The sequence below is a fragment of the Intrasporangium mesophilum genome, assembly GCF_054783095.1.
The window spans coordinates 57672-171329 of sequence record NZ_BAAGRF010000012.1; the positions used below are offsets into that span (position 1 = coordinate 57672).

General features: G+C 69.9%; 99 protein-coding genes, 1 tRNA gene and 2 pseudogenes (1 of these 102 cut by a window edge). 61 read left to right on the forward strand and 41 right to left on the reverse strand.

What is annotated here, in order from left to right; translation table 11 throughout:
- A protein-coding gene (locus ACYVLP_RS10990) for an ATP-binding cassette domain-containing protein (RefSeq protein WP_460627383.1) crosses the window boundary here: on the reverse strand, window positions 1–408 show its 5' end (the start). The gene continues 2061 nt to the left of window position 1, outside the view; only the first 408 of its 2469 coding nucleotides appear in the window; it begins with the start codon at window positions 406–408; its stop codon lies off the left edge, out of view.
- A gap of 271 nt (window positions 409–679) precedes the next feature.
- Between ACYVLP_RS10990 and ACYVLP_RS10995 the strand changes: the two genes are divergently transcribed.
- Window positions 680–3667, forward strand: a complete 2988-nt coding sequence (locus ACYVLP_RS10995; protein WP_460627384.1) for an FtsK/SpoIIIE family DNA translocase — start codon at window positions 680–682, stop codon at window positions 3665–3667.
- Window positions 3668–3670: 3 nt separating this feature from the next.
- Here the strand turns inward: ACYVLP_RS10995 and ACYVLP_RS11000 are convergent, their stop codons facing one another.
- From ACYVLP_RS11000 to ACYVLP_RS11010, 3 genes are read right to left on the reverse strand one after another with little or no spacing between them, the layout of a single operon-like run.
- Window positions 3671–4147, reverse strand: coding sequence for a PPOX class F420-dependent oxidoreductase (locus ACYVLP_RS11000; protein WP_460627385.1), 477 nt, complete (start codon window positions 4145–4147; stop codon window positions 3671–3673).
- A gap of 52 nt (window positions 4148–4199) precedes the next feature.
- A complete protein-coding gene (locus ACYVLP_RS11005) occupies window positions 4200–4877 on the reverse strand; it encodes a response regulator (protein WP_460627386.1) in 678 nt (225 codons plus the stop codon).
- Window positions 4874–7513, reverse strand: coding sequence for a DUF4118 domain-containing protein (locus tag ACYVLP_RS11010; protein ID WP_460627387.1), 2640 nt, complete (start codon window positions 7511–7513; stop codon window positions 4874–4876). The genes ACYVLP_RS11005 and ACYVLP_RS11010 overlap by 4 nt, the downstream gene beginning before the upstream one ends.
- A 90-nt stretch (window positions 7514–7603) precedes the next feature.
- Between ACYVLP_RS11010 and ACYVLP_RS11015 the strand changes: the two genes are divergently transcribed.
- On the forward strand, window positions 7604–8350 hold the full coding sequence (locus ACYVLP_RS11015; RefSeq protein ID WP_460627388.1) for an ion channel: 747 nt from the start codon (window positions 7604–7606) through the stop codon (window positions 8348–8350).
- 79 nt (window positions 8351–8429) lie between these two features.
- Here the strand turns inward: ACYVLP_RS11015 and ACYVLP_RS11020 are convergent, their stop codons facing one another.
- A complete protein-coding gene (locus ACYVLP_RS11020; RefSeq protein WP_460627389.1) occupies window positions 8430–9635 on the reverse strand; it encodes a dipeptidase in 1206 nt (401 codons plus the stop codon).
- A gap of 37 nt (window positions 9636–9672) precedes the next feature.
- On the opposite strand from ACYVLP_RS11020, the gene rimO reads away from it, so the two are divergent.
- From rimO to ACYVLP_RS11050, 6 genes are read left to right on the forward strand one after another with little or no spacing between them, the layout of a single operon-like run.
- A complete protein-coding gene (gene rimO / locus ACYVLP_RS11025) occupies window positions 9673–11145 on the forward strand; it encodes a 30S ribosomal protein S12 methylthiotransferase RimO (RefSeq protein WP_460627390.1) in 1473 nt (490 codons plus the stop codon).
- Window positions 11142–11966: a CDP-diacylglycerol--glycerol-3-phosphate 3-phosphatidyltransferase gene (gene pgsA, locus ACYVLP_RS11030; RefSeq protein ID WP_460627391.1), complete on the forward strand. Its 825-nt coding sequence runs from the start codon at window positions 11142–11144 to the stop codon at window positions 11964–11966. Before rimO ends, pgsA begins: the two co-directional genes overlap by 4 nt.
- 2 nt (window positions 11967–11968) lie before the next feature.
- On the forward strand, window positions 11969–12547 hold the full coding sequence (locus tag ACYVLP_RS11035) for a CinA family protein (RefSeq protein WP_460627392.1): 579 nt from the start codon (window positions 11969–11971) through the stop codon (window positions 12545–12547).
- Between the two features lie 12 nt (window positions 12548–12559).
- On the forward strand, window positions 12560–12862 hold the full coding sequence (locus tag ACYVLP_RS11040; RefSeq protein ID WP_460627393.1) for a helix-turn-helix domain-containing protein: 303 nt from the start codon (window positions 12560–12562) through the stop codon (window positions 12860–12862).
- A gap of 17 nt (window positions 12863–12879) precedes the next feature.
- Entirely contained in the window at window positions 12880–13770 is an 891-nt protein-coding gene (locus tag ACYVLP_RS11045; RefSeq protein ID WP_460627394.1) for a serine hydrolase, read from the forward strand.
- On the forward strand, window positions 13767–14873 hold the full coding sequence (locus ACYVLP_RS11050) for a mandelate racemase/muconate lactonizing enzyme family protein (protein ID WP_460627395.1): 1107 nt from the start codon (window positions 13767–13769) through the stop codon (window positions 14871–14873). The genes ACYVLP_RS11045 and ACYVLP_RS11050 overlap by 4 nt, the downstream gene beginning before the upstream one ends.
- Window positions 14874–14982: 109 nt before the next feature.
- Here ACYVLP_RS11050 and ACYVLP_RS11055 read toward each other — a convergent pair whose 3' ends face one another.
- Both ACYVLP_RS11055 and ACYVLP_RS11060 read right to left on the reverse strand, forming a co-directional pair.
- Complete coding sequence (locus ACYVLP_RS11055) at window positions 14983–16812, reverse strand: DUF3352 domain-containing protein (protein WP_460627396.1); 1830 nt, start codon at window positions 16810–16812, stop codon at window positions 14983–14985.
- 347 nt (window positions 16813–17159) lie between these two features.
- Complete coding sequence (locus tag ACYVLP_RS11060) at window positions 17160–17432, reverse strand: hypothetical protein (RefSeq protein WP_460627397.1); 273 nt, start codon at window positions 17430–17432, stop codon at window positions 17160–17162.
- A gap of 424 nt (window positions 17433–17856) precedes the next feature.
- Here ACYVLP_RS11060 and ACYVLP_RS11065 point away from each other — a divergent pair, with 424 nt between their 5' ends.
- The 4 genes from ACYVLP_RS11065 to ACYVLP_RS11080 all read left to right on the forward strand — a co-directional run bounded on the left by ACYVLP_RS11065 (window position 17857) and on the right by ACYVLP_RS11080 (window position 20923).
- Entirely contained in the window at window positions 17857–18300 is a 444-nt protein-coding gene (locus tag ACYVLP_RS11065; protein WP_460627398.1) for a VanZ family protein, read from the forward strand.
- A 420-nt stretch (window positions 18301–18720) separates the two neighbouring features.
- Window positions 18721–18972: a DUF3046 domain-containing protein gene (locus ACYVLP_RS11070; RefSeq protein ID WP_460627399.1), complete on the forward strand. Its 252-nt coding sequence runs from the start codon at window positions 18721–18723 to the stop codon at window positions 18970–18972.
- Window positions 18973–19187: 215 nt separating this feature from the next.
- Complete coding sequence (recA, locus tag ACYVLP_RS11075) at window positions 19188–20237, forward strand: recombinase RecA (protein WP_460627400.1); 1050 nt, start codon at window positions 19188–19190, stop codon at window positions 20235–20237.
- Window positions 20238–20239: 2 nt separating this feature from the next.
- Entirely contained in the window at window positions 20240–20923 is a 684-nt protein-coding gene (locus ACYVLP_RS11080) for a regulatory protein RecX (protein ID WP_460627401.1), read from the forward strand.
- Window positions 20924–21096: 173 nt separating this feature from the next.
- On the opposite strand, the gene ACYVLP_RS11085 is transcribed toward ACYVLP_RS11080, so the two are convergent.
- Window positions 21097–21696, reverse strand: coding sequence for a YceI family protein (locus ACYVLP_RS11085; protein WP_460627402.1), 600 nt, complete (start codon window positions 21694–21696; stop codon window positions 21097–21099).
- A gap of 289 nt (window positions 21697–21985) precedes the next feature.
- Here ACYVLP_RS11085 and miaB point away from each other — a divergent pair, with 289 nt between their 5' ends.
- The 4 genes from miaB to dapF all read left to right on the forward strand — a co-directional run bounded on the left by miaB (window position 21986) and on the right by dapF (window position 26008).
- Window positions 21986–23539, forward strand: coding sequence for a tRNA (N6-isopentenyl adenosine(37)-C2)-methylthiotransferase MiaB (gene miaB / locus ACYVLP_RS11090; protein ID WP_460627403.1), 1554 nt, complete (start codon window positions 21986–21988; stop codon window positions 23537–23539).
- 63 nt (window positions 23540–23602) lie between these two features.
- Complete coding sequence (gene def, locus ACYVLP_RS11095; protein ID WP_460627404.1) at window positions 23603–24208, forward strand: peptide deformylase; 606 nt, start codon at window positions 23603–23605, stop codon at window positions 24206–24208.
- Window positions 24205–25155 carry a tRNA (adenosine(37)-N6)-dimethylallyltransferase MiaA gene (gene miaA, locus ACYVLP_RS11100; protein ID WP_460627405.1) on the forward strand — a complete coding sequence of 317 codons (951 nt, stop codon included), beginning with the start codon at window positions 24205–24207 and terminating at the stop codon, window positions 25153–25155. The genes def and miaA overlap by 4 nt, the downstream gene beginning before the upstream one ends.
- A 1-nt stretch (window position 25156) precedes the next feature.
- Complete coding sequence (dapF, locus tag ACYVLP_RS11105; RefSeq protein WP_460627406.1) at window positions 25157–26008, forward strand: diaminopimelate epimerase; 852 nt, start codon at window positions 25157–25159, stop codon at window positions 26006–26008.
- 40 nt (window positions 26009–26048) lie between these two features.
- Here dapF and ACYVLP_RS11110 read toward each other — a convergent pair whose 3' ends face one another.
- Window positions 26049–26660: a class I SAM-dependent methyltransferase gene (locus tag ACYVLP_RS11110; RefSeq protein ID WP_460627407.1), complete on the reverse strand. Its 612-nt coding sequence runs from the start codon at window positions 26658–26660 to the stop codon at window positions 26049–26051.
- A 273-nt stretch (window positions 26661–26933) separates the two neighbouring features.
- Between ACYVLP_RS11110 and hflX the strand changes: the two genes are divergently transcribed.
- On the forward strand, window positions 26934–28418 hold the full coding sequence (hflX, locus tag ACYVLP_RS11115; protein WP_460627408.1) for a GTPase HflX: 1485 nt from the start codon (window positions 26934–26936) through the stop codon (window positions 28416–28418).
- A gap of 99 nt (window positions 28419–28517) precedes the next feature.
- On the opposite strand, the gene ACYVLP_RS11120 is transcribed toward hflX, so the two are convergent.
- Window positions 28518–30215, reverse strand: coding sequence for an FG-GAP repeat domain-containing protein (locus tag ACYVLP_RS11120; protein WP_460627409.1), 1698 nt, complete (start codon window positions 30213–30215; stop codon window positions 28518–28520).
- Entirely contained in the window at window positions 30215–31906 is a 1692-nt protein-coding gene (locus ACYVLP_RS11125; protein ID WP_460627410.1) for an FG-GAP repeat domain-containing protein, read from the reverse strand. Before ACYVLP_RS11125 ends, ACYVLP_RS11120 begins: the two co-directional genes overlap by 1 nt.
- A 241-nt stretch (window positions 31907–32147) precedes the next feature.
- Here ACYVLP_RS11125 and ACYVLP_RS11130 point away from each other — a divergent pair, with 241 nt between their 5' ends.
- Entirely contained in the window at window positions 32148–32303 is a 156-nt protein-coding gene (locus ACYVLP_RS11130) for a hypothetical protein (RefSeq protein ID WP_460627411.1), read from the forward strand.
- Window positions 32300–33376, forward strand: a complete 1077-nt coding sequence (locus tag ACYVLP_RS11135; RefSeq protein WP_460627412.1) for a GNAT family N-acetyltransferase — start codon at window positions 32300–32302, stop codon at window positions 33374–33376. Before ACYVLP_RS11130 ends, ACYVLP_RS11135 begins: the two co-directional genes overlap by 4 nt.
- A 79-nt stretch (window positions 33377–33455) precedes the next feature.
- Here the strand turns inward: ACYVLP_RS11135 and ACYVLP_RS11140 are convergent, their stop codons facing one another.
- Complete coding sequence (locus ACYVLP_RS11140) at window positions 33456–35126, reverse strand: FG-GAP repeat domain-containing protein (RefSeq protein WP_460627413.1); 1671 nt, start codon at window positions 35124–35126, stop codon at window positions 33456–33458.
- 236 nt (window positions 35127–35362) lie between these two features.
- Window positions 35363–37066 (reverse strand): formate--tetrahydrofolate ligase, encoded by a 1704-nt coding sequence (locus tag ACYVLP_RS11145; RefSeq protein ID WP_460627414.1) that lies wholly within the window; start codon window positions 37064–37066, stop codon window positions 35363–35365.
- A gap of 272 nt (window positions 37067–37338) precedes the next feature.
- Here ACYVLP_RS11145 and ACYVLP_RS11150 point away from each other — a divergent pair, with 272 nt between their 5' ends.
- The 3 genes from ACYVLP_RS11150 (at window position 37339) to rpsT (ending at window position 41381) form a co-directional block, all read left to right on the forward strand.
- Entirely contained in the window at window positions 37339–39579 is a 2241-nt protein-coding gene (locus tag ACYVLP_RS11150; protein WP_460627415.1) for an ATP-dependent DNA helicase, read from the forward strand.
- Window positions 39580–39992: 413 nt separating this feature from the next.
- Window positions 39993–40946: a DNA polymerase III subunit delta gene (gene holA / locus ACYVLP_RS11155; RefSeq protein WP_460627416.1), complete on the forward strand. Its 954-nt coding sequence runs from the start codon at window positions 39993–39995 to the stop codon at window positions 40944–40946.
- 174 nt (window positions 40947–41120) lie between these two features.
- The gene (rpsT, locus tag ACYVLP_RS11160; RefSeq protein WP_460627417.1) at window positions 41121–41381 is read left to right on the forward strand and encodes a 30S ribosomal protein S20; all 261 of its coding nucleotides are present in this window, start codon (window positions 41121–41123) and stop codon (window positions 41379–41381) included.
- A gap of 172 nt (window positions 41382–41553) precedes the next feature.
- Here rpsT and ACYVLP_RS11165 read toward each other — a convergent pair whose 3' ends face one another.
- Window positions 41554–42084, reverse strand: a complete 531-nt coding sequence (locus ACYVLP_RS11165) for a type II toxin-antitoxin system PemK/MazF family toxin (RefSeq protein ID WP_460627418.1) — start codon at window positions 42082–42084, stop codon at window positions 41554–41556.
- Window positions 42085–42185: 101 nt separating this feature from the next.
- On the opposite strand from ACYVLP_RS11165, the gene ACYVLP_RS11170 reads away from it, so the two are divergent.
- Window positions 42186–43436: an MFS transporter gene (locus ACYVLP_RS11170; protein WP_460627419.1), complete on the forward strand. Its 1251-nt coding sequence runs from the start codon at window positions 42186–42188 to the stop codon at window positions 43434–43436.
- A gap of 32 nt (window positions 43437–43468) precedes the next feature.
- Here the strand turns inward: ACYVLP_RS11170 and ACYVLP_RS11175 are convergent, their stop codons facing one another.
- Window positions 43469–43822 (reverse strand): cupin domain-containing protein, encoded by a 354-nt coding sequence (locus ACYVLP_RS11175; protein WP_460627420.1) that lies wholly within the window; start codon window positions 43820–43822, stop codon window positions 43469–43471.
- A gap of 16 nt (window positions 43823–43838) precedes the next feature.
- Window positions 43839–44966 (reverse strand): M48 family metallopeptidase, encoded by a 1128-nt coding sequence (locus ACYVLP_RS11180; protein WP_460627421.1) that lies wholly within the window; start codon window positions 44964–44966, stop codon window positions 43839–43841.
- A gap of 177 nt (window positions 44967–45143) precedes the next feature.
- Here ACYVLP_RS11180 and lepA point away from each other — a divergent pair, with 177 nt between their 5' ends.
- Complete coding sequence (gene lepA / locus ACYVLP_RS11185) at window positions 45144–46991, forward strand: translation elongation factor 4 (RefSeq protein WP_460627422.1); 1848 nt, start codon at window positions 45144–45146, stop codon at window positions 46989–46991.
- A 13-nt stretch (window positions 46992–47004) separates the two neighbouring features.
- Here the strand turns inward: lepA and ACYVLP_RS11190 are convergent, their stop codons facing one another.
- Entirely contained in the window at window positions 47005–47832 is an 828-nt protein-coding gene (locus ACYVLP_RS11190; protein ID WP_460627423.1) for a tyrosine-protein phosphatase, read from the reverse strand.
- 103 nt (window positions 47833–47935) lie between these two features.
- Here ACYVLP_RS11190 and ACYVLP_RS11195 point away from each other — a divergent pair, with 103 nt between their 5' ends.
- Together ACYVLP_RS11195 and ACYVLP_RS11200 are read left to right on the forward strand one after the other, a co-directional pair.
- Complete coding sequence (locus tag ACYVLP_RS11195; protein WP_460627424.1) at window positions 47936–49186, forward strand: MFS transporter; 1251 nt, start codon at window positions 47936–47938, stop codon at window positions 49184–49186.
- A 222-nt stretch (window positions 49187–49408) separates the two neighbouring features.
- Window positions 49409–51520, forward strand: a complete 2112-nt coding sequence (locus tag ACYVLP_RS11200; protein WP_460627425.1) for a glycosyltransferase family 61 protein — start codon at window positions 49409–49411, stop codon at window positions 51518–51520.
- 89 nt (window positions 51521–51609) lie between these two features.
- Here the strand turns inward: ACYVLP_RS11200 and ACYVLP_RS11205 are convergent, their stop codons facing one another.
- Complete coding sequence (locus tag ACYVLP_RS11205; RefSeq protein ID WP_460627426.1) at window positions 51610–52392, reverse strand: peptidylprolyl isomerase; 783 nt, start codon at window positions 52390–52392, stop codon at window positions 51610–51612.
- A 61-nt stretch (window positions 52393–52453) separates the two neighbouring features.
- Between ACYVLP_RS11205 and hemW the strand changes: the two genes are divergently transcribed.
- The gene (gene hemW / locus ACYVLP_RS11210; protein WP_460627427.1) at window positions 52454–53689 is read left to right on the forward strand and encodes a radical SAM family heme chaperone HemW; all 1236 of its coding nucleotides are present in this window, start codon (window positions 52454–52456) and stop codon (window positions 53687–53689) included.
- A 24-nt stretch (window positions 53690–53713) separates the two neighbouring features.
- Window positions 53714–55162: an aldehyde dehydrogenase family protein gene (locus tag ACYVLP_RS11215; protein WP_460627428.1), complete on the forward strand. Its 1449-nt coding sequence runs from the start codon at window positions 53714–53716 to the stop codon at window positions 55160–55162.
- A 15-nt stretch (window positions 55163–55177) separates the two neighbouring features.
- On the opposite strand, the gene ACYVLP_RS11220 is transcribed toward ACYVLP_RS11215, so the two are convergent.
- On the reverse strand, window positions 55178–56053 hold the full coding sequence (locus ACYVLP_RS11220; RefSeq protein ID WP_460627429.1) for a DUF3097 domain-containing protein: 876 nt from the start codon (window positions 56051–56053) through the stop codon (window positions 55178–55180).
- A gap of 29 nt (window positions 56054–56082) precedes the next feature.
- Here ACYVLP_RS11220 and ACYVLP_RS11225 point away from each other — a divergent pair, with 29 nt between their 5' ends.
- From ACYVLP_RS11225 to ACYVLP_RS11240, 4 genes are all read left to right on the forward strand, one after another.
- Window positions 56083–56226, forward strand: a complete 144-nt coding sequence (locus tag ACYVLP_RS11225) for a hypothetical protein (RefSeq protein WP_460627430.1) — start codon at window positions 56083–56085, stop codon at window positions 56224–56226.
- Between the two features lie 51 nt (window positions 56227–56277).
- The gene (gene hrcA / locus ACYVLP_RS11230) at window positions 56278–57324 is read left to right on the forward strand and encodes a heat-inducible transcriptional repressor HrcA (protein WP_452268011.1); all 1047 of its coding nucleotides are present in this window, start codon (window positions 56278–56280) and stop codon (window positions 57322–57324) included.
- A 154-nt stretch (window positions 57325–57478) separates the two neighbouring features.
- On the forward strand, window positions 57479–58609 hold the full coding sequence (gene dnaJ / locus ACYVLP_RS11235; protein WP_452268010.1) for a molecular chaperone DnaJ: 1131 nt from the start codon (window positions 57479–57481) through the stop codon (window positions 58607–58609).
- Between the two features lie 18 nt (window positions 58610–58627).
- Window positions 58628–59371 carry a 16S rRNA (uracil(1498)-N(3))-methyltransferase gene (locus ACYVLP_RS11240; protein ID WP_460627431.1) on the forward strand — a complete coding sequence of 248 codons (744 nt, stop codon included), beginning with the start codon at window positions 58628–58630 and terminating at the stop codon, window positions 59369–59371.
- A gap of 49 nt (window positions 59372–59420) precedes the next feature.
- Here the strand turns inward: ACYVLP_RS11240 and ACYVLP_RS11245 are convergent, their stop codons facing one another.
- Together ACYVLP_RS11245 and ACYVLP_RS11250 are read right to left on the reverse strand one after the other, a co-directional pair.
- Window positions 59421–60599, reverse strand: coding sequence for a Gmad2 immunoglobulin-like domain-containing protein (locus ACYVLP_RS11245; protein WP_460627432.1), 1179 nt, complete (start codon window positions 60597–60599; stop codon window positions 59421–59423).
- Window positions 60596–61210 carry an RNA polymerase sigma factor gene (locus ACYVLP_RS11250; protein WP_460627433.1) on the reverse strand — a complete coding sequence of 205 codons (615 nt, stop codon included), beginning with the start codon at window positions 61208–61210 and terminating at the stop codon, window positions 60596–60598. Before ACYVLP_RS11250 ends, ACYVLP_RS11245 begins: the two co-directional genes overlap by 4 nt.
- 52 nt (window positions 61211–61262) lie before the next feature.
- On the opposite strand from ACYVLP_RS11250, the gene ACYVLP_RS11255 reads away from it, so the two are divergent.
- From ACYVLP_RS11255 to ACYVLP_RS11300, 10 genes and pseudogenes are all read left to right on the forward strand, one after another.
- Complete coding sequence (locus ACYVLP_RS11255; RefSeq protein ID WP_460627434.1) at window positions 61263–61622, forward strand: HIT domain-containing protein; 360 nt, start codon at window positions 61263–61265, stop codon at window positions 61620–61622.
- Window positions 61619–63154 carry a S10 family peptidase gene (locus tag ACYVLP_RS11260; protein ID WP_460627435.1) on the forward strand — a complete coding sequence of 512 codons (1536 nt, stop codon included), beginning with the start codon at window positions 61619–61621 and terminating at the stop codon, window positions 63152–63154. The genes ACYVLP_RS11255 and ACYVLP_RS11260 overlap by 4 nt, the downstream gene beginning before the upstream one ends.
- A 13-nt stretch (window positions 63155–63167) precedes the next feature.
- Window positions 63168–63923, forward strand: a pseudogene (locus ACYVLP_RS11265) (PhoH family protein); the annotation flags it as partial.
- Window positions 63924–64994: 1071 nt separating this feature from the next.
- Window positions 64995–65405, forward strand: a pseudogene (locus ACYVLP_RS11270) (PhoH family protein); the annotation flags it as partial.
- A complete protein-coding gene (gene ybeY / locus ACYVLP_RS11275; protein WP_452268004.1) occupies window positions 65402–65869 on the forward strand; it encodes an rRNA maturation RNase YbeY in 468 nt (155 codons plus the stop codon). The pseudogene ACYVLP_RS11270 and the gene ybeY, both read left to right, overlap by 4 nt.
- Window positions 65870–65890: 21 nt before the next feature.
- Entirely contained in the window at window positions 65891–67207 is a 1317-nt protein-coding gene (locus tag ACYVLP_RS11280) for a hemolysin family protein (protein WP_460627436.1), read from the forward strand.
- On the forward strand, window positions 67185–68156 hold the full coding sequence (era, locus tag ACYVLP_RS11285) for a GTPase Era (protein WP_460627437.1): 972 nt from the start codon (window positions 67185–67187) through the stop codon (window positions 68154–68156). The genes ACYVLP_RS11280 and era overlap by 23 nt, the downstream gene beginning before the upstream one ends.
- A gap of 83 nt (window positions 68157–68239) precedes the next feature.
- Window positions 68240–68401 (forward strand): hypothetical protein, encoded by a 162-nt coding sequence (locus ACYVLP_RS11290; RefSeq protein ID WP_460627438.1) that lies wholly within the window; start codon window positions 68240–68242, stop codon window positions 68399–68401.
- Window positions 68402–68651: 250 nt separating this feature from the next.
- Window positions 68652–70385, forward strand: a complete 1734-nt coding sequence (gene leuA / locus ACYVLP_RS11295) for a 2-isopropylmalate synthase (RefSeq protein ID WP_460627439.1) — start codon at window positions 68652–68654, stop codon at window positions 70383–70385.
- A gap of 36 nt (window positions 70386–70421) precedes the next feature.
- Window positions 70422–71963, forward strand: coding sequence for a glycosyltransferase family protein (locus tag ACYVLP_RS11300; RefSeq protein WP_460627440.1), 1542 nt, complete (start codon window positions 70422–70424; stop codon window positions 71961–71963).
- Between the two features lie 35 nt (window positions 71964–71998).
- Here ACYVLP_RS11300 and ACYVLP_RS11305 read toward each other — a convergent pair whose 3' ends face one another.
- Window positions 71999–72832, reverse strand: a complete 834-nt coding sequence (locus ACYVLP_RS11305; RefSeq protein ID WP_460627441.1) for a maleylpyruvate isomerase family mycothiol-dependent enzyme — start codon at window positions 72830–72832, stop codon at window positions 71999–72001.
- Between the two features lie 13 nt (window positions 72833–72845).
- On the reverse strand, window positions 72846–73496 hold the full coding sequence (locus tag ACYVLP_RS11310; protein WP_460627442.1) for an alpha-ketoglutarate-dependent dioxygenase AlkB: 651 nt from the start codon (window positions 73494–73496) through the stop codon (window positions 72846–72848).
- A gap of 141 nt (window positions 73497–73637) precedes the next feature.
- Between ACYVLP_RS11310 and recO the strand changes: the two genes are divergently transcribed.
- Both recO and ACYVLP_RS11320 read left to right on the forward strand, forming a co-directional pair.
- On the forward strand, window positions 73638–74366 hold the full coding sequence (gene recO, locus ACYVLP_RS11315) for a DNA repair protein RecO (RefSeq protein ID WP_460627443.1): 729 nt from the start codon (window positions 73638–73640) through the stop codon (window positions 74364–74366).
- 28 nt (window positions 74367–74394) lie between these two features.
- Window positions 74395–75180 carry an isoprenyl transferase gene (locus ACYVLP_RS11320; protein WP_460627444.1) on the forward strand — a complete coding sequence of 262 codons (786 nt, stop codon included), beginning with the start codon at window positions 74395–74397 and terminating at the stop codon, window positions 75178–75180.
- Window positions 75181–75215: 35 nt separating this feature from the next.
- Here ACYVLP_RS11320 and ACYVLP_RS11325 read toward each other — a convergent pair whose 3' ends face one another.
- From ACYVLP_RS11325 to ACYVLP_RS11345, 5 genes are read right to left on the reverse strand one after another with little or no spacing between them, the layout of a single operon-like run.
- Window positions 75216–75617 carry a Fur family transcriptional regulator gene (locus tag ACYVLP_RS11325; RefSeq protein ID WP_460627445.1) on the reverse strand — a complete coding sequence of 134 codons (402 nt, stop codon included), beginning with the start codon at window positions 75615–75617 and terminating at the stop codon, window positions 75216–75218.
- Window positions 75614–76633 (reverse strand): metal ABC transporter permease, encoded by a 1020-nt coding sequence (locus tag ACYVLP_RS11330; protein WP_460627446.1) that lies wholly within the window; start codon window positions 76631–76633, stop codon window positions 75614–75616. Before ACYVLP_RS11330 ends, ACYVLP_RS11325 begins: the two co-directional genes overlap by 4 nt.
- On the reverse strand, window positions 76630–77502 hold the full coding sequence (locus ACYVLP_RS11335) for a metal ABC transporter ATP-binding protein (protein ID WP_460627447.1): 873 nt from the start codon (window positions 77500–77502) through the stop codon (window positions 76630–76632). Before ACYVLP_RS11335 ends, ACYVLP_RS11330 begins: the two co-directional genes overlap by 4 nt.
- Window positions 77499–78440: a metal ABC transporter substrate-binding protein gene (locus ACYVLP_RS11340; RefSeq protein ID WP_460627448.1), complete on the reverse strand. Its 942-nt coding sequence runs from the start codon at window positions 78438–78440 to the stop codon at window positions 77499–77501. Before ACYVLP_RS11340 ends, ACYVLP_RS11335 begins: the two co-directional genes overlap by 4 nt.
- A gap of 49 nt (window positions 78441–78489) precedes the next feature.
- Window positions 78490–78771 carry a DUF6703 family protein gene (locus tag ACYVLP_RS11345; RefSeq protein WP_460627501.1) on the reverse strand — a complete coding sequence of 94 codons (282 nt, stop codon included), beginning with the start codon at window positions 78769–78771 and terminating at the stop codon, window positions 78490–78492.
- 165 nt (window positions 78772–78936) lie between these two features.
- Between ACYVLP_RS11345 and ACYVLP_RS11350 the strand changes: the two genes are divergently transcribed.
- From ACYVLP_RS11350 to ACYVLP_RS11360, 3 genes are all read left to right on the forward strand, one after another.
- Window positions 78937–80331 (forward strand): glycine--tRNA ligase, encoded by a 1395-nt coding sequence (locus tag ACYVLP_RS11350; RefSeq protein WP_460627449.1) that lies wholly within the window; start codon window positions 78937–78939, stop codon window positions 80329–80331.
- An 84-nt stretch (window positions 80332–80415) separates the two neighbouring features.
- Complete coding sequence (locus tag ACYVLP_RS11355) at window positions 80416–81063, forward strand: methyltransferase domain-containing protein (RefSeq protein ID WP_460627450.1); 648 nt, start codon at window positions 80416–80418, stop codon at window positions 81061–81063.
- A gap of 90 nt (window positions 81064–81153) precedes the next feature.
- Window positions 81154–81795: a hypothetical protein gene (locus tag ACYVLP_RS11360; protein ID WP_460627451.1), complete on the forward strand. Its 642-nt coding sequence runs from the start codon at window positions 81154–81156 to the stop codon at window positions 81793–81795.
- 64 nt (window positions 81796–81859) lie between these two features.
- Here the strand turns inward: ACYVLP_RS11360 and ACYVLP_RS11365 are convergent, their stop codons facing one another.
- Window positions 81860–82702 carry a sulfurtransferase gene (locus ACYVLP_RS11365; protein WP_460627452.1) on the reverse strand — a complete coding sequence of 281 codons (843 nt, stop codon included), beginning with the start codon at window positions 82700–82702 and terminating at the stop codon, window positions 81860–81862.
- Between the two features lie 25 nt (window positions 82703–82727).
- Here ACYVLP_RS11365 and ACYVLP_RS11370 point away from each other — a divergent pair, with 25 nt between their 5' ends.
- Together ACYVLP_RS11370 and dusB are read left to right on the forward strand one after the other, a co-directional pair.
- Window positions 82728–83459, forward strand: coding sequence for an alpha/beta fold hydrolase (locus ACYVLP_RS11370; RefSeq protein WP_460627453.1), 732 nt, complete (start codon window positions 82728–82730; stop codon window positions 83457–83459).
- A 19-nt stretch (window positions 83460–83478) separates the two neighbouring features.
- Window positions 83479–84705, forward strand: coding sequence for a tRNA dihydrouridine synthase DusB (gene dusB, locus ACYVLP_RS11375; RefSeq protein WP_460627454.1), 1227 nt, complete (start codon window positions 83479–83481; stop codon window positions 84703–84705).
- A gap of 3 nt (window positions 84706–84708) precedes the next feature.
- Here the strand turns inward: dusB and ACYVLP_RS11380 are convergent, their stop codons facing one another.
- Window positions 84709–85437 (reverse strand): hypothetical protein, encoded by a 729-nt coding sequence (locus ACYVLP_RS11380; RefSeq protein WP_460627455.1) that lies wholly within the window; start codon window positions 85435–85437, stop codon window positions 84709–84711.
- 69 nt (window positions 85438–85506) lie between these two features.
- On the opposite strand from ACYVLP_RS11380, the gene ACYVLP_RS11385 reads away from it, so the two are divergent.
- The 5 genes from ACYVLP_RS11385 (at window position 85507) to ACYVLP_RS11405 (ending at window position 90069) form a co-directional block, all read left to right on the forward strand.
- Complete coding sequence (locus ACYVLP_RS11385) at window positions 85507–86145, forward strand: YdeI/OmpD-associated family protein (RefSeq protein ID WP_460627456.1); 639 nt, start codon at window positions 85507–85509, stop codon at window positions 86143–86145.
- A 46-nt stretch (window positions 86146–86191) separates the two neighbouring features.
- Window positions 86192–87421, forward strand: a complete 1230-nt coding sequence (locus tag ACYVLP_RS11390) for a deoxyguanosinetriphosphate triphosphohydrolase (RefSeq protein WP_460627457.1) — start codon at window positions 86192–86194, stop codon at window positions 87419–87421.
- 50 nt (window positions 87422–87471) lie between these two features.
- Complete coding sequence (gene dnaG, locus ACYVLP_RS11395; protein ID WP_460627458.1) at window positions 87472–89397, forward strand: DNA primase; 1926 nt, start codon at window positions 87472–87474, stop codon at window positions 89395–89397.
- On the forward strand, window positions 89397–89915 hold the full coding sequence (locus ACYVLP_RS11400) for a hypothetical protein (protein ID WP_460627459.1): 519 nt from the start codon (window positions 89397–89399) through the stop codon (window positions 89913–89915). Before dnaG ends, ACYVLP_RS11400 begins: the two co-directional genes overlap by 1 nt.
- Before the next feature lie 81 nt (window positions 89916–89996).
- Window positions 89997–90069 (forward strand) — tRNA-Asn (locus ACYVLP_RS11405).
- An 82-nt stretch (window positions 90070–90151) separates the two neighbouring features.
- On the opposite strand, the gene ACYVLP_RS11410 is transcribed toward ACYVLP_RS11405, so the two are convergent.
- The 6 genes from ACYVLP_RS11410 to ACYVLP_RS11435 all read right to left on the reverse strand — a co-directional run bounded on the left by ACYVLP_RS11410 (window position 90152) and on the right by ACYVLP_RS11435 (window position 96379).
- A complete protein-coding gene (locus ACYVLP_RS11410) occupies window positions 90152–91087 on the reverse strand; it encodes an amino acid ABC transporter permease (RefSeq protein WP_460627460.1) in 936 nt (311 codons plus the stop codon).
- A complete protein-coding gene (locus ACYVLP_RS11415; protein ID WP_460627461.1) occupies window positions 91084–91761 on the reverse strand; it encodes an amino acid ABC transporter permease in 678 nt (225 codons plus the stop codon). Before ACYVLP_RS11415 ends, ACYVLP_RS11410 begins: the two co-directional genes overlap by 4 nt.
- 115 nt (window positions 91762–91876) lie before the next feature.
- Entirely contained in the window at window positions 91877–92713 is an 837-nt protein-coding gene (locus tag ACYVLP_RS11420) for a glutamate ABC transporter substrate-binding protein (protein ID WP_460627462.1), read from the reverse strand.
- Window positions 92714–92773: 60 nt separating this feature from the next.
- Window positions 92774–93502, reverse strand: coding sequence for an amino acid ABC transporter ATP-binding protein (locus ACYVLP_RS11425; protein WP_460627502.1), 729 nt, complete (start codon window positions 93500–93502; stop codon window positions 92774–92776).
- Window positions 93503–93734: 232 nt separating this feature from the next.
- Window positions 93735–95051 carry a M23 family metallopeptidase gene (locus ACYVLP_RS11430; RefSeq protein ID WP_460627463.1) on the reverse strand — a complete coding sequence of 439 codons (1317 nt, stop codon included), beginning with the start codon at window positions 95049–95051 and terminating at the stop codon, window positions 93735–93737.
- Between the two features lie 377 nt (window positions 95052–95428).
- A complete protein-coding gene (locus ACYVLP_RS11435; RefSeq protein WP_460627464.1) occupies window positions 95429–96379 on the reverse strand; it encodes a zinc metalloprotease in 951 nt (316 codons plus the stop codon).
- A gap of 264 nt (window positions 96380–96643) precedes the next feature.
- On the opposite strand from ACYVLP_RS11435, the gene ACYVLP_RS11440 reads away from it, so the two are divergent.
- Entirely contained in the window at window positions 96644–98527 is a 1884-nt protein-coding gene (locus tag ACYVLP_RS11440) for a glycoside hydrolase family 15 protein (protein WP_460627465.1), read from the forward strand.
- A 147-nt stretch (window positions 98528–98674) separates the two neighbouring features.
- Complete coding sequence (locus ACYVLP_RS11445; RefSeq protein WP_460627466.1) at window positions 98675–102319, forward strand: ABC transporter substrate-binding protein; 3645 nt, start codon at window positions 98675–98677, stop codon at window positions 102317–102319.
- Between the two features lie 30 nt (window positions 102320–102349).
- Here ACYVLP_RS11445 and ACYVLP_RS11450 read toward each other — a convergent pair whose 3' ends face one another.
- Together ACYVLP_RS11450 and ACYVLP_RS11455 are read right to left on the reverse strand one after the other, a co-directional pair.
- Window positions 102350–104356, reverse strand: coding sequence for a transglycosylase domain-containing protein (locus ACYVLP_RS11450; RefSeq protein ID WP_460627467.1), 2007 nt, complete (start codon window positions 104354–104356; stop codon window positions 102350–102352).
- 177 nt (window positions 104357–104533) lie between these two features.
- Window positions 104534–106444 (reverse strand): S41 family peptidase, encoded by a 1911-nt coding sequence (locus ACYVLP_RS11455; protein WP_460627468.1) that lies wholly within the window; start codon window positions 106442–106444, stop codon window positions 104534–104536.
- Window positions 106445–106710: 266 nt separating this feature from the next.
- Here ACYVLP_RS11455 and ACYVLP_RS11460 point away from each other — a divergent pair, with 266 nt between their 5' ends.
- Entirely contained in the window at window positions 106711–107232 is a 522-nt protein-coding gene (locus ACYVLP_RS11460) for a carboxymuconolactone decarboxylase family protein (RefSeq protein ID WP_460627469.1), read from the forward strand.
- Between the two features lie 222 nt (window positions 107233–107454).
- Here the strand turns inward: ACYVLP_RS11460 and ACYVLP_RS11465 are convergent, their stop codons facing one another.
- The gene (locus ACYVLP_RS11465; RefSeq protein WP_460627470.1) at window positions 107455–108153 is read right to left on the reverse strand and encodes an Ltp family lipoprotein; all 699 of its coding nucleotides are present in this window, start codon (window positions 108151–108153) and stop codon (window positions 107455–107457) included.
- Window positions 108154–108946: 793 nt separating this feature from the next.
- On the opposite strand from ACYVLP_RS11465, the gene ACYVLP_RS11470 reads away from it, so the two are divergent.
- Genes ACYVLP_RS11470 through ACYVLP_RS11485 form a run of 4 tightly spaced genes read left to right on the forward strand, consistent with a single transcriptional unit; the run spans window position 108947 to window position 112042 of the window.
- Window positions 108947–109357: a hypothetical protein gene (locus ACYVLP_RS11470; protein ID WP_460627471.1), complete on the forward strand. Its 411-nt coding sequence runs from the start codon at window positions 108947–108949 to the stop codon at window positions 109355–109357.
- Window positions 109358–110128: an ABC transporter ATP-binding protein gene (locus tag ACYVLP_RS11475; RefSeq protein ID WP_460627472.1), complete on the forward strand. Its 771-nt coding sequence runs from the start codon at window positions 109358–109360 to the stop codon at window positions 110126–110128. It begins immediately after the preceding gene.
- Entirely contained in the window at window positions 110128–111393 is a 1266-nt protein-coding gene (locus tag ACYVLP_RS11480; protein WP_460627473.1) for a hypothetical protein, read from the forward strand. Before ACYVLP_RS11475 ends, ACYVLP_RS11480 begins: the two co-directional genes overlap by 1 nt.
- A 13-nt stretch (window positions 111394–111406) precedes the next feature.
- A complete protein-coding gene (locus ACYVLP_RS11485; protein ID WP_460627474.1) occupies window positions 111407–112042 on the forward strand; it encodes a hypothetical protein in 636 nt (211 codons plus the stop codon).
- Between the two features lie 23 nt (window positions 112043–112065).
- Here the strand turns inward: ACYVLP_RS11485 and ACYVLP_RS11490 are convergent, their stop codons facing one another.
- Both ACYVLP_RS11490 and ACYVLP_RS11495 read right to left on the reverse strand, forming a co-directional pair.
- Window positions 112066–112923 carry a hypothetical protein gene (locus tag ACYVLP_RS11490; RefSeq protein WP_460627475.1) on the reverse strand — a complete coding sequence of 286 codons (858 nt, stop codon included), beginning with the start codon at window positions 112921–112923 and terminating at the stop codon, window positions 112066–112068.
- Between the two features lie 202 nt (window positions 112924–113125).
- Window positions 113126–113482 carry a hypothetical protein gene (locus ACYVLP_RS11495; protein WP_460627476.1) on the reverse strand — a complete coding sequence of 119 codons (357 nt, stop codon included), beginning with the start codon at window positions 113480–113482 and terminating at the stop codon, window positions 113126–113128.
- Between the last annotated feature and the right edge of the window lie 176 nt (window positions 113483–113658).

The window sequence follows — 113658 nt, forward strand, 5'->3', positions numbered from 1 at the left end:
CCCCATCCGTTCCTGGTCCACGATGATCGCCGTCGTCAGCCCGTCGAGCACGTCGACGTCGGGCCGGGACAGGGTCGGCATGAACCCCTGGACGAAAGCGCTGTAGGTCTCGTTGATCATCCGCTGGGACTCAGCGGCGATCGTGTCGAACACGAGCGAGCTCTTCCCGGACCCGGATACGCCCGTGAACGCCGTCAAGCGCCGCTTGGGGATCTCGATGCTGATGTCCTTGAGGTTGTTCTCGCGTGCGCCGTGGACGCGGATCAGGTCATGGCTGTCGGCGACGTGCGCCGTCCCCGACCGCGCTGCGCCCTCAGCCGGCGAGCCGTCGGCCGCCTTCGCGCCGTCCGCGGCCGCGCTCGCCTTCTTCCGTGTCGCCGAGGTGCCGGTCCTCGTGGCGGTGCTCATCGTGTCTCCCTCTCGTCGGCGGGCCCCGGTCGGGCGCGAACAGTCATCCGTCCACCGGCCCAGACGCGCTCGGCGCAGGGCCGTGCTGCTGCGGACCCAACGCTACGTCGGTGCCGGCGCGCGGGCGGATGTCCTGACTGGATCACGCTAGCCGCACGCCCGGAGCATGGCTTCTCGATTCCTGACCGTCTGCTCGGGCCACATGGTCCGTTCCGCCCGTGTTGCGCGTGTGACGCGTGAGTTCAGAGGGGCGCTGGCGTACCGTGCAACCATGGCGACACGTCCGTCCAGCAGCCAGCGACAGAGCTCGGGCGCCGCGACCCGCGCGAAGGGGTCGGGCAGCGGCGCGTCCTCGCGCCCGCCCGCTGCTCGGTCGTCGCGCCCCGCCCAGCGCAAGCCGGCCGCCCGCAAGCCCGCTGGCAAGGCGAAGGACGGCGGACTGCCGTTCCCGTTCAACGCGGTCCGCAACACGTGGATGGGTGTCTCGCACCTCGCTGGTGGGGCCGTGCGTCGGGTGGGACACAGTGCAGCCGAGCTCGAGCCGGAGCACCGTCGCGACGGCCTCGGCTTCGCGTTCATCGCGCTCGCCATCCTCGTCGCCGCGCGCGAGTGGTGGAACGTCTCGGGCGTCGTCGGTCAGGCCGTGCATGCAGTCTTCGCCGGCACTTTCGGCCGGGTGGCGTATGCCGTGCCCCTGGTCCTGCTCGCACTCGGGCTGCGCATGCTGCGCGCGCCGCAGGACGAGGCGACGACCAACCGCATCGTCGTCGGGACCATCGCTCTGACGTTCGCCGCGTGCGGCCTGTCGCACATCGCCGACGGCATCCCCAACCCGCCCGACGGTGCCAACGGGATGCGCGCCGCGGGCGGCATCATCGGCTTCCTGGCCTCGAGCCCGCTTGCTGCGGCTGTGTCCGTGTACGGCGCGGTCACCCTGCTGTGCCTGCTCGGCCTCTTTGGGCTCCTCGTCATCACCGCGACTCCGGTCAACCTGATCCCGACCCGGCTTCGACAGCTCCGGGACGTGGTCATCCACCGCGGCGACGCGGAGAGTGGGTCGGAGGCCACCGACGCGCCCGCCGAGTCGCTCAAACGCGCCCGGCGCAAGGGGACCGACCTCGCGCAGCGCGAGGGTGACGAGGCGTTCCGCCAGGCGGCCCAGCTCGACGCCGACGCCGAGGCCACCACGCGCCTGCGCCCGGGCGAGAAGCGGCCGACCGCCCCCGGCGTCCTGGCCCCGCGCCCCAGCGGGGTGGGCGTCGACGCGAGCGACCCGCACACACACGGCGCGCCAGAGACCGGGAAGGTCGGCCCGAAGGCCGAGCTGGTGCCACCTCCGACCTCGGAGCTGCCGGCCCGCGCCGAGCAGCTCTCCCTCGGCGGCGACATCACCTACCGCCTTCCGGACAGCGAGATGCTCAGCCACGGCTCGCCGCACAAGACCCGCAGCGAGGCCAACGACCGCGTGCTCGAGTCCCTGACCGACGTCTTCGAGCAGTTCGACATCGACGCGGCCGTCACGGGGTTCACCCGCGGGCCGACGGTCACCCGCTACGAGGTCGAGCTCGGCGCGGGCACGAAGGTCGAGCGCGTCACCGCGCTGTCCAAGAACATCGCGTATGCCGTCGCGTCGGCCGACGTTCGCATCCTCAGCCCGATCCCGGGCAAGTCGGCCATCGGCATCGAGATCCCGAACGCCGACCGCGAGAACGTCGCCCTCGGCGACGTGCTGCGGAGCCACACCGCGAGGTCGAACTCGCATCCGATGGTCATGGGTGTCGGCAAGGACGTCGAGGGTGCCTACGTCATCGCGAACCTCGCGAAGATGCCGCATCTGCTCGTCGCCGGCGCGACCGGTTCGGGCAAGTCGAGCTTCGTCAACTCGATGATCACCTCGGTCCTCATGCGCTCGACGCCGGAGGAGGTGAGGCTGGTCCTCGTCGACCCGAAGCGCGTGGAGCTGACGGCATACGAAGGCATCCCGCACCTGATCACCCCGATCATCACCAGCCCGAAGAAGGCCGCCGAGGCTCTTCAGTGGGTCGTGCGAGAGATGGACCAGCGCTACGACGACCTGGCGGCTTTCGGCTTCAAGCACGTCGACGACTTCAACAAGGCGGTGCGGGCGGGCAAGGTCAAGCCGCTGCCGGGGTCCGAGCGACAGATCACGACGTACCCCTACCTGCTCGTCGTGGTCGACGAGCTCGCCGACCTCATGATGGTCGCCCCGCGCGATGTCGAGGAGTCGGTCGTCCGGATCACCCAGCTCGCCCGGGCAGCGGGCATCCACCTCGTCCTCGCGACGCAGCGTCCGTCGGTCGACGTCGTGACGGGTCTCATCAAGGCCAACGTCCCGTCGCGCATGGCGTTCGCCACGTCGTCGCTCGCCGACTCGCGCGTGGTGCTCGACCAGCCCGGCGCGGAGAAGCTCATCGGCCAGGGTGACGCGCTCTTCCTCCCGATGGGGGCGAGCAAGCCGATGCGTGTGCAGGGAGCGTGGGTCAACGAGTCCGAGATCCACGAGGTCGTCAAGTTCGTCACGACCCAGCTCAAGCCCAGCTATGTCGAGAACGTCACGGTCGCTACGCCCAAGAAGCAGATCGACGACGACATCGGCGACGACCTCGACGTGCTCCTGCAGGCGACCGAGCTCGTCGTCACGACGCAGTTCGGCTCGACGTCGATGCTGCAGCGCAAGCTGCGCGTCGGCTTCGCCAAGGCCGGGCGACTCATGGACCTGCTCGAGTCGCGGGGCATCGTCGGCCCGAGCGAGGGGAGCAAGGCCCGCGACGTGCTCGTTCGCCCGGACGACCTGTCGCAGACGCTGGCGCTGCTGCGCGGCGAGGACGTGCCGCATCCCAACGACACAGCCGACGACACCGGCGACAGCGGATTGGACGGCACCAACGACCTGGCAGACGCCTCGGACGACGGAGCCACCGGGTATGCCGCACACGACGTGGGCGATGCCGTGGCACCGGGGGGCCCGGCGGCATACGGCAGCCCGGACGAAGCGGACGAGCCGGACCCCCGCGACGATCCAGGCGAGGGCACCGCTCAGCGGCGCACGGCGTCGCTGGTGGCCGAACGCGGCGAGCGCCGGGACCATGACGCGACCGAGGCGGTGCCCACCTCGGCCACGTCTCCGGGCACCTCGACCTGGACCCCGGGGGACCTGACCCCCCGGGTCGATGAGGACGACGAGGAGTCGGAGGACGCCTGGAACCTCACCGACCGGGGCGGCCGCGAGCGCTGGTAGGGCCTACCTGCCGGCCGTGGCGACGATCCCGCCGCCCTCGGTGGCGATCACCTTGGTGGGCCGGATGGTCATGACGACCCGCACGGGTGCGTCGTGGATCTCGTAGTCCATGCCGTAGCGGTGCTGGAGGGTCTTGTAGAACGACGCGGTCTCGTCGTCGTCCTCGACGCTCTCCACGACTCCGCGCACCTCGATCGTCCGGTAGCCGTCGTCGGGGTCGGCGATCGAGAGCGACAGGCGCGGGTCCTGGGCGAGGTTGGCGAACTTCTGCCGGCTCTTCGTGTGGGTGATGCGCAGGCGCGCGCCGTCCCACACGAACCACATGACGCTGCTCTGCGGGGCGCCGTCGGGACGCACGGTGGCCAGATGCGCGAAGAGCGGACGCTCCAGCAGGTCGAGGTGGCTCTCGGGGAGGGCGAGCTCGGTGCCCGTAGGGCTGGTCGTCGGGTTCGTGGAGTTCTGGGTCGTGTCTTCACTCATGGAGGCGACAACACGGATCGGCTCCGGTGTCATCCACGGCCACCCACGAGTCTCAGAGGTTGAACCGGTAGCCGAGGCCGGGCTCGGTGACAAGGTGCTGCGGGTGCGCGGGGTCCGGCTCGAGCTTGCGGCGCAGCTGGTTGGCGTAGACGCGAAGGTAGTTGGACTCCCGACCGTACGACGGCCCCCACACGGACCGGAGCAGCTCCTGCTGCGACACGAGGTGTCCCGGCTCGCGGCAGAGCGTCTCGAGCATCCTCCACTCGGTCGGGGTGAGCCGTACCTCCACTCCCTCCACGGTCGCCCGGCGCTCGGCGAAGTCGAGGGTGAACCGGTCCGTCGACACCGAGCCGAGCTGACGGCCGACGTCACCGCCGCGGCGCACCGCGGCCCGCACGCGAGCGAGCAGCTCCTCGACGCCGAACGGCTTGGTGACATAGTCGTCGGCGCCCAGGTCGAGAGCCTCGATCTTGTCGTCGGACTCGTGACGCGCGGAAAGGACGATGACCGGCACGGCCGACACCGCGCGCACACGGCGCAGCACGTCCGTGCCGTCGAGGTCCGGGAGCCCGAGGTCGAGGATGACCACGTCCGGGGCGTCCTCGTTGACCGACTGCACCGCGGTGCGACCGTCGCTCGCGGTCACCACCTCGTTGCCGTGGGCGCGCAGGGCGATGGTCAGCGTCCGCTGGAGCCGGGCGTCGTCGTCGACGACGAGCACTCGCGTCATGCGTCCTCCTGGAGACGGGCAGCCTCGGCTGCTGGTTCAGTGGGGCCGGCATCACCGGTCGAGGAGACATCGGCCGACCGCGCCTGCCTGGACGGAGCATTCGTGGGCCGCGGCGGCTCCGGGCCCTCGGCAGGCGGCTCGTCCGCGGTCGGGAGCTCGATGACCATGGTCAGCCCGCCGCCCGGCGTGTCCTCGGCGACGAGCGTGCCCCCCATCACCGTGGTCAGGCCACGTGCGACCGCGAGACCCAGGCCCAGGCCGTCTCCGCGCGGCGCGTCACCGACGCGCTGGAACGCTGCGAAGATGCGGTCCTTGTCCTCGTCGCCGACGCCCGGCCCCCGGTCGATGACCCGCAGCTGGACCGTGTGCCCGATCGGGCCGGCCGTGACCCGGATCTCGTCGCCGCTGTGGTGCAGCGCGTTCTCGACGACGTTCGCGAGGACACGGTCGAGCAGGCCCAGGTCCGCAGTCACCAGCGGCAGGTCGGCGTCGATGTCGACGTCGACGCGGGCCGGGTCCGAGGTGGTGCGGATCGTGCCCACCACGGCGTCGAGCAGGTCGATCGAGTGAGCGTGGGCGCGGACCATCCCGGTCTCGAGGCGGGACAGGTCGAGCAGGTTGCCGATCAGGGCGTCGAGCCGGTCCGCCGACTCCTCGATCGACTCCAGCAGCTCGGCCTCGTCGTCGGGCGCGAGCTCGACGGCATCCTGCCGCAGGGTCGAGACTCCGGCCTTGATGGCCGCGAGCGGGGTGCGCAGGTCGTGCGACACGGCGGCCAGCAGCGTGGTCCGGGCTGCGTTGTCGCGAGCGAGGCCCGCGGCCTGCTGGGCGGCGCGGACCAGCTGCTCGCGCCCGTGCAGGATGGCGGCGTGGGCGGCATACGCATTGACCACTCGCTGGTCACCGGCAGAGACCGGTGGGCCGTCGAGCAGCAGGTGCACGCCCTCGTCCACCGTCGAGTCGAGCGTCCACGCCTGCCCGGTCGGCAGCGGCGCGCCGATCACGAGCTCCGGGTCGGTGGAGGCGACCACGACCGAGCCTCCGCCATCGGTGGTCTCGGTGAGCACCGCCCGACGCATGCCCAGCGCGTCGCGCGCTCGGTCGAGCAGCGCCGGCAGGGGGCGTGGCTCGGCCAGGAGGTCGCGGCTCAGGGCTGCCAGCGCCTGGGACTCTCGCTGCGCGGCCACGGCCTGCTCGGTCCGGCGAGCTGCGAGGTTGACGATCCAGGACACCGCCATGGCCACGAGGACGAACACGGCAAGGGCCACGGCGTTCGGCGCCTGGCTGATGGTCAGGGTGCCGGTCGGCTCGGTGAAGAACCAGTTGACGACGAGTGACCCTGCGACCGCGCAGAACAGCGCCGGCCAGATGCCTCCGACGAGCGCACAGGCGACCGTCAGCGCGAGGTAGAGGAGCAGGTCGAGGGACAGGGTGTGTCCATCCTGGGTGCTGACGAGCACAGCGGTCAGGGGCACCATCGCGACCACAGCGAGCAGGAACCCGGCCAGCACCCGCTGCCAGGGCAGCCCGCGCGCCCGACGGGCCCGGCGGCCGACCTTGGAGTCCTCGTGGGACACGAGGTGCACGTCGATGTCTCCGGAGCCGTCGGCGACCTCGGAGGCGATGCTGGGCCGCAGCAGCTGCTGCCAGCGGCTGCGCCGGCTCACGCCCACCACGATCTGCGTCGCGTTCACGCCACGGGCATAGTCCAGGATCGCGGCAGCCGTGTCGTGCCCGGACACGTCGTGGAACTCCGCACCGACATCGCGGGCGACCCGACGCAGCCGGGCCAGGGTAGCCGGATCGGCGCTGACCAGACCCTCGGCCGACCGCACATGGCAGGCGATCAGGTCACCGCCCGCGGCCCGGCTCGCGATCCGGGCCCCGCGCCGCAGCAGCGTCTCGCTCTCCGGCCCGCCGGTCACCGCGACCACGACCCGCTCGCGGGCCGGCCACGGCTCGTGGATGCCCTGCGCCGCCCGGTACCGCTCCAGGGCCTCATCGACCCGGTCCGCCAGCCACAGCAGCGCGATCTCGCGCAGGGCCGCCAGGTTCCCCACCCGGAAGTAGTTGGCCAGCGCGGCACTGACCTTCTCGGGCCCGTACACGTTGCCGTGCGCCAGCCGGCGCCGCAAAGCCTCCGGTGTCATGTCGACCAGCTCGACCTGCTCCGCCCGGCGCACCACCTCATCCGGCACGGTCTCCTGCTGCCGGATCCCGGTGATCGCCTCCACCACGTCGTTCAGCGACTCCAGGTGCTGGATGTTCACGGTCGAGAGCACCTCGATCCCGGCCTCCAGGATGTCCTGGACGTCCTGCCACCGCTTCTCGTGGACCGAGCCGGGCACATTGGTGTGCGCGAGCTCGTCGATCAGCACCACCTGCGGCCCCCGGGCGATCACCGCGGCGGTGTCCAGCTCGCTCAGCCGCGACCCGCGGTACTCCAGCTCCAGGCGCGGCAGGACCTCCAGACCCTGCAGCAGCTGCGCCGTGTGGACCCGCCCGTGCGTCTCGACGATGCCCACGACCACATCCGTGCCCCGCTCGCGACGCCGATGGGCCTCATCCAGCATCGCGACGGTCTTGCCGACCCCGGGCGCGGCACCCAGGTAGATGCGCAGCGAACCACGACCCATGGGTCGATCCTCGCAGGTCAGCCAGCGGTCTCGCCCGAGAGGCGCCGTCGTTGACGCGTTCTTGACGGAGTGGCCACTAGGCTCGACCAGGTGAGCGCGTCGCTGGAGCTGTGGCCGTCAACGTCCCGCCGAGGCGGCCCGCCGACGCGGTGGTACCGCCTCCGCCGCAGCTTCAAGGAGCTGCCCTGTGCCGTGCTGCTCGTCGTCCAGCTCGCGGCGATCGTGGTCTACCCGTCGATGGAGAACGCGACGCTGGGGGAGTGGCGGTACTTCGGCAAGAGCCTCTTCGGCCTGGTCGGTCTCGTCGTGCTCTTCCTCGCTGTCCGCGCCGTGCGAGCGACTCCGGCGCTGACCTGGATCGCCGCGGGCATCGGCATCCCGGTCGTCCTGCTGACGGTGGCGGAGGCGGTCTGGCCCGACAGCGACGCGGTGGCGTTCTGGTCGTCCATGCTGCACGGCGTCTTCTACTTCTACACGGGCTACGCGCTGCTCCGGTACATGTTCGCGGACAACTGGGTGACCAAGGACGAGCTCTTCGCGACCGGTGCCACGTTCACCGTCGTGGCATGGGCGTTCGCGTACCTCTACTTCGCCATCCAGTTCATCTGGCCGAACTCGTTCACGATCTACGGCGAGGCCCTGCCGGGCTTTCGGAGCTGGTACGAGCTGCTCTACCTGTCGATCACGACGATGACCTCGACCGGCCTGTCCGACATCAGCGCCGTCACGCCGCATGCGCGGTCGTTCGTCATGCTCGAGATGATCTCCGGCATGCTCTACGTCGCGCTCGTGGTGGCCCGCCTGGTCGGGCTCACCATCGCCCGCTTCCGCCAGTAGGGCGGGGAGGGCGAGAGGTCAGCTCCGCGCCGTCGTCCCGAGACGTCGCCGTATGCCGCTGCCCGGCCGGCCGCTGGCGTCAGCCGTCGAGCTCGCTCAAGGTCTTGAGGCTCGGCGCGCGGGTGGTCTGCAGCTCGCGGGCGACCGACTCGACGTCGCGCATCACTCGAAGGGTGTTCCCGCGGACGAGCTTGTGCACGTCGCCGCTCGACCAGCCTCGGTCGAGCAGCGCTGCGACGAGGCGCGGGTAGCCGCTGACGTCGTCGAGCCCGACCGGGAAGGTGTCGGTGCCGTCGTAGTCGCCGCCGATGCCGACATGGTCGATGCCCGCCGTGTCGCGGACATGCTCGAGGTGAGCGACGACCTGGTCGATCGACGCGTCCGGCTTCGGGTGGTCGGCGCTCCACGAGGCGGTGAAGACCCCGAACGCCTCCCAGTCCTTGGCGTCGACGCCGACCTGGGCCGCGGCGGCCGCCGCCTCCACCCGCCACCCGGCCGTGGCCGGGGAGACGAACTCCGGCACGAAGGTGACCATGCAGATCCCGCCGTTGGCGGGCAGCGCTTCGAGCACGTCGTCAGGCACGTTCCGCGGGGTGTCACACAGAGCCAGCGCGGACGAGTGGCTGAACACGACCGGCGCATCCGTGGCCTCGAGGGCATGCCGCATCGTCGTCGCGGCCACGTGGCTGAGGTCGACCATCATGCCGAGGCGGTTCATCTCGCGGACGACCTCGCGGCCGAACTCCGTCAGCCCGCCGACCGCCGGAACGTCGGTCGCCGAGTCGGCCCACGGGGTGTTGTCGTTGTGGGTCAGGGTCATGTACCGCACGCCGAGCACATGCAGCAGGCGCAGTGTCGCGAGCGAGCTGCCGATGGAGTGGCCGCCCTCTGCACCGAGCAGCGAGGCGATCCGGCCGGACGCGTTGGCGCGCTCGACCTCGTCGGCCGTGCGTGCGAGCGCGAGCCGGTCGGCATACGTCCCGATCATCCGGTGCACGCCGTCGATCTGCTCGAGCGTGGCGATGACGGCGGAGTCACCCTGCAGGGTGCTCGGCACGAAGACCGACCAGAACTGTCCGCCGACGCCGCCCTCGGCCAGGCGTGGCAGGTCGGTCTGCGTCGTGGCGACCTTCCGCGTCAGGTCCAGAGCCTCGAAGTCGTAGCGAACCTGCTCACGGGCGGCCCAAGGGAGGTCGTTGTGTCCGTCGATGAGCGGGCTCGCGGAGAGCAGCTCGCGCGCCTCGGCCAGCGGGTCGGGGTGGCTGCGGGGGTCGGTTCCGAGCATGTCGGCCATTGAACACCCCGCCATCTAGAGTGGACGCATGACCCCGCCCCCCGCGACCACCGAGAGGAGCGTTGCCCTCGTCACCCTCGGGTGCACGCGCAACGAGGTCGACTCGGAGGAGCTCGCCGGGCGGCTGCTCGCCGAAGGCTGGCGCCTCGTCGACGACGCCGGGGATGCAGATGTCGCGGTCGTCAACACCTGCGGGTTCGTCGAGCAGGCCAAGAAGGACTCCATCGACGCGCTGCTGGAGGCTTCGGACCTCAAGGCCGACGGACGGACCCAGAAGGTCGTGGCCGTGGGGTGCCTCGCGGAGCGCTACGGCGAGCAGCTCGCCGAGCAGCTCCCGGAGGCCGACGCGGTGCTCGGGTTCGACTCGTACCGCGACCTGAGCCGGCACCTCCAGACCCTCCTGGCCGGTGGGCACGTCGCAAGCCACACGCCGTCCGACCGCAGGACTCTGCTGCCGCTGTCCCCGGTGGACCGGCAGGCGGGGGCGGCCTCCGTGGCGCTGCCAGGCCACGGGGCCGGCGTCGCCGTCGAGGTCGACGATGCCGAGGTGCCCGTGCCCGCGAGCGGGCCGCGGGTCGTGCGGGCCAGGCTCGACGGCCGTCCATGGGCGCCGCTGAAGATCGCCTCGGGCTGTGACCGTCGGTGCGCGTTCTGCGCCATCCCGATGTTCCGCGGCGCCTTCGTCTCGCGGCGCCCGGCCGACATCGTCGCGGAGGCGAGGTGGCTTGCCGCCGACGGTGTCAAAGAGCTCTTCCTCGTCTCCGAGAACTCCACCTCCTACGGCAAGGACCTCGGTGACCTCGGCCTTCTCGAGAAGCTCCTTCCCGAGCTCACCGCTGTCGAGGGCATCGAGCGGGTCCGCGTGTCGTACCTCCAGCCGGCCGAGATCCGGCCCGGGCTGCTGCGCGCCATGGCCGACACGCCCGGGGTCGTGCCCTACTACGACATCTCCTTCCAGCACGCCTCGGAGCCACTGCTCCGGTCGATGCGCCGGTTCGGCTCGCGTGAGGCCTTCCTCGACCTGCTCGACCGCGTCCGCACGGACGCGCCGGAGGCGGGCATCCGGTGCAACGTCATCGTCGGCTTCCCGGGCGAGACCCAGGCCGACCTCGACGAGCTCGAGGCGTTCCTGTCCGAGGCGCGGCTCGACGTCGTGGGCGTGTTCGGGTACTCCGACGAGGACGGCACCGAGGCCGAGAGGTATGCCGGCAAGCTCGCACCCGAGGTCATCGCCGACCGTGTCGACCGGTTCACCCGGCTCGTCGAGGAGCTCACCGCCCAGCGCGCGGAGGACCGTATCGGCGAGCTCGTCGAGGTGCTTGTCGAGGAGATCGACGAGGACGGCCAAGCCGTGGGGCGTGCCGCCTTCCAGGGGCCGGACGTGGACGGCGTGACGACCGTGCTGGCGGGCGACGGCGGCGGTGCGCTCCGGATCGGGGACCTGGTGGCGGCTGTCGTGGTCGCCACCGAGGGGATCGACCTGGTGGCGGAGGCGCGATGACCCCTCCGACCACGTTCCACCGTGGGGAGGGACCGGCACCTCGACCCACCGACTGGAACCTGCCCAACGCCCTGACGGTGCTGCGCTTCCTGCTCGTCCCCGTCTACGGCGTCCTGCTCTTCCTCGACGGCGGCACGGATCCGTGGTGGCGGTTCTGGGCCTGGGTGGTCTTCGCCCTCGCTGCGGTCACGGACGGGGTCGACGGCAAGCTGGCGCGCCGACGTGGTGAGATCACGAACTTCGGCAAGGTCGCCGACCCGATCGCGGACAAGGCGCTCACCGGCACGGCCTTCATCGGTCTGTCCGTGCTGGGCGTGGTCTGGTGGTGGGTCACCGTCGTCATCCTCGTGCGCGAGGTGGGGATCACGGTGCTGCGGTTCGTCATCATCCGGCACGGCGTGATGCCTGCGGGACGCGGCGGCAAGCTCAAGACGATGCTCCAGACGCTCTCGCTCGGCGCGCTGACGTTCCCGCTCTGGGTGCTGCCCTTCGGGCAGGCGTGGACGTATGCGGCATACGTCATCCTCGGCGCGGCGCTCGTCATGACGGTGGTCAGCGGCGTCGACTACGTCTTCAAGGCCGCGCGCCTCCGCGAGACGAGCGATCGCACCCGCGAGCGTCGCGCGGCGCGGGCGGCAGAGCGGGCCGCGCACCGCGAGGCGCGCCGAGAAGCCCGCACCGCCACCACCGAGCACCCCGTCGAGCTGTCCGAGCACTCCGCCGCGGCGTCCGAGCACTCCGTCGGTGTGGCAGAGGCGGCCCAGGACGAGTCGCAGAACACGGACTCTCAGGGCACCGAGCCCAGCGCCCGGCGGGACTGACCTTGTCGGCGCGAGGCACCGACGGTGACCGCCTGGTCTCTCGGCTCACCGCCGCCGGCCAGACCATCGCCTGCGCCGAGTCCCTGACCGCCGGGCTCGTCGCGGCGACCATCGCCGACACGCCCGGGGCGTCGCTGGTCCTGCGAGGGGGCGTGGTGGCCTATGCCGCCGAGGTCAAGGCCGACCTGCTCGGCGTGCCTGCCGAGATCCTCGCGCAGGTCGGGACCGTCGACCCCGCCGTCGCCGTCGCCATGGCCGAGGGATGCCGGACCCGGCTGGGGGCCACGTGGGGCATCTCCACCACGGGCGTCGCGGGTCCAGGTCCCTCCGAGGGCAAGCCCGCAGGCACCGTCCACATCGCCGTCGCGGGGCCTTCGGGAACAGTGACGCGTGCCCTGGAGTTGAACGGAACCAGAGCCCAGATCCGCGCGGCCACCGTGGCTGCCGTGCTGGGTCTCGCACTCGAGCAGACCGACACCCTGGGTGGAACCGCTGCGCCGCTGGCGGACCCTCGGGGTACGGTAGGCCTATCGGGTCCCCAGCGCGGCGGGCCTGACGCCAGACGAGAGACCAGCGACTGAAGGAGGGGCGGCATGACGACACTGTTGCGACGCGAGCTCGGTGACGTCCTCCGCGAGCGTCGGCGCGCGCAGGGCCGCACCCTTCGCGAGGTCTCGGCCACTGCCTCCGTCTCCCTCGGCTATCTCAGTGAGGTCGAGCGGGGCGAGAAGGAGGCGTCCTCCGAGCTGCTCGCCTCGATCTGCGGGGCGCTCGAGCTCCCGCTGTCACAGGTGCTCATCGACGTCTCGAGCCGGATGGCCGAGAGCGAGGGCCTGGCGAAGACCGTTGCGCTGCCCGTGCCTTCGGGCGACGTGGTGTCGGCCTCCGCTGCCTGATCGTCTACCGTTCGAGGGTGTCATCGCCCCTCGCCGCGTCCGTTCCCCCTGCCTTCGCGTCGCTCGACGCCCGGCTCCGCTCGCTCACGCCGCCCGGCGCCTCGGTCTCGGTCTGGCTCGGTGACCTCGACGGGGCGGCTCGGTTCGTCCACGCCGGGCAGGCTCCGCACTACGCGGCGTCGACCATGAAGCTGCCGCTCGTCATCGCCGTCTACCGGAGAGTGGTGCGTGGGGAGCTGGACCTCGACACCGCATATCCCGTCCACAACGACTTCACCTCGGTCCTGGACGGGTCGAGGTTCCGCATCGACGACTCTGACGACCAGGATCCGGAGACGTGGGCGGCGATCGGGTCGAGCCGCACGCTGCTCGAGCTCGCCGAGCACGCCATCACCCACTCCAGCAACCTCGCCACCAACCTGCTCATCGAGATCGTCGGCCTCGACGAGGTGGCCGAGGTGCTGCGGATCGTCGGGTGCTCGCCGACCATGGTCGTCGCGCGGGGGATCGAGGATGCCACGGCGCGCGAGGCCGGCATCACGAACACCGTGACGGCAGCTGACCTCGGCCTGGTGATGGCCGCCGTGGGGCGGCGGGACCAGGCCCTCGGGGGCTCCGCGGTCCTCGATCCGGTCGAGCAGATCCTCTCGCGCCAGCTGCATGTGGACCAGATCCCGGCCGGGCTTCCCGAGGGCACGCCGACGGCGAGCAAGTCCGGCTGGATCCCCGGGGTGTCGCACGACGTCGCTCTCGTGCGCCCTGTGGGTGAGGCGCCGTTCGTCCTGGCTGTCTGCACGACCGTGGACCTTTCCGAGACCGAGGGCGCGGCGTTCGTGGCCTCGATCGCCCGTGACGTCTGGGCGGCCGACCACGCCGCGGACGCCTCGTCCTCGGCGACCCGGGCATGACGCACGTCGAGCGGGTCGTCGCGACCGCGTCGTCGGTGCGGCTGCACACGCCGTTCGTCACGGCCCTGCGGCGCACCGAGACCACCGACACCGTCGTCGTCACGGTGACGGACAGTGATGGGCGGACCGGCTGGGGCGAGGCCCCACAGGTGTGGCAGGTGACGGGGGAGTCGCTCGCGGGGGCGACGGCGTGCATCGAGACGATGCTGGCCCCGCTCGTCGTGGGCCACCCACTCGACGACCGCGAGGACCTCGCCCGCGTCGCCGGGGCCGTCCAGAAGGCGGTCGCCCGCAACTTCGGCGCCAAGGCCGCCGTCGACGCTGCCCTGCACGACCTCGTCGCCCAGGCCGAGGGCATCTCGGTGGCCGCCCTGCTGCGCGGCTCTCCGGACGGCATACCCGGGGTGCTGACGACGGACGTGACGCTGTCGGCGGGGGAGGCGTCGGCACTTGCCGACACGGCCCGCGACCGGGTTGCCGATGGTTTCCAGACCCTCAAGATGAAGGTCGGCACGGACGCCGCGACCGACGTGCAGCGCGTGGCATCCGTGCGGGACGCGGTCGGGCCGGACGTCGGGATCCGCCTGGACGCGAACCAGGGGTGGACGCGCGAGGAGGCGGTCCGGGTCATCCGGGCGCTCGAGGTGGCCGACCTCGGCGTCGAGCTCGTCGAGCAGCCCGTCGTCGCCGATGACGTCGAGGGACTGGCGTGGGTGCGCGAGCGGGTGGGGCTGCCGATCATGGCCGACGAGTCGTGCTACGGCCGGTTCGACCTGGAGCGGATCATCCGCCTCGGTGCGGCCGACCTCGTCAACGTCAAGCTGGCAAAGTGCGGGTCCTTGACTACCGGCCGGGACCTGCTGCGCCGAGCCCACGACGCCGGGCTGGGGACGATCGTGGGCTCGATGATGGAGACGCACGTCGGGCTGGGCGCGGCTGCCGCCCTCGTCGCGGCCGAGCCGACGACACAGATCAGCGACCTCGACGCCGCGTGGTGGTCGGTGTCATCCCCGGTGGACGGCGGAATCGCTTACTCCGCCAACGAGATCCGTATGCCGCAGGGGGCAGGACTGGGCGTCGACGGCTGGGTCTCGCACGCCTGAGCCTCCGGCCTCCCGATCCGGCAACACACCGAGCAGCGGCAAACCCTGATGGAAATTACCGTCAGGGTTGCCGACTGCTCGGTGTGTTGCTGTTGAAGCGGTGCTGCGGTCAGTTGCCGACGACTCGCAGCGAGAAGGACGCGTCGCCGCTGCCGGTCGTCGTGGCGTTGAGACCGACGGCACGCAGGGACTCGACGAAGGCTTTCTGGTCGGCGTCGACGTCGCCGAGGTAGAGCTTCTCGAGCTTGTCGAGGTCGACGAACATGGCGACGTTGGAGGTGCTGACATCGCCGAGTGCCGCCTTGAACGCGTCGGAGTCGCCCAGCTTGCCGCCCGCCTTCAGCTTTGCGGCGTAGTCGGGCTGGGTCGCGACATAGATCTTGTTGCCGTCGGCCGAGTGGGTCACCAGGCCGCCGCCCGCGAGCTGATCGAGCTTGTCGAGGAGGTCCTCGGCCCGCTTCGGGTTGCTCGTGACGATCTTGCCGCCGACGACCGGAGCGTCCTTGCTGAAGTCCTGCTGCGGGACGGCAAGCGTGAACGAGCTGCCGAGCAGGACCTTGAGGTCGTCCGGAAGCGTGACGCCGAGCCCCTGCTCGATCTGGCCCAGGATGTCATCCTCCCCCTCGGCCCGGCCCAGGGTCTGCAGCTGCTGCTCGATCTGCGGCCACACGGTGTCGATGGTCTTGTCGGCTCCGGACACGTGCAGCGCAGCCGCGGTGTCGTCGGGCAGGTTGGCCAGCTCGGCGCCGTTGCCGGGCACGGACGTCGCACCCGTCGCGCCCCGGACGATGCCTGCGAGCTCGACATAGTCGGGGTCGAACCTCAGCGCGGCGGCGAGACGTCCCTTGGCGTCCGCGGCCACGGGCGTACCGAGAGCGGACAGGTTCTTGATCTCTTTCAGCCCTGAGCCCAGGTCGAACCACGCCGACAGGACGCCCTGCTCGCCAAGGGCGGCCATGTCGTTCTTGAACGTGGTGTTCTGTGCGAGCGTGCCCTTGGCGACGGCCGCCAGTGTGGCGTCGCCGACACCTGCAGGGGTGACGATCGCGTAGCCGTCCTTCATCCGGAGCTCGGAGTCGCCGTTCTTGTCGCAGGCCAAGATCCGGGTCAGCGCGTCCTTGGCGCGGTCCTCGTCCTTGACCTGGATGGCCACCGCGACGTTCGGCTTGTCCTCAGAGCCGCCCGGGCGGATGGCAGCGCCGACGCGGTCGCCGAGCCATGGGGCGATGTCGGAGTCATAGCTGAGCTTCGAGATGCAGTCGTCGCCCGAGTCCTTGGCCGCGAGCTCCCACAGCTTCTTGCGCGGGTCGTCGGCGCCGAGCGTGTCCTTGACCTGGGGGAGCTTGCTGAGGAAGCGGACCGCGGCGATCTTCTGGCCCGCGGACGGGTCGATGTCCAGGCGGACGTAGCCGAATGCGTCGCCCGGCAGGACGTCCGCCGGCTGCGAGCCGCCGCCGCTGAGCTGCTGCGCCGCGAAGACGCCCGCCCCGCCGAGCAGGAGCGCCGCAGCGAGACCGCCCACGAGCAGGCCGGTCCGCTTGCGCCCACCGCCTCCGCCTTCCTGAGGCTCGTCAGCCAGCTCGACGCCCGACGCGTAGGCCGAGGAGGCGCCAGCGGCATACGGGGTGGGACCCCCGGCCGCCGAGCCCTCAGCTGCGGTGCCCGCGAGCTCCGCACTCGGCCCGGTGACGCTCTGCGGGTAGGAGTACTGCGGCATCGCCGTGGTCTCGGCGCTCGGGATCGCCTGGGTCGCGTCGCTCGCGAGCGGCGTCGACGCAGCGTTCTCCAGAGCGGTGTTGTCGGCGGTGTTGTCGGCCGTGTTGTCGGCGGTGTTGCCCGAAGTGCTGTCCGGGCTGGTGTCCGGGCTGCTGTCGGGGCTGCTGTCGGGGCTGCGGTCGGGCGAGGTGCCCGCTGGTTGCCCGTCGGTGGGTTCGGTCATGAGCTGCTCCCCTGCTTTCGTGGGTCGTGCGATGGCTGTTCGCTGGCGTGTGGCCGCGCTGTAGGTGGCTCTATGGAGTGGGCGCACCGGCATGCTGTGGTGCCGGATGCGTCCCGTTGCGCCCTGGTTCGGCCATGGCGAGGCCTGCAGGACTGTACCGATTGGGCCGGCGCGAACGGCGACCGGCACGGTGACAATCCGACGACAAAGGCGCGAGGGGCGGTTCCCCCCACGGTGACAGACTCATGCCGACCGGATGAGCTATTTTCCGATCCGGTCTGATCTGCAGAGCGAGTGCCTCGCCCGACGGCGCGAGACGCGACGCCAGGTTTCGGGCGAGGGCGAGGCTAGCCCTGTGTGGCCATGACCGCTGCGGTGATCATGACGACCATCGACGCGGCTGTGGCGAGCCAGGCGACGCGGACCTGCCGGCGCAGCAGCAGGGCGTGGGTGGTCGCCCCTTTGTGCCCGTGCGCGTCACCGATGCTCAGGGCGCGGTCGGCCTTGGACATCACCGCGACCCGCTCGCCGTGAGCGCGCATCGCGCCATACCCGAGGACCAGGGTGACGGCGGCGAAGACCACAGTCGTCGCAGTCGCGGCAATTCTTCCGATCGTCACGCGCAGGTTCCTTCCGTGCAGGCCGTGGGGCTCGTTGTGCCCTCGTCCACGAGACGCACCATCGAGGTCGTCGTGTCACACCGCTCGGCGATCGGGCTGAGCATCGCCGGGCGACGGGCCGCGGCGGCACGCTGATCGGGGCCTGGGTCACGGATGTCGGTCTGGTTCGTCTCATGAGACAGACGGTCGGAGACCCCCAACCATCACCCGCCGGCCGTCGAGGGGATCCGGACGGCCCGTGCGCTGCACGCTCAGCGCCAGAACGGGCCCGTCCGGGTCCCCGAACCCTGGGACAGCTGCACATCCCGCACGAGTACCAGTTGCCCGCGACGACGCTGCAGGGGCCCGCGTCACGGTCGAGCCATTGACGCGTCCCAGTTTCATGGGGCCTCCGAGGGCGGGCCCGTGATCGGAGGGGTGCGCTTTGTCCAGCGGGCGTTCGGCACCGGGATCCCGTCGTTCCCGCGGTCGCGGGATCGTCGTCCTGCTCGGGGCCGTCGTAGTCCTCCTTCTCGGGGTCCTGCTCTGGCCGCGCGGAACCGACCTGAGGAGACTCCAGATCGAGACGTGGGTCTGGCTTTGGGCGCACACCGGTCGCCAGCCGTGGTTCACCCCCGACCTGTGGAGCGTCCTCGTCAACGTCGCAGCATTCTTCGTGCCGGCCTGCCTGGCTGCACTGCTCATCCGGCGCCCGTGGTGGACCATCACACTCGTCGGCCTGCTCATCAGCAGCGGAGCCGAGGCCGTCCAGGCGCTCGCCCTCCCGGGGCTGCGCGTCGCTTCGGTCGGCGACGTGCTCGCCAACGGGACGGGTGCGCTTGTCGGCGCTCTCGTCGGCTCCAGCCGGCGCCGGCGCGGGTGGTCGTGACGCAGTTTCGGGGCGGGGGGTCGCCGAGGCCCAGATCGGTGCCCGCGTGGCAGAGCGGACGTGCGCCACCTGGAAGTCGCGGCCGACCGGCACACCTGCGTCACGAACGGCGGGTTGGGCCGTCTTTGTCACTGGAAGGTACGTCAGGTCTGTCCTTCCCGCTTGGGGGTTCGTCTCTCCTCATGCCTTCGTGGAGGAAAGGCTGGGAGAGGCGAACCTCCGGCCGGGGATCGGGTGATGCGCCGGCTGACGCGAGTGGCTCGGGAGGCCGGCGACTCTCACCTCTGCGGCCGACGGGCCGGCTCGCGTCGTTGCCGCGAGCGATGGCGCGTAAGGTGATCGGGTCGATGGGACGCTCGCTGGGCGAGACGGACCGAGACTGACGAGTCCTTGTGTCTGCGCAGGTCAGGAGCATTCATAGTGCGGATGAGCCACTTCTGGACGCTGATGGACGACGAGTTCGGGCCGGCGTATGCCGGGTCGCTCGCGCGCGATCATGTGATCGGCGCGCTCGACAACCGGACCGTGGTGCAGGCGCTGGCGGACGGGGTGCCACCGCGTCAGGTGTGGGAGGCCCTCTGCGACGACATGGACGTCCCGCCGGAGCGCCGGCTCGGCCGCGACGACCGCGTCGCGCCCGGGGCACCAGGCGGACAGCAGGGACCGGTCTGAGCGACGGCGTGTCGCGGTCGACTTCGAACACGTGTTCGGTAGTGTTCTCCACAGGTGCTGCGCCGAGAACGCATCATCCACAGGCCGTCTCGTGGCTCCAACCCGATGTCGGCGCCGGCACCTAACGTCTGACCCGACAACGGATCGCGATATCGACGAGTCGTCCGGGTCGCAGGTAGACGACCGCAGAGCAGACGGCAGATAGGTGGCCACTCATGGCATCGGTGCAGGACAAGGACAAGGACAAGGCTCTCTCCTCGGTGATGGGGCAGATCGAGAAGAGCTACGGCAAAGGTGCTGTGATGCGTCTCGGTGACGACATCAGGCCGCCGATCGAGGTGATCCCGACGGGGTCGATCGCACTCGATGTGGCGCTCGGCATCGGCGGGCTTCCCCGAGGACGCATCGTCGAGATCTACGGGCCGGAGTCATCCGGTAAGACGACGGTCGCGCTGCACGCCGTGGCGAACGCACAGAAGGGTGGCGGTATCGCGGCGTTCATCGACGCCGAGCACGCGCTCGACCCGGAGTATGCGAAGAAGCTCGGCGTGGACACCGACGCGCTGCTGGTGTCCCAGCCGGACACCGGTGAGCAGGCCCTCGAGATCGCCGACATGCTGATCCGCTCGGGCGCGCTCGACATCATCGTCATCGACTCCGTGGCGGCGCTGGTGCCCCGCGCCGAGATCGAGGGCGAGATGGGCGACAGCCATGTGGGACTCCAGGCCCGCCTCATGAGCCAGGCCCTGCGCAAGCTCACCGGTGCACTCAACAACACCGGCACGACCGCGATCTTCATCAACCAGCTCCGCGAGAAGATCGGCGTCATGTTCGGGTCGCCGGAGACGACGACAGGTGGCAAGGCGCTGAAGTTCTACGCCTCGGTCCGCCTCGACGTGCGGCGCATCGAGACGCTCAAGGACGGCACCGAGCCCGTCGGCAACCGCACGCGGGTCAAGGTCGTCAAGAACAAGGTGTCCCCGCCGTTCAAGCAGGCGGAGTTCGACATCCTCTACGGCCAGGGCATCTCGCGCGAAGGCGGCCTCATCGACATGGGCGTCGAGCACGGCTTCGTGCGCAAGGCCGGCGCCTGGTACACCTACGACGGCGACCAGCTGGGCCAGGGCAAGGAGAACGCCCGCAACTTCCTCAAGGACAACCCTGACCTCGCCGACGAGATCGAGAAGAAGGTGAAGGAGAAGCTCGGCGTCGGGCCGCGCGTCGACCAGCCCGCTGAGGTCGCGGACGTGCCCGTCGACTTCTGACGATGGCCGGCTCGGAGCAGAGCGACCGGCTGGCCCGCGCCGCGCGTGCCCTCGCGAAAGCGGAGGGCGTCGTCGGGGTGCGGGCCGGCGGTGGCCAAGCATCGCCCACCAACGACACGGCCCGGCCGGCGCCCCCTAGGCCGACGCCCCCTAGGCCGGCGTGGACCCCGCCTCCGGACGACCTGGAGTCCGAGGCGCCCAAGGCGGACCCCGAGTCCGTCGCCCGGGCGATCGTGCTGCGCCAGCTGAGCCTGGCTCCGCGCAGCCGGGCGCAGCTCGAGAGGAAGCTGCGACAGCGCGGCTGCGATGACGAGGTCGCCCATCGCGTCCTCGACCGGATGACCGAGGTGGGGCTCGTCGACGACGAGGCCTACGCGGAGCTGCTCGTCCGCTCGAAGCAGGCCGGCAAGGGCCTGGCCCGAACGGCGCTGGCCCACGAGCTGCGTAAGCAGGGGATCGACGGCGACATCGCCGACGATGCGCTGGCCGCCGTCGGTCCGCAGGACGAGCGTGCGCGAGCCGAGGAGCTCGTTGCCAAGCGACTGCGCACGATGTCCGGTGTCGCTCCCGACGTGCAGGCGAGACGCCTGGCGGGAATGCTTGCGCGCAAAGGGTATTCGGGGGAGACCGCCTGGCCGGTCATCCGTGACGCCATCGACGGGCTGCCCGAGCACCAGCGGGACTGACCGGCTGCGCCCGAAGTGGTTGCGGCGACCGGCGAGGTAGCCGCGATCGCGCCGTGCACGCACGGGTCGGGAGGGAGCCGGTGGAGCGTCTCGAGACGATGCGACGACGAGGGGGCGGGGACCATTCGGTCCTCGCCCCCTCGGGGTTCAGCTGGTGTGCCTGCGGCTCTCGCTCAGGCCTGGGACGGAACCACGGCGATCGCCGAGACGTCGAGCTCCAGCTTGACCTTCTCGCTGACCAGCACGCCGCCGGTCTCCAGCGAAGCGTTGAACTTGAGGTTCCACTCGGTGCGGTCGATCGTGATGCCACCCTCGAAGCCCACGCGCGTGTTGCCGAACGGGTCCTTGGCCGAGCCAGTCTCCTCGAACGGCACCGTGACGGACTTGGTCACGCCGTTGATGGTGAGATCGCCCGTGATCGCCCACTCGGAGCCGTCACGCTCGACGTTCGTCGAGACGAAGGTGATCGTCGAGTAGTTCGCGATGTCGAAGAAGTCGGGGGTCTTGAGGTGCCCGTCGCGCTGCTCGTTGCCGGTCGTGACGCTCGCGGCGTTGATGCTGACCGAGACCGAGGAGTTGGCCGGGTTGGCCGTGTCGACGTGGGCAGTGCCCTCGAACTCGTCGAAGTGGCCGCGGACCTTCGTGACCATCGCGTGGCGAGCCGAGAAGCCGATGCGCGAGTGGCTCTGGTCGATCGTGTAGTCGCCGGAGATGTCGTCGACGGCGACGGAGGTGGCCTCGACGGCCTCAGCGGTGCGGTTGAACAGTCCCATGATGATGAGTTTCCTTAGGAGTAGATGATTGAAACTTCAACGATATTCTGCACTAGACTCGTTGAACTGTCAAGCAACGATGCAAACCCGGACCGCGGTCCGCTTATTCCCGGGCCGATCCGGCCCTCAGTCCGGGCACCGGCAGACGGTCGGCAACGTCGCGGGTCAGCGCTGGCCCAGACCGCTCCGGGTGTCGTACCCACTCTGCAACGGCGCGCGCCATCGCGCGCGGCGAGGGTCGGTGGGCGGGACGCCGTACCCTGGACGGGCCACACGACGGAGAAGGACGATGCCGAAGACCTATGACGTGCGCACCCACGGGTGCCAGATGAACGTCCACGACAGCGAGCGCCTCGCTGGCCTGCTCGAGACCGCAGGCTACGTCGACCTCGCGAGCCTGCCCGCGGGCCAGCGGCCCGAGGTCGCCGACGTCGTCGTGTTCAACACCTGCGCGGTCCGTGAGAACGCCGACAACAAGCTCTACGGCAACCTCGGCCAGCTCCGTCCGGCCAAGCTGCGCAACCCCGACCTGCAGATCGCGGTCGGCGGGTGCATGGCGCAGAAGGACCGCGGGGCCATCGTCGAGCGCGCGCCCTGGGTCGATGTCGTCTTCGGCACGCACAACATCGGCTCGCTTCCGGCACTGCTCGACCGGGCCCGCCACAACAAGCGCGCCGAGGTCGAGATCAAGGAGAGCCTCGAGGTCTTCCCGTCGACGCTGCCGACCCGGCGCGACTCGGCCTATAGCGGCTGGGTGTCGATCTCGGTCGGGTGCAACAACACGTGCACCTTCTGCATCGTCCCGAGCCTGCGCGGCAAGGAGCAGGACCGACGTCCCGGCGAGATCCTCGCCGAGATCGAGGCACTCGTCGCGCAGGGGGTCGTCGAGGTCACGCTGCTGGGCCAGAACGTCAACACGTACGGCGTCGAGTTCGGCGACCGTCTCGCCTTCGGAAAGCTGCTGCGCGCCTGCGGCGAGATCGACGGCCTGGAGCGGGTCCGGTTCACCAGCCCACATCCGGCGGCCTTCACCGACGACGTCATCCTGGCCATGGCCGAGACGCCCAACGTCATGCCGAGCCTGCACATGCCGCTTCAGTCCGGCTCGGACAAGGTGCTGCGCGACATGCGTCGCTCCTACCGCAGCGCCAAGTTCCTGCGCATCCTCGACACCGTCCGAGAGCACATCCCCGACGCGGCCATCACGACCGACGTCATCGTCGGGTTCCCCGGTGAGACCGAGGCCGACTTCCAGGGCACGCTCGACGTGGTGCGCCAGGCCCGCTTCTCCAGCGCCTTCACCTTCCAGTACTCCGTTCGCCCCGGCACACCAGCGGCCACCATGGATGGCCAGGTGCCCAAGGAGGTCGTCCAGGAGCGTTTCGACCGCCTGATCGCCGTACAGGAGGAGGTCAGCTGGGCCGAGAACCGACGGATCGAGGGCCGCGAGGTCGAGGTCCTCGTCGCGCCGTCCGAGGGTCGCAAGGACGCCGAGACCCGCCGGATGTCGGGCCGTGCCCGCGACAACCGGCTCGTGCACTTCGCGGTCCCAGAAGGCGCCGACACGCCGCGCCCCGGGGACATGGTCACGGTCGGCGTCACCTATGGAGCGCCGCACCACCTTGTCGCCGACGCCGCGCTGAGCGGGGGCACGTATGCCGTCCGGCGCACTCCCGGTGGCGATGCCTGGGCTGCGCTGCAGGCCGTTCCGAACGGCACCGGCAAGCCGGCCGTGAGCCTCGGGATGCCGACGATCGGCGCGCCGGTGCGCGCGGCGGCCCCAGCGGCCGCCTGCGCCCCAGCTCCGTCGAGTGGCCGCTCCGTCCCATGGGCCACAGCGTAAGGAGCCGTACCTCGGCACGGGTGGGACGGAGCGGCCACTCGACCGGCGTGCTTGACTTGGCGCATGACTGTCCGCCCTATCGTGATCACCGGTGAGCCGGTCCTGCACCGTTCCGCGGCGCTCGTGGCGACCTTCGACGACGACCTGCGGACTCTCGTTAACGACATGCACGAGACCAACATCGCCGCCAACGGCGTGGGCCTCGCCGCCCCGCAGATCGGGGTCGGCCTTCGTGTCTTCGTCTGGAAGATGCCCAACGAGGACGGTGTGCCCGAGTCCGGGCACATCATCAACCCGACCGTCTCGACCTCGAAGGTCCCACAGGATCGGCCCGATCCCCACGAGGACACCGAGGGGTGCCTGTCGGTGCCGGGGGAGTCGTACCCGCTCAAGCGCGCCGAGCGCGCGCACGTCGTGGGCGTCGATGTGGACGGCAACCGGGTCGAGTTCGACGCGACCGGCTGGTTCGCCCGGTGCATGCAGCACGAGTACGACCATCTCAACGGCACCCTCTACGTCGACCGCCTGGACGAGCGTCAGGGCAAGAAGGCGCGCAAGGCGATCCGGCGCAACGGATGGGGCAAGGCCGGCAACGCCTGGCACCCGGGCGTCGACCAGGACCCGTTCGGGCACGACGAGGACACCGACGAGCACGAGCTCGTCGGGTGACCGATCCGGCTCCGATCGTCGCTGTCGTCGGTGCGACGGCGACGGGCAAGTCGGACCTCGCCCTGGAGCTGGCGAGGCATCTCGACGGTGAGATCGTCAACGCGGACGCCATGCAGCTCTACCGCGGAATGGACATCGGCACCGCGAAGCTTCCCCTCGCGGCACGGCGTGGCATCCCGCACCATCAGCTCGACGTCCTCGACGTCGCGGACGAGGCGAGCGTCGCGGCGTACCAGTCCGCCTCGCGAGCCGATTTCGACGCGATCCGGGCCCGGGGCAGACGGCCGGTCCTCGTCGGTGGCTCAGGGCTCTATGTGCGGGCCGCGCTGGACCGGCTGCAGATCCCGCCGACCGACCCAGAGGTCAGGCGCCGGCTAGAGGCACGCGCGGCGACGTCCGGCGCCGATGCGCTTCATGCGAGCCTGAGCCGGCTCGATCCCGTTGCGGCAGAACAGATCCCGGCGAGCAATGTGCGACGGGTAGTTCGAGCGCTCGAGGTCGTGGAGCTGACCGGCCGGCCTTTCAGCGCCTCGATGCCCAGCCGGGAGCTGGTCTCGGCGGCCGTCCTGCTCGGCTTGCGGCTCGACCGCACCACGCTGGACGAGCGGATCGCGCGGCGGGTCGATCACATGTGGGAGGCCGGATTGCGTGACGAGACGCAGCTGCTGCTACAACGAGGGCTGCGCGACGGGTTCACCGCGAGCCGCGCGATCGGCTATAGCCAGGCGATCGCGGTCATCGACGGTGCACTGACGGAGGACCAGGCGCGCATGGACACCGCACAGGCAACCCGCCGATACGCTCGCCGGCAGGAGTCGTGGTTCCGCGCAGACCCGAGAGTCGTGTGGCTGCAAGCGGATTCGGCAGACCTGGTCGACGAGGCCCTGGCTGTCGTCCGGCAGGCGGGCACCACGAACCAACCAGACGGCATACCGGAGAATGGGTGACATGACGCGCTTCACCAAGGGACACGGCACGGAGAACGACTTCGTCCTCGTCCCCGACCTCGAGGGCACACTCGAGCTCACGCCGGCCCAGGTGCAGCGCATCACGGACCGCCACGCGGGCCTTGGCGCCGATGGGGTGATCCGGGTCGTCCGCACGCGGCTGGCCGCTGACGAGGCGGTGCGGTCGCTTGCCCCGGAGGCTGAGTGGTTCATGGACTACCGCAACGCTGACGGGTCGCTGGCGGAGATGTGCGGCAACGGCAGTCGCGTCTTCGCCGAGTATCTCCGGCGGGAAGGGCTCGCCTTCGGCAGGCAGTTCACGATCGCCACCCGAGGTGGGGTCAAGACCGTTCGGGTCACGGAGCACGGGTATGCCGTGGACCTCGGCCCGTGGCGCCTCGTCGACGAGGCGGGGGCCAAGCGCGACGGGTTCGACGTCATGGTGCGCCCGCGGCACGGCAAGCCAGTGCCGGCGCTCTCGCTCGATCTGGGCAACCCGCACGCTGTGGTCATGCTCCCCGAGGGCATCGGCCTCGACGCGCTCGACCTGACCGAGGCGCCCGAGCTCCACCCGAGCCCGCCCGCGGGGGCCAATGTCGAGTTCGTCCGCGCCGTGGGACCGGGTCACATCATGATGCGGGTGTACGAGCGCGGCGTGGGGGAGACCCGGTCGTGCGGCACCGGTGCCGCCGCCGCGGCCCTCGCCACGCGCTTCTGGTCCGGACTCGAGGACGACTCGCCGTGGACGGTCGACGTCCCGGGTGGCCGTCTCACCGTGACCCCGTTGCCGGGACAGCGGGTCGAGCTGGCCGGGCCTGCGGCCCTCGTGGCAGACGGCGACTTCCCGCTCTAGGTGTCCATCTGGGTCCTGGGAGTCGCTGCGCCGCGATGGGTCAGGCGCGGCGCACCTCGAGGATCCGGAAGGCCTTGGCGGACGACAGCCGAGTGCACGCGAGCCCCCAGTCCTGGGCGTTGAGCCACTTCTGCAGCGAGTCCGACCCGAGGTGCTTCTGCACGACGAGATAGGCCACGCCCTCGTCGGTGAGTCTGGGGAGCCACCGCTCGAGAATCGCATGCAGTGCTGGCTTGCCCACGTGGATGGGTGGGTTCGACCAGATCGTGTCGAACCGGACATCGTCCGGGACCTCGTCCGGCTCGCTGAACGTCGCGTTGGCCACGCCTGCCGCCGCGGCATTGACTCGTGCCAGGTCCAGGGACCGGCGGTTCACGTCGACGCCCCACACGTGGGCGAGGGGCGAGCGTCGCGCGAGGACGATCGAGATCGGTCCCCAACCACAGCCGATGTCGAGCAGCTGGCCGGTCGGGCTGGGGTCTGGGACGCCCGCGAGCAGGATCGCCGTGCCCGGGTCGAGCCGGTCGGGCGAGTAGACGCCCCGAGCCGTCGTCAGGCTGAGCGGGACGCCGTCGAGAGACACGGTGATCGTGCGGCGCTCCTGCGGAGTCGCCGGCTCCGCGCTGAAGTAGTGGTCGGGGTGCTCGCTCATCACCCGCAACCGTATCGACGACCCGCCGCCACCCCTGACGCCTGGACCCCGCAACACACCCGGAAATCGCTAGCTCCCCGTAGTTGCAACCGTGGCGAGCTGTCGATCCGGCGCAGAGCGCCGGCTCCATCCGGGTGTGTTGCTGAGTCGAGTGAGCGCCCTGTCACACCTGTCACGCGTGGGGTGGGGCGCTCACTCGACGGCAGGTATGCCGGCGGGCTGGGCACAAACGGGTGGCTCGCGGCGTTGCTGAGATGGGACCATAGGGAGAACATGACTTCGAACCACACGAACAACCACAGCCGCGCGAACGATCTGTTCGCGACCCGGGCCGACGCCCTGGCCGACGAGCTCAGCGAGCTCGATGAGACGGCATACCCCCTCTACGACGGCGAACAGCTGGACCGCGAGGAGCGCGCAGCGCTCCGGCGCGTCGGCGGACTGTCGACCGAGCTCGAGGACATCACCGAGGTCGAGTACCGGCAGCTGCGCCTCGAGCGCGTGGTGCTGGCCGCTGTCTGGACCGAGGGCACTGCAGAGGACGCCGAGAACTCCATCCGTGAGCTCGCCGCGCTCGCCGAGACGGCGGGCTCGACGGTCCTCGAGGGCGTCATCCAGCGACGGCAGCGGCCCGACCCTGCCACCTACCTCGGCAAGGGCAAGGCGCTCGAGCTGCGCGACATCGTCGTCGCCGAGGGCGCCGATACCGTCATCTGCGACGGCGAGCTCGCCCCGAGCCAGCGTCGCGCCCTCGAGGACGTCGTCAAGGTCAAGGTCATCGACCGCACCGCGCTGATCCTCGACATCTTCGCCCAGCACGCGAAGAGCCGGGAAGGCCGAGCCCAGGTGGAGCTCGCGCAGCTGCAGTACCTCCTGCCGCGACTTCGTGGCTGGGGTGACTCGATGTCCCGACAGGCCGGTGGCCGGGTGGCCGGCGGTGAGGGCATCGGCTCGCGTGGCCCCGGTGAGACCAAGATCGAGCTCGACCGGCGACGGATCAACACCCGCATCGCCAAGCTGCGCCGCGACATCAAGCACATGAAGACGAGCCGGGACACCCGCCGCAACTCGCGGCGAGAGGGCGGCGTCCCGTCGGTCGCGATCGCCGGCTACACCAACGCTGGCAAGAGCTCGCTGCTCAACCGGCTGACCGGTGCCGGGGTCCTGGTCCAGAACCAGCTCTTCGCCACGCTGGACCCGACCGTGCGGCGGACCGAGACCGAGGACGGCCGGGTCTACACGCTGGCCGACACGGTCGGCTTCGTGCGAAGCCTGCCGCACCAGCTCGTCGAGGCGTTCCGCTCGACCCTGGAGGAGGTGGCCGACGCAGACCTGCTGCTGCATGTTGTCGACGGGTCACATCCCGACCCCGAGGGCCAGATCAGTGCGGTCCGCGAGGTGCTGGCCGAGGTGGGCGGCGACCGCATCAAGGAGCTGATCGTCGTCAACAAGGCCGACATCGCCGACCCCGATGTCATCGACCGGCTGCGCCGTCATGAGAAGCACTGCGTGACCGTCTCCGCCCGCACCGGAGAAGGCATCGACCAGCTGCTCGAGGTGATCGCGCGCGAGCTGCCGAAGCCCGACATCGAGGTCGAGGCGCTTGTGCCGTACCACCGTGGCGACCTCATCTCCCGCATCCACGAGGAGGGCGAGCTCCTCGAGAGCGAGCACGTGGCGGAGGGCACTCGCGTCCGCGCCAAGGTCACACCCGGGATAGAGGCCGACCTCGCGGCATACGCGGTCGTCGCGAGCTGAACGCCCGCCGCCGGGCCTGCTCGGCGTACAGAACAAAGAAAGGCGTCCCGCCTGCTGGCGGGACGCCTTTCGGCTCAAGGGGTTTCGTCGCGATGCGGCTCAGAAGATCGACGGGCCGAAGGGCGTGTGATAGCTGATCTCCGTCCGGGAGCCGAACGCCCCGTTGCCGAGTCCGCGATACACCCACAGACGGTTGCTCCCGTCGAGGGCGAAGAGGTCCTCTCGTCCGTCGCCGTTCCAGTCGCCGCCGCTGAGGATGCGTCTCATGCCCTGCCACGAGGTGCCGACTCGCACGCCCGGCTTGAAGGTGCCGTCGCCGCGGCCTGCGTAGAAGTACAGGTCGCCGTTGGCGAAGGTCGCGTGCAAGTCCGAGCGGCCGTCGCCGTTGGCGTCACCGACGCTGACCAGCGCCTTCGCGTCCTTGAGCCCGGTGGTGACAAGGGTGCCGGACCTGACGGTGCCGGCCCCCGTGCCGCGATAGAGCAGGAGGGCGCCGTCGCTGGAGCGGCGGGCGAGGAGGTCGCCGAAGCGGTCGCCGTCGTAGTCGCCGCCGAGGACGAAGAGGTTCATGCTGTTCCAGCCGACGCCTAGCTTGACGCGCGGGCGCTCGGTCATCCAGCCGCGTGAGTACGTCCACAGGGTGCCCGTCGAGTCGCGAGCGAGGATGTCCATCTGGCCGTCATTGGTCAGGTCGCCACCAGTGGCAAGCGCCGTCATCCCACCCCAGCCCGACCCGACGATGGAACCCGACAGGTACTTGCCGGTGGCCGACTGATTCCAGCGAAGCTCCTCGAGCTGTCCGTTGGCGAGGCGGCGGTAGAGCTCGCGCAGGCCGTAGCCACTTTGCGTGTCGGTGTACGGCGTGCCCGGTACGCGCGGCAGCTGCGCGTCGAAAGTCCCTGTGTACCCGGGCCTCGTCACGGTCACACGCACGCCCACCACGCTGCCGGCCTCGTTGGACGTGATCGCCTTTCCGTAGTTCGACGGCCACGGGACGACACGCCCGTCGCGAGTCCACGACGCCGTCATGTCCGGATAGCTGTAGTCCGTCCGGGGCGGGTAGTAGCTGAGCGGGCCGACCATCCAGTCGAGGCGCGCGCCCACCAGCACCTGCGGTACCGCGTGCAGCGCCACGCTTCCGCTGATGCTGCCGACGACGGGGGTCGGGCCAGTGTCTCGGCGATAGGTGAGGCCTGTGGCGGGCTGGACCGCCTCGAAACGGTGCGTCAGCCGGTGGCCGCGATCGGCGTCGGAGAACTCGTGGGTGCGGGGGGCTGCGCCCTCGCCCGCAGCGAGCGTCGTGCCGTCAGACAGCCACGACTGGGTGATCGTGACCTGTCCGGCGAGTGCCGTGTAGGTCCCCGCCCGGCCGCTCCACCCTGACTCGATGCTGACCGCGGTGTTCGTCGAACGAAGGACTGTGTCGGCGCCGAAGCGCGTGAGTGGCTCGGTGGGTGCGGTGGTCAGGCTCTGGGTGCGTCCGTCCGGTGCCGTGGCCGTGACCGTCGCGGTGACGGAGGAGCCGAAGTACCTGACGCCCAGAGCAAGTCCAGTGGTCGTGGCGACCTGGACCCCGTTGGCGCTCCAGGTCGTCGCATACCGGACCCCGGTCGGAGCGCCGTCGGACGGGGTCACGAGCACCCCGAGCGTCATGTCGAGGCTCGGGCTCTCCGGGAGCACGACCGAAGCCATGAGCGGGTCGGGCTCGGCAGAGTGCGCGACGGGGGCGAGTGCGACCGTCGTGGCGAGGCCGACGACGGCGAGCGCGCCGGTCAGCAGGCGGGTAGAGGCGCTCATCAGTACACCTTCGCGGGGAGCGGGTTGCCGGAGTTGGTCAGCACCCGCGACGTGAAGCCCCCGCGGCCGTTGCCCGGGTAGAGCCACAGGTTTCCCTTCGCGTCACGGGCGAGCAGGTCGGCCTTGCCGTCGCGGTTGAGGTCGCGCGCGGCCAGCAAGGTGGTCATCCCCGACCAGCCCGTGCCCACCCGCACCCGGGCTCCCAGGCCGCCGTCGATGCGGCCGGGGTAGAAGTACAGGTCGCCGTTGGGGAAGGTGGCGTGCAGGTCAGAGATGCCGTCCCCGTTCGCGTCACCAACGGAGACGATGCGCACCGCGGTGCGAAGGCCGGTGGTGACGACGCGTCCCGACGCCAGCCCCAGCCGGGCGCGGCCCGGGTAGAACAGGAGGGCGCCGTCGGAGTGACGTCGGGCGTACACGTCGGCCACCCGGTCCGTGGTCACATCGCTTCCCGTCACGATGAGGTCCATGCCGTTCCAGCCCGATCCGAGCTTGAACCTGCGGTCGCCCGCGGTGTACGCCCAGAGGACTCCGGCCTGGTCCCTGCCGACAAGGTCCTCGCGGCCGTCGTCGTCCAGGTCGCCACCGAGTCCCAGCGACGTGAGACCGGACATGTCAAAGTTGTTGAAGCCCTGCAGCGACCCGGCCGGGTAGCGGCCCGTGCTCGACGCCCTGACCAGCCAGAGCTGCTGGAGCCTGGGCGGCTCGAGGATGGCCACATCGCGTAAGGCGTCGTTGCCGAGGAACGACACCAGTGCCGGAACGCCTGCAATCGTCAGCTTCCGCGACCAGGACGTCACCGGGAGGTAGCCCGGGATCCGGCAGACCGATCTGGCCTGCAGGACCGTTCCGCGCTCCATGGTGTGGACGCCGTGCTGCCAGTCGGTCTCGCCCGTCAGCGCCACGCCGTTTCGGTACCACTGGAAGTCGCAGTCCAGCCTGGCATCGAACATGTCGACCGGCGGGAATGCGTCGACGAACTGTGGGTCGACGGTGAGGGTCTGTCCTGAGGTGGCTGTCCCGTTCAGCACCAGCGTGATCTGTGCCACGCCGACCTTCTGGGTGCTGTCTGACGTGACCGAGCGCTGCGTCGCGGTCCCTGGCTGCGCCAGGTCGAGGCGGACCGCCAGGGTGTGGCCGGTGTCCGCCTCGACCCGGGTGTGCACCCACGGGAGGTCGGGATCGCCGGCGAGCGGGACCCCGTCACGCAGCCAGGTGTACGTCGCAGAGACACCACCCATGGTGGCTGGGACTATCGGGCTCAGCCGGGGCTCGGCCAGGGTGAACCGGTTCGTCTCCGCGTCGAAGGCCACAGCGCTGACGGGGAAGTTGACCGCGGGTTGGCTCGTCGGGGCGATGACCGTCTCGGTGGCACCGTCCGCTCTGGTTGCAGTCACCTTGAGGTCCAAACGGGCGCCGAAGTCCTCCCATTGCATGGTGAGCCCGGTCTCGGTCGACGGCGTCGTGAACGTCTGGACCGCGATGCCGTTCGTGGACCACTCATAGTTGTACGTGACGCCCGTGGTCGCCCCGGCGGTCGGGACGACCGTGCCACGGAGCAGCTGGGAGATCACCGGGTTCCCGATCGAGACCGACGCGATCAGGTCGGCGTCAACGGCCTGGGCGCCCGTCGCGGCCACGGCGGGAACGGACATCCCGAGCGCGAGGACGCCGGCTGCGAGCCGGCGCACGCGTGGTCGGTGCGGGAGTAGTCGAGGCAGGCGTCGTCGAGGCATGGCTCGAGAGGTCACGAGATCCCCTGTTGTCGATGCCGGTCCACGGTCGGCTCCATGGACGGGTCGGCGCGGAGAATGTATCCGGTGGCACCGACATCTGGGGAGATTCGGACGAAACTCGCTCGCGACCGATCCAGTGAGGCCGTCGCGGCGGGTTGGTGCACCGCTGTCGGTGGCGTCGGCGAGGATGGCTCGTATGGCCCTCGAGATCCCGTGTCCCTACTGCGGCACGCAGATGTATGCCGAGCAGGCGCACAACCGCTGCCCGCAGTGTCGCTACATCGAGCCCTGCTGTGACGGCGCCCCGCAGGCGGCGTGTGAGACCCGCGCTCCCGAGCGCCAGGCCCATTGACAGAGGTCCCGTCAGTCCCCGGCGCGGCCTGGATCACGACTCGACGCCTGGTGCTGCGCCGGCCGCGCGCCGACGATCTCGACGAGTACGTCCGCATCCACAGCGACCCGCGCACCTACGCGCACGCGCCGCACACGATGCCGTCACCCGGCCGGTGCCGTGAGCGGCTTGCCGCCGATCTCGACGACTGGGAGACCGTCGGGGTCGGGTATGCCGCCGTGGTCGACCGCGAGTCCGGTGCCATTGTCGGGTGGGCTGGCTTGCGCCACAAGGACTCCGACGACGAGTTCTTCAACCTGTACTACCGGCTGACTCACGACCAGCTCGGCACCGGCCTCGGTCGGGAGATCTCACGGGCTCTGGTCGCGTGGGCGGTCGAGCACCGGCCCGACGTCGCGGTCACCGCGATGGTCGACGACGTCAACGCTGCATCGTTGGCCACGGCCCGGTCCGCTGGGCTGGTCGGGGTCGGCACGCGGGTGAGCCGCGACGACCCATCGGACGCCAAGCCCATGATCCTGTTCGAGGCACCGACCGTGAGCGTCGTTGCTGCCGACCAGGTGAACGAGGCGCTGGCCGACGAGGTAGTCGACCTGTGGGTCCGGGTCAACGACTCCGGCGGCTCCGTCGGCTTCCTTCCAGGGGCGTCGCGGGAGGCCGTCCGCTCGGCGCTCGAGGTGCATGTGCGCGACCTTCGCGCGGGGACAGCCATGCTGTGTATCTTGCGCGACCCGGACGGGTCGCTGCACGGTCTCGGGTTCTGGGAGCACTCGCGGGGCTTCCCCTATGCCCATCTCGCCGGCCTCAAGCGGCTTATGGTCGACCCGCAGCAGCAGGGTCGCAACCTCGGGCGCATCCTGCTCGGCGGCATGGTCGGCATCGCCCGGCGTGAGCTGCCCTGGGTGGAGCTGCTCTGTCTGGAGTACCGCGACGGGCTCGGCCTCGGTGATTTCTACGGCGCGGCGGGCTGGACCGAGGTCGGTCGGGTCCCGCGCGGCCTCAAGCTCAGCGAGACCGACTACCGCGACGACGTGTCGATGGCCCGTCGCGTCGACGGCGGTCCGCTCCGCTGACGCCCTGGTTAGTCCGAGGTTATGCGGCCCGCACAGGGCGAAATGCCGCCGAGGAGAAGCGGATCCGGGACTTGCCGTGTCAGTAGATGCGCGGCGTGAGCGGATAGCCAGCGTTGGCCAGCATGCGCGGCTTGAACCCTCCCCGGCCGTTGCCCGGGTAGATCCACAGGTTGCCCGAGCGGTCGAGGGCATAGATGTCGGCAATGCCGTCGCGGTTCGCGTCGCCTCCGTCGAGGAGTCGGGCCATGGAGGCCCAGCCGGACCCGACGCGGACTCCAGTGGCCAAGCTGCCACCCACACGAGCGGCATACGAGGTCATGGTGCCGTCCGGCCAGGTGGCCAGCAGGTCGACCCGGCCGTCACCGTTTCGGTCATCGTTGGCGACGAGGGTCAGGGCGCGCCGGAAACCCGTGCCGATGACCCGGCCCGCCTCCAGTCGTCCGGTCAGGGTCCCGCGGTACAGGAGGAGTGCGCCATCGGAGGCCCGACGCGCGACCACATCGCCGTTCCCGTCCCAGTCCACGTCGCCCGCGGTCAGGATGAGGTTCATGCCGTTCCAGCCGGTCCCAATCACCGTCGGAGCCTGCAGCACGCCCCGGGTGGTCGACCGGTACAGCAGCAGCGCGCCGTCCCTGCGTCTCGCGATGAGGTCTGCCACGCCGTCGCCACTGACATCAGCTCCGGAGGCGAATGCCGTGAGGACGTCCCACCCCGAACCTAGCGGCACTCCGGAGCCCAGGCCGATCGTGCCTGGACGCGGGTTCGCGCGGATCCGTCGCATGGTGCCCGGGGTCGGGCTCCAGAGCACGTCCCGGAGTCGGTCGACCGTCACGGCCGCCTCAAGCGAGTATGAGAACTGGCGCCCCGGGATCACGCCGACGGACACCGACATCGGCCACACGGAGTAGGGAAACGGTGTCCCGGTGAGGGAGAGCTGAGGGTGTGCCGATAGCTCGTGCCCCTGGTCGAGGCTGGTCACGACGTAACGGTCGCCCGTGAACCCCGTGGGTCTGCCGTCGCGATACCAGCTCACGGTCACCTGGGGCGTCGCCCCGGCTGAGAGCGGTGGATAGGCGACGTCACGGCGGGTGAATGCCAGTCCCTCAAAGGGATGCGGTGTACCGATGAGCGTTGCGCCCGTGTCGTATCGACCGATGACAGGTGTCGGCCTGGTGTCCTTGGTGGAAGTGACAGCCGTGCTGGCTTGCCGGGCCACTCGCCTCGCGCTCAGCGTGTGACCGTTGTCGGCGGCCACCCAGCGGTGCGTCCAGGGTTCAGCTCCTGCGTCGGCCGGGACGGCAACGCCCGAACGGAGCCATACGTAGTCCACCGTCACATCCCCCAGGTCGGCCGCGAAGGTCGACGGAAGGCGAGCTGACTCGAACCGCAGGAGGTCCGCTGAGTAGTAGACATACACGACGTCGTCGTTCCACGAGTCGACGAGGCGCTCCGGCGACGAGCTGGTCTGGGTGGTGCCGTCGGGAGCCGAAGCCGACACCGTAAGCACGATCCGACGACCGAAGTCCTTCTCGCGAACGGCTAGCGTCTGCTCGGTCGCCGTGGTCGATGTCCGCGCCAGCTCGCCCATTTGGTCCGACCAGACGTATGTATAGACCACCCCGGTTGGCGCACCCGGCGATGGCGTGATCTGACCCTCGACCGAGGTGCCGATGTAGGGCGTGTTGAGCCCCACCTTTGCGATCAGGTCGGTCGACGTCGCAGCGGGTGCAGAGGGAGCCGCGCCCAGCATGGCGCTCGTGACGACGAAGAGTACCCATGCGGGTCGGCGCCATCCAGTTGAGTGGCGTCGCGTCCGTTGACGCGCCCCTCGAGACGTTGACGTGTCTGTGACGGGTCGTGGCGCTGCTCTGCGCAAGGGGTCCCCTGTGGCTCGTCGGCAATGCCGGGTTCGGCTCCGGCAGCGCCGACTCTAGGCCCTGGGGGCGACAAGTGGGACGTATGCGGCCAGCTGCTGGTCTCGTACGCTCAGGACAGACCGGTGATCGAGCCGTCCTCGGCGATGTCGACGCGCTCCGCGTTGGGTGAGGTCGGCAGTCCCGGCATGGTGCGCATGTCACCACAGATCGCGTAGATGTAGCCGGCGCCCACGGCGGCGCGTACCTCGCGCACCGGCATACGCCACCCCGTCGGCGCCCCGAGAAGGGTCGGGTCGGACGAGATCGACAGATGGGTCTTGGCGATCACGACAGGCAGCTCACCGAAGCCGAGCCGCTCGTAGTCCCGCAAGCCGCGCGCGGCGGCGGAGGACAGGTCGATCCCGTCGGCACCATAGATCTCGCGCGCGATCCGGTCGATCTTGTCCACCAGCGGGAGGTCCAGCGGGTAGAGGAAGTCGAACGTGCTCGGCGCCTCGGCGGCCTCGAGCACGAGCCGGGCCAGCTCAGTCGCACCGCGGCCTCCCTCGGCGACATGCCGGGTCACGGCGCAGCGCACCTCTAGCTCGTCGCACAGCTGCCGGATCACGTCGTGCTCGGAGTCGTGGTCGCCGGGGAAGGCGTTGATCGCGACCACGGGGGTGACGCCGAAGCGTTCGACGATGCCGATGTGGGCTCGCAGGTTCGCCAGCCCGGCCTCGACGTCGCCCGGGCTCTCGTCGAGCATGCCGTCCGGGAGGTCCCGGCCCGCCCTGATCTTCCAGCGGCCCGAGTGGGCCTTGAGCGCCCGAACGGTAGCGACGATGACGGCGGCGTCGGGATGGAGCCCGCCCACGCGGCACTTGACGTCGAAGAACCGCTCCGCGCCCATGTCCGCGCCGAAACCGGCCTCGGTGACGACCACGTCGCCGCTTCGCATCCCGATGAGGTCCGCGGTGACAGACGACGCGCCGGTGGCGATGTTGCCGAAGGGCCCGCAGTGGACGATCGCCGGACCGCCTTCGAGCGTCTGCAGGAGGTTCGGCTTGAGCGCGTCGCGCAGGAGCGCGGCCATCGCGCCCGCGGCCCTCAGGTCGTCCGCGGTCACTCCCTTGCCCTCGTGCGTGTAGCCGACGACGATCCGCCCGAGCCGCTCACGCAGGTCGACGAGCGAGGTGGCCAGCGACAGGATCACCATGACCTCGCTCGCGGCGGTGATGTCGAAGCCGGTCTGCCGCGTCAGGCCGTCCTGCCGGGCGCCGAGCCCGACGACGATCGATCGCAACGAGCGGTCGTTGACGTCGAGCACTCGTCGCCACGTGATGTTGCGGCTGTCGATGCCGAGCTCGTTGCCGTGGTGCAGGTGGTTGTCGATCATCGCTGCGAGCAGGTTGTGAGCAGCGGTCACGGCGTGGAAGTCGCCGGTCAGGTGCAGGTTGAGGCGCTCCATCGGCACCACCTGGCTGTAGCCCCCGCCGGCCGCACCACCCTTGACCCCGAAAGTTGGCCCCATCGAGGGCTGCCTCAACGTGACGACCGCACGCGACCCGAGCAGTTCGAGGGCCTGGGCGAGGCCGACCGAGGTGGTCGTCTTGCCTTCACCGAAGGGCGTGGGGGTCACCGCGGTCACGACGACGTACCTGGCTCGGGTCTGCGGGGCAGGCCCGTCGAGGACCGCGAGGTCGATCTTCGCGACGTCACGGCCGTAGGGCTCGAGATGCTCGGACGCGATGCCGAGCTGGGCGCCGACCTCGGCGATGGGGCGCAGGGTCGCCGCGCTCGCGATCGCGAGGTCCGAGGGCAGGGGTGTGCTCATACTCCGATACAACGCCTCGAAATCCGGCGGATCAACTCGGACGCCGAAGGATTGTCGGCATCGGGGACGGTATGCCGGACAAACCGGGGCGTGTCGAACGCGAGTGACCCGCGGGGCGGGCTTCGACTCGTGAGGCGGGAGGGGCCCGCCGCGGTCCGGGCACGAGCCGCATCTCGCCACCCCTTCCGGCGACGGGAGCCAGCTCGGCGGACTCCGCCGACGGCGGGGGATGGCGGCGACACGAGGTCGGCCCTGCGGCATACCCTGAGCCAATGGCCCAGCGACCACCACTCGACGTCCTCCTGCACGCCGCGGTGTCCGGGGTGGGCGGTGTGGAGCGGCCGGGCCAGGTCGAGATGGCGCGGGCGGTGGCCGGGGCCATCGAGACCGACGAGCACCTCCTCGTGCAGGCCGGCACCGGCACCGGCAAGTCGCTGGCGTACCTCGTGCCGGCCGTCGCGCACGCGTTCGACAAGGGCCACCCGGCCGTCGTGTCCACGGCGACGCTCGCGCTGCAGGCCCAGATCGTCGACCGCGACATGCCGAGGGTCGCCGACGCGCTCGGGTCCCTGCTCGGTCGCCGGCCGACCTACGCCCTCGTCAAGGGGCGGCGCAACTACGTCTGTGTCAACAAGCTCGACGGAGGCTTTCCCGACGAGGAGGACGCACTCATGTCGGTCGGGCAGGTCGACACCTCGGTCGGACGGCTCGGCCAGGAGGTCGTGCGCCTGCGCGAGTGGGCGTCGACGACCGAGTCCGGTGACCGCGACGAGCTGGTGCCGGGGGTGTCCGAGCGCGCCTGGCGGCAGGTCTCGGTGTCGGCGCACGAGTGTCTCGGCGGCAAGTGCCCGCTGGTCACCGAGTGCTTCGTCGAGCGGGCGCGGGAGGCCGCCAGGGACGTCGACGTCGTCGTGACGAACCACTCGTTCATGGCGATCGACTCGTTCGAGGGGCGCCAGATGCTCCCCGAGCACGACCTCCTCGTCGTCGACGAGGCCCACGAGCTCGTCGACCGCGTGACCGCGACGATCACCGACGAGCTGACCGGCTCGATGGTGGCGACCGCCGCCAAACGGGCAGGCCGGCTGTCGGAGAACACCGCGGCCCTCGAGGAGGCAGGCGAGCTGCTCGCAGCCGCCCTCGAGCCGGCCGAGGAGGGGCGCCTGCTCAGCGTCCCGGACTCGCTCGGGCTCGCGCTCGCCCGGGTGCGCGACACGGCACGCGTCGTCCAGAGCGACCTCAAGCCGGCGCCCGGCGAGGACACCGACGGCGCACGGCAGGTCGCGCGTGCGGCCGTCGACGAGGTCCAGGAGAACGCCGAGCGGATCCTCGAGGATCGCGAGCTCGATGTCGTCTGGGTGTCGCGCGACCAGCGGCGCGGCCCGGTGCTGCACGTCGCGCCGATGAGCGTCGCGATGCTGGTCCGCGACCGCATCTTCGCCGACCGCACCGTCGTGATGACGTCGGCGACCCTCGAGCTCGGTGGCACGTTCGACTCCGTCGCCGGCACGATCGGCCTTCGGGGTGAGGGGGCGCCCGGCTGGCGCGGTCTCGACGTCGGCAGCCCGTTCGACTACCCGAAGCAGGCCATCGCCTACGTCGCCGCTCACCTGCCGGCACCCGGCCGCGACGGCGCCAGCGACGACAGCCTCGACGAGATCGAGGACCTCGTCCGGGCCGCCGGCGGCCGGACCCTCGGCCTCTTCTCGTCGACCCGCGCGGCCCAGACCGCCGCCGAGATCATGAGGGCGCGGTTCGGCCCCGACATCCCGGTGCTCTGCCAGGGTGAGGACCAGATCACGACCCTCGTCCGGGACTTCGCCCGTGACCCCGGGACCTGTCTCTTCGGGACGTTGACGCTGTGGCAAGGCGTCGACGTGCCCGGCTCGGCCTGCCAGCTCGTCATCATCGACCGGATCCCCTTCCCGCGACCCGACGACCCGCTCGCGTCGGCGCGGTCGCAGGCGATCGCAAGGATGGGTGGCAACGGGTTCATGGCGGTGTCGGCGACACACGCCGCCCTCCGCCTCGCCCAGGGGGCGGGGCGCCTCGTGCGGCGCTCCGACGACCGTGGCGTCGTGGCCTTCCTCGACTCGCGGATGATGACGGCACGGTATGCCGGGTTCCTCCAGCGGTCCCTCCCGCCGTTCTACCCCACGACAGACAAGCAGCTCGTCCTCGCCGCGCTCGCGCGGCTGGACGCGACGGCCCCCGACCCGCTGCCGGTGCAGGAGCCGGCGCTCCGGACACTGTCGGGCGCTCGCACCGACGCAGACGGCACGGAACACCCTCGCCCCGTTGCCGGCCCACCCCCGGTCGCGGCCTCGTCGCGCAGCGCGGTGACCTCGGGCCACGCCTGGACCCAGGAGCAGGACGAGGAGCTGCGCGACGCGGCGGACGCCGGGATGCAGCTCGAGGAGCTCGTCGAGCACTTCGAGCTCCCGCCGGAGACGATCTCGGCGCGAGTGGGGCAGCTCGGGCTCACCCTGGCCTCCGGCCAGTTGTTCGACTGACCTCTTGGCGCCTGGCTGAGTTCTTGGCGCCTCGCTTCGCTGCGCCGCGTGCCTCGGCGCCTCGTGGGCGTTGCCTTCCTCCGCTCCGCTCGCTCGTTCCTCCCACGCAGAGCGTGGGACCCAGCTCGCTGCGCTGCGTCCAGGCAACGCCGGCGCCGCGGCCATGCTCTTGGCGCCTCGCTTCGCTCGGCGCGTGCCGCGGCGCCATGTAGGCGTTGCCTTCCTCCGCTCCGCTCGCTCGTTCCTCACTCGCTGCGCTGCGTCCAGGCAACGCCGGCGCCGCGGCCATGCTCTTGGCGCCTCGCTTCGCTCGGCGCGTGCCGCGGCGCCACTCAGGCGTTGCCTTCCTCCGCTGCGCCCGGTCCAGGCAACGCCGGCGCCGCGGTGTCGGGGTGCCGTGGCAGGCTTGGGCCATGCCCGAAGCAGCGACCCTCGTGCTCGTGACCGGTCCCGAGGAGGTTCTCGTCGAGCGGGCCGTTGCCGCAGCGGTCGAGCCGACGCGGGCGGGGGGCGGCGAGGTGATCCGCATCGACCCCGTGACCTACGAGGCGGGCACCATCCAGGTGCACGCGAGCCCGTCGCTCTTCGGCGGCGCGAAGTGCCTTGTCGTGCGAGACCTGCACGAGGCACCCGACGATCTGCAGCTCGACCTGCTCCGCCTGCTCGGCGCGCCCGACCCGGATGTCCGTCTCGTCGTGACGCATGGCGGCGGAGCGCGCGGCAAGAAGGTGCTCGACACGATGAGACAGTCGGGTGCGAGAGTCGTGGACTGTCCCGCCGTCAAGTCCGACCGCGACAAGAGCGACTTCGTCATGAAGGAGTTCTCGGCGGCGCGCCGCAAGATCACCGGCGACGGGGTCCGTGCGCTCGTCGAGGCAGTGGGCAAGGACGTGCGCGAGCTGGCCGCCGCATGTGCCCAGCTCGTCTCGGACACCGAGGGCGCTGTCGACGATGCCGTCGTCGACACCTACTACGGCGGCAAGGTCGAGGCGACCGGCTTCCGGGTCGCCGACGCGACCGTCGCGGGGCAGTCGGGCGAGGCGCTGCGGCTCCTGCGCCACGCGATCGCCAGCGGGGTCGACCCGGTCCCGATCGTCGCCGTCCTCGCCTCCCAGCTGCGCCAGCTGGTGCGCGTGGGCGCGGCCGGCCGGGGAAGCTCGGCGCAGGTCGCGAAGAACCTCGGCATGGCACCCTGGCAGGTCGACAAGGCCCGCCGCGCGGTCAACCACTGGAGCGCCGAGGGCCTGGCCGTGGCGGTGCAGGCGGTCGCCGCGGCCGACTTCGAGGTCAAAGGCGGCGGCCGTGACCCCGTCTATGCCGTGGAGCGGGCCATCCTCACAGTGACCTCGACCCGGGGCACGCACTGAGTTTGGTCGGCATGCCTGCGCGCTGGTAACTTTGTGCCTTGCGTGCGCGCTCAGGTCGTGCGCGCATGCATGCACCACCGAAGCGGCTCACGCAAGGGTGCCCCACGCCCGGTCCCGAGCTGCTTTGCCGCCCTCTAACGGCAACCATCCGACCAAACGAAAGAATCATCAAACGTGGCAAACATCAAGTCGCAGCTCAAGCGCATCAAGACGAACGAGAAGCGCACCGAGCGCAACAAGGCCGTCAAGAGCGAGCTTCGCACCTGGGTCCGCAAGTTCCGTGAGGCTGCCGCCTCCGGTGACAAGGACGCCGCCAGCGACGCGCTGAAGGTCGCCTCGAGGAAGCTCGACAAGGCTGTCAGCAAGGGCGTCATCCACCAGAACCAGGCCGCCAACCGTAAGTCGGCGATGGCGAAGAAGGCCGCAGCGCTCTGACGCTCGCCTTCCGCTCGTTCGGGCCCGTCACCTCGTGGTGACGGGCCCGTTCTGCATCCGGTGCGCAACCGCCGGTGTGAGACGCCGCGGCGCGGCATACTCGCTCGCCGGTGCTGGGCTGACTCAGCTCTGCTCGGCTCAGCTCGGCTCAGCTCTGCCGGGTCGGCTCGGGTCAGCGGCGCGGGTTCGACCGCACCCCGGCGATGACGTCGTCGTACCGGTTGCGGGGCAGCACCGCGCCTTCGCGGCGCACCGACTGCGGGTCGACGCGGACCAGCCGGTTGACCCGCACCTCGCTAGGGCGTCCTCGCCGGTCCCAGGGTCCAGAGCCGATGTCGACCCAGTCACGCCCGGCCCGGTGCTCCTGCCGCTGGTCGCGGTCATGATCCTTGCTCGTCAGCGGCAAGGCGATGAGCCAGCTGCCTTCGCGGCCGATGATGAGGACGGGCCGGTCCTTGCCCTGGGTGTGGTCCTCCTCGTAAGGCACCCACGTCCACACGATCTCACCGGGGTCGGGCCGACCGTCGGGCCGAGGCGAGTACGTCGTGTCCGGTACGCGCGTGGCGTCGCCCGGGTATGCCGGCTGGCCGGCCGGCGCGGGGACGGTGCCGGGCGAGGGGGCTGGGGCGCGACGCGGCGCGGCAGGGGAGCCGCGCCACAGCGTGCGCAGTCCGCCGATGAGGCGGTCGAAGGCAGTGGACATGGGAATCACCGTAGCGAGCCTCTCGTTACGATGAGGGGCATCAACCCCGGGTCGACGGCGATCCGCCAACCAGCCGAACGCCTGACCACGGAGTCCCGATCTTGAGCACAGCCACGCGCCGTACCACCCTTGCGATCCTCGCGCTCGCCGTCGGCGGGTTCGCCATCGGCACGACGGAGTTCGTGACGATGGGGCTCTTGCCACAGATCGCGGCGGGCACCGGCGTCGACATCCCGACGTCGGGTCACTACGTGTCTGCCTACGCCCTCGGGGTCGTCGTCGGAGCACCACTGATCGCGCTCTTCGCGGCCAGGGTGCCCCGCAAGGGCCTGCTCATGACCCTGATGGCGTTCTTCGCCGTCGCTCACCTCGCGATCGTGCTGGCCGACAGCTACCCGACTGTGCTCGCGGCGCGCTTCCTCGCCGGGCTGCCGCACGGCGCGTTCTTCGGTATCGGGTCCGTCGTCGCTGCCTCGCTCGTGCCACACGAGCGCCGGACGGCAGCGGTCGCGATGATCCTGGGTGGTCTCGGGGTCGCGAACATCGTCGGAGTGCCGCTGGCCACCCTTGCCGGGCAACGGCTTTCGTGGCACGCCCCGTACTTCGCGGTTGGGCTGGTGGCGGCGTTCACGGTCCTCGCCATCGGTCTCTTCCTGCCTCACCAGCCTCCGAGCGGGGAGGAGTCGATGGGCTCGGAGATGACGGCGCTTCGCCGGCCCCAGGTCTGGCTGGCCCTCCTCGTCGGTGTCGTCGGATTCGGCGGGATGTTCGCGATGTACTCCTTCATCACGCCGACGATGACCGAGCTCGCCGGTCTGGACGAGACCTACATCCCCTGGGTGCTGGCGGCATACGGCGTCGGCATGGTGACCGGCATGGTGCTGAGCGGCCGGGTCGGGGCGCGCTTCGGCGTGCTGCGGGGGATCATCGTGTCGCTGTCCACCATCGCCGTGCTCCTCGGGGTCTTCGGCGTCGCCGCGCACGTGCTGTGGCTTGCCGTGCTCCTCGTCTTCCTGCTGGGCCTGCTTCCCTCGATCGTCGTGCCGCTCCTGCAGACCCGGCTGATGGATGTGGCCCACGAGGGGCAGTCCCTCGCCGCGGCGCTGAACCACTCGACGCTGAACACCGCCAACGCCCTCGGGGCCTGGCTCGGCTCGATCGTGCTGGCCGCCGGATGGGGCTACGGCGCGCCGAGCATGGTCGGCGCGGTGCTGGCTGTGCTCGGCGTGGGGGTCGCGCTCACCTCCGTCTCGCTCGAGCGGCGGGCCCGGCGTGCTCCCGCCGGGCGCGGCGGAGCCACGCCTGCCCGCGCCGCTCAGCCCGCCCTCGTCGACCGCGCAACCTCCGCCTGAGGCCGCCTGAGGCCGCCTGGGAGGGCCGCGCGTCACTCGAGCCAGTCGGTGACGAAGCGCTCGTTCGCGTGGATGTGGACGGCCTCGTAGCCGCCGGGGCCGGTCCGGAAGCGGTGCGGCGTCTCCGCAGGCACGACGAGGATCTGGCCGGCGCGGCCGACGATCTCCCTCGCCTCGTCCCCGGCGCCGACCGTGAAGGTCGCCGACCCGCGCCGGATGATGAACGTCTCGGCATAGGGGTGCTTGTGGAGGCGGGGCCCGGCACCCTCCCGCGTGGTCGACTCGAGGATGATGCTGATACCGGCCCCGCCGGGCAGCGCCTCGTAGTTCTCCGTCCACTCGTCACCGTCGAGGCGTCCGTCGCTGCGCGTGATCAGGGTGTCCATCGTGCGTCTCCTGTCGCTACTGGGGCTCTCCCAGCATCCCGACATCACGTCGATCGGGCAGGTCGGTGTTCGACATCGCTCCCGGTTCGGGCACCGCACTCATCCCCGCGGGCGCGACTGCAGGCCGGACTGCGGCCGATGCCCCCGGCGCCACGGCTGCCATCCCAGCGGAGGTGAGTGCCGGTGACGCACCCACCCCGACCTGCGGCGGCACGGGGGTGGGGGTGAAGCCGATCATCGGTGGAAGGTCGTGGGTCCCCGGTGCCTCCGGCAGGCGCCACATCCACACGTCACTCGGGCGCCACAACAGCCGACCTGGGCGCCTTCGGTCGCGCAGCGCGTGCATGCGCCAGGCGAGCACCGGGTGGGAGCTCATGGCGTTGGTGACCCACACGAAGAACCCGGGCTCGGTCACGGCCCGGTCAGCCATCGCGTCGACGTCGACCGACCGGTTGAGGTACTTGCCACCGGCCAGGGTCGCCATCGCCGAGCGTGCCCCCTGAGGCACGAGCAGGTGGCCGTAGTTGTCGGCCGTGTACTCCTGGGCGCGGCTCAGCGTCGAGCCGATGAAGGGGATCCAGTCCGCGGCCGCGATGCCGAGGATCCGCCAGTAGCTCGTGTGCCCGGCTGCGATATGTCCGACCTCGTGCGCGATGACGAACCTCAGGGCGTCCGGCTCCCGGGCTGCGCCACCGACCTCGAAGAGGTCGCTGTAGATGACGACGAACCGCCTGAAGCCGTGGCCGGAGGCGCCTGCGTTGATGGCTCCGTTGCCGAGCACGACATAGGCGTCCGGCACGAACGAGAGCCCGGACCGGGCGGCAGCGTCGACGAGCATCGCGTACGCCTCGGGGAACTGATCCGGAGTCAGCTTGACGCCGTTGAGGCGCTGTTGTGCCCACAGCTGGCCGCGGGCGAACCAGATGAGCAGTGGCGCGAAGATCAGCGCCAGGGCGTAGATGTCAGGCGTTCGCTCCTCGTCGATGGCCGATATCACCTCTCCGAACGAGGCGAACAGCAGCAGCCCCGAGGCCAGGATCGCGACGACGAGCGCCAGGATCTCCTGCGGATGCCGCACGAGCCGGCGCATCGGTACGTGGGACCCGGGTGGCACGGGCAGGGCCTGCATGGGCTGGGGTCGCATGGGCGACATTCTGCGGCACGCCCGGGCGTTCCGGGGCGGCGGGCGTGCGGAGCGCATGAGCGTCGCAGGTCCAAGTCATGGGAGACTGTCCTGTCGCGGCGGTGGTCGCCCGACCGCGGTCGCCCACGATTCGCTTCCCACACCAATCCCTTGCGAGGTTCGTCCCACGTGTCGCCCATGGCCCGCTCCGCGTTGGCTCCCAACGCAACGCCGCCGGACCTGATCCGCAACTTCTGCATCATCGCGCACATCGACCACGGCAAGTCGACGCTCGCCGACCGGATGCTCCAGCTGACCGGTGTCGTGGACTCGCGGGCGATGCGGGCGCAGTACCTCGACCGGATGGACATCGAGCGCGAGCGCGGCATCACCATCAAGAGCCAGGCCGTGCGCATGCCGTGGGAGGTCGACGGCCAGGTCTACGCGCTGAACATGATCGACACCCCGGGGCACGTCGACTTCAGCTATGAGGTGTCCAGGTCTCTGGCGGCGTGCGAGGGTGCGGTGCTGCTCGTCGACGCGGCCCAGGGCATCGAGGCGCAGACGCTGGCGAACCTCTACCTCGCGATGGAGAACGACCTCACGATCATCCCCGTGCTGAACAAGATCGACCTTCCCGCTGCGCAGCCGGAGAAGTATGCCGAGGAGCTCGCCAAGCTGATCGGCGGCGAGCCGGAGGACTGTCTCCGGGTTTCGGGCAAGACCGGAGCGGGCGTCGAGGAGCTGCTCGACCAGATCGTCGCCCAGCTCCCTCACCCGGTCGGCGACCCGGCGGCCCCCGCCCGGGCGATGATCTTCGACTCGGTCTACGACACCTACCGGGGCGTGGTGACCTACGTCCGGGTCGTCGACGGCAACCTCAACCCGCGCGAGCGCATCGTCATGATGTCGACCAAGGCCACGCACGAGCTCCTCGAGATCGGCGTCATCAGCCCGGAGCCGGTGCCCAGCAAGGGCCTCGGGGTCGGCGAGGTCGGCTATCTCATCACCGGTGTCAAGGACGTCCGTCAGTCGCGAGTCGGCGACACCGTCTCCAACGCCGGCCGGCCGGCGGCCCAGTCGCTCGGTGGGTACCGCGACCCGAAGCCGATGGTCTTCGCAGGCCTTTATCCGATCGACGGCTCGGACTACCCCGACCTGCGCGACGCGCTCGACAAGCTCAAGCTCAACGACGCGGCGCTCGTGTACGAGCCGGAGACCTCTGCAGCGCTCGGCTTCGGCTTCCGCTGTGGGTTCCTCGGGCTGCTGCACCTCGAGATCGTCCGCGAGCGGCTCGAGCGGGAGTTCGGGCTCGACCTCATCTCGACGCAGCCCAACGTCGTGTACGACGTGACGATGGACGACGGCGCGCAGATCCATGTGACCAACCCGAGCGAGTTTCCCGACGGCAAGATCCGCGAGGTGTCCGAGCCGGTCGTCCGCGGGACCATCCTCGCGCCGTCGGAGTTCGTCGGAGCGATCATGGAGCTCTGCCAGACCAAGCGGGGGCAGCTGCGCGGCATGGACTACCTCTCCGAGGACCGCGTCGAGATGCGCTACACGCTGCCGCTCGCGGAGATCGTCTTCGACTTCTTCGACCAGCTGAAGTCGCGCACCCGCGGCTATGCGTCGCTCGACTACGAGCCCGACGGCGAGCAGATCGCCGATCTCGTCAAGGTGCAGATCCTGCTCCAGGGTGAGTCGGTCGACGCGTTCAGCGCGATCGTCCACAAGGACAAGGCGTACAGCTACGGCGTGATGATGGCCGGAAAGCTCAAGGAGCTCATCCCGCGGCAGCAGTTCGAGGTGCCGATCCAGGCCGCGATCGGGTCGCGGATCATCGCCCGCGAGAACATCCGCGCCATGCGCAAGGACGTGCTGGCCAAGTGCTACGGCGGTGACATCAGCCGTAAGCGCAAGCTGCTCGAGAAGCAGAAGGAAGGCAAGAAGCGGATGAAGATGGTCGGCCGGGTCGAGGTGCCCCAGGAAGCCTTCATCGCTGCCCTCTCGAACGACGGCGGCAGCGGCGACAAGCAGAAGAAGTAGCGGCGCAGCAGCCTCAGGCGAGCAGCTTGTGGCGCAGGGTGTCGGTGTCGGCTGCCGACCAGCCTTGCTCGTCGAGCCATCCGCCGACGCCGCCGTAGCGCTCGTCGAGCGTCGCGAGCAGCATCCGCATGGTGTCGGTCGTCGGTGACTGCTGGGCCACGGTCTTGTCCTTGAGGTTGTCCGCATAGGCGGGCTTGGCGCGCAGGCGCGCCATGATCGCCTCGACGCGGTCGGCCGATGCGGCATAGTCGGCGATGACGAGGTCGTCCGGGACGCCCACGACCTTGAGCGCGAGGCCGACGACGGTGCCGGTGCGGTCCTTCCCCGCGGCGCAGTGCACGACGACCGCCCCGTCGCTGGAGGCGATGGCGTGCAGCGCGGCGACGACCGAGTCCGGCCGGGTGGCGAGGTAGGACAGGTAGTGCTCCGACCAGAACTCGTCATGGCTGCGCCGGTGCGCCTCGTCCTCTCCGGACTGCTCGGCCCGCTCCCGGGCCCGTCGCTCGTCGGTCTCCCAAGGGAGGGCGCGCTCGGCCGCGGGGATGCCGCTCTCGGAGGTGTCCTCGCGGTAGAGCGTGAGGTGGTGGTGATGGATCCCGGGCACGGCCACGAGCGGGCCGTCGCCCTCCTTGGCTACCTCGACGTGGGTGCGAAGGTCGACGACGTCGCGCAGGCCGATGTCACGCACGAGTGTGCGCACAGCGGCCGGCGTGAGGTCCTGGAGGTTGTCGGATCGGAGCATCCGGTGGGGCTGCACGATGTCGCCACCGGCTGTCACTATCCCGCCGAGGTCACGCATGTTGACGACGCCGTCGAGATCGATCCAGTTGGGGACGTACACACCTCGACCCTACGTGACCTCTGGATAACGGTTTGCATCGCTGCGGTGACCATCAGATATCTTGATATCAAGAGACTTTTGATCCTGAAGGAGCGAAGCGCACGTGACGACGACCGCGACCGAACCGTTGACCCGCAAGGGAATCCCGATCGACCCTGTGCTCCGCGTGCTTGCCCTGGGGTCGTTCGCCAACCGATTCGGCGCCGGAGCCGTCCTGACGACCAGTGCTCTCTACTTCACCCGCCAGGTCGGGTTCACCGCGACCCAGGTGGCTCTGGCCATGTCCGTCGCCGCGGTCGTCGGCATCGTCGTGCAGGTCCCTGCAGGCCACCTCGGCGACACCAGGGGTCCGCGAGAGACGCTGACGTTCTTCATGACCGGCGCCGCACTGTTCAGCGCGCCCCCGGTCTTCGCCAGGAGCCCGTGGGGTCTGGCCGTGCTCCTCGGGATCTTGGCCCTGTTCGAACGCGGCGCCGGTGCCGTCAACCAGGGTTTGGTCGCCCAGCTCGCAACCGGAGGCCGCGGCGTCCTCTTCAAGGCCTACCTGCGGGCCGTCACGAACACGGCGCTCGGCCTGGGCTCGGTGTTCGGGGGCGCCGCACTCGTCATCGACCAGCCTTGGGCGTACGTCTCGGTGTTCTTCCTCAACGCCGCGTTCACCGGCTTCGCCGCCTGGAACACCAGGCGCCTGCCGCACATCGAGCCGCACGAGCGCACGGCGGGGGAGCCTCGGATCGCCGTGCTGCGCGACTGGCCCTACGTCGTGATCACGGTCATCACGGGGCTGTTCTCGCTGCACTTCTTCGTCATGGAGCTCGGCCTGGCGCTCTACATCTCGGCGCACACCCAGGCGCCCACCGTCATGGTCGCCGTCCTGCTCATCGTCAACACAACCGCCGTGGCGCTCTTCCAGGTCCGCCTGTCCCGCCGAGCCGACTCGGTCCGGGCCGGTGCGAAGGCGCTCGTGCGGGGAGCGTGGTGGATCGCCGCCGGGTTCGCGATCGTCGCGGTGGCAGACCGCGGCAGCATGTGGCTCGCGATCGCAGCGCTCGTGGCCGGCTCGCTCGTCCATGTCGTCGGCGAGATGATCGGCTCGGGTGGCCAGTGGGGCCTGCAGATGGGACTGGCTCCGCACGAGCGGCAGGGGCAGTACCAAGGCTTCGCCGGCCTCGGGTTCAGCGTCCTGGCCGTCGTCGGCCCGCCCATCGTCACCTTCCTGTGCGTCGACCTCGGCGAGACCGGCTGGCTCATCCTCGCGGTCTTCATGGTCGTCATCGCCCTCGTGTCGGTACCGGCCGCACGGTGGGCGCTCGCCTCGCGTGCCCGCTACGGCGTCACCACCCACTCGGGCTGACGCCCAGCGGCATACCCAGGGCGCATTCATCCTGATGATGCAGTGCCCCCGGGCGGGCGTGCTTGGATATGCCCCGTGCGATGGATGCGCAGGCTCGGCCGCGGCCGAGGGAAAGAGCCGGTGAAGACGCCGGGACAGCCCGTTCGACAGACCACGCCTGCCGGGGACAGCCCGGCCGAGGCGGCGTCGGCAACACCGTCTGAGAGGGCCACCGGAGGCGGTATGCCGTCCGGCGCCGTCCCCACCGGTCGCGCGGTCCCAGCGGCAGCCGGAACCACGGGCGACCGTGCGAACGTCGCCGCCGCCGCGCCTACCACCGCAGCGCCCACCGGTGGCCCGGGCCAGCAGACCCAGCCGGGCCAGCCGGCCCAGCCCGCGCCGCCGGCAGCCCCGCCGCCTGTGCTCACGCCCGCGCAGGAGCTCGTGCGGCTCGCCCAGGAGCAGGACTGGCAGGACGTGCGCCCGCACCTGGGTGCGATGGAGGTCGTCGTCGAGGCAGTCGGGCAACAGGTCGAGGGCAAGGTCGCCGTCGTCGGTGGTGCCGACGTTGATCCGTGGGCCGCGATCCTGACGGAGCGCTGGCCCGACCTGCGGGTGACGCGCGTCCACGTGACCGACGATGCGTCGGACGCCCACGTCCGGCTCACGATCCAGGGACCGCTCGATGCCATCATCGACGCGTCCGACACGACCGGCAACGAACAGGCGCTGCTGTTCGAGCGGGTCTTCATGCACCTGCGCAAGGGTGGGTCCTTCGTGGCGCGCAGGCTCGTGCCGCACCCTGCCCCGCCACCCCGGACGCCCCCGACGCCACCGGCCGGCGACACGCCACCGGCTCCCGCGACGCCGACCGCCGCGACGCCGACCGGCGCGACGCCGACCGCCGCACCGACGGAGGTCGCCGAGCCGGGTAAGCCTGCCGGCGTCGAGGCCCGCAGCCCGGAGTTCCCGCGCGACGCGCGCCTGGCCTACGACGAGGCGCTGCCCAACGAGAACCTTCCACCGGAGCCGCCGTACGACGGGGACCTGTGGGGCCTGGTCAGCGCCGCGCAGGCAGCCCGCACCCGCGACTTCCACGACCATCTCGACGTCGGCCCCGGGTATCGGGACATCGAAGGTCTGGGCAGCTGCCTGGCCGAGGTGCACGTGCACTCGAAGGTCCTCCGAGTCGTGAACGGCCTCCGAGTCGCGCCGAAGCTGCGTGAGGAAGAAGTCGATCCGGTCCTCGCGGCGCGCCCCGGGCTGGGCGAGCGCCTCGAGGTGCTGCCCGGGGTCACCTGGGCCTCTGAGATCGCCTACGACTTCAATCGACCGCGGGACCCCTACGTCCAGACGGTCTTCCCGACGCCGCCCATGACACTGAGGCGGTACGACGCCCCTGTGTGCTCGCGTGGCCAGATCGTCACGAAGGGCGACCTGCTGTTCCCCGAGACGTTCCGGCAGGGCTGGATGGACCGGCTGGCCAATGTCTACGTCGTCGAGAAGGCCCCGCGCTTCGGCCTGGTGCGACGGGACATCAGCAAGCCGGACGAGCTGCCGGGCGCCTGGTTCCACCTCGACTCCGAGTGGCCCGGCCACTTCGGGCACCTGCTCACGGAACAGCTCAGCCGGCTGTGGGCGTTGGACCGGGTCAGGGAGATCGAGCCGGACGTCAAGATCCTCACGACGCTGACCCACGACCGGGACCCGATGGTGCTCGCCCCGTTCGAGATCGAGATCCTGGGCGCGTTCGGCATCGAGCCGGACGACATCCACGTCTTCACCAACCCGTGCCGGCCCGAACGGCTGTACACCGCAACAGGGATGTACTCGCTGCCGAGGTTCGTGCACCCTCGGATGGCATCGATCTGGGACCGTGTCGGCGATCATGTCGTCAGAACTGCCGGCCCTGAGGAGGAGCGGCCTCGGAGGATCTTCGCCTCCAGGCGGCCGACGCTCAAGCGGGCCTGCCACAACACCCGGGCGGTCGAGGAGCTCTTTGCGGCTCACGGGTTCGCGGTGATCCACCCTGAAGACCACTCGCTCGGCGAGCAGGTCGCCATGTTCCGCGCGGCGGACGTCGTGGGCGGGTTTGCCGGCAGCGGCCTGTTCTCGCTCGCGTTCTGCCCGACGCCGAAACAGGTCATCTCGCTCGGGCCGGACACGTACACGGCCAGGAACGAGTACCTCATCTCGGCGGTCCGCGGACACTCTCTGACCTCCGTCTTCAGCCGACCGGACCTCGACCACCCCGCGGGCTCGTGGACACAGAAGGCCTTCGCCTCGGGCTTCACCTTCGACTTCGACGAGGAGGGGCGCTTTCTCGAGGAGCGGCTGGCGAGGCTCGACGGCTGACTTCGTCGTCGCACACCCCGATTCGATGTGATCCCGCGTGACATACGGCGCGGGATCACATCGAGTCCGCTGTCTCGGGGGCTCGAGCGTCAGCTGTGGCGGGCGACGTCCACGTCGATGATGCTGATCGACACGAACGGCGGCCCGTCCGGTCTCGTGTCCTCGCCGCCCTCGTGCGCGATGTGCTCGACGACGTCCTGTCCGGACACGACCCGTCCGATGACCGAGTAGGCGACATGGTCTGGCTCGAGAGTGAAGTCCTGGTGCACCATGAAGAACTCTCCGGACGTGCTCGGGAAGCCGTCGCCGCGGGCCACGCCCACCGTGCCGAGCGCATAGTGGCGGTCGGTAGGGGTGTTCTCGACCGGCAGGTCGTAGCCGGGGTCGGCTCTGCTGCGCCCCGTCGGGTCACCACACTGCAGGAACGCGGTCGGTGCCTGCTTCGTCGTCAGCCGATGGCAGACGCTGTCGTGCCAGTACCCGGCTCGCGCGAGCGTGACGAAGGACGCGACGCTCTTCGGGGCCGCATGCCCGTCGAGGAGCAGCCCGATGTCGCCGCAGGTCGTATGGAGGGTGACGTCCCACTCGCCGTCCTGGGCCACCGACGAGTCGGGCGCGGAGGCGAAATGGGTCGGGGACTCCTGCGGGTCGGGCGGCGCCTGGCAGGCGACACCGCCGGAGGCGCCGGGTGTGGAGGCGCCGGGTGTGGAGGCACCTGGTGCACGGGCGCCCAGCACGTCGGTGTCGGAGCCCAGGGAGAGGGCGACCACGGTCATCACGAGCGCGACCATCGCACCGGCCGCAAGGAGCAGGACCGTGCGGACGCTCCACCACCCGCGGTTCGGGGTCGGAGGCGGTGCCGCTTCCTCCATGGTTGGAGCGTAGGTCCACCGGCGTCCCGATCCCACCCGTGGCGCCTGAGACAATGGCCGTATGCCGCCCTCCGCCCTTCCCGACGGCGACCCCGCGCCGTCGTCGGGGGAGCTGCCCGACTCCGCGCTTTCCGGCCTCGCGGCCACGGACCTCGGCATCTACGTCCACGTGCCGTTCTGCTCGGTGCGGTGCGGCTACTGCGACTTCAACACCTACACACTGACCGAGCTGGGCGGGCCGGACGCCAGGGTGGGAGTGGTCAACTATGCCTCGGTGGTCGATCGCGAGCTCGACCTGGCACGGGTTGTTCTCGGTGACGAGTCTCCCGTCGTATCAACGGTTTTCGTGGGTGGTGGCACTCCGACAATGCTCAGCTCGCGCGATCTCGTAACGATGCTGGACGGCATACGCTCGCGGTTCGGTCTGGCACCCGACGTCGAGGTGACGACGGAGGCGAACCCGGACTCGGTGACGCCGGAGTCGCTGCGCGAGCTTGCCGAAGGCGGGTTCACCCGCGTCTCCGTGGGCATGCAGTCGGCCGTCCCACATGTCCTGCGCACTCTCGACCGCACGCACAACCCGGACAACGTCGCGCGGGCCGTCGAGTCCGCGCGTGACGCGGGTCTGCAGGTGAGTGTCGACCTCATCTACGGCACGCCGGGGGAGTCCCTCGACGACTGGCAGCTCAGTCTCGACACCGCCGTCGCGCTCGAACCAGACCACATCTCGGCCTACGCACTCGTCGTGGAGGAGGGGACCAAGCTCGCCGCCCAGGTGCGCCGCGGCCTGGTGCCCGCCCCGGAGGACGACGACGAGGCCGACAAGTACGAGCTCGCCGACGACACGCTGACGCGTGCCGGCTTCGGCTGGTACGAGGTGAGCAACTGGGCGCGCTCGGAGGCGACGCGCTGTCGCCACAACGTCGCCTACTGGGCCGGGACGAACTGGTGGGGCATCGGGCCGGGCGCACACAGCCACGTCGGCGGGGTGCGTTGGTGGAACGTCAAGCACCCGAGCGCGTATGCCGCCCGGCTGGCTTCCGGGGTGTCGCCCGCTCATGCGCGCGAGACCCTTTCCCCCGAGCAACGCTACGACGAGCGGGTGCTGCTCGGCAGCAGGCTCGTGGACGGCCTGCCGATGGAGGATCTGCGAGGATCGGGCCGCACGGCCGTGGCCGGCCTCATCGCAGACGGGCTCATCGACGGCCCGGCCGCGGTGCGGGGCGGTCGGGTCGTGTTGACCCGGCGCGGCAGACTCTTGGCTGACACCGTGGTGCACCGGCTCCTTGCGGCCTGACGAGCAATGACGAAGAAGGACCTCATGACTGACACCGTTCGCACGCCCGACAGCCCGGCGGTCGACCCCACCGACTCGCGGACCCTTGCCACGACCGCGCTCGAACAGGCCCGTGCCGCGTTCGACCGCGGCGTCACCAAGCCGTACGCCTGGCGGGTCGAACAGCTGCGCGCGCTGCGGCGCCTCCTGGTCGAGAGGGAGAGCGAGCTCGCCCAGGCGCTGCAGGACGACCTCGGCAAGGCCGGCACCGAGGCGTGGGTCACAGAGATCGGCTTCGTCGTCGCCGAGATCGACCACACCTTGCGGCACCTGCGGTCATGGCTGCGCCCGAGCCGCGTGTCCGTCCCCCTCTCGCTCGTGCCGGGGCGCGCGAAGGTCGTCCGCGAGCCGCTCGGCGTGGTCCTCGTCATCGCTCCGTGGAACTATCCGATCCAGCTGACCCTCACGCCCCTCGTCGGCATTCTCGCGGCGGGCAACGCCGCGGTCATCAAGCCCAGCGAGGTGGCGCCCGCGACCTCGCGTGCCATGGCGCGTCTCGTGCCGGCATACCTCGACCCAGCCGCCGTTCACATCGTCGAGGGCGGCGTCCCCGAGACCACAGCGTTGCTGGCCGAGCGGTTCGACCACATCTTCTACACCGGCAACGGCGCGGTCGGCCGGATCGTGCTGGAGGCGGCCGCCAAGCACCTGACCCCGGTCACGCTCGAGCTCGGGGGCAAGTCACCGACCTATGTCGCCGACGACGCGGATCTCGAGGTTGCGGCCCGGCGCATCGTGTGGGGCAAGTTCACCAACGCCGGCCAGACGTGTGTGGCGCCCGACTACGTCCTCGGGTCGAGGACGACCCTCGATGCGCTGAAACCCCTGCTGGTCAAGGCGATCGGGGATCTGTACGGCGACGATCCGAGCGTCTCCGACCACTACGGCCGGATCGTCAACGACCGCCACTTCGGACGGCTCACGGCCCTCGTCGACGCGGGCAAGGTGGTCAGCGGTGGACGGTCGGACGCGACGAGCCGCTACCTCGAGCCCACCATCGTCGACGAGGTCTCGGGCGACGACCCGGTGATGCGGGAGGAGATCTTCGGCCCGGTCCTCCCGCTCGTCGAGGTCGCCGACGTCGACGCTGCCATCGCATTCATCACCGCGCGGGACAAGCCGCTCGCGCTCTATGTCTTCACCGACGACGCGCAGACTCGGCGCCGTTTCGTGCGCGACACGTCGTCCGGTGCCTTGAACTTCAACGTGCCGCTGGCACACCTGGCCGTGCCCGGGCTGCCGTTCGGAGGCGTGGGGCCGAGCGGCATGGGGACCTACCATGGCGAGCGCTCGGTCGAGCTGTTCTCGCACACCAAGCCGGTGCTGTCGCTGCCCACGAAGCCGGACCTGCTCGGCGTCGTCCAGCCGCCGTTCACCTCGGTCAAGGAGCGCGTCATCGACCTCGTGGTCTTCCCCGGCCGCCGCAAGCGGTAGCCGCCACCCCGTGGCTCAGGCCCCGGGCTCGGTGACGAAGTCGATGAGCTCCTCGACGCTCGCGAGCAGCGCCGGCTCGAGGTCCGCGTAGGTGCGCACGGTCCCGAGGATGCGTTTCCACGCCAACGCGATGTCGGTCTGCGTGTCGTGCGGCCAGCCGAGGGCATCGCAGATGCCGTGCTTCCACGAGGTGCCGCGCGGGATGACCGGCCACTGCTGCCAGCCGAGCCGCTCGGGCCGCACCGACTGCCACACGTCCACGTACGGGTGTCCGAGGATCTTCACGTGCTGGGCGATCCCAGGCAGGGCGCCGGCCTGCTCGACCACTCGTGCCTCCTTGGTGCCGGGCACGAGGTGGTCGACGAGCACGCCGAGACGTCGTCCGGGGCCCGGCTGGAACTCCGCGACGATGCCGGCGAGGTCATCGACGCCGTCCATCAGCTCGACGACCACGCCCTCGACCCGAAGGTCGTCGCCCCACACCTTCTCCACGAGCTCGGCGTCGTGACGGCCTTCGACGTAGATCCGCGAGCCGCTTGCGACCCGCGCCCGGGCGCCGTGGACGGCGACGGAACCGCTCGCCGTCCGGGCGTCGGCGCGCCGGGCCTCGGCCAGGGCCGTCGACGCTGCCGCGACGGGTTTGGTCAGGGTGACGGGCCGTCCGTCGACGAGGAATCCCGGCCCGAGCGGGAACGCCTTGGTGCGGCCACGGCGGTCCTCGAGGTGGACCACGTGCATCCCGCCCGCCTTCTCGACCCGCACGACGGCGCCGACCCAGCCGGTCTCGACCTCCTCGACGACGAGGTCAGGCTCGGCCGGCAGGTCGACCGAGCGCCCGCGCCGGGGCGCTCGCCAGTCGCCGCTCAAGACGTCCGATCCGTAGCGATCCATGGAAGACACAAGCCCACACGGTATGCCGCGTGGACGCCGTGACCGTCGACCGCCACGCGGTCTGGGCCATCCCGTCGACGCGCCGAGGCGCCCGTCGTGACGGCACGCTCGATGCAGCGGGGGTCGGCGGCATACGGTGGGATGAAATCGGAGAACGGGACGCGGCGACGTAGACTTGGCACTCGGGTCACGAGAGTGCCAGGCCGAGGCGAGGAGGTGTCGCGATGAGCGAGGAGCGCAAGCTGATGGTGCTGCGCGCCATCGTCCAGGACTATGTCCAGACATCCGAGCCGGTGGGCAGCAAGGCGCTCGTCGAGCGCCACCACCTCGGGGTCAGCGCCGCGACGGTTCGCAACGACATGGCACAGCTCGAGGAAGAGGGCCTGATCCACGCCCCGCACACCTCTGCCGGCCGCGTGCCGACCGATGCCGGGTACCGCGTCTTCGTCGACCGGCTCAGCCAGATCAAGCCGCTCGGTGCCGGGGAGCGACGAGCGATCTCCCACTTCCTCGAGGGAGCCGTCGACCTCGATGACGTCGTCGACCGGACGGTGCGGCTGCTGGCCAGCCTGACCCGACAGGTCGCGGTCGTGCAGTACCCATCGCTGACGCGGTCGACGGTGCGCCACATCGAGTTCGTCCCCATCGGCGCGAGCCACCTGATGATCGTCCTCATCGTCAACACCGGGCGCGTGGAGCAGCGCGTCGTCGACACGGGGCGCTCGGTCGTCGACACCGACGGTGAGGCCCTGATCGCGTGGCTGCGGAGCAAGGTCAACGACGTCGCGGCCGGTGTGCCTTTCGCGGTCGCCACGACCCAGCTGCGCCGGCTGGTCGAGGAAGCCGACGAGGCCGACCGCCCGGCGCTGGGTGCGGTGGTCTCCGCACTCGGCGACGCCCTCGCCGAGGAGCGGGAGGAGCGGGTCGTGCTCGCCGGGCAGGCCAACCTCGCGCGTGCGGCCACCGCCGACTTCTCACGGACGATCGGGCCGATCCTCGAGGCCCTCGAGGAGCACGTCACGCTGCTGCGCCTGCTCGGCCAGCTCGGCGACGACCCCGAGCTGGTCTCCGTGCGCATCGGCTCAGAGAACCCTGTGACCGGGCTCCAGACCACCTCGCTCGTGTCGATGGGGTACGGCTCAGGCAGCGAGCGCATTGCGAGCCTCGGCGTGCTCGGCCCGACTCGCATGGACTACCCCACGACGATGGCGACGGTGCGTGCCGTGGCGCGCTACGTGTCCGAGGTCCTCGACGACAACCGCTCGACGTGACCGTGCCGACCGCGCAGCCCTTCCGCCACCGCTTCCCAGCATCCGCCCCGAACAGCCCGAACAAACCGAACCAGCCTTGACCTCAGAACCTGACCGACACCGACGCGAGCCGCGCCTGCACGGCCCGAACGCCACGCACTGAAGGAACACCCGCTTGAACGACTACTACGCCGTCCTCGGTGTCTCCCGCGACGCAAGTCAGGAGGAGATCAAGAAGGCCTACCGCCGGCTTGCCCGCAAGCTCCATCCGGACGTCAACCCCGGCCCGGAGGCCGAGGAGGAGTTCAAGCGGGTCTCGCAGGCCTACGAGGTGCTGTCGGACCCGCAGAAGCGTCGCTCCTTCGACCTCGGCGCCGACCCGTTCGCGACCGCCGGCGGCGGCTTCGGCGCGGGCGCGGGCTTCTCGTTCAGCGACGTCATGGACGCCTTCTTCGGAGCCGGCGCGGCCGCCGGCAGCCGTGGCCCGCGGTCGCGGGTCCAGCGCGGTCAGGACGCGCTCGTCCGGCTCGACATCGACCTCGCCAAGGCGGTCTTCGGCTCCGAGGAGGAGCTGACCCTCGACACCGCGATCGGCTGCGTCCGCTGCGGCGGCGACGGCGCCGAGCCCGGCACGGGCCGGCAGACCTGTGGCATCTGCCACGGCGCGGGCGAGGTGCAGCAGGTCCAGCGCAGCTTCCTCGGCCAGGTGATGACCTCGCGCCCCTGCGTCAACTGCCAGGGCTACGGCACCGTTCTCACCGACCCGTGCCACGACTGCTCCGGCGACGGCCGCGTCCGCACCCGGCGCACGCTCAAGCTCAAGGTGCCGGCCGGGGTCGACACTGGCACCCGCATCCAGCTGACCGGCGAGGGTGAGGCCGGGCCCGGCAACGGCCCCAAGGCCGACCTGTACGTCGAGATCCGGGTGCTCAACCACGACACCTTCACCCGGCGCGCGGACGACCTCCACTGCAGCGTCGAGCTGCCGATGGCGGCTGCTGCGCTGGGCACGACCGTGAAGCTCTCCACCTTCGACGGCATGCAGGACCTCGAGATCCGCCCGGGCACCCAGAGCGGCGATGTCCTGACCCTGCGCGGGCTCGGCGTCACGCACCTGCGCCACGGCGGCCGCGGTGACCTGCTCGTGCATGCCACCGTGCAGACCCCGACGCGGCTGACCGAGGAGCAGCAGGAGCTGCTGCGCCAGTTCGCGGCGCTGCGGGGCGAGGAGCGTCCGGAGGGCCGACTGACGCCCGCGAACAAAGGCCTCTTCGGCAAGCTGCGCGACGCGTTCAAGGACAAGTGAGCGCTCGGTGAGCACCCCGTGACCCATCAGCTGTTCCTGGCCGGTCGCGAGGTCGTCGCGGGGGCGGCCGTGGGCTCGACCCTGCTGCTCGATGGTGACGAAGGCCGGCACGCTGCCGCGGTCGTGCGGATCAAGCCGGGGGAGCGGTTCTTCGTCGCGGACGGCGCGGGGCGCCGGGCGCTCGTCGAAGCGGCATACGTCGACCGCGCGAGTGTCAGTGGAGTGGTGGTCTCGCTGAGTGAGGAGCCCGAGCCCGCCCCCAGGCTCGTGCTCGTGCAGGCGCTCGCCAAGGGCGACCGGGACGAGCAGGCGGTCGAGGCGGCGACGGAGCTGGGCGTCGACGAGGTGGTGCCGTGGCAGGCGGAGCGCTCCGTGGTCGTGTGGCGCGGCGAGCGGGCCGCGAAGTCGCTCGCCAAGTGGGAGGCCGTGGTGACCCGTGCGACCAAGCAGTCCCGCCGCGCCCGTATGCCGCTGACAGCGCCCGCGGTGAACCTCACGTCGCTCGTCGGCCGGGTGGGCACCGCGGCCCTGACCCTCGTGCTGCACGAGGACGCGAGCGAGGCCCTTACGGATGTGCGGCTGCCGGACGGTGGCGATGTGCTGGTCGTCGTCGGTCCGGAAGGCGGGATCACCGACCGGGAGATCGTGGCGCTGACCGAGGCCGGGGCCCGCCCGGTGCGGCTCGGTCGCACGATCCTGCGTGCCTCGTCGGCCGGTCCCGCCGCTCTGGCGGTGCTCAGCGCCCAGTCCCGCTGGCGCTGACTCCCGAGGGGAGCGGCAGCGCGGAGCCTGCGTGGCGCAAGGCGCGGGGTCAGCGGACGGTGAAGGGGATTCGCTGCTCGGCTGCGACGGACCCGTCCTTGGCGCTGGACTCGTAGACGCGGATCACGTAGCTGCCGGGATCGAGCGCCGTGCTGGTGCGGAACGAGTAGCTACCCCGCTGCGGCGCGCCGGCGTCAGCCGTGGTGAAGCCCGACTCGACCTCGGTCCCCGACTTGAGCAGCTGCCACTGGACGTTGGCCTCGAAAGTGCTGGCCAGGCCGCTGACATCCAGGTGCCGGCCGGCCTTGAGCACCTGCCCGCGGTACGGCTGGTCGATCCACACCGGGGCGACGACCGTCAGCACCTCGATCTGGTCGGTCGGTCGGTTGTAGGTCGTGGTACTGGGCAGCCCGGGCGCGAGGTCGGCGTCCTGGGGGACGGTGATGCGGACCGGAAGGGCGCCTTGCCCGATGGCGGCCTGCACCGTCCACACGATCTGCTGGACGGCGAGCTCGCCGCCGCCGGTGGGTGTCTGATCGAGGCCGGTCGACAGCTCGACGGTGATCTGGCCGTCGGCCACGGTCACGGCCAATGGCACCGACGCAGCCCAGGGCGAGTCGTACGGTGGGCTCGACGGCAGGAGGTTCGGCGGACCGAACGCGCGCCGGAGGGCTGCCAGGGCCTTGTCCTCGGGCGTGGCGGACTTCGGCATCTCCACCGGCACGAACTCTCGGAAGAGGCGTCGCTGGTCGCTGCCCGGGGCCACCGGCCCGACGTAGTAGACGGGCAGGGACACCGTGACCATGGCAGGCGGGACCTCGGGGGTCGTGGCCGAGGTCGTCGGGCCGGTGGCGGTGCTGGTCGGCACGCTCGAGGGAGCAGACGAGGAGACGCTCGAGGTCTGCTGGGACGTGGCGACCGTGCTCCCGGCGACGGACGGGTGGCTCCCGGACGGCCGGTTGACCGCCCAGACGGTCCCGCCTACGAGGAGGGCGACCGCCGCAGCCGCGGCGGGCACGAGCCAGCGGTGCGGGCGGTGGGTCGTGCTCGACTCGGCCACGTGGGCGTCGTCGAGGATCGCGGCGAGACGCTCCGTCGGGGAGATGTGCTGCGCCTCGCTCGCGAGCGACCGGCGGAGGTGTTCCTCGACGGGCCTCAGGCCGGCGCCGATGCGCACCGGCTCCTCGTCCCTGCGGCCCGGGGTGGGGCGTCCGGGTTCGGTGTTCATGACAGCTCCGAGGGGTCGATGGTGTTGCGCAGGGCCGACAGGCCCCGGTGTGCGTGTGTCTTGACGGCGCCCGGCGAGATGTCGAGGGTCTGGGCGATCTGGGCCTCGGACAGGTCCGAGTAGTAGCGGAGTACGAGCACCTCGCGCTGCCGCTCGGGAAGGTCGCGGAGCGCGTCGATCATGGCGTCACGTCGTGCCGTCCCGAGGGCCTCCGTCTCGGCGCTGCCATGGGCGTCGCGCCAGGGTGCGTCCGCGGCCGACGCGTCGCGCGCGTTCTGGCGGTCCACCACGACCTGGTGTCGCTGGACGGAGCGGCAGCCGTTGACCACGGCGGTCTGGAGGTAGCCGACGACGCGCCCACCTTCGCGGATCGAGGGCCAGTGTCGGTGCGTGGCCACGAAGGCGTCCTGCACGACGTCCTCTGCGGCGAGCTGGTTGCGCAGCAGCAGCCAGGCCAGGCGCACGAGGCGGTGCCAGTGCGCGTGGTACAGCTCGGTGATCGCGACGTCAGGGTCGGCCGGCAGACCTGTATCGCCACCCCGTCCTGGGTCGGCGGCGCCCGAGGTCGCGGGGTCGCTGAGCGGGCCGACCGGCATACCCAACGTTCTCACGGACCCATGACGCCTACGTGCACGTTCCGGTTGACATGCCTAGGGTGCACACATGACCTCGCAGACCCAGAGTGACTGCCTCTTCTGCAAGATTGTCGCGGGCGAGATCCCCTCGGACCGGGTGGCCGAGAGCGAGCGGTCCGTGGCGTTCCGCGACATCAACCCGGCAGCGCCGATCCACGTGCTCGTCGTGCCGCGGCGTCACGAGCCGACGGTCGGCGCACTCGCCGCCGCCTCGGCCGACGACCTCGCCGACGTCTTCCGGCTCGCCTCGACGGTCGCCAGGCAGGAGGGTGTCGTGGACGCGAACCGGATGATCGTCAACACCGGCAGCGCGGCCGGGCAGACGATCTTCCATGCCCACGTGCACGTGCTCGCCGGCACGCGGTTCACCGAGGGGCGGATGGTGTGAGCGACGAGCAGCCGTCGAAGGCGGCCCCCGAAAAGGGTTCTGCCGCAACAGAGTCCGAGCAGGGCAAGGCGGAAGGTCCCGCTGATGCGAAGGCACCAGAGCCAGTCGACGACTTCGTCACCACGAAGCACACGCTGCGCGTCGGGCGCCGGCGCCTGAGCTACACGGCCACCACCGGAAGGGTGGTGCTGCGTGAGGAGGAGCACAAGGACGGCACCTTCGGCGGCAACAAGCCGCGCGCGGAGCTGTCGATGACCAGCTACGTGCTCGATGAGGCCGACGTGCGCACGCGGCCCGTGACGTTCGCGTTCAACGGCGGCCCCGGAAGCTCCAGCGTGTGGCTGCACCTCGGGCTCTTCGGCCCCCGCCGCGTCGTCATGGGTGATGCCGGCGACCTCAAGCCCCCGCCGTACTCCCTCACCGACAACGCCGAGTCGCTGCTCGCCGTCAGCGACCTCGTGTTCATCGACCCCATGTCGACGGGGTACTCGCGTGCCGTGGAAGGCGGAAAGCCGGGCGAGTACCACGGCTACCAGAAGGACATCGAGTCCGTCGGAGAGCTGATCCGGCTGTGGACCTCGCGCAACAAGCGCTGGATGTCTCCGAAGTTCGTCGCCGGTGAGTCCTACGGCACGCTTCGTGGCGCCGCGCTGACCGCCCACCTGCAGGAGCGCTACGGGATGTACCCCAACGGGCTCATCCTCATCTCCAGCGTCCTCGACCTGTCGTCGATCGACTTCGACAAGCAGCGCAACGACCGCGCCCACGCGCTCTACCTGCCGACCTACGCCGCCGTGGCCCACTACCACGGCAAGCACGGCCGACGTTCCCTTCGATCCGTCCTCGAGGAGGCACAGACGTATGCCGCGCGCGACTACCCGTGGGTCCTGTCGCGTGGCAACCGGCTGACTTCGTCGGAACGCGCCGAGGCCGTGGCGACCGTGGCCCGGCTGTCCGGCCTGAGCGAGGACTACATCGACCGGGCCGACCTGCGCATCGAGCACTGGCGTTACTTCACCGAGCTGCTGCGTGACCAGCGGCTGTCCGTGGGCAGGCTCGACTCCCGCTTCACCGGACCGGCGGCGAGCGCCATCGCGGAGAACATGGACGCGGACCCCTCGATGGACGCCATCACCGGGCCGTATGCCGCCGCGTGGAACCACTACGTGCGCGACGAGCTCGGCTACAGCAACGACCTGCACTACGAGCAGATCTCCCGCATCGTGCACCCGTGGTCGTTCAAGGACTTCGAAGGGCGGCCGGTCGACGTGTCCCCGCAGCTGGAGCGGGCGATGCGGCAGAACCCGCACCTGCGCGTCCACATCGCCTACGGCTACTACGACGGCGCGACGCCGCACTTCGCGGCGGAGGACGTCGTCGCGCACCTGCAGCTGCCGCAGGAGTCTGTGGCCAACATCGAGCACGCGTACTACGAGGCCGGTCACATGATGTATGTGCACGAGCCGTCCCGGGTGCAGCAGAGCCGCGACCTGGCCGATTTCGTGGTGAGGTCGTCCGGCCTGCCCACGTAGACTCGTTGACACGATGAATGACGCTCACCCCGGCCGACCCGAGCCCCACGACACCGACCCCCTGACGTCCGAGTCGCCCGACACCACGGGTGCGGGCGACACGCCGGTGCTGACCCGGCAGATCCCGCCGCCGATCGAGATGGTCGCGCTGCTCGGGCCGCGGGACGAGCTCCTGCGGACCATGGAGCGCCAGTTCCCGCTCGTGGACACCCACGTCCGTGGCAACGAGATGACCTTCACCGGCCCGGCCGGCGAGCTGGAGATCATCGACTCGCTCCTCGACGAGCTCCTTGTCATCGTCGAGACCGGGCAGCCCCTCAACCGCGATGCCGTCGAGCGGTCGATCTCGATGCTGCGCAACCAGACCATCGAGCGCCCGGCAGACGTGCTGACGATGAACATCGTCAGCCACCGCGGCCGCACCGTCCGCCCGAAAACGCTGAACCAGAAGCGCTACGTCGACGCGATCGACAGCCACACCGTGGTCTTCGGCATCGGGCCGGCCGGAACCGGCAAGACGTACCTCGCGATGGCCAAGGCGGTCGCCGCGCTGCAGGCCAAGCAGGTCGACCGGATCATCCTGACCCGCCCGGCCGTGGAGGCGGGGGAGCGGCTCGGCTTCCTGCCGGGCACCCTCAACGACAAGATCGACCCGTACCTCCGGCCGCTCTATGACGCACTGCACGACATGATCTCGCCCGAGTCGATCCCGAAGCTCATGGCGTCAGGGACGATCGAGGTCGCGCCCCTGGCATACATGCGTGGCCGTGCTCAACCGCTCGACAGCCAGGTGCTGACCCCGTCGGGCTTCAGGGACTTCGGTTCGCTGCAGGTCGGCGACCTCGTGGTCGGGTCGGACGGCCTGCCCACGCCTGTGATCGGTGTCTACCCGCAGGGCTACAAGGACGTCTATCGGGTGACGACACAGGACAGTGCCTCGACGCTCTGCTGCGGCGAGCACCTCTGGACGGTCCGGACGCCGGAGGACCGCCGCAAGAACAGGTGGCGGACGATCCAGACGAAGGACATGAGCGGCAAGCTCCGCCGCGGCTACATCCGCCGCTACGAGCTGCCCCTCGTCGGGCCGGTCGAGTTCGAGGGCGGCGATCTGCCGATGGATCCGTATGCGCTAGGCCTCCTCCTGGGCGACGGGTGCCTCACCACGGCGACCACGCCGTCGTTCACAACGGCGGACGACGATCTGGCGACGGAGCTCGAGGCCCGCCTCGAGGGTGTCGAGATGGTGCACAAGGGGGGTTACGACTACGTTCTCCGGCGACGACCGATCAGCGGTGGCGGGATTGGGGTCGCCAACCCGCTGACCAGCGTGCTCAGGGAGCTGGGTCTCGCCGGCACCCGGTCGTCGACGAAGTTCGTTCCCAGTTCGTACCTCTACTCCTCGGCCGCCAACCGCCTGTCGCTGCTCAGGGGGATCCTCGACACCGACGGAGGACCAGTAACCCAGGATGCGCGCACGTGCCGGGTCCAGTACTGCACGACGTCATCCCGGCTTCGCGACGACGTCATCTTCCTCGTCCGCTCGCTCGGAGGCGTCGCCTACTCTCGCACCCGGGCAGCTTCCGGACGCCCCCCCGGGCTCGCCAAGGGACGACCCGTGCCCCACAACGCGGACGCCTATGTGATCGACATCCGGCTGCCGGCCGGGCTGCCGCCGTTCTGGCTTCCGCGCAAGGCCACGAAGTTCAACCTCACCGGGGGTGGACGGCCGATGCGTCATATCGAGTCCATCGAGCACGTCGGCGCGCAGGAGACGATGTGCATCCAGGTTGCGTCGGAGGACTCCCTCTATGTGACCGACGACTTCCTCGTCACCCACAACACGTTGAACGACGCGTTCATCATTCTCGACGAGGCGCAGAACACCTCCAGCGAGCAGATGAAGATGTTCCTGACCCGGCTCGGCTTCGGCTCGAAGATGGTGGTGACGGGCGACATCACCCAGATCGACCTGCCCGGCGGCACTCGTTCCGGTCTGAAAGTGGTGCGCGACATCCTCGACGGGATCGAGGACGTGCACTTCGCCGAGCTGACCTCACACGACGTCGTGCGGCACCGGCTCGTGAGCGCCATCGTCGATGCCTACGAGCGCGACGAGATGCTGCGCGAGCGCCGGGCCAACCGGGCGGCGCACAAGCCCCGAAGCCAGTCGTCGAGGCCGTCCCAGTCGCCGTCGACGTCAGGGTCGTCCCAGACCTCCGCGCCGGGCGACGGCATGGAGGCAGGCGCATGAGCATCGACGTGCTCAACGAGACCGACCACGACGTCGACGAGCTCGAGCTGCTCGCCTGTGCCCGGTACGTCATGGACCAGATGCGGGTGCACCCCCAGGCGGACCTGTGCATCAAGCTCGTCGACGAGGACGCCATCGCGGTCCTGCACGAGCAGTGGATGGACCTGCCGGGCCCGACCGACGTGATGAGCTTCCCGATGGACGAGCTGCGTCCCGGGCGAGAGGGCCAGGAGCCCGAGGAGGGCACGCTCGGTGACATCGTGCTGTGCCCGTCCGTCGCGACGAAGCAGGCGCTCGAGGCCGGGCATGCGCCGATCGAGGAGATGCTGCTCCTGACGACCCACGGCCTGCTGCACCTGCTCGGCTACGACCACGCCGAGCCGGACGAGGAGCGCGAGATGTTCGAGCTCCAGCGTCAGCTGCTGCTGACCTTCCTGGCCACGCGCAACCGACCGACGGCCTGAGCGGCGAGACGAGAGACCACCATGCTTCCGCAGTTCGTCCTGCCGGCCCTGATCAGCATCGTCGTGGCCTTCCTGCTCTCGGCGGCGGAGGCCGCCATCTTCCGGATGTCCCGGGTCCGTGCGCAGGAGCTCTTCGACGAGGGCCGCTCGGGTGCGAAGTCGCTGCTCACCGTGGTCGCCGACTCACCGGCATACCTCTCGGTGATCGCCTTCCTGCGCGTCGTCGCGGAGGCGACGACTGCCGTGCTCGTGACCCTCGCCGTGGCCGGGCAGGTCACCGAGACGTGGAGCCGCCTGCTCATCAGCATCGCGATCATGGCGGTCGTCTCGTTCGTCGTCGTCGGCGTATCGCCACGCACGCTCGGCCGGCAGAACTACGACACCGTGGCACTGTGGGCCGCACCCTTCGCCGTCGGTCTTCGCCGGATCCTCGGCCCCGTCGCCAAGCTGCTCGTCGTGCTCGGCAACGCGGTCACGCCCGGCAAGGGCTACAGCAACGGCCCGTTCCAGACGGAGTCCGAGCTGCGGGATCTCGTCGACATCGCAGGCGAGTCCGACGTCATCGAGGAGGACGAGCGGGAGATGATCCACTCGGTCTTCGAGCTCGGTGACACCGTGGCTCGCGAGGTCATGGTGCCGCGCACCGACATGGTCACCTTGGATGCGGACAAGACTCTGCGCAGCGCGATGTCCCTCTTCCTGCGCTCCGGCTTCTCCCGGATCCCCGTCGTCGGCGACGACAGCGACGACGTGCGTGGCCTGCTCTACTTCAAGGACGTCGCCCGGCGCCTCAACGCCGCACCCGAGGACGCCCGGCACCCCGCGGCCGAGGTGATGCGGCCGATGCACTTCGTCCCCGAAAGCAAGCCGGTGGACGACCTGCTGCGGGAGATGCAGCTGGAGCAGAGCCACTTCGCCATCGTCGTCGACGAGTACGGCGGCACGGCCGGCCTGGTCACCATCGAGGACATCATCGAGGAGATCGTCGGCGAGATCGCCGACGAGCACGACCGGGAGGCGCCCGGCGTCGAGCAGCTCGAGGACGGCACGCTGCGGGTCCCGGCGTCGATGGACATCGACGACCTTGCCGAGATGTTCGACGTGACGATCGACGAGGAGGACGTCGACACCGTCGGTGGTCTGCTGACGAAGGTCATCGGCCGGGTGCCGATCGTCGGCTCGTCCGGCACGGTCGCCGGGCTCGAGCTCACCGCGGAACGCATGGCGGGCCGGCGCCATCGGGTCGCGTCGGTGATCGTCCACCGCGTGGCGCGGGAGCACACTGACGGCGAGCACAGCGAGACGGAGGACGCTCATGGCCACACCGCAGGACGCTGACGACACGCAGGGCGGGGGAGCTTCCTCCCACGGGCACACGGCGGCATACCGCGCCGGGTTCGCCTGTCTCGTAGGCCGGCCCAACGCCGGCAAGTCGACGCTGACCAACGCGCTCGTCGGCCAGAAGGTCGCGATCACCTCGTCGAAGCCGCAGACGACGCGACACACGATCCGGGGTGTCGCGACGACCGAGAAGGCGCAGCTCATCCTCGTGGACACCCCGGGCCTGCACAAGCCGCGCACCCTGCTCGGTGAGCGGCTCAACGACCTCGTGCGCGAGACGCTCCTGGAGGTGGACGTCGTCGGCTTCTGCCTGCCCGCCGACCAGCGACCCGGCCCGGGCGACGCCTTCATCGCGAACGAGCTCAAGGAGCTGCGGTCGGTGCGTAGACGACCGGTCGTCGCCCTCGCGACCAAGGCCGACGCCGTCGACCGCGACCGCGTGGCCGAGCACCTCATCGCCATCGACCGGCTCGGCGACTGGGACGACATCGTGCCCTGCTCGGCCGTGTCCGGCGAGCAGGTCGAGGTGGTGCGCGAGGTCCTGTCGTCGTACCTCCCGGAGTCGCCCCAGCTCTACCCCGATGGCGTCCTCACCGACGAGCCGGAGGCGGTCATGATCGCAGAGCTCGTCCGGGAGGCGGCTCTCGAAGGCGTGCGGGACGAGCTGCCCCACTCGCTCGCCGTCGTGGTCGAGGAGATGGTCCCGCGCGAGGGCCGGCCCGAGGACAACCCACTTCTCGACGTCCGGGTCAACGTGTTCGTCGAGCGACCGAGCCAGAAGGCCATCGTCATCGGCCGCGGCGGCTCACGCCTGCGCGAGGTCGGTACGAACGCCCGCAAGGGGATCGAGGCGCTGTTGGGACAGCGAGTGTTCCTCGACCTGCACGTCAAGGTCGCCAAGGACTGGCAGCGCGACCCGAAGCAGCTTCAGCGCCTCGGGTTCTGAGCCTCCGCCGGGCCTCGGGCGTGGTCCCAGCGGCTCGTGACGGGCGGCGTCGTGCGGGAATACCCTTGAGGCGGGAGGCGATCATGAGCGAGCAGCCAGACCACGAGCTCGAGATTCTCGAGGACGACCAGACCGTGCCGCCGCGTCCGGAGGAGCTGATCGCCGACGCCGGCACCAGCCCCGCCTCGCTGTCTACAGATCAGCCCGCGACGGATGTCGCCGGCGCGACCCCGAACGCAGACTGAGCCGCAGACTCAAACCCAGACTCACCAGAACCGGATAGCCACGCACCGGTCCTGAAGCGGTCTCACGATCCGGGCAGCTCGCCCGACCTGTGGACGCGAGCCAGCCGACCGGAATACGGTGTTGGCATGCGTTCGGCGCAGCTCCTCCTTCGCTGCCGCGGCGAGGCCTGATCCCGGCCCCCCTCGTCGCGGAGTTTCTCGTGTCCGGCCGGACACCCGCAGAGACACCGAAAGACGAGAGAGCGAAGCGATGATCCACCCTCAGCAGACGTCCGGTATGCCGTTCCAGAAGTACGTGCCGTTCCAGGAGCAGCTGCCTTTCGACCTTCCTGACCGCACCTGGCCGACCAGGCGCATCGACCGCGCCCCCCGCTGGTGCGCCGTCGACCTCCGCGACGGCAACCAGGCCCTCATCGACCCGATGAACTCCGAGCGCAAGCTGCGCATGTTCCAGCTGCTCGTGAAGATGGGCTACAAGGAGATCGAGGTCGGCTTCCCGTCGGCGAGCCAGACCGACTACGACTTCTGCCGTGAGCTCATCGAGGGCAACCACATCCCTGACGACGTGACGATCCAGGTGCTGACGCAGTGCCGCGACCACCTCATCGAGCGCACCTACGACGCCATCGCCGGCGCCAAGCAGGCGATCGTGCACTTCTACAACTCGACGTCGGCCCTCCAGCGGCGGGTCGTGTTCGGCCTCGACCAGGACGGCATCATCGACATCGCGGTCCAGGCGGCGAGGCTGTGCCGCAAGCTCGAGGAGTCCGTCCCGGACACGACGATCTACTACGAGTACTCGCCGGAGTCCTACACCGGCACCGAGCTCGACTTCGCCATGCGGATCTGCAACGCGGTCATCGACGTCATCGACCCGACGCCGGACCACAAGATGATCGTCAACCTCCCGGCCACGGTCGAGATGGCGACGCCGAACGTCTATGCCGACTCCATCGAGTGGATGATCCGGCACCTGGACCGGCGCGAGTCCGTCGTCGTGTCGCTGCACCCGCACAACGACCGCGGCACCGGAGTCGCAGCCGCCGAGCTGGGCTACCTCGCCGGTGCAGACCGGATCGAGGGGTGCCTCTTCGGCAACGGCGAGCGCACCGGCAACGTGTGCCTCGTCACGCTCGGCATGAACCTGTTCAGCCAGGGCATCGACCCGCAGATCGACTTCAGCGACATCGACGAGATTCGACGCACGGTCGAGCACTGCAACCAGCTCCCGGTCAACGAGCGCCACCCCTACGGCGGCGACCTCGTCTTCACCGCCTTCTCCGGCTCGCACCAGGATGCGATCAAGAAGGGGTTCGAGGCGATGGCCGCCGAGGCCAAGGAGAAGGGCACGAGCGTCGACGACCTCGTCTGGGGAGTGCCCTACCTGCCCATCGACCCGCACGACCTCGGTCGCTCCTACGAGGCCGTCGTCCGCGTCAACAGCCAGTCCGGCAAGGGTGGCGTCGCCTACATCATGAAGACCGAGCACCAGATGGACCTGCCGCGGCGGCTCCAGATCGAGTTCTCGGGCGTCGTCCAGCGTGGTGTGGACCAGGACGGCGGCGAGGTGTCCCCGGCCGACCTGTGGTCCAGGTTCCGCGACGAGTACCTGCCCGACCCGGCCCGTGCCTGGGGCCGCTTCGACCTCGTCAACGTCGTCACCGACTCGACCGTCGACGGTGCCACCACGATCGAGGCGACGCTGCACGACAGGGGTGAGCCCACGACGGTCAACGGCACGGGCAACGGCCCGATCGCCGCTTTCGTCGACGCGTTGTCCGCTGTCCCGGACACCCCAGACGTGCGGGTCCTCGACTACCACGAGCACGCCCTGTCGGCCGGTGGCGACGCCCGTGCGGCGGCATACGTCGAGTGCGCGGTGGGGGACCGCGTGCTGTGGGGCGTCGGCGTCGACCCCTCGATCGTCACCGCCTCGATCAAGGCCATCGTGTCGGCGGTCAACCGCGCAGAGCGGGACAGCTGAGACTCCGGACCCCACGGTCCGGTACCGTCTGAGCCCATGGAGACCCCCGTCGGCAGAGCGTTGCTCAGGCTGACGGGGGTCGTTCTCGTGGCCGTCGCCGTCGTGGCGCTCGTGGCGCCCCGCGCGGCGAACATCGAGTACCGCTGGCAGGTCGTCGTCCCAACGGTCCTCGTGGTGCTTGTCGTCGCCGCCGTCGCCCACGTGCCGCGCTGGGTGGAGAACCTCTGGGTGCCCGTCGTCGTCGCGGTCGGTGGCGGCGTCCTTGCCACGTGGGTCGGCCTGATGGGCCGGTACGAGTACGGCTGGGACGCGCGCGTCATCATGGACATGGCGCGCTCGGTCAGCGGCGGCCGACCGCTGACCGATTCCGACTACGGCTACCTCTCGCTCTTCCCGAACAACCTCCCGCTGCTTGCCATCGACCGGCTCGGCGTCGAGGTGGGCAGGAGCCTCGGCCTCTCGCCTGATGCCGTGCTCATCACGCTCAACGGCATCTGCGTGGCCGTGACGGTGTATGCCGTCCACCTGCTCGTCGTGCGCGTGGCCGGCCGAGGCCCGGCCCTTGCGGCGCAGCTCGCGACGCTCGCACTGGTTGGCACGAGCCCGTGGCTCAGCGTGCCATACACCGACTTCTATGCGATGCCGTTCGTCGTGGGCGGTGTCGCTCTGGCGGACAAGGCACTCGCTCCAGGCCGGCGGTCGACCCGGATCATCATGTGGGTGCTGGCGATTGCGGCGATCACGATCGCGTACTCCATCAAGACGACACCGGTCGTGGTGGTCATCGCAGCCGTGCTCACGGCCGTCATCGCGACGTTCGACCACGGGCTGCCGACCGCACGACGGATGGGGGTTGTGGGCGCGTGTGCGGCCTCAGTACTGGGGTTCGTGCTGCTGGGCACCGGTCTGGCCAACGCCTCGATGACCTCGGCCGGGGTCGACTCCTCGCGGATCGACGACACCGTGACGCCGCCGCTGCTGTGGTGGGTCGCGATGGGGTCGCTGGAGCACCGGGGCTCGACCGGCGCGGTCGCCTACGGGGCCTACTCGGGCGAGATGGTGACGGCCGTGCGCGGCCAGACCCAGGGCCAGATGCGCGACTATGCGGGTCAGGTGCTTTCCGGACAGTGGAGCGAGCGCGGCATCGTCGGCACCGCCGAGTTCTACGGCAACAAGGTGGCCTGGAACTGGGGCGACGGGATGTTCTGGGCCTGGGGCGAGGGCAATGACGCGTCGCCGGAGGCCCTCGCGCCGGCCACCGGGGCGACCGAGGTGCTGCACGAGGTCAACGGGCTGCACGGGACCTGGTACCAGCTCCGGGCCGACCTGGCCCAGGGGCTCTGGATCGCGGTGCTCATCGTCGCAGGCCTCGGCCTGCTGCGGGCGCCCTATCGCCGCGAGACGGTTCTCGTCGCGGTGTCCGTGCTCGGGATCGCCGCGTTCACCCTCGTCTTCCAGGGCAGGTCGCGCTATCTGTTCGCGTTCGTCCCGCTTGTCGTGGCGCTTGCCGGGATGGCGCACGCCTGGCTGCCGGCCCGGCGTCGGCGCACGGCGGACACCTCGGTCCGGGCCGGCTGAGGGCACACGCAGTCCGAGCGGCCGCCCGGAGTCGCTCAGTCGATCGAGTGCCCGAGCACGCGGTCGACGGCGGCGAGCGCCGAAGCGTCACCCTCTCGGGTGATCTCGCCGTGCGCCGGGCGGTTCCAGAGCCAGCAGTCGAGGTCAGCCGCAGAGCCGCAGATCTCCGCGGCGGAGTCGCGTCCGCTGGTGTCATCCGGCCCGTCGCTGACGAGGAACCTCTCGACGTCGATGTCGTCGCCGTCCGCGTCGGTGCCGGTGATACGCACTGGCGTCACGGTCCATGAGTGCATGGCGTCGACCGTGGCGATCGTCACGCCCGGACCTGTCGCGACGTGCGTCAGCCCGGGCTCGGGGTCGTACCCACGCATGATCCGTAGCACCTCGTCGACACCGTCGGCCGCCAGGCGACAGTCGATCGGCGCCCGGTCGGCTCCGGCCGTGAGCTCGGCGTCGATGCGGTGCACCAACGCTTCGTGCGCCTGCCTGCGGCGGATGTAGCCGGCCGTGCGGTCGTCGGCCCACATCCACAGCTCGGTCTCGGGAGGCAGCTGCGTCAGCATTCGCTGGAGGCGCTCGCTGGACTGGTCGAAGAAGCCGAGGAGGCCGGCTCGGTCGGTGGGGCGCTCGCGTCGTGTCGCGTTCATGGCCTCGAGGTCTGCCGGATCGGTGAGGCGACGCTCGGCGATCTCCCCCCAGAACCACTGGACCTCGCCGAGGTGCCAGATCAGGTCGTCGGTGTCCCAGTCGGGGCAGGTCGGGACACGGCTGGCCGCGGGGGCCTGCGCGAGCACGGCGCGGAAGCGCGCGGAGTCCTGCGCCAGGTGCGTGAGAAAGGGAAGGTCGCCAGCGGTCGGGCGAAACGGCATACATCGTCTCCTGTCAGCGGACACCCGCCACACGGAACTGAACGGAAATGCGCGGCCCGACCGGGTCGGATGTCTTCGGGATCGAATGATCCCACGTCCGCTGGCACGAGCCGCCCATGACGACGAGGTCACCATGGGCCAGCGGGAAGCGCAAGCTCTTTTGGCGGGTCCCGGCGACGAGATGGCCGTCGCGCGGGCGCATCGCCAGTGTCCGAGCCGAGCCGAGCGACAGGATCGCGACCATGGTGTCGAGATCCTTCGAACGGCCGATGCGGTCGCCGTGCCACGCCACGCTGTCGCGGCCGTCGCGGTAGAGGCACAGGCCCGCCGTGACGAAGGGCTCGCCGAGCTCGGCGGCATAGTGGGCGCTCAGCGCGTCGCGGGCGGCGACGAGCATCGGGTGGGGGAGCGGCTCGTCAGGCGCGTAGAAACAGGTCAGGCGTGGGACGTCGACCACCGAGTCATACATCTGCCGCCGCTCGGCTCGCCATGGCACGTCGTGCAGCAACGCCGTGAACAGCTCGTCGCCGGCGGCGAGCCACCCTGGGCGGACGTCGACCCACGCCCCCTGGCCGAGCACGTGGCGGCGCAGGCCGGCGCGGACGTCGCGCAGGGTCATGTCGTCGGTGAGGTCGAGCAGCGACCCCTGAAGGGTGAGGTCCATAGGACTACGATAACCCAGATCCTCGAACAGGTGTTCGACAGGCTGTGGGTCGTGTGGAAACACTTCCCCGCCGAGCGATCCGTGCACGACGCGCCCCGGCACGTCGATTTGACCACTCGACTCGTGAGGGACAATGGCGCCATGCCGCTCTACCGTGACGAGGCGATCGTGCTGCGCACCCACAAGCTGGGCGAGGCCGACCGCATCATCACGATGCTGACCCGCACCCGCGGCCGGGTCCGCGCCGTGGCCAAGGGCGTCCGCCGGACGAAGTCGCGGTTCGGCGCCCGCCTCGAGCCGGGCATGGTCGTCGATGTCCAGTGCTACGAGGGTCGCAACCTCGACACCGTGACCCAGGCGGAGACCCTCGCGCCGTACGGCGACGCCATCGCCCGCGAGTACGCCGCGTACACCTGCGCGACCTCGATGCTCGAGACCGCGATCCAGCTCACGGAGGAGCACGAGCCACAGACGCAGCAGTACCTCCTGCTCGCCGGCGCTCTTCGCTCGCTCGCCGAGCGCGCCCACGACCCCGGCCTCGTCCTCGACGCGTACCTGCTGCGCTCACTCGCCGTGGCGGGCTGGGCGCCGAGCTTCGTCGACTGCGCCAAGTGCGGCGCGCTGGGGCCCCACCGTGCCTTCAACGTGCAGTCCGGCGGCGCCGTCTGCCCCGTATGCCGTCCACCCGGGTCGAGCGCGCCTGCGCCCGAGACGTTCGAGCTCCTCGCGGCACTCCTCTCGGGTGACTGGGACGTGGCCGACTCGAGCGACCCGCGTCACCGCCGCCAGGGCAGCGGGATGGTGGCAGCCTTCCTCCAGTGGCACATCGAGCGCGGCCTGCGGTCCCTGCCTCTCGTCGAGCGTGCCTGAGCCCACCCAGCGACCTCGACGGAGACCCATGACCCCGCCCTACGCCAGGCCCTTCGCGCACCCGTCCGGCGCCACGCCGCCGACGATCCCGAGCGGGCTGCTGCCGCGCCACGTGGCCATCGTCATGGACGGCAACGGCCGCTGGGCGAACCAGCGCGGCCTGCCGCGGACGAAGGGCCACGAGGCCGGGGAGGCATCACTGCTCGACGTGGTCGCCGGGGCCATCGAGGTCGGGGTGACCCATCTGTCGGCCTACGCGTTCTCGACCGAGAACTGGCGCCGCTCGCCGGACGAGGTGCGTTTCCTCATGGGGTTCAACCGTGACGTGATCCGGCGGCGACGGGACCAGCTGCACGAGTGGGGCGTCCGGATGCGCTGGGTCGGCCGAACGCCGCGCCTGTGGAGGTCGGTGGTCAAGGAGCTCGAGATCGCCCAGGAGCTCACGAAGCACAACACCGGGCTCACGCTCTACTTCTGCGTGAACTACGGCGGTCGCGCGGAGCTGGCCGATGCGGTGCAGCGAATCGCCTACGACGCCAAGGCAGGTCGGCTCAAGCCCAGCGGCGTCGACGAGCGGACCATCCAGCGCTACCTCGAGGAGCCGACGATGCCTGACGTCGACCTGTTCGTCAGGTCGTCGGGTGAGCAGCGCACGAGCAACTTCCTGCTGTGGCAGTCGGCCTATGCCGAGATGGTGTTCCAGAACCGGCTCTGGCCGGACTACGACCGGCGTGACCTCTGGTCCGCGATCGAGGAGTACGTCGCGCGCGACCGCCGGTACGGCGGAGCGGTCGACACGCCCCGGAGCCGCTGAGCCACCCGGTCGTCGTCACCGCACGCGGCGTTCGGTCAGGTGGGAGGACTGCAGTCGGCGCAGGTGCCGAAGATCTCCAGGCTGTGGGTCACGCCGGTGAAGCCGTGCTCGCTCGCCACCTGGTCGGCCCAGCTCTCGACGGTGGGCCCCTCGACCTCGACCGTCTTGCCACACTCCCGGCACACCAGGTGATGGTGGTGGTGGTTCGAGCAGGCGCGGTAGACGGCCTCGCCGTCGTCGGTGCGCAGCACGTCGACCGTGCCGGCCTCGACCATCGACTGGAGGGCGCGGTAGACGGTCGCGAGCCCGACACCCTCGCCCGCCTCGCGGAGCCGCGCATGCACGGTCTGGGCGGAGGTGAAGTCGTCGGTGTGCTCGAGAAGCTCGGCGACGGCCACCTGCTGCCGGGTGGGTCGCCGGCTCGTCGTGCCGCTCATCGTCCGCCTCCGGTCGTCGAGGTCGTGCTCGGTTCGTGCATGTGCGAGGTCAGCTCGCCATGCTCGTCGTAGTGGCCCTCGTGGGCGGCATGCAGGTGCCCGTCGTGGACGTAGTCGACATGGTCTCCGTGGGTGATGGCCCGGTGACCGCACTCGACGCCGTGCTCGTGCGGATGGCGCTCGGCCATGGCGTGGCGCCGGTTGCGCATCCGGGCCGCCACGGTGGTGCTCACCGCGGTGACGATGAAGAGCGCTACCGCGAGCAGGACGATGGTGCCGCCCGACGGTGTGTCGAGCGGGTAGGAGAGGACGACCCCACCGACGGACGACACGAGGCCGAAGGCGATGGCCCAGCGCAGCCCGCTGCTGAACGACCGGGCCACGAGCTGGGCGGTCGCGTTCGGGACGATCATCAGCGCGCTGATGAGCAGCAGGCCGACGACGCGCATCGCCACGACGACCGTCGTCGCGGTGAGGACGGCGAGCACGATGTTGAGCGGCAGTACCGGGATGCCGACCGCGCGGGCGTACTCCTCGTCGTTGGCCACCGCGAACAGTCGAGGGCGCAGTGCCCAGGTGGTCACCGAGATGATGACGGCCAGGGCCGCGAACACGTAGAGGTCGCTGCGCTGGGTCGTCAGGATCGACCCGAAGAGGTACTTCATGAGGTTGGCCGGAGTGCCCTCGGGCGACCTGCTGATGATGACCACGCCCGCCGCGATGCCGCCGTAGAAGATCACCGCCAGGGCGACGTCCCCGTTGGTGCGGCCACGGGCTCGCAGCAGCTCGATGACGACGGCGGCCAGCACGGCCGCGACGAGAGCGGTGAGCACCGGAGCGGCACCGGTGACGAGTCCGATCGCGACTCCGGCGAGAGCGACGTGGCCCATGCCGTCGCCGATGAGGGACAGCCGCCGCTGGACGAGGAAGATCCCAACCATCGGAGCGACCGTCCCGACGAGCAGGGCCGCGATGAGGGCGCGCTGCATGAAGTCCACGGTGAGCACGTCGATCATGGCCGGCCTCCTGGGATCTCCCGCGCGTCGAGCGGGCCGTGCGGCAGCGACCGTGCCATCGGGTGCGAGCCACCGTTGTCATGGCCGTCGAGCTCGTCGTCGTGGTGGTGGCTGTCGTGGTCGTGGTGGACGGCGCCTCGCGCGACGGCATACTGCTGCGGCGTCCCGTCGAAGCGGATGCGGCCTGCGTCCACCACGACGATCCGGGTGATGAGACGCTCGAGGGCTCCGAGCTCGTGGGTGACGACGACCATCGTCACGCCGCCGTCGATGAGGCGCTCGAGCACGTCGGCGAGGACGTGCTGGTTGGCCGCGTCCACCCCAGCGGTGGGCTCATCCATGATGAGCACATCGGGCTGCGCGGCCAGCGCCCTGGCGATGAGGACGCGACGTTGCTGGCCCCCCGAGAGGGTGCTCACCTCCGTCGCTGCCCGGTCCGCCAGCCCGACCACCTCGAGGGAGCGCGCGACGATCTGGCGGTCGGTGGCCCGGAGGCGGCCCAGCCAGCCGATGCGGGGGAGCCGGCCGGTCGAGACGATCTCCTCGGCCGTGGCCCGCACGGACGCCGAGAGGGTATGCCGCTGCGGCACGTAGCCGATCCGGGCGCGGTCGCGCACGTCGTCGCTGGGCACCCCGAAGAGGGTGACCTGGCCGGCGACCCGGTCGTTGAGGCCGAGGATGCCCTTCATGAGGGTGGACTTGCCGGACCCGTTGGGCCCGACGACCGCGACGATCTCGCCGCGGCGGACGGTGAGGGTGGCATCGGAGAGCACGGCGCGGTCGCCGTAGCCGAAGCTCGCTCCGGCCAGGTCGATGACGGCCTCTCCGGTCGGCGCGGTGCCTGCGGCACGAAGCGGTGGAGCGGTCACTGGCAGCCCAGTCCTTTCTGGAGCGCGGCGAGGTTGCTGTGCATCACCTCGAAGTAGTCCTTGCCCGCCGAGGCGTCCGTGATCCCCTCGACGGGGTCGAGCGTCGCGAGAGTGGCGCCGGTCGTGGTGGCGACGGTCTGGGCGAGGTGCGGCTCGACCAGCGTCTCCTGGAAGATCGTCGTGACGCCCTCGGCGCGGACGAGGTCGGCCACCTGCTTGAGCGCCGCGGCGCTGGGCTCGGCGTCCGGGCTGACACCGGTGATGCCGTGCTGCTCGAGGCCGTAGCGCTCGGCGAGGTAGCCGAAGGCCGCGTGGCTGGTCACGAGCACGTGCGAGCGGCAGGTCTGCAGGCCCCTGGTCAGGTCGGTGTCGAGTGCGGTGAGCCGGTCGACGAACGCCTCGGTGTTCTTGGCATACGTCGCGGCGTTGGCCGGGTCGACCTGCGAGAGCCGGGCGCCGATCGCCTTGGCCACAGCGGCATACCGCTGGGGGTCGAGCCAGAAGTGCGGGTCGGCACCGGCGTGGTCGTGCTCTGCGTGCTCGTCGGCGGTCTCGCCCTCGTGCTCGTCAGTGCCCGTCAGGTCCAGGTCGGCCGCGCCGGCCACGTCGAGGACGGCGGACGGGTCGACCTGGACCATCGCGTCGTCGACCGCCGGCTGGAAGCCGTCGGCGTAGACGACCAGGCGTGCCTTGGTCATCCCGGCAACGTCCTGTGGTGTCAGCTCGAGGTCGTGCGGCTCAGCGCCGGGCTTGGTCAGGACACTGACCGGGAGGGCGCCGCCGGTGATCTGCTGGGCGGCGAACTGGATCGGGTAGAACGAGGTGACTATGGCGCCCTCGGGGCTGCTGGCCGCGCTGTCGCAGGCGGCGCTCGCGCCAACGATGGCCGCACCGGCCGCGAGGGCTGCAAGCAGTCGGGCGGGCCGGTGGAGGGTCATGGTGACCATCATTCTCGAAGTGAGAATGATTGTCAAAACCGTTCTTGGGTCAGCTGGGGATGATCTTCACGAGCGCAACGGCCAGGGCGAGCACGAGGACGGCAGCGCGCATGAGGCGCTCGGGAAGGGTCAGGCGCGTCCACGTGAGGTAGAGCAGCCACCCGACGAACGCCGACACGAGCAGGAACGCGATACCGCCCCAGGGTCGCGGCGCGACGATGCCGACGACGAGCACGACGACGAAGACGGTGACCGAGACGGCTCGCGGCAGGGCGTTGAGGCGCTCGAGAAGGGGGTACGACGCGTGCTCGACCCGGGAACGGAAGCTCATGCTCACGTGAGCAGGGTAGGGCAGTCGGCGACCACGGACGCAGCGGGCAGCCGCGCAGCGGGTGAGCACCGGGTGTGCACCGGGTGATCCGCGGGTGCCCGCGGTGTGCGGTCGTGCAGCGGGCGCACGCCGGTGCAGCGTCCCGGGACAGATAACCTATCCCGCATGGCCAAGCAGACATCCATCGTGGACACCGTCGTCAGCCTCTGCAAGCGCAGAGGTTTCGTCTTCCCCAGCGGTGAGATCTACGGAGGCACTCGTTCTGCCTGGGACTACGGCCCGCTTGGCGTCGAGCTCAAGGAGAACATCCGCCGCCAGTGGTGGAAGGCGATGGTGACGAGTCGCGACGACGTCGTCGGCCTCGACTCCTCGATCATCCTTCCGCGGGAGACGTGGGTCGCGTCGGGCCACGTCGGCACGTTCACCGACCCCCTGGTCGAGTGCCTCAACTGCCACCGCCGCCGTCGCGCCGACCACCTTCAGGAGGCGTACGCGGAGAAGAAGGGACTGCTCGATCCCGACTCGATCCCGATGACGGACATCACGTGCCCCGACTGCGGCACCAAGGGCCGGTGGACCGAGCCTCGCGAGTTCAACATGATGCTCAAGACCTACCTCGGCGTCATCGAGGACGAGACCGGGCTGCACTACCTGCGCCCCGAGACGGCCCAGGGCATCTTCGTCAACTTCAACAACGTCATGCAGGCGGCCCGGAAGAAGCCGCCGTTCGGCATCGCGCAGACCGGCAAGAGCTTCCGCAACGAGATCACCCCGGGCAACTTCATCTTCCGCACACGCGAGTTCGAGCAGATGGAGATGGAGTTCTTCGTCAAGCCGGGCGAGGACGAGGAGTGGCACCAGTACTGGATCGACGAGCGCACCCGGTGGTACACCGATCTCGGCATCAAGTCGGAGAACCTTCGCCACTTCGAGCACCCGAAGGACAAGCTGTCGCACTACTCGAGCCGCACCGTCGACATCGAGTACCGCTTCAACTTCGTCGGTTCCGAGTGGGGCGAGCTCGAGGGCATCGCCAACCGCACCGACTTCGACCTCGGCACGCACTCGCGCCACTCTGGCACCGACCTGGTCTACTTCGACCAGACGACCGGCGAGAAGTACACCCCGTACGTCATCGAGCCGGCAGCCGGCCTGTCGCGGTCCCTCATGACGTTCCTCGTCGACGCATATGCCGAGGACGAGGCGCCGAACACCAAGGGCGGCGTCGACAAGCGAGTGGTGCTGCGGCTCGACCCACGGCTCGCCCCGGTCAAGGCGGCGGTCCTGCCGCTGTCGCGCAACGCCGACCTGTCGCCGAAGGCGCGTGACCTCGCCGCGCAGCTGCGCCGCCACTGGAACATCGAGTTCGACGACGCCGGCGCCATCGGCAAGCGGTACCGCCGTCAGGACGAGATCGGTACGCCGTTCTGCATCACGGTCGACTTCGACACGCTCGACGACCATGCCGTGACCGTGCGCGAGCGCGACACGATGGCGCAGGAGCGCATCTCGCTGGAGAAGGTCGAAGGCTGGCTCGCCCAGCGCCTCGTCGGCTGCTGAACCCGTCGGACCCACCGGGAATGCCGTCCGCCACCTGAGCGGTATGGCCTTCCCGGTGGTGTCCGGGCGGGAAATACTGCGTCCATGAGCTGCTGCGAGCCTGGCCGGTACGACCGCATGTTCGGCACCGGGTTCTCCCGGCATCTGGCACGGCGCTATCGCCGACGTGGCCTGGACCGCACGGCAGCGCGGATGGTCGAATTCCTCACGTCGCACGGCGTCGAGGGCGCATCCGTGCTCGAGATCGGCGGTGGCGTCGGGGACATCCAGCTGGAGCTGTTGCGCCGCGGCGCCGCGCGGGCCACGAGTCTGGAGCTGGCCGGCTCGTATGACGCCGACGCGGCGGCGCTCGCCGACGAGGCCGGGATGACCGAGCGCATCAGCCGGCGCCGCGTCGACCTCGCGAGCTCGCCGGAGGCCGTCGAGGCCCACGACATCGTGGTCCTGCACCGGGTGGTCTGCTGCTATCCGGACTACGAGCGCCTGCTCGGCGCCGCGGCGGATCATGCGCAGCGTCTGCTCGTGTTCAGCCACCCACCGCGCAACGTGCTGAGCCGCAGCCTCACCTCGGTTCAGAACCAGTTCTTCCGGCTGCGCGGCATGACGTTCCGGACCTACGTCCACGACCCGGCCGCCATGAGGGGCGTCGCGGGGCGGGGAAACCTCGCGGTGAGCTACAGCCACCGCGGGGCGGCCTGGCACATCGTCGGTCTGAGCAGCGGGCCTTCGTGAGATGTGGAGTGTTGTCGTCACCAGGGCAGCCAGAATCCTCCACAGCCGGACCGGACAAGGCCCCAGCCTGGGGATGAGCTCGTCGTTCCGGTGACGCGGCGACCTGTCTCCTCGCCGGGTCTGGTCGTCGTGAGGGGCCGCCATGCCGTCGAGCGCACGCACTACCGCGAATGGCCGCCACGGGTAGACCTGGACCACACCGTCTTCGACCTGGCCCAGGGTCACCCACTCGATCGAGCCGTCGGGCTGATCGCGAAGGCGGTCCAGTCACATCGGACGACAGTTCGCAACCTTCGGCTGGCGCTCGAGCAGCGACCCACCCAGACCCACCACGCGGTCCTCCGTGAAGTGCTGTCGGACGTCGAGTCGGGTGTGGAGAGCAGTGCCGAGCGGCGATACGTCAACGACGTCGAGCGCGCTCACGGTCTTCCCGCTGCAGCGCGCCAGGTGTGGTCGGGGCCGTGGCGGTGTGACAACGAGTACGAACCGGTCAGGGTCAAGGTCGAGGTGGACGGGCGGCTCGGCCATGCCGGATGGAGCGGGCAACAGCGCGACGGTCGCCGTGACCGTCATCACGCGGTCGGCGGATGGCTCACGCTGCGCGTGTTCTGGCCAGACGTTGCCGCGACTCCGTGTGAGACCGCCGAGGAGCTGTCGGCTGTGTTTCGGGTCCGAGGCTGGCACGGGCGGGCGGCGCGGTGTCGCAGGACCACCTGTGGCGTTCGGCCCTGAAGGGTGTGGAGGTTCGTGGATGCTAGGGCAACCACAAACCTCCACGGACGGCAGGTGGAGGGTTTCAGCCCGGGTCGGAGCCGGTCGCCACTGGGTGCGACGGGTCTCGGATCCACTCGCTCCACGACCCGGGATAGAGGGTCGCGTCGACGCCGAGCTCGGCGAGCGCCAGGGCGTGGTGGGTCGCGGTGACACCCGAGCCGCAGTAGACGCCCACCGGTCCTCCCTCGTAGGAGAAGGCAGCCCAGTGTTCGGCCAGGTCGTCGCGAAAGGTTCCGTCCCGGCTCACCCACTCGGTGGTGGGAGAGCTGACCGCACCCGGGATGTGCCCGGCGACCGGGTCGATCGGCTCGACCTCGCCGGCATACCTCTGTGCGGCTCGGGCATCGAGCAGCAGCCCCTCGCGGGCCACGCGTGCGGCGCCCTCGGCGTCGAGGGTGGGCAGCGAGCCGGGCTGCACGACCATGTCGCCGTGCCGGTCCACGGGCTCGACGGTGCTCACGGGCAGACCTGCTGCCACCCAGGCGGCATACCCGCCGTCGAGCACTCGAACGTCGGGAACCCCCGCCCAGCGCAGCACCCACCAGGCGCGCGCGGCGGCCTGTGAGTCCCTGGCGTCGTAGGCGACGACCCGGCTGGTCGAGGTGATGCCGCTGCGCCGCAGCGCCCGCTCGACCACCGCGGGGTCTGGCAGCGGATGCCGACCGCCCTCGCCGGGCGGCCCGGCGAGCTCGGTGTCGAGGTCGACGAAGAAGGCTCCCGGCACGTGCCCCGCGTCGTAGTCCGGTCGGCCCACGGCGCCCACGTCGTCGGCAGCGCGTCCAGCGGTGAGGACCCAGCGCACGTCGAGCACGACGACGTTCTCGAGCTCATGGGCCAGCTCAGGCGCGGAGATCAGATGCGTCACGGCCCCATCGTGGCATCCTCGCCCTGTGGCTGCTCGCCTGGTCCTGGTGCACGGGTCCCGCCTGTCCAGCGCGCAGTGGGCACCCCAGCTGCCGCTTCTGCGAACGAGTGTCGAGGTGACCCTCGTCGACCTGCCCGGACACGGCCGACGGGCCGAGGAGCCCTTCACGCTCGACCGCTGTGTCGAGGTGATCGACGAGGCGGTCCGTGCGGCGTCCGGCAGTGAGGCGGTGGTCCTCGTCGGTCATTCGCTCGGCGGCTATGCCGCGATGACGTATGCCGCCCGGCACCCTTGCGCGCTCAGCGGCCTCGTGCTCGCGGGAGCCTCAGCGACCCCGACGGGGCCTGGGGCCGCGGTCTACCGCCGCGTCGCGTGGCTGACCGACCGGCTGGGACCGGCGCGCATGACCCGGGTCAACGACCGGGTGCTGCGGCGCCTCTACCCGGCGGACCGGATCGAGGCCGTCATCGCGGGCGGCTACTACTTCACGCCCACGGCAGCGGCGTGGAGCGAGGTCATGGCAACGTGCCGGCCCTCGATGCTCTCGGGGGTCGAGTGCCCCGTGCTTCTGCTGAACGGTCAGTTCGACCAGTTCCGTTGGGGGGCAAGGGCTTTCGAACGTGCATGCCCACGCGCCCACGTGGAGATCATCCGGCACGCAAGCCACCTGTCGAACCTGGACCAGCCTCAGGCCTTCGCGGACGCCCTGCTTCGGTTCGTCAGCAAGGTCGTCACCGATTCGGATCCGCACCCATGATTTGCGAGAATCGACGGCTGTGAGTGACGTCCTGACCCAGCCTGCGCCCGGCAGCCCGGTGCTGCCGCCCCTGCACGTCGGCCGTCACGTGATCGAGTCGCCAGTGGTGCTCGCCCCGATGGCCGGGATCACCAACCGCGCGTTCCGCCGCCTGTGCCGCGAGTACGGCAACGAGGGGACCGCCCTCGGCGCAGCGAGCGGTGCGAGCGGCGCGACCAGCCTCTACGTCAGCGAGATGATCACGAGCCGCGCCCTCGTCGAGCGCACGCCGGAGTCGATGCGGCTCATCGAGCACGATCCCGACGAGAGCCCCCGCTCGATCCAGCTCTACAGCGTCGACCCGGCCACCGCCCGTGCAGCGGCGCGGATGCTCGTCACCGAGGACCGCGCCGACCACATCGACCTCAACTTCGGCTGCCCCGTGCCCAAGGTGACGCGCAAGGGTGGCGGCTCTGCCTTGCCGTGGAAGAGAGACCTCTTCCGGCGGATCGTCGGAGCCGTCGTCGAGGAGGGCGCCAAACGTGACATTCCGGTCACGGTGAAGATGCGCAAGGGCATCGACGACGACCATCTGACGTTCCTCGAAGCGGGCCTCGCGGCTGAGCAGGAGGGTGTCGCTGCCGTCGCCCTGCATGGGCGCACCGCTGCGCAGGCCTACTCCGGCACCGCCGACTGGAGTGCCATCAAAGCCCTCAAGGAGACCGTGACCACAGTCCCGGTGCTGGGCAACGGTGACATCTGGTCAGCCGAGGACGCGCTGCGCATGGTCGAGGAGACGGGATGCGACGGCGTCGTGGTCGGCCGTGGCTGCCTCGGCCGGCCATGGCTGTTCACCGACCTCGCTGCCGCGTTCTCGGGAAGCGCCACGCGGGTGACGCCCAGCCTCGGCGAGGTCGCCGACACGCTCCGGACGCACACGGCATACCTCTGCGACTTCTACGGCGAGGAAGACCGCGCGTGCCGTGACATCCGCAAGCACATCGCGTGGTACCTCAAGGGGTTCCCGGCCGGCTCGACCGTGCGGAGCTCTCTGGCGCTCGTGGACTCGATGGCTGCGCTGGACCGGCTGCTGTCCACGCTCGACCGCGACGCGCCCTGGCCGGGCGAAGCCGCCGAGGGGCAGCGAGGGCGCGCCGGGTCGTCGCGCACGGTGGCTCTGCCGGACCGCTGGCTGGAGTCGCGCGACCTTTCGGAGGAGCACGAGCGCACGATCGCCGAGGCGGAGCTCTCGGTCAGCGGCGGCTGAGCGTCAGCGGATCCACACGGTGAGCGGGCCGATCCGCTCGCAGCCGGCCGCTACCGCGGCGGCCAGGCTGTCGCCGGCCTCCCAGCCGACCAGGGGTATGCCGTCCACCACCTCGTGCGCCGCGGCCGCAGCGCCACGCCAGGTGCGTTCCGGATCGCCTCCGTCCGAGTCGAAGAGGTTGCTCACGCCCGCGACTCCGCCGGTGATGTTCACGATGCAGCCCGCGACGATGTCCCCGCCGGGGTGACTGCGCGCCGCAAGGACGTGGACGCCGGGCTCGAGGAGCAGGTCCGGACGCAGGACGGCCAGAGCATCCTCGTCGCTGGCCCACGCCCGGACCCAGTGCGCGAAGTCATCCGCGGATCCCACGGGCTCCCAGCGACGGCCGTCACCTGACCGAGCCTGGCCCGGCCCCAGCCAGACCCACTCGCCGACGACGAGCCGCGCGAAGTCCTCGACCGTCAGGTCGAGCCGTGACCAGCTGTCCTTGACCGAGCAGCCGTCGGAGCTGTCGAGCCGGGCGAGCAGGTCGTACTCGTCGACGTCGGGGGACAGGGTGACGGCATCGGGGTAGTACGGCGGCGTCCGAGTCGGGACGCTCCAGGCATCGGCGGTCATCGAACCACGCAGACGGTGCGTCCGGCACACGGCGTCGCACCACAACGCGTTGTTCCGGGCTGCCAGCAGGACGCGGTCGGCGAGTCGGTCTGGGGGTGGGGTGATCGCTGCCACGCGACGATCCTGCTCGCAGCCGGTCCGATACGCATCCGGGTTGTCGGATGTGGCTGGCAGGATCGGTCCATGCGTGAGGGTGGATCGGGCGAGCGGCCGGCGATGTTCTTCGACGACGAGGAGGACTTCCGGCAGTGGCTCGAGGCCAACCACGAGACAGCCACGGAGCTGTGGATGGGCCTGAACAAGAAGCACGTCGAGCCGCGCGGGCTCACGTGGGAGCAGGCTGTCCGTGAGGCCCTCTGCTTCGGCTGGATCGACTCGATGGCCCAGCGGATCGACGAGGACGCGGTGCGCCAGCGGTGGACGCCGCGCAAGCCGGGCAGCAACTGGAGCACCATCAACATCAACGCGGTCGAGGAGCTGACGGCGGCCGGACGGATGCGGCCCGCGGGGCTGGCTGCGTTCGAGAAGCGCCGCGCCGACCGTTCGGGCATCTATGCCTACGAGAACCGCGAGCGCACCTGGCCCGCGGAGTACGAGGCGATGCTGAGAGCGGATTCGGTCGCATCGGCGTTCTGGGACGCTGCGACAGCGTCCTACCGGAAGCTCGCGACGAACTGGGTCGTGACCGCCAAGCAGCAGGCGACTCGCGACAAGCGGATGGCCGAGCTCGTCGCGGACTGCGCCGGCCTGAGACTCATCAAGACCCAGCGCTATGGCACCGAACCGGCCTGGGTGGCCAAGGCGCGTGCCGCGCTGTCCTGAGCGTTCTGCGCAGCTTCTCGTCTGCCGCGCACCCTAGAGTCGGGGGGTGGGCTACGAGGGTCGAGATCGGGAGCGCTGGGTCACAGAGGACCCTGCCCAGAAACGCGCGGACCGCGACGACTTCGCGCGCGACCGGGCCCGCGTGGTGCACTCGTCCGCCCTGCGTCGCCTCGCGGCGAAGACCCAGGTGCTCGCGCCCGGACAGGACGACTTCGTGCGCAACCGGCTGACGCACTCGCTGGAGGTCGCCCAGATCGGCCGCGAGTTCGGTGCCGCCCTCGGTTGCAACGCCGACGTCGTCGACACCGCCTGCCTGTCCCATGACCTCGGGCACCCGCCGTTCGGGCACAACGGCGAGACCGTGCTCGACGAGATCGCCCGTGACATAGGCGGTTTCGAGGGCAACGCTCAGACCCTGCGGATCCTGACCAGGCTCGAGGCGAAGCGGGCTCGTCCGGACGGCACGCCGGCCGGGCTCAACCTCACCAGGGCCAGTCTCGATGCCTCGACGAAGTATCCGTGGCAGCGCGGCGAGGCGCCTTACGAGACAACGAAGTTCGGCGTCTATCCATCGGATCTGCCTGTCTTCGACTGGATCCGTGCTGGCGCCGAGCCAGCGAGCCGCTGCCTCGAAGCCCAGGTCATGGACTGGTCCGATGACGTGGCCTACTCGGTGCACGACGTCGAGGACGCCATCGCCTCGGGATGGCTCGACCCACACATCCTCTTCTCGTCAGACATGGCAGCGGTCATCGATGTCGCGGGCCGCACGTACGCTCCGGACCTCGGCACCGACGTGCTCGCAGCGGCGCTGGAACGCCTGCTCGCGTCGGGAGCCGTCCCAACGGCATACGACGGGTCCCGCCACGACCTCTCGCGGCTCAAGGACATGACGAGCCGTCTCATCGGGCACTTCGTGCTCGTCGTGGAGAGGGCAACCCGCGACAAGCACGGGCCGGGCGACCTCTGCCGCTTCGAGGCGGACCTGGTCGTCCCCGACGAGACGCGGGCCGAGTGCTCGGTGCTCAAGGCGGTCGCGAACTACTTCGTCATGACGACGGACGAGCGCCTTCGCGTCCTGTCCGAGCAGCGCGACGTCGTCCGTGCGCTTGTCGAGCTGTATGCCGTCCGGCCCGAGGAGCGGCTCGACGCAGCGTTCAGAGCGGACCACTCCGCTGCGGCCGACGACGCGGGTCGCCTTCGCGCCGTGGTCGACCAGGTCGCCTCGCTCACGGACCTGCGCGCGCTGGCCCTCCACAGGCAGTGGGGCGGCTGACCGGGCTCCCGCTGCAGACGACCTAGAATCGCCACAGCGTAAGGAGGCAGATGGCGGGGCTGATCAACAGCGAGGACATCGCGGCTGTCAAAGCGCGGTCGTCCATCGAGGACGTCGTGCGCGAGTACGTCACGCTCCGTCCCGCCGGCCCCGGGTCGCTCAAGGGTCTCTGTCCGTTCCACGACGAGAAGACGCCGTCGTTCAACGTCCGCCCCGCCGTCGGGGCCTGGCACTGCTTCGGGTGCCAGGAGGGCGGCGACGTCATCTCCTTCGTCCAGAAGATCGACCACCTCAGCTTCTCCGAGGCCGTCGAGCGGCTCGCGCAGAAGCTCGGGCTGGAGCTGCGCTACGAGGACGGCGGCTCACGCCCGCGTGACGAGGGCATCGGGCGCCGGACCCGGCTCGTCGAGGCCCACCGGGTCGCCCAGGAGTTCTATGCCGACGCACTCCTCCTGCCGGGAGCGCGGGCGGGTCGTGACTTCATGCGGGCGCGGGGTTTCGACGGCAAGGTCGCCAAGCATTTCGGCGTCGGCTTCGCGCCCCGCGGTGGCGAGGACCTCGTGCGCCACCTGCGCTCGAAGGGCTTCACCGACGACGAGCTCGTGACCGGCGGCCTGGCCGGCCGCGGCTCCCGCGGGCTGTACGACCGGTTCCGCGGCCGCCTGGTCTGGCCGATCCGCGACATCACCGGCGACACCGTCGGGTTCGGCGCGCGACGGCTCTACGACGACGACCGCATCGAGGCCAAGTACCTCAACACCTCCGAGACGCCCATCTACAAGAAGTCGACCGTGCTCTACGGGCTCGACCTAGCGAAGAAGAAGATCTCGACAGAGCGGCAGGCGGTCGTGGTCGAGGGCTACACCGACGTGATGGCGTGCCACCTCGCGGGCGTCGAGACAGCGGTGGCGACCTGTGGCACCGCCTTCGGCGCCGACCACATCAAGGTGCTGCGGCGGATCATGCGTGACGAGGCCGATCGCGCCCCGGCCAAGGTCATCTTCACCTTCGACGGTGACGCCGCGGGCCAGAAGGCGGCCATGCGCGCGTTCGCCAACGACCAGAAGTGGGCGTCGCAGTCCTTCGTCGCTGTCGAGAAGTCTGGCAAGGACCCATGCGAGCTGCGCCAGGCCGGTGGCGACCCGGCGGTCCAGGCGCTCATCGAGGACGCCGTGCCGATGTTCGAGTTCGCGGTGCGGACGACCATCAAGCGCTTCGACCTCGGCACGGCGGAGGGACGCATCCAGGCCGTGCGGGCCGTGGCGCCGATCGTGGCCTCGATCCGCGACCGGTCGCTGCGGCCCGAGTACACGCGCGAGGTCGCCGGGCTGCTCGGACTCGAGGTGGAGCAGGTGGCCTCCGAGGTGTCCCGCGCCGGCCGCATCAAGGTCGACGACGACCGCCCGTCGGCGCACGAGCGGGCAGCGACCCGTGACGACGTCGAGCCGGCCCTCGCGGACACTGCTGGCGCCCTACCCGTGCCGGACCGGCGTGACCCGGTGGTGCTGGCCGAACGGCAGCTGCTCCAGGTGCTCCTGCAGTTCCCGACGGTGTTTCGGGCCGGCGCGATCGACCTGCTCACGGCGGAGTCCTTCTCGGCCCCGGCACACCGCGCGGTGTTCGACGGCATCCGGATCGCCCAGAGTGCCGGCGACCGCGCCAACGCCCAGTCCTGGACCTCAGCCGTGACCGAGGCCGCCGCAACGCCCGTTGCGGGCCTGGTCAGCGAGCTCGCCGTCGACACGTTGCCCACCCGGATGGACCCCGCGACCGGGCTGCCGACCTCGCGCTACGTCGACGAGCTCTTCGACCGCGTGCGCACGATCGCCCTGACCCGACAGATCGCGGACGCGATGAGCGAGATGCGACGCCTGGACCATGCCGACCAGCCTGAGCCGGAGCGCACGCGAGAGCTCGGCGTTCGACTGCAGGCCCTTCAGCGTGAGCTGGCCGAGATCAAGGCGGCGATGAGCTGATGGCCCTGTTCGAGAAGCGGCGCCGGCCGCCGCTGCCCGACGGTGTGCGCGAGGCGGTGCCACTCGACGGCACGGAGCGGGTGCTGGCGTGGGCCCAGGACGAGTCGAGCGGTGGTCATATCGTCGCGACGACCCACCACCTGGCGTTCGTCAGGTCCGATGGCCAGCTCCTGTGGCAGCGGCCGTGGCACGAGGTCGAGTCCGGCACCTGGCAGGGCGACTCGTCGCTGCTCACGGTGATCTGGGTCGACCACCGCAACCCGGCGCAGTGGCGGGTGACCGAGCCGTCCCTGATCCAGCAGGCGCTGCGTGAGCGGATCCAGGCCAGCGTCGTCGTCATCGACGAGTTCCGCACTCCGAGCCGTCGATCGGTGCGTCTCGTGATCCGTCAGGACCTGGCCACGGGGTCGCTGCTCGAGCAGACGATCCCCGGTAAGGGCGCCGATCTGAGCGACCCTGTCGTCGCGGCCGAGGCCGCGTCGCGGATGGCCCGTCTGCGCTCTGAAGTGGGGCTCTGAGAGGCCCCGAAGCACTCGAGCTGGGCCGCGGAACACGATTTAGTCCCAGCGGAATCCTTTGCTATGGTTGCCCGGCAGCAGTCCCCTGTAGCTCAACTGGCAGAGCAGCCGGCTGTTAACCGGCAGGTTGTTGGTTCGAGTCCAACCGGGGGAGCACCGCATGACGAAGGCCCTGACACCGCATGGTGTCAGGGCCTTCGTCATGCCAGGCCGCGCGTCCAGGGCGCCCTCGTCCGTCAGCGGCCCTGGCTCGTGGCGTCTCCCGTGAACACCCCGGTGCCACCGAGGCCGTCTGTCGGGTTGTCGACGGTGCCGGGGCCCGCGACGCCGGTCGTCGGACCCGCTCGGCGCGGCCCGCGGCCCCGTCGGCTGAGCCTTCGCTCGACCCGACCGGCCAGGAGCGTCAACCCGTAGTTGAGCAGGATGAAGATCACGGCCGCGAGCACGTAGGCCGGAATGACCGCGCCGTAGGCGGTGCCCATGTCGCGCATGTTCTGCAGCAGCTCGGGATAGGTGATCGCCGTGCCCAGGGCGCTGTCCTTGAGGATCACGACGAGCTGCCCGACGAGCGCGGGGAGCATGGCGGTGAGAGCCTGCGGCAGCTGGATCAGCCGGAGCGTCTGGCCTGGGGTCAGGCCGATCGACAGGCCCGCCTCACGCTGCCCGGACGGCAGCGAGTGCACGCCCGAACGGACCAGCTCGGCGATGACCGACCCGTTGTAAAGCGTCAGCGAGATGACGACGGCGAAGAACGAGTTGAGGTTGCTGGCGAAGACGTTGTTGTACGCGAACAGCTGGAAGAGGAAGTACATCATCAGCAGCACGGGGACCGCGCGGAAGAACTCCACGATCACACCGCAGACCCACCTCACGGTGGCGATGTGGGACAGGCGTCCCATGCCGAAGAGGATGCCGAAGGCGATGGCGGCCACGATCGAGACCGCAGCGGCCTTGAGGGTGTTGATCAGGCCCGGGACGACATAGTCCTTCCACACGTCCGGGTTGAGCAGGGTCTTCCAGGTCGCCGGGTCGAGCTGGCCCTGGGCCTGCAGCTTCCACAGGACCAGGCCGATCGTCACCAGGGCGAGCACCAGGCCGGCCACGGTGAGCAACGCATAGCGCCGCCTCGCCTTGGGACCTGGGGCGTCGAACAGGACCGTCTGGGCGCTCATCGCTTCACCGCCAGACGTCGCGACATCGACGTGAAGAGCACGCCGATCGGGAGGGTCAGGATGACGAATCCGAGGGCGAAGACGAGGAAGACCGGCACGCTCGCGGTCTCGTTCTCGAAGATCTCGCTCATGAGCAGTGACGCCTCGGCCACGCCGATCACCGATGCGACCGTGGTGTTCTTGATCAGGGCGATGAGCACGGAGCCGAGGGGCGCGATCGCACCGCGGAACGCCTGGGGGAGGATGACCTGACGCAGGCTCTGCCCGAAGGTCAGGCCGATCGAGCGGGCCGCCTCGGCCTGACCGGCCGGGACGGTGTTGACGCCGCTGCGCAGCGCCTCGCAGACGAATGCCGCGTGGTAGATCGCCAGGGCGATCACCGCCCACCGGAAGCCGTTGTCGACGATCGAGGTCGGTGACTTCGGGTCGGTGAGGCTGATCTGAAGGATGTAGAACGGCCCTGCCAGCGCGAAGAACATGATGAGCGTGAGCGGGGTGTTGCGCACGGTGTTCACGTAGAACGCGCCGAGCCGCTGGAGCACGGCCACGGGCGAGACGCGCATGACCGCGAGGATCGTGCCGAGCACGAGGGCGCCGATCGCGGAGAAGAAGGCGAGCTTGATCGTCACCCAGAACGCGCCGATGACGTCGTACTTGTCGAAGATGTCGAGCACTGCGTCCCCTTCCGCGAAGAGGTCGGACCGAGCGGGGCCATGGGGTCACCGGAGACGGTGACCCCACGACCCACGCATCGGGTCAGGTGTCAGGAGCGGGAACCAGCGGCAGGTGTCACGAGCAGGCCGCCGGGGTGGGCGGGTTGCCCGGGCCCGGCTTGTAGTTCGCCGGGCCGAGGTTGTTCTCGATGGCCTTGTCCAGTGAGCCGTCGCTCTGCATCTTCTTGATGGCGTCCGTGATCTTCTGGCACAGGGCCGTGTCGCCCTTCTTCAGGCCGATGCCGTAGTTCTCGGTCGAGAACGGCTTGCCGACCAGCTTGAACTTGTCGGCGTTCTCCGGCTGGGCCGCGAAGCCGGCGAGGATCGCGTCGTCAGTCGTCAGCGCGTCGACCCCGCCCGTCTGCAGGGCGGGCAGGCACTCGGAGTAGGTCGCGAACTCCTGCAGCTGCACCGTGTTGGCGAACTTGTCCTTGACCTTCTGCGCCGAGGTGGAGCCCTTGACCGAGCACAGCTTCTTGCCGTTGAGGCTCTCCGGGCCGGTGATCGAGGTGTCGTCCGCCCGGACGAGCAGGTCCTGGCCGGCGACGAAGTACGGGCCGGCGAAGCTGACCTTCTCCTTGCGGGCGTCGGTGATCGAGTAGGTCGCGACGACGAAGTTGACCTGACCCGTCGAGATGAGCGTCTCACGCTGGGCGCTCGGCGCCTGCACCCACGTGATCTGGTCCTCGGACGTGCCGAGCTCCTTCGCGACGTACTTGGCGACGTCGATGTCCAGGCCGGAGTACTGGTCGCCCTTCTTGAGGCCGAGCCCCGGCTGGTCGTACTTGATGCCGATCTTGAGCCCGGAGCCTCCGCTTGCGCCGGAGTCGCCGCTGCTGCCTGAGCCGCAGGCGGCCAGGGTGACGGCGAGTGCTGCTACCGCTGCAGCCGCACCGAGTCGTCCTGCCTTCATCTGGTTCCTCCCTGAGTGGGTTGCTCGCGGCGCACGGGCGTGCGCCGCTTCTGTGGTGGGTCAGTGAGTGAGGATCTTGCCGAGGAAGTCCTTGGCCCGCTCGCTCCGAGCGTTGGTGAAGAAGTCGTTCGGCGTGCCGACCTCGACGATCTGCCCGTCGGACATGAACACGACCCGGTCGGCGGCCTTGCGTGCGAAGCCCATCTCGTGCGTCACCACGATCATCGTCATACCCTCGCGGGCGAGCCCGACCATGACGTCCAGCACCTCGTTGACCATCTCGGGGTCGAGTGCTGACGTCGGCTCGTCGAAGAGCATGACCTTCGGGCCCATGGCGAGCGAGCGGGCGATGGCGACGCGCTGTTGCTGCCCGCCGGACAGCTGTGCGGGGTACTTCTCGGCCTGGGCCTCGACGCCGACGCGCCTGAGCAGCTCCATGGCCTGTTTGTCGGCGTCGGCCTTGGACTTCTTGCGCACCTTGATCGGTCCGAGCGTGACGTTGTCGCGAATCGTCTTGTGCGCGAAGAGGTTGAAGGACTGGAACACCATGCCCACGTCGGCGCGGAGCTGGGCCAGCGGCTTGCCCTCCTCGGGCAGTGGCTTGCCGTCGATGGTGATGGACCCGGTCTCGAAGGTCTCGAGGCGGTTGATGGTGCGGCACAGGGTGGACTTGCCAGAACCGGACGGGCCCAGGATGACGACCACCTCGCCCTTGCCGACCGTCAGGTTGATGTCCCGAAGGACGTGGAGGTCACCGAAGTGCTTGTTGACGCCCTCGATGACGACCATCGGCTCACGCTGCGTGCCCGGGGCGCGGTCGACCGTTGCGTCGGAGTCGGGTTTCACGTCGTCCATTCCGGAAACCTATCGGGTCAAACGCGCCCGAGGGAGTCATCTAGGCGTGACGTGCCCGAATCGTGAGGACCCGGGCCGAACCGGACCAACTCGACCGGATGTGCAGCGACCTGTCTGGTCGCCGCCGCCGGGCAGGGCTCAGCGGAGCCTGCTCAGCCACTTCCGCTCAGGGCGCTGCGCTGCCCTCGGCCGCGGTCGTCGACTGGGGCGCGGGCTCGCTCGTCGTGGCGTCCGTCGCCGCGGCGGTCGTGGCGGCCTCGGTGGCAGTCTGGAGCACCTCGGTGGCTGTCGCCGTCGCCGTCTCGGTAGCGGTCGGCTCGCTGGACGGTGGCGGCGCCGCTTGACTGGTCGTCGCCGGCGGGTCGCTTGTGGTCGGCGGGTCCGTCGTCGTCGTGGCCGGGGGCGGGTCGGACGTCGTGGACGGCGGCGGGTTGCTCGTCGTCGGCGGGTCTGTGGTCGTGGACGGCGGCGGGGTGCTCGTCGAGGGCGGGGGAGTGGTCGTCGTCGGCGGCTTGGTTGTCGGCGGCTTGGTCGTCGGCGGTGGGGTCGAGTGGGTCGGGGTCGGACCTGTCGTGGGTCGCGACGTGGTTGGCGAGCTGGGCGGTGCAGGCGTCGCGTCGGGCAGCGGGACGTCGCCGTCCTCGACGGTGTGGACCACGCGGCCACCCTGGTCGAACACGACGTGCGGGACCACGGAGTACGGGACCGACTTCGCGTCAGACGGCGGGAAGCCGAGGTACGGGGCCGGGTCGACGTAGCGGTCGTTGACGATGACGTCGAAGTGCAGGTGGCAGCCGGTGGACCAGCCGGTGGTGCCGACGAGGCCGATCACCTGGCCCTGCTTGACGACGTCGCCTTCCTTGACGAAGAAGCGCGACTGGTGGCCGTATGCCGTCTTGAGCGTGGGCGTGTGCTCGATGATCGTGCGCAGGCCCCAGGAGTTCGACACTTCGGCGTAGATGACCGTCCCCGCAGCGGCAGCCCGGATGGGGGTGCCGCAGGTGGCGGCGAGGTCGATGCCGGTGTGGAACATCGGCCGTCCCAGCACCGGGTGCACGCGCGGCCCGAACGGCGAGGTCTCACCGCCGGGCACCGGGTGGATGAAGGTCGGGCCGCCGATGATCGGGGCTGCGATGGCCTGGGCCGCCAGCGGCGTGAGCTCGATCGCCGGGAACATGAAAAGGCCACCGCCAAGCGCGTCGGCGAAGGCGGACCCGGCGGGTGCTGTGGCTGCCCCCGCGCCGCCCGCGATCGCGGAGTCCGCGAGGTCGTTGCGCGCCTGGTCGACGGCCGCGACGGCGTCGTTGACCTCCGCGGGTGCGCCGGCTGCGAGAACGACGGAGGCCTTGGGGTTTGCAGGCGCACTGCCGCCGAGGAAGGGGAGCAGTGCGAACAGCAGCAGCAGCGCGGACAGCGGGACAAGCCGACCACTCACCCGGATGGTGAGCACGAGCGGACCGACGCGCGGTGAATCCTCACGCACCTGCAGGCCACCCCCCTCTGGGCTTCTCGTTGTCGTGCTCGTACTGCGTCGTACTGGGTCGTACCGCGATCGTGCTGCACAGTCCTGCATCGGTCTGCGCCGCAGGGACGTCCGGCGCAGACGATATCCGGCCCAGGAGCGGGAGCGGCGACGCTCCTTACCCGGTCGGACTTGTCCACCATAGGTCGGTACAGGGCCGCAGGGGCGGTTCCGATGAAAGTTCTGGGCGAGTTTGGACAGGATCCTGAGACAGATGGGGCGGATGGGGCAAATGCCCGAATCCCTGAGTGCCTCCTCGATGCGCCTGGGCACCACAAGGCGCCCGCTGGTCCCGGGACCGGCAGGCGCCTCGTCGTCCGGCCGCAGCCGGAGCGCAGTCAGCTCGTCGGAATCTTGCGGAAGGCGATCCAGGCGTCGTTCATGCGCTCCACCTGACCAGCGGTGAACATGTCCATGCAGGAGTCCTGCGTGTAGTCCATGAAGTTGTGGATCGGGTCGAGCCCGGGCGCGGTGCACGTGTCCGCACCGGTTGGGCAGTCGAACTGTGGGTGGGCCTCGCGTGGCGTGTCCGCGACGAAGTCACCGCTGGCGGAACAGCCGCTCTTGAAGGTGTGCTCGAGCATCAGCCAGTGCCCGACCTCGTGAGTGAGTGTGTCGCCCTCGGAGTACTTGCCGGCGGCTCCGCCGGGCATCGACTCGTCGAGCATGACCACGCCGTCGACGTAGTCACGACCGTGGTTGTAGCCCTTGGGGAAGTAGGACCAGCCGAGCAGGCCCGCGCCGATGTTCGCGGTGTACACGTTGAGGGTCTGTGAGTTCCCTTCGTACAGCGCCTTCTTCATGTCGCGCTCAACCTTGCCGGGCGTGACCGTGTACCACTTCGCGTTGACGGTCCACGTGATCTTGGTCAGGTTGAAGCGGAACGGCGAGTCGGCTGCGTCCGACGCGGTCCTTCCGCTGTACGAGTCGTTGAGAACCTTCATCTGCGCGTCGATCATGCGCTCCCAGCGGGACTTCTCGGCCGTGGTCAGGGTGTGGTCCGAGACGACGTGGAACACGGTGGGGATGTGGACGCTGCCGTTCGGCATACGGGGTGAGTCCTTGATGACGCCGTATGCGTTCGCATCGCTGGCCGCATAGAGCGCGGGCTCTTTGGCGGTGCTCCCTTGGCGCACGCGCGCGAGGTCCGGTGCGCCGGCGCACGCCGCGGCGCCCGGGGACGGCGTCGCGGGCGCCGCGCTGACCGCGGACCCCGAGGACCCGATGGCGACGACGCTCGTAGCGGCGGCGGCTACCGCCATCCAGCGCAGTGTCGGTGTCGATGGCATGCGATCTCCCCTTATCGGGACCTGTATCGGGAGCTGTTCCGGGACCTGTTCCGGGCTGCGTGTCGGCCACCCGTGCGAGCAGTCTTGAGAACCTACTGCCGTCGTATGCCGTTCGAGCGGCTTCGAAGGCAACGATCGGGTCTCGGTCGCGGCCGTGTCGGGCACCGGGGGCACACCGGCCCGGGTATGCCGGGCACCCGCGGTTCTCGACGCGGCGCCCTTGGCGCGGGAGACTTCGAGCACCGACTCGGAACGGAGTTCACCATGGCTGGCGACCGGATTCACGTGCGGACCAACCACTCTGCCTACCCGCCCATCGCCGACTACGGGTTCCTCTCGGACTGCGAGGTGACGGCTCTCGTCGCCCCGAGCGGGAACGTCGAGTGGATGTGCCTGCCTCGCATGGACGGGCCGAGCGTCTTCGGCTGCATGCTTGACCGCGATGCGGGTGGCTTCCGGCTGGGCCCGGCCGACATGCGTGTGCCCGTGTCCCGCAGGTACCTGCCGGGGACCATGGTGCTCGAGACGTCGTGGGGCACGCCGACCGGCTGGGTCATCGTGCGGGACGCGCTGCTCATGGGGCCGTGGCGTCACGACAAGGACCGGCGAGACACTCACCGGAGGGCGCCGACGGACTACGAGAGCGAGCACACGCTGCTGCGCACGATCCGCTGCGTCGACGGAGAGGTCCAGATCGCGCTCGACTGCCACCCGGTCTTCGACTACGGACGCACGCCGGCGGTGTGGTCGTACGACGGGCCCTCGTACTACTCCGCGGTCGCCGAGGGCGGGGCCGACGACGAGGTGCTGCGGCTGACGTCGGACATGCGGATGGGCTTCGAGGGTAGTCATGCGATGGCCCGGACTCTCGTCAAGGAGGGCGACACCCGCTTCGTGGCTCTGTCGTGGGCTGGGATCCAGCCCCCGATGTCCTACCCGGTCGCGTACCAGAGCCAGGTCTGGACCGCCCATCACTGGCAGCACTGGCTCGCGCGAGGCCACTTCCCGGACCACCCGTGGAGGACCGCGCTGGAGCGAAGCGCCTTGACGCTCAAGGGGCTCACCTTCGCTCCCACCGGCGCGCTGGTGGCCGCACCGACGACCTCGCTCCCGGAGGATCCCGGCGGCGAGCGGAACTGGGACTACCGCTACACGTGGATCCGAGACTCGACGCTGACGCTCTGGGCGATGGACCGACTCGGGTTCGACTGGGAGGCCTCGGACTTCTTCTCGTTCATCGCCGACGTGGCGGCGACCGGAGAAGACCTGCAGATCATGTACGGCATCGACGGGGAGCGGCAGCTCAAGGAGTCGACGCTCGACCACCTCGAAGGCTACGAGCGATCGCGCCCGGTGCGCGTCGGCAACGGGGCCTTCGACCAGAAGCAGCACGACGTGTGGGGAGCCCTGCTCGACTCTGTCTACCTGCACAGCAAGGAGAGGGACCGGCTCGACGACCGCTTCTGGATCATCCTCGCCCGGTTCGTCGACAACGCGATCAAGCACTGGGCGGAACCGGACCGTGGCATCTGGGAGGTGCGCGGCGAGCCCCAGCACTTCACGGCGTCGAAGGTCATGTGCTGGGTCGCGGTGGATCGCGGCGTGAAGCTTGCTCGGCTGCGCGACGAGAACGAGCGAGCGGACAACTGGAAGAAGGCGGCCGACGAGATCAAGGCGGATGTGCTCGCCCACGGCGTCGACGAGCGCGGCGTCTTCGTCCAGCACTACAACACCAAGGCGCTCGACGCGTCGGCGCTGCTCATCCCGCTCGTAGGGTTCCTGCCCTCGGACGACGAGCGCATCGTCAACACGGTGCACGCCATCGCCGACGAGCTGACCCGAGACGGCCTGGTGCTGAGGTACCGCGTCGAGACGACCGACGACGGCCTGTCCGGCGACGAGGGCACCTTCACGATCTGCTCGTTCTGGCTGGCGTCCGCGTGGGCGATCATCGGTGAGGTTGATCGTGCCCGGCACCTGTGCGAGAAGCTCTTCTCGATGGCGAGCCCGCTGGGCCTCTACGCCGAGGAGCTCGACGAGGCCAGCGGCCGCCACCTGGGCAACTTCCCCCAGGCGTTCACGCACCTGGGCCTCATCAACGCGGTCCTGCACATCATGTCGGCCGAGGCGGGCATCGAGATGGAGTAGCCCCACGGGCGAGCCAGGCCCCTTCGACGGTGACCGGGCGACCGTCGCGCGGTCACCTCCAGATCGTTCGGGACCGCGGGTCTGGCCCACGGCGCCGTATGCCGTCAAAGTCGTCCCTGCCCGACGGCGGGGTGGGACGATTCCCGCGTGAGCGAGCACCGGGAGGAGCGCCGCGTCGTCACTGCGTTGTTCGCTGATGTCGTCGGCTCGACCCCGCTGGGCGAACGGTTGGATCCCGAGGAGCTCAAGCTCGTCCTTCAGGAGGCCCTCAGGCGGATCATCGGGTCGGTCGAGGAGCTCGGCGGCACGGTGAAGGACCTCGCCGGCGATGGCGTCCTCGCCCTCTTCGGCGCGCCGGTCGCACACGAGGACGATCCCGAGCGGGCCATCAGGGCGGGACTTCGCATCGTCGAGGACATCGCAGAGTATGGCCGAGAAGTCGACCAGGCTTGGGGTGTCAAGGGATTCGCTGTGCGGGTCGGCATCAACACCGGGCTCGTCGTCGTCGGCTCGGTCGGCGCGGGCGGACGGGTGGAGTACTCAGCGACGGGCGACGCGATCAACGTGGCGGCGCGCTTGCAGGCTTCGGCCGCACCAGGCTCGGTCCTGGTCAGCGCCGACACCCAGCGGCTGGCGGCATACGCCTTCACCTGGGCCGAACCGGTGCAGCTGCAGCTCAAGGGCAAGGCCCTGCCGTTCCCAGCCGTCGCGGTCCTGGGCCTTGCCGCCCGCCCCTCGCGTGCCCGCGGTTTCGAGGGAAGCCAGGCGCCGCTGGTCGGCCGCGAGCGCGAGCTCGCCGCTGGGCGGGCCGCCATCGAGGCCGCTCTGGCCGGCAGCGGCGGTGTCGTGTTCCTCACCGGCGAGCCAGGCATCGGCAAGACCCGGCTGCTCGCCGAGCTGCGGAGCAGCTTCGAGCGGGGTCAGCCGGTCCAGGGCCGCGCCCGCTGGCTCGAGGGACGTTGCGTCTCCTACGGCGAGTCGATGCCGTACTGGCCGCTGCGCGACCTGATCCGCTCGTGGCTCGGCGTGCTCGCCGACGAGCCGGAGCTGCGCGTCCGTGTCGCTCTGCGGCGGCGCGTCGACGAGCTCTTCGGCGCCGCAGCGGACGACACGTACCCTTACCTCGGTGCGATGCTCGGACTGACTCTCGAGCACGATGTCGAGGCGCGGCTCGCCGAGCTGTCCCCGGAGGCCTTGCAGTACCGCACCTTCGAGGTGGTCCGTGCGTTCACGTCGCGCCTGGCGGCCGACGGCCCGGTCGCGTTCGCCATCGAGGACCTGCACTGGGCCGACGCCACCTCGCTCCAGCTGCTCCAACAGCTCGCTGCCGACACGGACACCGAGGCGCTGCTGCTCGTGCTCACGAGCCGTCCCGAGCGCGACCACGGGGCGTGGCGGCTCCGGGAGGACGTGGCTCGGGCGTTGCCCCATCGGGTGCAGGAGCTCGCTCTCGAGGCCCTGACCGGGGACGCGTGCAACGAGCTGCTCCACGCTCTCGTCGGCAGCGGCACACTTCCCAGGCAGACCGAGCGTCGGATCCTCGAGCGGGCCGAGGGCAACCCGTTCTTCCTCGAGGAGATCGTGCGCTCGCTGGCTGACGCCGGAGCCCTGGTCCACGACGAGCACGGCGTCTGGCGCTTCGAGCGCGAGGTTCCTGTGGAGATCCCGCCGACCGTCGAGCAGGTCATCCTCGCGCGCATCGACCGCCTCGAGCCCGCCGCCCACGACGCGCTCATGGCCGCCTCCGTCCTCGGGCGCCAGTTCGGGCTGCCCCTGCTCGAGGGCGTCGCCGACCGCGAGCCGGCCGAGGTGCGCGCCGCGCTCGCGGAGCTCCAGCGGCTCGACCTCGTCCGCGAGGTCCGCAGGTGGCCCGAGCCGGAGTTTCGGTTCAAGCACGCCCTGATCCAGGACGCGGCATACCGGACGCTCGTGCACGAAGAACGGAACCGCCTCCACCGCAGGGCAGCCGAGTGGCTGGGTCGGCAGTATGCCGGACGCGAGGACGAGGTCGCGGGCCTGCTCGCTCACCACTGGCTCGGCGCCGAGGACGAAGACCGCGCGGCGGCATACCTGGCCCGTGCCGGGGACCGGGCGCGACAGGAGTACGCCCTCGACGAGGCGATCGCGCACTATCGCGAGCTGCTGCCCATCCTGGAACGGCGCGGCGAGCGACGCGAGATCGCCCTGGTCCTGTTCAAGCTGGCGCTCGCTCTGCACATGGCGCTCCGTTTCGCGGAGGCGAACCGCGCCTATCAGCTCGCGTTCGACCGCTGGGACCCGCCCGCTGCGCGCGAGCTGCCTGACGACGGCTCGGTGACCGCCGTCCGGATCGGCAGCAGCTTCCTGCCCAACGACACCGACCCGAGGTCGGCGATCGCGTGGCCCAACATCCAGCTCTGTATGCAGCTGTTCGACCGCCTCGTCGAGGCGTGGCCGGAGCGCACCATCGTGCCCTCCCTGGCCGACCGGTGGGAGATCAGCGAGGACGGCCTGCGCTACGTCTTCCACCTGCGGGACGGGCTGAGCTGGTCCGATGGGCATCCCCTCACCGCGCACGACGTGGAGTTCGGGATCAAGCGGGTGCTCAACCCGGATTCCCCGGGGTCCTCCGTCGCGGTCTACTTCGTGATCGAGAGCGGTCAGGACTACTACCTGCGGCGCACGCGCGACGCGAGCACGATCGGCGTGCGCGCGCTCGACGACCACACGGTCGAGTTCCGCCTCGCCGCCCCTGCGCCGTACTTCATGAGCGTGATGAACCGCCCCGATGCGGGACCCCAGCCGCGCCACGCGATCGACGCCGCGGGCGACGCCTGGACCGAGGACCAGGTGGTCAGTGGCGCGTTCCAGGTCGTCGCAAAGAGCGCCGACTCCCTGACTCTGATGCGGCGGGACGGCGGCGCGCCGAGGACCGGGAACGTGCGGCAGGTCGAGTACCAGCGGGCGCCGGTCGCGGCGTCTCTCGACGGGTACTCGCGCAACGAGCTCGACATGATCCAGGTCCGCTACACGCCCCGGCTGGCCGACCTCATGCCGGCAGACGTGCCCGACGCGGCACCGGGGCCGGCCGCATGGTCGGGGTACCTGTCGTTCGACCACGCACACCCGGAGACAGGCAAGCTCGACCTGAGGCGTGCCCTGGCCCTCGCGGTCGACCGCGAGCGACTGGCCGCCGCGCTGCCGGCGAACATGATGGTGGCGACGGGCGGGGTCGTTCCGCCCGCGCTGCAGGGCCACACCCCGGACATCGCGCCGCGTTTCGACCCTGGGCGGGCCTGCGAGCACCTGGCCCGTGCGGGCGACCCGGGCACCCTCCGTGTCGCAGCCCTCGAGGAGAACCGGACCCTCGTCGCGACGGTCGTCGACGGGTGGCGCGAGACGCTCGGCATCGACGTGCAGATCCTGCCCTGGACCTTGCAGGAGGCCGTCGTCCTCAAGCGTCCGTGGGATGCCGCGCCGATCGTCATGACGGGGTGGCTGCCGGGATATCCGGACCCTGAGTACTACCTGCGGTTGCTGTTCCAGTCCGACAGCCGCACCAACGAGGGCGGCTTCAGCCACGCCCCGTTCGACGAGGTCATCGAGCGGGCCCGTCAGGAACGCAGTGACCGCGGCCGCCTCGAGCTCTTCCACCAGGCCGACCGCATGGCGGTCGCGGACCGCATCGCGTGCATCCCGCTCGTCTATGCCCGCAGCACGGCCGTGGTGAAGCCGTGGGTCGAGGGCTGGTGGGAGTTCGGCAAGACCTCGGCGAACTACGCCGACCTGGAGGTGCGCTCCACCAGGGCGTGACGGCGCGAGGGCAGGAGCTGCCCAAGGCTGTCAGGGCATCGGCAGGGCGGGCTCCCCGTCGAGGGATCCGTCCATGATCCGGCGCCAGATCGGTGCGGCGAAGCAGGCGCCGGTCATCGCCGTGCAGCTCTTGCCGGCCATCGACACGTTGAACATCGCGCGGTTCTGGTGGACCGGGTTGCCGACCCAGACCGCGGTGGTGAGCTGGGGGGTGTAGCCGACGAACCATGACTGGGCGTTCTTGTCGGCGGTGCCGGTCTTGCCTGCAGAGTCTCGCCCGGCGAGCTGGTTGAGGATGCCCGAACCGTGGGTCATGTTGTACATGAGGTACTGGGTCGCCTGGCTCACCGGCTTCGGGTCAGCGACTCGCGTGCACGACGGCTGCGGCGCCCACATGGTCGAGCCGCCCCGCTCGATGCTCGTGACCGGGTAGGTCTGGCACAGCGTGCCACCCGCGGCGATGCCGGCATACCCGTTGGCGAGCGTCTGCGGCGAGATGCCCTGAGCGCCGAGGACGACCTGCGGGGGATAGGTCCCGAGGGGGCTGCCGTCCGCGCCGTGGATGCCGAAGTCCGTCATGGTCTGGTGGATGGCACACACACCGATCTTGGTCGCGAGCTTCACGAACGCGGTGTTCGTCGACTTCGCCGTCGCGGTCATGAGGGAAAGGTGGCCGCCGTTGAACGCCTCGTCGTTGTAGACCTGCCAGTCGTTGTCGAGGCCGCACGGCTGCGGAAAGTCCGACGGGGTGAAGGTCGCGGGGTGGTGGTTGTCGGCCGCGGGCGCGTCGACGCTGGCGTGGGTGCCCAGTCCCTGCTCCATCGCCGTGACGAGGGAGAACGCCTTCGCGGTCGAGCCGAACTGGAACCCGCCCGAGCCGCCGTATCGGCCGTCGACCGAGTAGTTGACCTCCGTCTCACCAGAGGACCCGCTGCCGTATGCCGTGTCCTGACCGAGGGCGAGCACCTTCCCGGTGCCCGGCTCGGTCACGTATGCCGCTGCCGCCACCCCCAGCGAGTTGTCCTGCGGCGCAACCCGCTGCAGCGCCTTGTTGACCTGACGCTCGATCGCCGGGTCCAGCGTCGTGTGGACCGTGAGCCCGCCGCCGAACAGCATGTCGTGGCGGGCCTGCTGGGTCGGCCCGAGCGCGGGCGCCTGTTCGAGCCAGCTGATGACGAACGAGCAGAAGTAGGGGTAGCGGGACTGCTGGCACGTGGCCGGGGGCCGGGTCACGTCGAGGTCGGACTTGAGCGAGTGTTTCCGGCCCGCCTGCCACTGGGCGTCCGTGAGCTCACCGAGGTCGTGCATGCGGTCGAGCACCACGTTGCGCCGCGCCTGCGCCTGCTTCGGGTGGTTCACCGGGTCGGTCGTGCTGGGGCTCTGCACGAGGCCCGCGAGAGTGGCTGCCTCGTCGAGGGTCAGGGCGCTCGCGTGGACGCCGAAGAAGTGGCGCGAGGCGGCCTCGACGCCGTATGCGCCGTCGCCGTAGTAGGCGAGGTTGAGGTACCCCTGGAGGATCTCGTCCTTGCTCCACGTGCGCTCGAGCGCGACGGCATACCGCAGCTCAGTCAGCTTCCGCGGAAGGGTGCGCGCCACGGCCGCCTCGGCGGCGGCATTCTGCCCCGCCCGCAGCGCCTGGGTCTCGAGCGTCATCTTGACGAACTGCTGCGTCAGGGTCGAGGCGCCCTCGGTGGCCTGCCCGGTGCGAAGGTCGTCGAGCATCGCGCGGGCCAGGCCCTTGGGGTCGATCGCGCCGTGCTCGTAGAACCTGCTGTCCTCGATGGCGACCTGGGCGGTGCGCATGATCGGCGCGACCTGGGACAGAGGGATGACCTGCCGGTCCTGGTCCTCAGGCATCGCGATGAGCGAGCCGTCCGAGGCCAGGATGCGGGAGCCTTCGCTCAGGGGCTCGATGCTGAAGGCGTCCGGAAGCGAAAGGAAGGCCGAGCTGCCGCTGTTGGCGAGGCCGCCCAGAGCCGCAACGCTGGGTAGGTAGATGCCGACTGCGAGCAGGCCCAGCAGGAGTGCGGCGGTCATGAACCCGACCATGAGCCGGGCAATTCTCCCCAGGTCACCTCGTACGGACCTCACCCTTGACGATAGGCCCATAGCCCTGATGGTTCTCTGGGCCCAGGCTGGACGCCGCCTCAGTTCATCCCGACGTCGGCCGCACCTGCACTGTCGAGGAGCAGGATGGTTCTCGCGATCGGTAGGTCACAGCCCGATGCGGCGGGCGGCGACGAGCTGGCCTGCGGTGTCGAAGCCCTCGATCCGGACGGCCACGGGCGCGGCGGCGGTGGTGATGGTCACCGTGTTCTCGCCATCGACGGTCGCGGTCGTGAGCACCGGTCGTCCGTTGACGTAGACATCGACGCTTGCGACGGCCTTGGTCGTGAGCTTGAGAAGCCGCTTGCCGGCGCCTGGTGTCGCCTCCACTTGGAGCACTCGCGGGGTGCGTCCGGCGAGCAAGGCGCCGGCGGCCTCCATGAGGTCTATGTTGTCCTCCAGCAGGTCACGCCGGGTCAGGTCATGGGTGCTGTCGGGGATCACACCGAGGTCCTCCACGGGTTGGCCGAATCGTGCCCCGACTCGCAGGCAGCGACGCAGCGCCACGCGCATCTGGGCGCCCTTCGGGAGTGGTCGCAGAGGCCCGCCGACCCAGTCGCCGCGAAGGTCGTCGTGGGTGACCACGTTCGCTCCACCCGCACCGGTGTTTGCGTCGACGCCGAGTACCGGACCGATCTCGTGGTCCTGGAAGCCGGCGGCGAAGATGTCGCACGCGCTGTAGCACTGGGCGTCGGTCACGAGAACGACCGGCCCGTGATAGAGCTGGCCGACGCTGTTGACGGCCTTCGTGGCGTAGAGGGGGAGTGCCGTCGAGTAGGCAGCGCCGGTGGTGACCGACTCCTCGAGTGATGCCTTCCATTCGCCGTAGTCCCCCACCGCCTGGGTCAGGGAGGCGGTCGACCTGGTGCTCACGAACTGCATCGGTTCCGGGGTGATCTGGCGAGGGGTGAAGAACTGGAGCAGGTACTCCGCGGCAATCACATAACCCCCGCCGTTGCCACGGACATCGAGGATCAGCCCATCCGACGGCAGCACTGACAGCAGGCGGCCCACTTCCTCGACGAACTCGGCGATCTTCTGGTCCACCATGTGGAAGGTGAAGATCCGCAGGTGTCCGAAGGTGCCATGCGACGTCTCGATGGTCCGCGCCTTGAGCTCTTTCGGTCGCGTCGTGGGCACGATGCCCGCCGCGGCCTGCGAAGGAGTGGCCTCGGGCACGCCACCCTCGGCGACCCTCCTCTCCTCGTCGAACGAGGCGGGAGCGAAGAGGCGGCGCTTCACCTGCCGGGTGAGCTCGGTGCGGAGGTCCATGCCCACCAGATGCCGGGGACTCACCGCGACACCGCTCGGGAGCGACGGCAGCGCGCCGGGGGTCGTGACCTCCGCGGCGCTCTCGAAGACCCGCCAGGGGATGCGCGTGGTGTGAGTCTGTCCGTCCGCCTCGTAGGTGAGCTCGACCCAGTCCTCGTCGGGCGGCAGCGACATGTCGATCGCGCGGATCGTCATGTTCTGCAGTCCTTGCGCCATCTGGGCGGCTCTGTTGCTGCCGGCCTCCCGCGCGGCGTTGGCGGCGACCGCGATAGCGATCGGAGTGCCGTTCCAGTGCGTCACCTCCACGCCGGCCTTGAGCCTCGGGTCGCCGGTGATGTGGTCGAAGGTCTTGGTGACCACATATGACGGCGAGCCGTCCTTCACGCACTTCTCCAGAAAGACTCCGAGGAAGGCGAATCCTGCGAACCGCGACGGCAGTATGTAGTTGGTGTGCAGGTCATGAAGGCCGAGGAAGATCCGCTGAAGCTGCACGTGGAACTCGGTCTCGCTCAGCTCTGGTAGCCGATGGCGGAGCAGACGCAGACTCTGCAGAGGGTCGATGGCATGCATGGCGCGTTTCAGCGGCAGATGCACGTAGATCCCGTCGAGGAGCAGCTCGGCCTGGTCCAGGAGCGTTCGCCGCTGCCCCTGTGTGAGGGGACCGCCCGCAATGTGGGTGCGGAACTGCGGCATGGTGCGGACGACGCCCAAGCCATGGCCTGGCGTGAGCTCGATGATGTCGGACATGAGAGTGCTCCTGGTCGGCGACGTTCCTAGGTTAAGGAGCCGTCAGGAATCAGGGAGATACACGAGTCGCCGCGCCTGGCACTCACCGCCTCGGCGGATGGTCACTGACGTCGCAGCACTGCGACGTCACTGACCATCCCGGGCGCTGCCAAGAGAGATGCCCTGACGTTGCTGCAGACGCACCCCATCATCCGTGGAGATTGGATCAATCAGAGGACCCTATTTTGGCTCTTCTGATGGTCCACTGCCGTGGCAAGGATGGTCTCATGACCACCACCGAGCAGAGCACGATCGTCACCATTCCCGAGCGCCTGGACTTCTCGGCGACCGCTCCTTCGTTCTCGGCGGCGATGAACCGCCTCGACGCCGCCGCCATTCACGAGCTCGACCGGGTCGGCTTCCCCGCCGGTCTGCGCGAGCTCGTGCGGCTGCGCGCCTCCCAGCTCAACGGGTGCGCCTACTGCGTCGACCTGCACACGACTGCGGCCGTGGCCGCCGGCGAGGCCATCCAGCGGATCGCCGCCGTCGCCGTGTGGAACGAGTCGACGTTCTTCAGTGCACGGGAGCGCGCCGCACTCGCCTTCACAGAGTCGGTGACACTGGCAGCGCAGACCCGGGTGCCGGTCTCCGACTACGAGGCCGTCGCCGAGCACTGGTCGCGTGACGAGATCGGTGCGCTGCTGTCCCTCATCGTCACGATCAACGCGTGGAACGCCATCGGTGTCGCGACGCGCACCTGGGAGCCCGTGCTGGACACCGAAGTCCGCGCAACCTCTCGCGGGGAATGAGCGCATCATCGGGGTCGAGCTGAACGACGCCGACGAGCAGGTGGTCGGAACACGTCGAGAACACGGTTCACTTGCGCCGCTACTACTGGACATGTCCTTTCGGCTCACAATGCTTCCGTCGTCGACCGTCTCTGACGGTCGTTCTGCGGCCTGGCTGCGGCCTGGCTGCCTGCTCGAACCTCGCGGGTAATCGTCGGTTCGAGCGGGCCGGCAGGTGAGCCGTCAAAGACCGGCGGCCTTCACCCCGTACTCAGCCTGGGCGGTCGTGAAGCCTTCGAACTTCAGCTGCTTGATGAGGCCGTTGTGTGAGAACGACGTGAGGTCGAGGTAGTTCTTGGCCGACTCCGCGGCCTCCTCCTTCCAGTTCACCGTGATGTGGTCGACAGCGAACGTGGCGTCGGCCGTAGAGAACTCCTCGAACACCAGCTGCTTGATGAGGCCCTTACGGGAGAACGCGGTCAGGTCGATGTAGTTCTGTGCGGACTCGATCGCCTGCTTCTGCGAGACGGTCATCGCGGCGGCCGCCTTCTCGGCCGCGGCCTTCTCCGCTGCTGCCTTCGCGGCGGCTGCGGCCTCGGCCTTCTTCTTTGCCTCCTCGGCGGCCTTGGCTTTCGCGTCGGCGGCGGCCTTGCTGGGGTCGACCGTCGGGGTGGAGGCTGGGGCACTGCTCGAGGACGCGGCCGTGGAGCTCGACGAGGCGGCCGGCGCGGCGGCCGGGTTGGAGGCGGGCCGGTTGCCCTGCGTCGTGCCGATGGCGATGAGCGCGACGAGGATGCCGCCGGTCCAGAGTCCGGCCTTCTTGCCGCGGCTCATCTTCTGCTTGGGCTCGGGCACCGGGGTGTCGGTGAAGGGCTGTCCGGCGGGCGGGAGGTAAGGCTCGCCCTGTGGTGCGGGCATGGGTTGGGTGGGGTGGTCGCTCATCGGTTGGGTTGCTTCCTTGCGTGGTGGCCCTTGGGGGCCAATGGGTTTGGGTCCAGCGGAGCACGGAGCATCCCCGGTGCGGCAGGTCCATTGGTCCCCCGTTCTCCCGCTCGGCGTGAACCCGCCCAAGGCGTCGACAACCCTGCCGAGGCTGCCGCGCAGCGCATGCAGGGGCACGCCTCGGCCGCGATGACGCTCGACGTGTAATCCGGCCTGTTCGAGGACCGCCTGGACGATATGGCGGACCGGATGGACTCGCTCGCTCGGGCTGCTGCAGACTTTCTGCGGCCTGGCGGACAGGTGGTGAGCCTGCCCGTCAGCGTCTCCGCAGGTCAGACGGGGTGGGGCAGCAGGGGCTTGAACCCTGGACCGACGGATTATGAGTGCGAGAGTCGGCGGCCCGGATCAGGTGCTGAAGTTCCCCAGAGTTCCTTGTTTGTGCTCAGACGGCGGGATCGGACAGGGATCGACCCACAGTAGGCGTCCCCTCGAGCATGCGGAAGCACCTGAGTTGGCGCAATGAGTTGGCGCAATGGGTTGGCCTTCTGGCAGCGCAGCCGCGGGCCGGGGTCGAGCAGCACGGGCCGAATATCGGCACCGCTTCGCGGGCCGTTCAACGACATCGGGCGCGCACCCGAGGCACCGTCCCGCATGTGTGGTGCCCAGGAGCGTCAGCTACAACTACCGCGCGTCATAGCTGGCTCACAGGCCCGTCTAGTTAGGCGTGCCGGTCAAAGCGGCGCACCTGCATCTCGATCGGCTCAACTTGTTCAGGATGAAGACGGAGGTTCGGATGATGAGGACAGCACCCTGGAGGCGACGAGGCGGTCTGGCGGCTGGTGTTGCGGCGGTGTTGTTGTCGGCCACCGGTATCAGCTACGCGTCGGCGATCACGGCGAGCTACTTCACGTGGACCACCCGGTCATCGGGCAGCGCGGAGTCAAGCAGGTTCGGGCCGCGGAACCCGATGAAGCTGTGCGCTGACGTTCAGGGGTCGAGCTCGTCGCAGCAGCTGCACACGTACCTGATGCGTGACATCCAGTTCCTCCCCGACCCGATCCAGCGCCAGTACTGGCCGCTCTACAAGGATCCCTACGGCTGCGCCGTAGCCTTCAACGGGTCGGCGAACGAGGGGTACTACACGAGCGTCACCTGGTTCTCAGAGTCAGTCAGCCACAACGGTTTCGTGCAGGTCACGAACTAGATGCACGATCCGGTCCTGGTCGTGCAGGGCTTGACGGTGACCTTCGGGTCGACTCGGGCCCTGCACGACGTGACGTTCGTGATGGAACCCGGGGAGCGGATCGGTCTGCTGGGGCGCAACGGTGCCGGCAAGTCGACGCTCTTCGACTCGATCGTGGGCGCAAACTCCCCCTCGGCCGGCCGGCTGGTGGCCGCGCACGGTGTTCTGCGGACCCGGCGCGCGTGGCAGGTGTGGCGGGCGCGGGTCGGGTTGCTGCCGCAGCGTTTCGCGTTCGACCCGGCGCTGACCGCGTGGGAGACCGTGGAGTACTCGGCCTGGCTGCACCGCGTCGACCGGGCCTCACGTAAGGACGCTGTCCGCCATGCGTTGGGTCGCGTCGACCTGCCCTTGATGGCGCAGCACACCCGCATGAGCCGGCTGTCCGGCGGGATGGTGCAGCGGGTGGGACTTGCCTCTGCGCTCGTGCACCGCCCCGCGGTGCTGCTGCTCGACGAGCCGACGACCAGTCTTGATATCGAGCAGCGTGCGCTGTTCCGGGACCTGCTGCGAGGCCTGGACACCGACGCCGCTGTCCTGATGAGCTCGCACCTCGCGGAGGACGTCGCGGCGACCTGTGAGCGCACCCTCGTGCTCGAGCAAGGGCAGCTGGTGACCGATGCACCGACGCACGAGCTGTGCGGGGTACCGTCCACGCGCGAGGTGACCGGCGCCGGGGTGGAGGCGGCGTTCCAGCGGGCGATCGCAGCTGCCGGCGTCACGGAGGGAGTGTGATGCGATCACTGCGGTCCATGCGGGTGCTGTGGATCTTCCCGCTTCTGACCGGGCTCCTGCTCGGGCAGATGGTGCTGGATCCGGCCGCGACCTGGCCCGGATGGTGGCAGCGGACCACGGTCCAGATTCACACCGTCACGCTGATGATCCTGGGGACTGCGGCCCTGGCAGCCTCCGCCTGGGTCGTCGCCGTGGCAAGAGGGCGTGGGCTGCTCGGGTCCCAGGCGGCCGTGCCGACCAGCGGGGCGCGGGTGGTCGCGCGGCTCGTCGGCCCCGTATGGGTCGGTGCCGTGGCCGGGTTCGCCGTGCTGTTGACGGTGGCCAGTATCCGGTCCGCGAGCGTGTCCCCGGGGGCGCCGACCTGGTCGCTGGTGGCGCTCACCGTGGCGTTCTTGGGTCTGCAGGTCTCGTTCGGCGCGCTGGCGGGCGTGTGGCTCCCAAAGTTCATCGCGCCCGCGGTGGCCCTCGTGGCGCTGATGGGTCTCACCGGCGCCCAGCTGTACGTCGAGGATGGGGAGCGGACCTGGGGCAGGCTGCTCCCGGTCCTGCAGCAGCCGTTCTGGGACCCGACGTCGCGGGCCGCCGACGGGCGGATCCTCGCGGCCACCGCGTGGCTCTTCGTGGCGAGCGGCCTTCTCCTCGCCGCGGCCGGGCTCAGGCGGCCCCTGACCCCCATCCGGTGGACGCGGCTCATCGGGCTAGCGGCGGCCGGCGGTGTGTTGGCGATGCTGGTGCTCGTCCCGCGTGTGCCCGAGGGGCAGGCGGCCTTCGCCGACCAGATCGGTCCGCGCGACGAGATCACATGCGAGGCCGTGGACCGGGGTCGCGTATGCGTCCGTAGCCGCGAGCAAGACCTGCTACCAACCTTCCGGGCGGCATATGCGCGACTGCACGACGTCGCCGGTGGCCTGGACACCATGCCGCACTCGCTGGTCGAGACAGGGATAGCCAACGACGGCGGATTCGAGGTGCAGCTCGTTTCCCGCAACCCCACGCAAGACTCGGTGCTGATCGACCTGATCGGCCAGCTACCGACATCCTCGCCCCCGGGCTGCCCCCGGGCCGAGGAACCAGCCCTCGGGCTCATGCTGTGGCCCGAGGTCGTCACCAGCCTGCTCGAACGGCGTGCCGGCCTCGGTCTGGACGCGGAACCGTCACCCGTGGTCACCAGGCTCGAGCGCCTAAGCCGCGGCGATCAGGACGCCTGGCTCAACCAGGCCAGCCAAGCAGTCGCCACCTGCCGGCCCGTACCAGCGATCCACTGACGAGGCCGATCCCGTGACGACGCCCCCAAGCCACTCCGGCCCGTTCACCTCGTTCCTGCTGACGCGCCTTTATCCCGTCGCGGTCATCCTGCTGATCGCCAGCATCATCGCTTTCGGCACTGTTCTGGCGTCGACCATGGTCCCGGTGGGCATCGTGACGGCTCTGGCACCAACGTCGGACACCTTGGTGCGCCTGGCCGAACCCGCTCTGCTGGCAACCCTGCTCGGCATCACTCTGCACTCCGGTCTGACCGAGATGGAGCAGAAGTCACCGCGAAGGGTCGCTGTCTGGCATCTCACGGCGCACCTGACGACCCTCGGCCTGGTCGCTGCCGCCCTCGTGGTCCAGGCCCGCGTGGGGCATTTGTGGCCCTGGCCGCTGCTGGTCGGCCTGCTCGGCTACCACGGCATCGCCCTGCTCGGGTCCGCGTTGCTCGGAAGCTTCGGACCCACGCTCAGCGCCTTGTTCGCCCTGGCCGTCGTCGTTGTCGGCGTCAACGGAGCCAACGAGCCCGCCTGGTGGGCATGGCCCCTCGCACCCGACATCGCCACCCAGGCGACCGCGGCCGCCACGCTCTGGGTGGCAGGCATTGCCGCACAGGTGATTCAGCACGGGCGCGTTCGTCGGCGCCGCCGCCACCGTGGCTGACCCGCTCAGGCTCGAGTCTCGCGCTATCGCGCGACGAACGCGCCAATCGCTCCAAAAATGATCGGCGACGAGATCAGCACACCAGCGCTGAAGTCGCCGAAGATGGTCCGGTCCGTCCCAAGCATGCTCGCTGCATCTTTGCGTTCTCTCATGGCGCCAATTACGTCAGATTGTGCGCTCAACGTCTCGATAGGTACGAGTTCATCGAGGAAATCTCGACCTCGGGAACGCAGAGCGGTCCATCCGGGGAGGTAAGAAACGGCGACGATCAGAGAGCCGAAAGCGCCAAAGACGAGAACATATGTGGGTGCGGGCCACGCGGCAGCAGGGTCGAGCGACCTGTCGAGCAGTTGTTTCGTGGAGTACTCAATTGTGACTAGCGCGACGAGGCCACCAGCAGTGACAAGCAGTCGATCGAGTAATGCTCGAAGGTCCAGCAGGTGTTTCAGCCTTGCCCCCATTGCGGCCTGCCGTTCAGCCCGCTGCAGGGCGGCCCGCACTGCGAACATTGATGCGACCAGGGAAGAACCAAACGCAATGGCAACGCTGGTGAGGTAACTACCTCCGAGGCTCACGCTTGACGTTCCAGGTAGCAGGACCGTGATGTTGGTGAGGGCAATAGCGATGACCACCAGCACCAAGGCGCGCGTCCAGATCGGCCGGGTCGGCAACTTGTACAGCGTCGCAAGTTCGCTTAGGCGCCGCCTGCCATAGACGAATGCCGCCCCGGACGAGACTCCCACCGCGATGGCGACAGGCGCCCAGACAATCCACTCGGACCTGCCGTTGCCCGGCTGCGACACGACAGTGACAACGGCGACAGCGAGGCCCAGCACGGGCGGGCCAACCGCTCCAAGCAGAGCTGTTGCTGACACGCTCATTCCCTCATTCTCCACGCGAAACCCGGGTCGTCCGTGCGAGGCTCGCCGTCGCGTAGGAACTTCGGGCGGCCCATCGCTTTGAGGCGTTGGCCGCGTGGGTGAGCCCGGCCCGTAGATCCCGCGCTCTTCGATGAAGTCACAAACATCCGGCCCGAGCGTCGGCCACGGCTCCTCGTCGCGGCCGGGAACGACCAAGAGCACGTCAGCTCACCACATATAGACCAGAACACGGGTCGTCATCCCCGCTCTTCGTCCGCGACGACTTCGAGGGACTCTGTGACTGCCGCCGGCGAGCGCCGCAGTCCTCAACCTCGTCGACCTTCTCGATCTCGGCACGAGCACGCAGCAGGTCAATCGGCGTCAGGCCGAAGTCCTTCCGTTGCAGGCGCGCCTCCGTCGCCGCCTTCAGATCAGCCTGCTCACCCTTGGCGTTCCAACGCACGAACTGCGCCAAGGTACGAGTGAACGCCGTCGACGTCTCCCACAGCGCGGCTTGCGGCGTCGCCCAGAGCCCCACGCACAGCTCCAGCTCCAGGTCCGTCTGCTGCTCGATCTGCAACGACAGGATCGCCGCCGAGTGCTCAGCCTGAGCCAGCTGCCGACGCAGCCGACCCTTCGTCCGCCCATCCTCGGCGCCCTCGATTTTCGACCGTGAGCGACGCAACTTTGTCCTGCGACAGATCACGCATGGCCGTCAGCTTCGCGTCCGAGGGCAACGGCCAGGCCGGCCCGCGC

Bases quoted from the DNA above. Each gene is read 5' to 3' on its own strand.
- ACYVLP_RS10995 (WP_460627384.1), top strand. From the start codon at position 680: ATGGCGACACGTCCGTCCAGCAGCCAGCGACAGAGCTCGGGCGCCGCG.
- ACYVLP_RS11000 (WP_460627385.1), bottom strand. From the start codon at position 4,147: ATGAGTGAAGACACGACCCAGAACTCCACGAACCCGACGACCAGCCCT.
- ACYVLP_RS11005 (WP_460627386.1), bottom strand. From the start codon at position 4,877: ATGACGCGAGTGCTCGTCGTCGACGACGACGCCCGGCTCCAGCGGACG.
- ACYVLP_RS11010 (WP_460627387.1), bottom strand. From the start codon at position 7,513: ATGGGTCGTGGTTCGCTGCGCATCTACCTGGGTGCCGCGCCCGGGGTC.
- ACYVLP_RS11020 (WP_460627389.1), bottom strand. From the start codon at position 9,635: ATGCTCGGAACCGACCCCCGCAGCCACCCCGACCCGCTGGCCGAGGCG.
- rimO (WP_460627390.1), top strand. From the start codon at position 9,673: ATGACCCCGCCCCCCGCGACCACCGAGAGGAGCGTTGCCCTCGTCACC.
- pgsA (WP_460627391.1), top strand. From the start codon at position 11,142: ATGACCCCTCCGACCACGTTCCACCGTGGGGAGGGACCGGCACCTCGA.
- ACYVLP_RS11040 (WP_460627393.1), top strand. From the start codon at position 12,560: ATGACGACACTGTTGCGACGCGAGCTCGGTGACGTCCTCCGCGAGCGT.
- ACYVLP_RS11050 (WP_460627395.1), top strand. From the start codon at position 13,767: ATGACGCACGTCGAGCGGGTCGTCGCGACCGCGTCGTCGGTGCGGCTG.
- ACYVLP_RS11055 (WP_460627396.1), bottom strand. From the start codon at position 16,812: ATGACCGAACCCACCGACGGGCAACCAGCGGGCACCTCGCCCGACCGC.
- recA (WP_460627400.1), top strand. From the start codon at position 19,188: ATGGCATCGGTGCAGGACAAGGACAAGGACAAGGCTCTCTCCTCGGTG.
- ACYVLP_RS11080 (WP_460627401.1), top strand. From the start codon at position 20,240: ATGGCCGGCTCGGAGCAGAGCGACCGGCTGGCCCGCGCCGCGCGTGCC.
- ACYVLP_RS11085 (WP_460627402.1), bottom strand. From the start codon at position 21,696: ATGGGACTGTTCAACCGCACCGCTGAGGCCGTCGAGGCCACCTCCGTC.
- miaB (WP_460627403.1), top strand. From the start codon at position 21,986: ATGCCGAAGACCTATGACGTGCGCACCCACGGGTGCCAGATGAACGTC.
- def (WP_460627404.1), top strand. From the start codon at position 23,603: ATGACTGTCCGCCCTATCGTGATCACCGGTGAGCCGGTCCTGCACCGT.
- dapF (WP_460627406.1), top strand. From the start codon at position 25,157: ATGACGCGCTTCACCAAGGGACACGGCACGGAGAACGACTTCGTCCTC.
- ACYVLP_RS11110 (WP_460627407.1), bottom strand. From the start codon at position 26,660: ATGAGCGAGCACCCCGACCACTACTTCAGCGCGGAGCCGGCGACTCCG.
- hflX (WP_460627408.1), top strand. From the start codon at position 26,934: ATGACTTCGAACCACACGAACAACCACAGCCGCGCGAACGATCTGTTC.
- ACYVLP_RS11120 (WP_460627409.1), bottom strand. From the start codon at position 30,215: ATGAGCGCCTCTACCCGCCTGCTGACCGGCGCGCTCGCCGTCGTCGGC.
- ACYVLP_RS11130 (WP_460627411.1), top strand. From the start codon at position 32,148: ATGGCCCTCGAGATCCCGTGTCCCTACTGCGGCACGCAGATGTATGCC.
- ACYVLP_RS11140 (WP_460627413.1), bottom strand. From the start codon at position 35,126: ATGCTGGGCGCGGCTCCCTCTGCACCCGCTGCGACGTCGACCGACCTG.
- ACYVLP_RS11145 (WP_460627414.1), bottom strand. From the start codon at position 37,066: ATGAGCACACCCCTGCCCTCGGACCTCGCGATCGCGAGCGCGGCGACC.
- ACYVLP_RS11150 (WP_460627415.1), top strand. From the start codon at position 37,339: ATGGCCCAGCGACCACCACTCGACGTCCTCCTGCACGCCGCGGTGTCC.
- holA (WP_460627416.1), top strand. From the start codon at position 39,993: ATGCCCGAAGCAGCGACCCTCGTGCTCGTGACCGGTCCCGAGGAGGTT.
- ACYVLP_RS11165 (WP_460627418.1), bottom strand. From the start codon at position 42,084: ATGTCCACTGCCTTCGACCGCCTCATCGGCGGACTGCGCACGCTGTGG.
- ACYVLP_RS11175 (WP_460627420.1), bottom strand. From the start codon at position 43,822: ATGGACACCCTGATCACGCGCAGCGACGGACGCCTCGACGGTGACGAG.
- ACYVLP_RS11180 (WP_460627421.1), bottom strand. From the start codon at position 44,966: ATGCGACCCCAGCCCATGCAGGCCCTGCCCGTGCCACCCGGGTCCCAC.
- lepA (WP_460627422.1), top strand. From the start codon at position 45,144: ATGGCCCGCTCCGCGTTGGCTCCCAACGCAACGCCGCCGGACCTGATC.
- ACYVLP_RS11200 (WP_460627425.1), top strand. From the start codon at position 49,409: ATGCCGTCCGGCGCCGTCCCCACCGGTCGCGCGGTCCCAGCGGCAGCC.
- ACYVLP_RS11205 (WP_460627426.1), bottom strand. From the start codon at position 52,392: ATGGAGGAAGCGGCACCGCCTCCGACCCCGAACCGCGGGTGGTGGAGC.
- hemW (WP_460627427.1), top strand. From the start codon at position 52,454: ATGCCGCCCTCCGCCCTTCCCGACGGCGACCCCGCGCCGTCGTCGGGG.
- ACYVLP_RS11215 (WP_460627428.1), top strand. From the start codon at position 53,714: ATGACTGACACCGTTCGCACGCCCGACAGCCCGGCGGTCGACCCCACC.
- ACYVLP_RS11220 (WP_460627429.1), bottom strand. From the start codon at position 56,053: ATGGATCGCTACGGATCGGACGTCTTGAGCGGCGACTGGCGAGCGCCC.
- hrcA (WP_452268011.1), top strand. From the start codon at position 56,278: ATGAGCGAGGAGCGCAAGCTGATGGTGCTGCGCGCCATCGTCCAGGAC.
- ACYVLP_RS11245 (WP_460627432.1), bottom strand. From the start codon at position 60,599: ATGAACACCGAACCCGGACGCCCCACCCCGGGCCGCAGGGACGAGGAG.
- ACYVLP_RS11255 (WP_460627434.1), top strand. From the start codon at position 61,263: ATGACCTCGCAGACCCAGAGTGACTGCCTCTTCTGCAAGATTGTCGCG.
- ybeY (WP_452268004.1), top strand. From the start codon at position 65,402: ATGAGCATCGACGTGCTCAACGAGACCGACCACGACGTCGACGAGCTC.
- ACYVLP_RS11280 (WP_460627436.1), top strand. From the start codon at position 65,891: ATGCTTCCGCAGTTCGTCCTGCCGGCCCTGATCAGCATCGTCGTGGCC.
- era (WP_460627437.1), top strand. From the start codon at position 67,185: ATGGCCACACCGCAGGACGCTGACGACACGCAGGGCGGGGGAGCTTCC.
- ACYVLP_RS11290 (WP_460627438.1), top strand. From the start codon at position 68,240: ATGAGCGAGCAGCCAGACCACGAGCTCGAGATTCTCGAGGACGACCAG.
- leuA (WP_460627439.1), top strand. From the start codon at position 68,652: ATGATCCACCCTCAGCAGACGTCCGGTATGCCGTTCCAGAAGTACGTG.
- ACYVLP_RS11300 (WP_460627440.1), top strand. From the start codon at position 70,422: ATGGAGACCCCCGTCGGCAGAGCGTTGCTCAGGCTGACGGGGGTCGTT.
- ACYVLP_RS11305 (WP_460627441.1), bottom strand. From the start codon at position 72,832: ATGCCGTTTCGCCCGACCGCTGGCGACCTTCCCTTTCTCACGCACCTG.
- ACYVLP_RS11310 (WP_460627442.1), bottom strand. From the start codon at position 73,496: ATGGACCTCACCCTTCAGGGGTCGCTGCTCGACCTCACCGACGACATG.
- recO (WP_460627443.1), top strand. From the start codon at position 73,638: ATGCCGCTCTACCGTGACGAGGCGATCGTGCTGCGCACCCACAAGCTG.
- ACYVLP_RS11320 (WP_460627444.1), top strand. From the start codon at position 74,395: ATGACCCCGCCCTACGCCAGGCCCTTCGCGCACCCGTCCGGCGCCACG.
- ACYVLP_RS11325 (WP_460627445.1), bottom strand. From the start codon at position 75,617: ATGAGCGGCACGACGAGCCGGCGACCCACCCGGCAGCAGGTGGCCGTC.
- ACYVLP_RS11330 (WP_460627446.1), bottom strand. From the start codon at position 76,633: ATGATCGACGTGCTCACCGTGGACTTCATGCAGCGCGCCCTCATCGCG.
- ACYVLP_RS11340 (WP_460627448.1), bottom strand. From the start codon at position 78,440: ATGACCCTCCACCGGCCCGCCCGACTGCTTGCAGCCCTCGCGGCCGGT.
- ACYVLP_RS11345 (WP_460627501.1), bottom strand. From the start codon at position 78,771: ATGAGCTTCCGTTCCCGGGTCGAGCACGCGTCGTACCCCCTTCTCGAG.
- ACYVLP_RS11350 (WP_460627449.1), top strand. From the start codon at position 78,937: ATGGCCAAGCAGACATCCATCGTGGACACCGTCGTCAGCCTCTGCAAG.
- ACYVLP_RS11355 (WP_460627450.1), top strand. From the start codon at position 80,416: ATGAGCTGCTGCGAGCCTGGCCGGTACGACCGCATGTTCGGCACCGGG.
- ACYVLP_RS11385 (WP_460627456.1), top strand. From the start codon at position 85,507: ATGCGTGAGGGTGGATCGGGCGAGCGGCCGGCGATGTTCTTCGACGAC.
- dnaG (WP_460627458.1), top strand. From the start codon at position 87,472: ATGGCGGGGCTGATCAACAGCGAGGACATCGCGGCTGTCAAAGCGCGG.
- ACYVLP_RS11400 (WP_460627459.1), top strand. From the start codon at position 89,397: ATGGCCCTGTTCGAGAAGCGGCGCCGGCCGCCGCTGCCCGACGGTGTG.
- ACYVLP_RS11410 (WP_460627460.1), bottom strand. From the start codon at position 91,087: ATGAGCGCCCAGACGGTCCTGTTCGACGCCCCAGGTCCCAAGGCGAGG.
- ACYVLP_RS11420 (WP_460627462.1), bottom strand. From the start codon at position 92,713: ATGAAGGCAGGACGACTCGGTGCGGCTGCAGCGGTAGCAGCACTCGCC.
- ACYVLP_RS11425 (WP_460627502.1), bottom strand. From the start codon at position 93,502: ATGGTCGTCATCGAGGGCGTCAACAAGCACTTCGGTGACCTCCACGTC.
- ACYVLP_RS11435 (WP_460627464.1), bottom strand. From the start codon at position 96,379: ATGCCATCGACACCGACACTGCGCTGGATGGCGGTAGCCGCCGCCGCT.
- ACYVLP_RS11440 (WP_460627465.1), top strand. From the start codon at position 96,644: ATGGCTGGCGACCGGATTCACGTGCGGACCAACCACTCTGCCTACCCG.
- ACYVLP_RS11450 (WP_460627467.1), bottom strand. From the start codon at position 104,356: ATGACCGCCGCACTCCTGCTGGGCCTGCTCGCAGTCGGCATCTACCTA.
- ACYVLP_RS11455 (WP_460627468.1), bottom strand. From the start codon at position 106,444: ATGTCCGACATCATCGAGCTCACGCCAGGCCATGGCTTGGGCGTCGTC.
- ACYVLP_RS11460 (WP_460627469.1), top strand. From the start codon at position 106,711: ATGACCACCACCGAGCAGAGCACGATCGTCACCATTCCCGAGCGCCTG.
- ACYVLP_RS11465 (WP_460627470.1), bottom strand. From the start codon at position 108,153: ATGAGCGACCACCCCACCCAACCCATGCCCGCACCACAGGGCGAGCCT.
- ACYVLP_RS11470 (WP_460627471.1), top strand. From the start codon at position 108,947: ATGATGAGGACAGCACCCTGGAGGCGACGAGGCGGTCTGGCGGCTGGT.
- ACYVLP_RS11475 (WP_460627472.1), top strand. From the start codon at position 109,358: ATGCACGATCCGGTCCTGGTCGTGCAGGGCTTGACGGTGACCTTCGGG.
- ACYVLP_RS11480 (WP_460627473.1), top strand. From the start codon at position 110,128: ATGCGATCACTGCGGTCCATGCGGGTGCTGTGGATCTTCCCGCTTCTG.
- ACYVLP_RS11490 (WP_460627475.1), bottom strand. From the start codon at position 112,923: ATGAGCGTGTCAGCAACAGCTCTGCTTGGAGCGGTTGGCCCGCCCGTG.